Origin of the sequence: Alkalicoccobacillus gibsonii, from assembly GCF_016798245.1 — a bacterium.
GTDB lineage: Bacteria > Bacillota > Bacilli > Bacillales > Bacillaceae_D > Alkalicoccobacillus > Alkalicoccobacillus gibsonii.
The window spans coordinates 447,594-561,856 of record NZ_JAEUZA010000001.1; the positions used below are offsets into that span (position 1 = coordinate 447,594).

The following is a 114,263-nucleotide window of genomic DNA, read 5'->3' on the forward strand; positions in this document are numbered from 1 at the left end:
TAGATCTTATTCATCAGAACGACTTTGACCTTCTAGTGTTAGATTATATGATGCCAGAATTTACTGGTCTTGAGGTCATCGAAAGAGTCCGTTCACTAGATGGAAAAAGTGACGTATTAATCTTGATGCTTACCGCCAAAAGTCAACAAAACGACCAAGAAGAAATATTGAAAAAAGGGGCTAACTTTTTCTTAGCCAAGCCCTTTAGTCCGAATGCGTTAGTTGAACGTGTGCAGGAGATTTTAAGATGAACGATTATTTCAAAAAAAGCTTAAATCGTCAGCTTGTATCTTTTATGGCGATTATTATGTTGGTTATAACGATTATTGGATCAACCTTCGTGTATTACGTCAGTGTAATCCAAAGTAATTACATTGCAGAGAGAGAGGTCCTTGTGTACAAACAGGATCTAGCTTTTCAAATTGATAACAGTGCAAATCAGATGTTTATTCATTTAAGAGGGTACTTTGCTTTTCAATCACTCTCAGAATACTCGTCCTTAATGACACAAGTTGAATCTGTCAATGAAACCATTGACGAATTTAACCAGCTGACGCTTGAAGCTGATGAGTCTCAGTTTATTGGATCAGTAGAAGAACTAATTAGTCAAGTTGAAGGCTATATTCCACAAGCGGTAGAATTAATTAATAATAACAACGTTGATGAAATAAGAGAGAGGGGTGTATCTGATGGAGGAGCACTTGTTAATGAGTTAACAAGTCTGACTGCGTCCAATTTAGAGCAGACAAACGATAAATTAGCTACCCTTAGTTCAGATTATACAGTAGCAAATAGTACGATCCTTTGGTTGATTTTTGGGCTAATCATTGTTTTTATTGCTACCTTGTTTCTGATTCTAAGACGAATCTTCACAAAAATTGGAAATCCTCTTCAGGATCTTACTTTAGCGAGTGAACAGCTGGCAGCCGGTAAGGAAGTACATCTGATAGAGACAGATCGAAACGATGAAGTTGGTATCCTTTCAAGGACCTTTAATGGGATGGTTTTAACGCTACAAGAAAAGGAAGAAGAGCTTGTAGCTCAAAATGAAGAACTTATTAGTCAGCAGGAGGAGCTTGAGGATCAACAGGAAAAGCTCAGATCCGCTTTTGAGGAAACTCAGATGATTCGACTTGTGCTTGAAAAATATAATCGCTTTAATCATACGATTTCCGTTACTTTAAATAAGCAGGAACTTTTGGACCAAATCATTGATCATATGGGTGCTCTGTACCCAGTAGAACGAATGGGATTTGTTTTGTTACAGGGTAGAAAACAATCAGCAACACGCGGAATAAGTGACAAAGTGATAGAGGAGTTATCCGAGAATTTTCAAGATGGACTTGGCGTCTTGTTAAAGGAGAAAAAATCGTGTCATCAGGTCAAACGCAAATCTTCGAAATATGAGCAAGGTATTGCTGAAGAACCTGTTGATGTTTTTGATTTATATGTACCAGTGTATTCTTCTACGAAGGATCTTATGGCAGTATTCTGTTGTACACGAGTTGGTTCCGATTTCTCAGTCGAAGAACAAGAAGAACTTGAGGGGGTAATGGGACATATCTCTATTGCTATTGAACGGGTCATGCTGTATGAACAAACGGAGAACGACCGTGAATTAAATCAGGATATGATTGATAATGTAAATGAAGGCATTCAATTCATTGATCGCGAAGGCGCATTACTTCGTTCTAACAAGCTATTTCGAGATATGTTCCAATTTAATCTAAGTTTAGATACTCAATGCAATAGCTATGACACCTGGAAGAAAGAATGTTTAAAAAATGTAGAGAAAACAGAAGAACTATCTTCATTTTTTGATCACGTGCTTAGTTCGTCAACAGATGATGTTTTAACTACAAGATACAAATTATCAGATGGTAAAACAATGATTGAGGTTTACGCTGAACCTGTTTATAAAGATGACATTAGAAAAGGGACAATTATTGTTCATCGAGACATTACAAAAGAATATGAAGTGGATCAAATGAAGTCCGAGCTAGTCAGCACTGTGAGCCACGAACTTCGCACACCGCTGTCAAGTATACTTGGCTTCACTGAATTAATGATTGATCGAGAATTAAAACCTGCTAGACAAGAAAAATATCTACGAACGATTTATAAGGAAACCAATCGATTAACAAATCTAATAAACGATTTTCTTGATCTACAACGAATGGAATCAAACGTTCAATCCTATAACAAAACTTCTTTTAATGTAAAAGAATTAGTGATTGATGTCATTTCAAAGTATGAGCCGATGCATAAAGACCATCAATTTATCATTCGGGACTTAGCGAATCAAACGTTTGTATGGGCAGATCCAAACCGAATTGAACAGGTTTTAGTTAACTTAGTAAGTAATGCGGTTAAATTTTCTCCAAATGGTGGTCATGTTGAAGTGGTCATGGTAAATAAAGGGACTGATCTACACATCCACGTAAATGACGAAGGACTTGGCATTCCAGATACGGAGATCAATAAGCTGTTTACAAAGTTTCACCGAATAGATAACAGTGATCGAAGAAAGATCGGGGGGACTGGCTTAGGTTTACCTATCGTAAAAGAAATCATGGAAGCTCATGGTGGTAGTGTTTCTGTGAAATCAGAATTAGGTGCGGGAAGTACATTTATTCTGTCACTTCCTTACGATAGTCAGGATTCGCTTCTGCCAATTTCATCTATCAGTGATGACCAGGGAGATCGATTTCGAGTAGCCATTTTAGAGGATGATCAAAGTCTCGCTCTCCTTTTAGCTGAAGAACTTAAGCAAAGTGGATTTGAAGTGCACCATTATCTTAATCCAGCGGTTGCCTTGGAGCGAATAAGAGTGCAGCAAATCGATGCGGTTGTCGTTGATTTAATGCTCGGAGAAGGGATGGATGGTTGGGACTTTATTAAGGCACTCAAGCAAGTTGATGAAACCCAACATGTGCCTGTGTTTATCTCATCAGCATTAAATGAAGTGAGGGAAAAAGCAAAAGAATTTGGAGTGAGTAAATACCTCACAAAGCCTTATCCACCGCAGGAATTATCACAAGTCATTAAAAAAACCTTATCAAGTGATAAAAAAATAGGCCAAATTGTTATGCCAGAGGAGTAAAAAGGTTTATTATATAGAATAAGAGGGAATTTTGAAGACATGCTCTTGCATGTCTTTTTATATAACTAAATCTTAATCACTAATCATACGGACAGGGTGAACTCTAAATGGCAAAAAATATAGCAATAGTCGGCGCAGGTCCAGGTGGGTTAGCTTGTGCCATGCTTCTCTCAGGTAGAGGATACAAAGTAGATGTTTATGAAAAACAACCTTACGTAGGTGGGCGTACATCTGCTTTAAAGAGAGATGGCTTTACATTCGACCGAGGTCCTACATTCTTAAGCATGCCTTACATACTTGAAGAATTATTTGATTCTGTAGGACGCAAGCTGGATGATTACCTTGATTTATTAAAGGTAGAGCCAATGTATGAGTTACGATTTGAGGATTTAGTCTTCAGTCCCTCTCAAGATTCACAGGAGACATTTAATCAAATCAAAACTCTCTTTCCTGGAGATGAAGAAGGCTATAACCGGTTTATGACGGATACTAGAAGAAAAATGGCAGCACTTCTTCCTGTTTTACAAAACCGACACGGGTCGATCCTTGATTACGCAAGGTGGCGCACGTTAAAAGCACTTCCTGAGCTATCCTTAAATCAATCGTTATATGAAGTGTTAGATTCATATTTTAATGATGAGCGGTTGAAGCTTTCTTTCACGTTTCAATCGAAGTACTTAGGTATGTCTCCGTGGGAATGCCCAGGTGCTTTTAGTATTCTGTCGTATATGGAACACGAGTATGGTGTTTGGCATCCTCGTGGGGGATTAAATCAAATTTCTGAAGCGATGGCATCAGTCATCAAAGAGCACGGCGGGAATATTTATTTAGATAACCCGATTCAGCAAATTCTAACGAAAAATAAAAAAGTGTACGGGCTGCAATTACCAAATGGAGAAGAACGTAACTACGATGAAATTGTTATAAATGCGGACTTTGCCTATGCAATGACTGAGTTATTAAATAAATCAAATCTTAAGTCATACTCAAAAGAAAAACTAGATAAAAAGAAATATTCTTGCTCTTCTTTTATGATTTATGTGGGCTTAGACAAGCAATACGATCAGGCACACCATACGATTGTATTCTCAAAGGATTATAAGAAGAATGTGGAGGAAATCACTAAAACAAAAACATTGTCTGCTGATCCTTCGATCTATATTCAAAATCCAATTGTGACGGACCAAAGCCTAGCACCGCGGGGGCAATCAGGTCTTTACATTCTTGCGCCTGTCCCAAATAACTTTAGCTTATTAGACTGGGAAAATCATAAGATTGAATTTAGAGACTTAATTTATTCAATCATAGAGGAGAGAACTGAATTTAAGAACCTCCGCAATCATATTGTGTTTGAAGAATTACTAACACCAGATGATTGGCAGAAGCAGCATCATATCTATCAAGGGGCTACATTTAATCTAGCTCACAATTTAGGTCAAATGATGTATTTTAGACCCCATAACAAGTTCCAGAGTCTAAAGAATTGCTGGTTAGTTGGTGGGGGGACTCATCCTGGAAGCGGGTTGCCTACCATTTTTGAGTCTGCGAGAATTACAGCCAACTCAATCATGGAACATGATAAGAAGGGGTTGGTGCAACGATGAAAACCGTCATAGTTGGTGGAGGAATTGGTGGTCTCATCACAGCTCTTTACTTATCAAATCGTGGGGAAGAGGTTGTCATTCTTGAAAAAGATGCGAAGCTCGGAGGTCGTCTTGCACTAGTAGAGAAAGATGGATTTACAATTGATAAGGGTCCCACGATTGTTTTATTACCAGAAATCATTCATACCATTCTCGAAGAGGTGGGAGTCGATCCAAGTCAGATTGAAATGGTTCGGGTTGATCCTCTTTATTCCTTAACCTATTCAGATAACACGACCTTCTTAAAGTGGAGTGATAAAGAAAAACAATTGGCTGAGATTAATCGTGTGTTTCCGGGGGAGGAACAATCGTTTATCCATTACCTAGAAACGATGAATGACCGGTTTAAGTTAGGTAAATCCGTCTTTTTGGATCGACACTTTATGAATAAACGTGACTTCTTTAGTTTTACTTCACTAGCAGCACTAGTGAAATTAAAAGCATATCAATCCGTTGAAAAGCAAACAGCACAATTTTTTAAGGATAAAAGATTGCAAGAGGCATTTTCTCTGCAAACCTTATATATAGGAGGAGCACCTTCCACGTCACCGGCCCTATATTCACTTGTATCATTTAGTGAGCATTATCATGGCATCTGGTATATCAAAGGAGGGTATGGCAGTCTCGTACCTGTCCTTGAAAAAGAACTACGTAAGCGTGGAGTGGAGATTCATTTGAACACAGGTGTCGATCGAATTGAGGAGACAAACAATTTCGTCCAAGCGGTCTACTCAAAAGAAAAACACTTCAGTGCCGACCGATTTGTCATGAACGGGGAAATACCGCTCATGCAAACATTGTTTCCTGAAAAGAAGACTCAAAAACAAACGTATGTGTCATCTTCTTCATGCCTACTACTCTACTTTGGCTTAGACACAATCTATGAGGATGCGAATGTACATCAGTTTTATATGTCTCGGGACTTTCATCAGAACATGCAAGAGATTTTTGTCGATAAAAAGATCCCTTCAAATCCATCTCTTTACGCTTTTCACCCATCTATTATTGACGAGTCACTAGCACCTGACGGGAAAGGTGTACTGTACGTATTAGTACCAGTTCCATCAGGCTCATCTGTTGATTGGGAGCAAATTGATGAATTTGTGGACATGTGCCTAGACACATTAGAATCATGGCACTTCCCGAAATTACGAGAACATATAGAGTGGATGGACGTGCGTACACCGAAACACGCTGAAGCAGAAGGACTTTACCAGGGTGGTAGCTTTGGATTAGCTCCCGTCCTAAAGCAATCTGGAGTCTTTAGACCGCAGATCAAACCGTTTGGTCGCGAGAATGTATATGCTGTTGGTGCGTCAATTCATCCTGGCGGAGGAATTCCGATTGTGATGCAAGGAGCAAAACTGTTATCTGATTATCTGGAGGAAGAAACAGATTCAGCTACTCGGAAGGAGAATTTAATGTGAGAAAGCTAGAAGAAGCCTATGAAGATTGTCATCGCATCATTAGTCGCAACTCTAAAACCTTTGCAAAGGCATTTAGCTTACTGCCTGCTTCTAAAAGAAAAGCGGTCTGGGCCATCTATGCGTATTGTCGTAGTGTAGATGATATCGTTGACGAGGGAGCTAGTCCACACATGGAATTAGCTCAGTTCGAGGAGCAATTCCGCTTGTTTTTACGTAAGGAGTTACCTCTTGAGGATTCAATGTGGTTGGCGCTTGATGATGTATTTAAACGGTTTGAAATAAACCAACAAGCGTTTGAAGAGATGATTAAAGGTCAGAAGATGGATCTCTTTAAAAATCGTTATCAAACGATGGACGAAGTAGAAGAATATTCATATTATGTTGCTGGAACGGTTGGTCTAATGCTACTTCCTGTACTGGCACCGGATAACCACAAGCATTTAATAGACGGTGGAAAAGCATTAGGAACAGCGATGCAAATTACTAATATATTGAGAGACATTGGAGAGGATATTGAGCGGAATCGAATCTATCTCCCACAAGATTTAATGAATTACTTTGGAGTGACAGAAGAACAAATTAAATCAGGTGAAGTCACAGAAGGTTTTATTCAGCTATGGGAGCATATGGCGACACGGGCGGAAGAATTATACAGCATTGCGCTTGAGAGCATCGAACATTATCCTTTGGACGCTCGTTTACCGGTGAAGGGCGCAGCATTTATGTACCGAGCCATTTTAAATTCTGTTAGACGCAATCATTATCAGGTTTTTACCACGAGGTCTTTTATTACACAAGAAGAGAAAAAAGAAATTTTAGCGCAATTATAATTTAAAAACGAGAAAAGCGAGGATTCTAAAATAGAATCACTCGCTTTTTTTACTCCTCAGCTTGTCTTTTATGAATGAGATTGGCCACATTTAACCCACTCAATACAACCATCGGCGACCCTCCGCCTGGGTGAGTAGACCCACCAACAAAATACAGATTATGTATATCTTTTGCACGATTTGCAGGGCGCAAGAATGCATCCTTTTTTGAATTAGCGGATACACCATACAATGCTCCTTTGTAGGCGTAATAATCGCCTTGAATCTGCTCTGGTGATATGACTTGATCATGGGTAATATGAGGTGCAAGATCAAGATCATAGACCGTTTCTAACACATGATAAATATGCTGCTTATACTTTTCTACATCTATTGGAGTCTCATAATCTTGAAGCGCTGGAGCATTCACAAGGATGAACAAATTATCTCCATCGGGCGAGGCACTATGGTCCGTATATGACGAATTACAAATATAAATAGTTGGCTCATCACTATACATTCGTTTCTCAAACAAATCCTCAAATTCTCGATCATACTTTTCACTAAAGTATACTTGATGATGAATAAGGCTTGGTAATCGTTTGTTTAAGGCCGCTAAAATGACAAATGCAGAGATGGAAGGTTCAAGCTTGTCTCGTTTTTTATTGGAAAACGATGGACGGTCTATTTCGGCAACTAGCTCGGGGTATACTTGAAGCAAATCACCATTCATAATCAATTGATCACATGAAACTTGCGAGCCGTCTGCTAGTTCTACACCTGTTGCTTTCTTATTGGATACTTGAATCTGAACGATTTCAGTGTTCGAGTAGAGCTCTACACCTAACTCTTCTGCTCGTCTAACAAACCCCTCAGCAATACTTGGATTTCCACCTTCAACATAGTAGACTCCCTGAATTAACTCAAGATACGCAATCATTGAGAAGGTTGCTGGCGATAAGTAAGGAGAGGAACCAATATACGTTGCATAGCGATTAAACATTTGAACAACCTTCTCATTTGTAAAATACTTGCGATGAAACGTATCTAAAGAGGTGAATGGATGAACCTTTAGAAGAGCCTTTGTTAAGGAAGGTGAGAGATAATCCTTCCAGCTTGCAAATGTACGTGGAAAGAAATGCTCTTTTGACAATGCATAAAGGGTTGAAATATCTCTTAAATACTGGTCGTACAATTCACTAGGTATGCCAAATGAAGCTAGGTTTTTTTTCATCACATTTTGATCTGCCGTCATGTCAAGATGAGTGCCATCTGTGAAATAATTACGAGTGTGCGTATTAAGACGCTTGAACGTGAAATAGTCTTTCGGATCAGCTCCTGATTCCCGAATCACTCGCTCAAATACCTCTGGCATTGTTATGGTATTAGGTCCAAAATCAAAAGTAGCGGTTCCTAGCTGATATCTCCGCATCTTCCCGCCAAAGTGCGCATTCTTTTCAAAAAGCTTCACCTGAAAGCCCTTATGTGCAAGCGAAATCGCTGAACTTAATCCTGCTAATCCACCACCGATAATGACAACTGTTTTCATGAATAGGTCCGTCCTTTCCAGGTGAAGCCTGACTTACTCCATGCAAGCGCCATGGACTTCATAAGAATTAGAATAAATGCAAGTGCCGAAAAGGGCATAAGCAGCCAAATCCAGTTTTTTTGATTGGCCAATTGATCAATGACTAGTCGAATGCCTAAACTAATGAGTAAAGGGAGAGCGTAGTACCATGCGATAGTAAATGCGAAACCAGCTAGAAACAATGGGAAAACAAAAAGTACACTATATAAACAAATGATACTCACGGCTAACAAGTAAGAACGACCGATCCCTGGAAATGCATTTTTTGAGAAGCCTTGCCATACATCTCGGTTCTGGTGGTACATATAACACGTTACATGTTCCGTAACGTTTGCAAGACATGCTCTAGCCCCTGACTTCTTAATCGCTCTTGCTAAATGAACATCCTCCACGAGAGAATCTTTAACAGATTGATGACCTCCAATCGAACGATAGGTCATCGACTCAAAAAGCATAAAGCTACCATGAGCAGCACTCGCTGTCACATGAGTTGTCCGATTTGCCAGATATAACGGCAAATGCAAATAGATGAGCACATGCTGCATAGGCACAAGAAGCTTAGCTAAAAGACCTGATACTGGGAACCGCGGAAAACCAGTTAATAGACCAGCTTCTTGACTCTTTATCAGCGTAATGGCTTGCTCAATTGTAGTTGGTGCAAGCCTGACATCTGCATCTAAAAAGAGTAAGTAAGCGCCATTTGCTTGTAGGCTTAACTGATGACAGGCGTGAACCTTACCAACCCAGCCAGCTGGAAGGTCTTCACCACTTAGCAATTTTAAATTACGCAAGTGATGAGCTTCTTGGCGGATGAGCTGGCTAGTAGAGTCTGTTGACTGATCATCTAAGAAAATAAATTCCAGATTTGAATAGGTTAAGTCTGATAAATTCTTAATGAGATCCACTACATTCGCTTCTTCGTCTCTCATAGGAACTAAGATACTAACCAATGGCTTCTGATCAATAGTAGATTGACCTGCGAGCCACGGCATAAACAACTGATTGTGTGTGACCCAAATGAAGAGCAAACTTAGAACCGCTATAAGACAATAGATAAATATAGTCATGATTTTGAGCCTGAGAACGTATTAAACCAGTCACTAACAGAGCGGTTTCCAGAGAGAAGTAAGGTGTAATCAGACGTATCCTCCTGTGCAATCTTATCTCGTTGTTGATTCAATTGCAGAGTCATTTCTGTTTCAAGCAAGGTTGTCACTTCCTGACGCGATTGATTATTAAATTGATTGGACATAACAGGTTCACTTACCTCAATGTAAAGTCGTGGTTTCTGCTCATGTAACATCGTGTAGTAATAGGTGACCGTATAAATAGTCACCTTATGGTCTGCCGTAGCTAAATGTGCTGAGCCTGTTTTGAACTCGAGCGGTCTTTTTTCCAAAGGCTGCTCCGCTCCTTGAGGGAACATCCATACAGCTTTTTGATTATGCAATAGCTTTTTCGCATAGACAAGCGTCTCGACAATGGATCGAGGCTTTTCCACATTAACAGAGAAGGCGCCAATTCGTTTGAAGAATGGAAATTCCTTCAAGCCTTTCTCGCTCATCATGGCGTAGCTATCATACGGACAAAATGTTTGAGTCAGATAAAAGGTAACTAACCCATCCCACCAGCTCGAATGATTAGCTAGTATGAGTACACCAGCGTCTTCTTGCTTAAATGCTCCTTTAATCGAAATACTCGAAAAAGAGCGTTTTAATAGCCAATTTGTATTATATAGATGCAGTGCCTTACTGAAAAAAGCATTTTTTTGCGCTTTGATCATGAGATTATGATTCCTTCCGCTTGTTGTATCCAATCACTAACGGAATGCTTAAAACCAATGAAAGAAGAACAGCTAACCATAACTGATGTGTAATACCTAAAATCACAAACATCATCAACACCATTACATAGAGCCAAACCATTCGAGGCTCCCAATATGTATCTTTGTAGCCTGTCCATTTTCCGACCAATTGTAGAGTAAGGTAAACAACTGTATGTAAGATAAAGGCTAGAACAAACCAACCAAAGAAATTCGAGAAGGGAATATCGTAATAAAATCCTCCGGCTGTCCAGATCCAATACTCTTTTACTTGAAAAGCAACTGGATCGAGAACAATGTCCATAATAACCGCAGCGAGCGAGCCAAGTAGTGTATAAGAGAGCCACTCCAACCATTTGTTTTGGATTCTCCATGTATAGGCACGAGCAATGACATGAGTTGTAGAGATAACCATTAACCATGCTGCTCCAATCGTGAACGGGACTTCAAATAAAATTAGACCAAAATCAGGATTATAAAAGTAATCACCAAAAAGGATTCCGTAATGAACACCAACACCTTCCACAATAAAGGTGATGATAACAATTAAGATAGATAATACCGTTCCAAGCATTCTTCCGTATTGTTTAATTAAAAAGATTGCGCCAAGCACACCGGTTAATACTAGAAATACAGTATTTGCCCATTCTAAGCTTGGTGGAAGGATATCAAACGTTAGAAGAATGACTCCACATATGTACCAAAAAACAAAGAAACGAAAAATGAACCGATCAAAGTTCTCTAACATGACAACCCTCCAGATATTCTCTAAACTATATGTAAACACTATGCTCATTGTACAATGAGCGGAGGAGGAATAGCTATGAATAAGCGTGTCGTGCTCGTAACGGGAGCTGGTAATGGAATTGGTGCCGAAGTAGCACTTGCTTTTGCAGAACAAGGAGACCAGGTCATTCTTTCAGATGTGATAGTGGAAGATGCAAATCGGACTCTGAAAAAAATAAATGAAGCTCGTGGGGAAGCGATTGTAATTGCCTGTGATGTCTCGAACAGTGACCAGGTAAGGGCGATGATGGCTGAGATTTATCAATCGTATGGACGCTTAGATATATGTATTAATAATGCTGGCATCTCTAAATGGAAGTCACCGCTTGAGTTAGAAGAAGACGAGTGGGATAAAGTGATGAATACAAATGCAAAAGGAACTTTTTTATGTAGTAAAGAAGCAGCCAAGCTGATGGGAAAAGCTGAAAGTGGTGGATCTATCATCAATATGGCTTCAACAAGAGCGGCTATGAGTGAACCTAATTCTGAAGCATACGCTGCATCAAAAGGAGCCATTGTCTCATTAACCCATGCGCTTGCGGCTTCCTTGCAGGATCAGCGTATTCAAGTGAATAGCATTAGTCCGGGCTGGATTCATACAGGTGATTCGAGTGAATTAAGAGATGTAGATCATACTCAGCATTTTTCAAAAAGAGTAGGAGAACCTTCTGATGTTGCGCGCCTATGTTTATTTTTATCAGATCCGAGAAATACGTTTATAACAGGTGAAAATATAACAATTGATGGTGGAATGACAAAAAAAATGATGTATGAGCATTAAAAAAAGGTTTGATATTACCTGTCTAGGGTAAAGTAAAAAGGAAGAGGTGTGAGGATGAGCACGGAACAAGAAAAGCAACAAACAAAAGATCAAGTAATGGGGCAGCTTGAACAAGTAATCGATCCTGAACTCGGGGTTGATATTGTAAATTTGGGACTTGTTTATGAAATTAAACTAGACGATGAGAATAATGTTACGGTTGTTATGACTCTTACGGCGATGGGGTGTCCATTGGCTGGAGAAATACATCGTTCTGTGAAAGAAGCATTAAGTGAATTAACGGAAATTGGAGATATTGGAGAGGTAGAGGTGGATATCGTTTGGAATCCGCCTTGGTCTAAGAGTATGATGTCACGATACGCCAAGATTGCATTAGGAGTACATGAGTCATAGGATAAGAAACCCCTACCAGTACAAAGGTAGGGGTTTCTTGTGAATTATTCAGGCTTTGGTACATGTTTGAAGATTTCTCCGCTTTCAAAGAAATCAACTAACTCATCTAGCCATTGGTAATAATTCATCCACTGTTTTGTTTCAGTTAACCAAAGGTTTAGTTCTTCTTCCGTTTCCTCGGTTAGCTGATCGTTTTGTTCTAATTCTTTATGAATTTGATTAGCCAAACGTTTGCCAATCATTTTATTTTTTTGAATAACCTTCTGCCAATTAGAGGTGAAAAGTGAGATGAAGGTTTGATAATAATCTTCTTCGACATTATACAAATCTTTTCTAACGCCTTTTTCATATACCTTGCTGGCGATATTTAAATCAATCATTTCGCGTACAACTTGACTCATTCTTGTTTTGCTCATTCCGGTTTCCGTTGACAACTCTTCAAGCGTCATTGGTTTTCGGTTTGTATAGATTACTCCGAGTACCCTGCCTACCGTTGCAGACACACCGTATGTCCGCATGTTATCAGCAATACCTTCAATATATTGTTCTTCGATTTTTTGTAAGAATTCAGAAGAAGCCCCTTTCATGTCCTGCGCACCTCATTCACTTATTGTCAGAGATAATGTACCATATTTTTTTCGTTAAAAGAAGTCTCAATTTAAAGTGTTGCAAATTAATACTTTACAAACTTTTTGTAAACTTTTTATTGTATATAGTTTATAATAAAGCCTGTTAATTTATTCGGAGGTGCAGAAAATGCTACGTATGGAAAATGTGACCAAGACCTATAAAGGTGGAAAGAAAGCTGTAAACAATGTATCACTTAATATTAAAAAAGGAGAGTTCATTTGTATTATAGGACCTAGTGGTTGTGGAAAAACAACCACTATGAAAATGATTAACCGATTAATCGAACCTTCAAACGGTAAAATTTATATAAATGATGAGGATTTATTAACGCAGGATGCTGTTAAACTTCGTAGAAAAATTGGATATGTGATTCAACAAATTGGTTTATTTCCTCATATGACAATTGAGGAGAACATCACTCTGGTCCCTCGTTTATTAAAATGGACTTCAGATAAGAAATCAAAAAGAGCAGAGGAGCTACTGTCCTTAGTTGATATGCCAAAGGATTACTTAAACAGGTATCCGAATGAACTAAGTGGAGGACAACAACAACGAATTGGCGTATTGCGTGCCTTAGCAGCTAATCCACCACTTATATTAATGGACGAGCCTTTTGGAGCACTTGATCCAATTACCAGAGATTCCTTACAGGAGGAATTTAAGCGACTACAGCGTTCTTTGGATAAAACGATTGTATTTGTTACACATGATATGGATGAAGCGATCAAATTAGCTGATCGAATTGTTATTATGAAAGATGGTGAAATTGTCCAATTTGACTCACCTGAAGAAATTTTAAGAAATCCGGCTAATGAATTTGTAGAGGATTTTATTGGTCGAGAGCGCTTATTACAGGGAAGACCGAATGTACAAACCATCTCGCAGGTGATGAGTAAAAATCCAATTTCTATTAGCGGTAAACAAACACCGGCGAATGCCTTAAAGCTAATGAAGCAATCAAGAGTAGACTCCCTTCTTGTAACAGATGAGTCTGGTGTTCTTATGGGCTACATCGATCTTGAGTCAATTGATCGTAATCGCTCACTGGAATCCATTGATTCTTTAGTAAAACCAAGTCTCCATAAAGTTCAAGAAAATGCATTGATTCGAGATACTATTCACCGATTATTAAAACGTGGCGTGAGCTATTCTCCTGTTGTAAACAGTCAGGATAAGCTTGTTGGAATTGTGACACGAGCTAGTTTGGTTGATATGGTGTATGACTCTATTTGGGGAGAAGAGGAAAGTGTTGCAGATGGGGGAGTAAATCATGAATGAACTGGCTGAGTTTTTACAAACAAATGGAAACGAGCTTCTTCTTAAAACATGGGAACACATTTACATTTCTTATTTGGCTGTAATCCTTGGGATTTTAGTCGCTGTTCCTTTAGGTATTGCCTTAACTCGTGTACCCAAAATTGCTCAATGGGTTATAGGTACAGTAAGTGTTCTTCAAACCATTCCGAGTCTCGCTATTCTAGCCTTCTTTATTCCTTTTCTGGGAGTAGGAACTGTACCCGCGGTTGCTGCCCTATTCTTATACTCTGTATTACCGATTCTGCGGAACACGTATACCAGTGTGAAAGAAGTTGATCCTAACTTAATTGAGGCTGGAAAAGGGATGGGCATGACCACACGAGAGCGTATAAAAGGGATCGAATTGCCTCTCGCTTCACCTGTTATCATGTCAGGTATTCGAGTTTCCTCGGTATATTTAATTGGTTGGGCTGCTCTTGCATCGTTTATTGGAGCTGGAGGATTAGGTGATTTTATTTTTAGTGGTTTAAACCTTTATGATCCGGCGTTTATTATTGCTGGGGCTGTGCCAGTAACGATCTTAGCTCTACTAACTGATGTGATTTTTGCGAAAATAGAAAAGACTGTTACACCAAAAGGCATTGAAACTCATGAGAAAACCGTGTAACAGAAGGAGATGTTCATCATGCTAAAAATAAAATCAATGGTTGCTATTTCTTTGCTAGCAACTGTCCTAACTGGTTGTTCGTTACCTGGTTTAAGTGGGCCGGCAAGTGGAACAGTCAAAATCGGTGCGGTCAATACAACAGAGTCCATGATTATTGGAAATATGATTAAAGAGCTGATTGAAGAGGAAACCGATTTAAAAGTGGAAATGATCAATAATTTAGGTTCTTCTATCGTCATGCATCAAGCCATGCTAAACGGTGATGTAGACATTTCAGCTACTCGGTATACGGGAACGGATATTGCAGGTGCGTTGAATATGGAACCAGTTATGGATCCTGAGGAAGCACTTAAAGTCGTTCAGGAAGAGTTTCCGGAAAGATATGATCAGGTATGGTTTGATTCGTATGGATTTGCAAATTCATACGCCATTACTGTAACAAATGAGATGGCGAACCAAGAGAATTTAGAAAAAGTGAGTGATCTTGAGGATCAGGCCGATGATCTTCGCGTTGGAGTAGATGGTTCATGGATTAATCGTGCAGGAGATGGATATGAAGGATTCCAAGAAACGTATTTTGGATTCGAAAATATATCTCCCATGCAAATTGGACTCGTATATGATGCAGTTGAAAGCGGACGTATGGACGCAGTTCTTGCTTATACTACAGATGGACGAATTGCTGCATATGATTTAAAGATTCTAGAAGACGATCGTCAATTCTTTCCACCGTATGATGCATCCATGGTAGTAGATAACGAACTTTTGAGCGAGCATCCTGAGCTTGAAGCCATCTTAAATCGACTTGTTGGAACCATTGATACAGAGAAAATGCAGGAATTAAATTACGAATCAGATTTCTATATGAAAGAACCAGCTGTTGTTGCAAGAGAGTTTCTAGATGAGAATCAGTTTTTTGCTGAGGGGGGTGAGTAAATGGAGACAATACAAGACTTAATTCTTTATTACTCTCAGAATAGTGGGTATGTATGGACAGAATTTTATCGTCATTTTCTAATGTCTGCTTATGGGGTGTTTTTTGCAGCTCTTGTTGCAATACCGCTTGGCGTTCTGATTGCTCGTTACAGTAGGCTAAGTGGAGTTGTATTAACCATTACCAATGTCATTCAAACCATCCCGGCACTTGCGATGTTAGCCGTTTTGATGCTGGTGCTTGGACTTGGAGCCAATACAGTTGTGTTAGCGTTGTTCCTCTACTCGTTATTGCCTATTTTACGAAATACGTATACCGGTATTAAAAATGTAGATCGAGCACTTGTGGAATCAGGTAGAGCTATGGGGATGACAAGATGGCAGCTACTATATATGCTTGAACTTCCGCTCGCGTTATCTGTTATTACCGCAGGATTGCGCACAGCCTTAGTTTTTGCAATCGGCATTACAACAATCGGTACATTTATTGGGGCTGGTGGACTTGGTGACATTGTGATCAGAGGAACAAATGCTACTGATGGTACGGCTATTATTTTAGCAGGAGCCATTCCCACCGCATTAATGGCTATTTTAGCAGACGTGTTGATGGGGTGGATTGAACGAACCCTCTCACCATCATCAAAACAACAAAAGCAAGCGAATCCTGTTTAAACAAAAGAAGACCTCATCATTAGTCGTTGAGGTCTTCTTTTATAAGAAGATAGGTTGACTTAGTAGCTGTAAGCTGAGCCAACGATTACAAGAAGAATGAATAAAACAACGATAAACGCAAAACCATTTTCATATCCGCCCATTGTCAACACTCCTTTATTATAGCCTACCTTATACTATGTAATATGATTAAAAGAGCGTGGGCACCAGCGCCCATTTATCGGCCACCGCGTATCATTAGGAAAGTGTCTATTGATATAGTAAACTAAAAGAGTAAAGCGATTCTATTAAAAATGGGATTTACAGAGGAGTGTTCTTAATGTTAAAAAAATTGTTTGGACTAGACAAAAATGAAAATCAACAATCTACAACGGAAGAGGCTCCAACAGAAGAAACTGTTTTTGCGGTAGCAAACGGTACGTTGGTTCCACTAGAAGAGGTACCAGACCCAACATTTTCTCAAAAAATGATCGGAGACGGAGCTGCTATTGATCCAACAGACGGTCAAGTGGTGTCACCAGTTGCAGGAGAAGTATTGCAGGTATTTCCGACAAAGCACGCAATTGGTATTCGAACAAATGGTGGAGCAGAGCTTCTTATTCACATTGGCCTTGAAACGGTTAATATGGACGGGGAAGGGTTTACGGCACATGTAAAAGCAGGAGATCATGTAGAGGTTGGTACACTTCTTGTTGAGTATGATCTTGAACTTGTAAGAGAAAAGGCATCAAGCACTCTCATTCCAGTGGTGGTAACCAATCACGAGGATCTAGGCGGAATTGATGTCGAGACTTCAGGCACTTCTGAGGCAGGAAACACTGCGCACTTAACCGTCAAATATAAGCGTTAAACCCGTCACGGAGAATCCATAAATACATGCTAGTTTTTCTCCATCTTTCCTGTTACACTACGATAGTTGTATGTATGAAGAAAGGGTGTTGGCATGTCAGCTTTACTCGTTTTTATTGTCCAGCTTCTTTATGTTCCTATTCTAACCATTAGAACCATTATGATGGTTAAAGGAATGAAGGAACGTGCGGCAGCAATGGGCGCACTAGAAGGTATTATCTACGTTGTTGCCTTAGGAATCGTATTCAGTGATTTAAGTAACTATTATAATATGATTGCCTATGCTTTAGGCTTCGCTGTTGGTCTGTATATCGGAGCGATCATTGAAGAGAAGCTGGCAATTGGATATTTAACGTTTGAAGTAAATATCCCTACAAGAAATCAAGAGTTGATTGACAGGCTTAGAGAAGTAGGATTCAGTGTTTCTACTTCAGCTGTAGAGGGCATGACATCTACTCGTTATCAGCTTGACTGTACTGCCAGACGCGATCGAGAAAAGGAATTTATACGCGTGGTTACTGAATACGAGCCAGCTGCGTTTATCGTTTCCTTTGAACCGAGAAGCTTTAAAGGTGGATACATTACAAAAGCAATGAAGCGTCGTCGTGAGAAATACTTGAAAAAGAAGAAAAATGCAGAACAATCATAAGCAAAAACCCCGCTCCATAAGGAGCGGGGTTTTCTTTCACTTAAAATTGGTTCGGGTCTACATCACCTAAAAAGAAATACACAACAAACGCTAAAACAAAGCAGTAGATTGAAAAATAAATGAGTTTGCTTCGTTTAAAGAAATTGATAAACCATACAATTCCAATTAAAGATGATACAAACGTGACGACAACCGCTACAAGCAGTGGAAACGCTCCTGCTACAGCAAGTAATTCTCCATTTAATAAATCTTTAATAGCAAGTACGGTTGAACCAAGAATAACCGGAATGGATAGTAAAAAGGAATAACGAACGGCTGTTTCTTTTGTTAATCCAGCAAACATCCCAAAAACAAGTGTCGTTCCAGAGCGTGAAAGTCCAGGAATTAAGGCAATCGATTGTCCGATCCCGATGATCACTGAATCGAAAAGGGTCATATCCTTTTCAGTTCTGTTTCCTGTGCGAATGGCGCGCTCGATTAGAATTAGAGAAATTCCTGTAATAGCAAGTGATATGGCAATCACAGTAGGACCTTTAAGTGCAGTAGAGATGTAATCTTCAAAAAGAATACCCGCTACACCAGTAATCACTGTAGCGACCAGTATGTAAATTGAAAACCAGAAATTCGTTTTGTTTTCCTCTGAACGATTCTTTATGTAGCTAAAGAAACCAATAATTAATTCAATTAAATCTTTTCGGTAATAAATAATTACCGCTAAAACGGAACCTAGATGAAGTAGAATTTCAAATCCAAACCCAGGAAACGAGATATCAAAAAGTAATTGGGTAATTACAAGGTGGGCGGAGCTTGAGATTGGAAGGAATTCAGTAAGTCCTTGTACCAATCCTAGCACAATAGCCTCAAGTATTGTCATAGTCATATTCCTTTCTTTCACTGTTCATCTCTTTAGTATGTATATGTTCTACTAGCTGCTTCATTCTAGCAAATATTTACTCGTTCGTGAAGGGTTTTTCAGATTTATACATGTTCTTACCATCTTGCCGAACGAAACAGCTAACTATATACTGAACATACTATTAATCTTTTGGAGCGGACTGACTATGAAACGAAAAATAACGATATTCATCTTGATTATTGCGATTTGTATTGGAGCCGGTTTGCTTGTAAATCAATTTGTAAATAGTTCTAAACAGGTCGGTAGCCAAGAAGGAATGCAGACTGAATCGATTCATTTAGAAGATGCGAACGGGCAAACAGCTGATGTATTCGAGCCGAAAAATCGTGTAACCGTGTTAAATGTCTGGGCTACATGGTGTGAACCATGTGTTCGTGAACTTCCAGCATTAATGGAATTAGCCTCAGATTATCAATCAAAAGGCGTTGATGTTGTGACGTTGAATGCACAAAAATTTGAACGTATCCCCGAGCATACATTTGAATTTATGGAGGAACAACAATTAACGCTACCCGTGTTTTTGGATTCTGAGGGTGAATTCTTTGACGCGTACAATGTGCAAGGATTACCTACAACTTTTATCGTGGATGCGGACCAAATCATCGTGAAGCGTATTGAAGGTGAGGTTCATTACGAGATGATCCAAGAAATCATTGATCCACTCTTAACTTCTCATTGAAATTGATTGAAGATCCTTATAGCAAGGGTCTTCTTTTTTTTATAGTAGATTCATAAGATGAAGCGATATGTAAAAGGGAGTGAAAAAAGTGCAAAAGGAATGCTGGACCGTTACTGAATCCATTGTTTTTGAAGATGAAACGATTCAAATTGTACAAACAGCTGATTCGTCCTATCCTGCCATTCTTTATAAACGTTTTTTTCCTGCTGTCTCAATAGGAACAAAGCTAGTCATTAATCAAACGGCAACAGCGCTTAACTTAGGAACAGGTGGGTTTGATTTTGTAAAGCACGTATTTGCGAGTACTAGAGAATCCGAGAAGAATGAGTCTCATATTATGAAGCTTCGATATATGCCTTTGCAGCACGTAGTAAACAGTCTGGAAGAAAGAAAAGAACTTCACCCATTGTTTGAGAATCATTCTTCCTTACAAAATAAAAAGATCATTCTTGCTGAGCTACATAGTATGGTTCCGATTATTTACGATGTAGCCATTGAATTAGACGAGACTGCATCGTGCTGTTTTATTTTTGATGACAGTGCTTCGTTAACGATAGAAATAAGTTCGCATATCCGCAGACTTCAAGAGTTAAGCAATTTTCATTCAATTACAATTGGTCAATGTATAGGAGGAGAGTTTGACGCAGTAAGTCTAGCATCGGCTCTGCAGTTTGCTCATGGTTATCTTCATGCAGATCTAATCGTTATATCAGTTGGACCAGGGGTAGTAGGGACAGGGACGAAGTATGGTCATTCAGCAATGGACATAGCTAATTGGGCAAATACAGTTGGAGCGTTAGGAGGTTGTCCGGTGTGGATACCGAGGCTTTCCTTTGCGGATAATAGGGATCGGCACTATGGATTAAGCCACCACACCATTACACCATTATATGAATTTACGTATTGTCCATGTATGCTTATCTTTCCTCCGCTACAAATCGAACAAAAGAAAGTGATTGAAGCACAACTAACTAATGTGAGCCGTGTTGACCACCAATTGATTTATTCTTCCAACTTATCAAATGAGGAAGCTGTAAGGCGCGTGTTGTCAGTTGGAAAGGTTAAAACAATGGGGCGTGGATATAACGACGATCCAGTGTTTTTTGAAGCTATATCTGAAGCCGTTTCTTTTTGCCTTAAAGGATGCACATCTTGAATCCATTCTGACACATAGACTTGTTTCTTTAATTGCTGTTTTAATCTAGCTTTAATTTCCCATGCTTTTCCTACTAGTAGAATGCCATCTTCATGAATGTGAATGTTCATACTTTCACTCCTGTCTATTACGTATGGTACACTCTTATGAGAGAATCCATACTTGTAGACCAAAGGAGTTTGACTCATGACATATTTAACGGAAAAGACGATCTCAACGGAATCCATTTTTACAGGAAAGGTAATCTCTTTACAAGTTGACACGGTAACCCTACCCAACGGAAACGAAAGCAAAAGAGAGCTTGTTAAGCATCCTGGAGCGGTGGCTGTAATTGCCGTAACAGATGAAGGGAAACTCGTGCTTGTTAATCAATTTCGAAAACCACTTGAAAAGGCGATATTAGAAATCCCAGCAGGTAAAATTGATCCAGGTGAAGCCCCAATTAAAACAGCAGCTCGCGAATTAAAAGAAGAAACAGGATACACTGCGAAGGAATTAGAGCTTGTAACTTCCTTTTATACATCGCCCGGATTTGCAGATGAGATCATCTATATATATGAAGCGAAGGGACTACTTCAAGGTGAGGCAAGCCCAGATGCAGATGAATTTGTAGAAGTCACAGAGGTAACGCTTGAGCAAGCTCAAGCTCTTGTTAATGATCAAACCATCCATGATGCAAAAACTGCCTATGCCGTCATGTACCTTCTATTAAAACAAGCACAAGCGAAGTAGTCATATCTGATGGCCTGTCCTCATATCCTAAAATAGGTTAATGAGGGGGCCATTTAATGAAAAAGCGGACGATTCAGGAAGTGATTCTGACACACGTTGAAGAAAATCGGACAATCTACTTATTTACAACCGTTTTATTTCTAATTGGTATCGTCTTTGGTGCGATCATAGTCAATAGCTTACATTTGAATCAGAAGAACGACTTATATATGTATTTGAATCAATTTTTTGTTCAAGTTCAAGACGGGAACATAGCAGGTTCTAAAGAAATCTTCAGTCAGAGTTATATTCATTACGGGAAGTATTTTGCTCTCATGTGGATTTTAGGTTTATCTTTAATTGGACTTCCCGTCATTTTAATTCTCCTTTTTCTAAAAGGCGTTGTTGTAGGATTCACGGTTGGTTTTTTAGTGAACCAAATGGGGTTCCAAGGATTTCTTTTGGCAGCTGTATCGATCCTTCCACAAAATCTTTTGCTTGTCCCTGCTTTTATCATTGTTGGAACTGCGAGTGTATCTTTTTGTTTGAAGATGATCCGTCAGCAATTTGCTAAAAAAGTTCATCAGCCTGTTTTTCCTCAATTTCTACGATATTCATTACTACTTTTATGTATGGGAGGAGCCTTGTCAGTAGCTGCGGCGCTCGAAGCGTACGTTTCTCCTTATCTTATGAAATTAGTGGTCGGATAAACGATACTCATTTTCATTTAATAATGATTATTTGTTAATAGATAATAATCATTATCAATTGACACTGTTTTTCAATAAGATTATAATAAACGTATTGAAATGGAAGTCGGGTTAGGAGGAGTACTGATGGAAAATCGTCTTGAGCGAATAAAGAAGCACCTTCATTCTCAAAGCTATAAGCTGACCCCTCAACGAGAAGCAACAGTGATGGTATTACTTGAACATGAAGAGGACCACTTGAGTGCTGAGGATGTTTACCTCCTCGTAAAGGACAAAGCTCCGGAGATTGGTTTAGCAACAGTGTATCGGACATTAGAACTTTTAGCAGAGCTAAAAATCGTTGATAAAATTAACTTTGGTGATGGGGTTTCCCGGTTTGATCTACGAAAAGAAGGAGCGGCTCATTTCCATCATCATTTGGTGTGTATTGAATGTGGCGCAGTAGATGAGATCGAAGAGGATTTACTAGGAGACGTTGAGAAGGTAGTAGAACGAGATTATAACTTTAAAATAAAGGATCATCGTTTAACGTTTCACGGTATATGCTATCGCTGTAAGGATCAATATGTGGATGAGTCAGAAGAAGAGTCAAAAGAAATGCAAAATCAAGCTTAATGAAGCAGGAAAAGACGCTATGAATGAATCATAGTGTCTTTTTTATATGTTTTCATATAGAAGGTATATTCCCCTTAGAAAATGGCATACCTTAAACAAGAGATGCTTGTTTTAAAGAAGGGGATGTTATTGATGAAAGACTGGGTTATAGCTGGATTACAAACATTTAAAGTCATGCTTTTATTTATTGGATGCACGTTATTCTTTTATTATGGTATTCTATGGGTAAGTCAAGAATATGAGAGTTACTATCGCTACGATTCTCCAAGCGGAAATGCGGTGAAAGTAACAGCTGAAACGGATTCAGAACCCGATCATCCGTCTCTCTTAACTAGACTTGGCTGGTTTTATCAATTAGGAGAATAAAAGCTAGAAAATGGATGTGACTCAGCAATGCTTGATGATGTAGAAGACTTTATCCATTATTTGCAGGTTGAAAGAGGATATTCAGATAATACGATTTCTTCTTATCGAAATGATTTAAAGTCCTACCTCGCTTATCTAAAAAACGTGGAGACGATCTCTCGTCTTTCTGATGTGGATCGTTCCTTGATTGTTGAATACCTCTTTTTCTTAATGGAAAAGGGTCGGGCTGAGACAACGATTGCGAGAAGTATTGCGTCGATTCGAGGACTTCATCAATTTTTGTTAAGAGAAGGAAGAGTAGGTCATGACCCTAGCGTTCATGTTGAAATTCCGAAGGCACCAAAACGATTACCTAAGGTTTTATCCCCCAAGGAAGTTGAAGCATTACTTGAGGCACCCGGGAATGGTGATTCAATTGCTATTCGTAACCAGGCCATGCTTGAAGTGATGTATGCAACGGGCATACGGGTAAGTGAATTAATTGGGTTAACAACGTCTGATTGCCATTTAACAATGGGTTTTTTGCGTTGTCTTGGAAAAGGGAACAAAGAACGCATTATTCCTCTTGGGTCAAAGGCATCAGAGGCTGTACATACATACTTAGAAAAAGCTCGTCCACATTTACTGAAGAGTCAGCGCCATGATACGCTATTTGTGAATCACCGAGGGGGAGAATTGTCCAGGCAAGGGTTTTGGAAAATCTTAAAACAGCTTGCTATGAAGGCTCATATTGATAAGCCGTTAACCCCACATACGTTACGTCATTCGTTTGCGACACATTTGTTGGAAAACGGTGCAGATTTAAGAGCAGTTCAGGAAATGCTAGGACATGTAGACATTTCAACGACTCAAATTTATACACATGTTACAAAAAGTCGGATGAAGGATGTTTATTCGATGTACCATCCAAGAGCATAGGTCAATCTCAATGTTGTCTGACATCAGACATTGAGTAGAGAAAGGGGTCATAAAATGAACGAACAACCGTTTAAACGTGTCTTTTTAATTGTAATGGATTCAGTGGGTATCGGAGAAGCGCCAGATGCTGACAAATTTGATGATGTAGGTGCAGATACACTCGGGCATATTGCTGAGGCAATGGGTAACATCCAGCTACCTACGCTTGAAATGTTAGGTTTAGCTAATATCAAGGACATTAAGGGACTTAAAGCTGCAGATCAACCTAAAGCACATTTCGGTAAAATGCAGGAAGCATCTAATGGAAAGGATACGATGACGGGGCATTGGGAGATCATGGGACTAAATATTACCGAACCATTTCAAGTGTTTCCGGAGGGCTTTCCTGATGCCTTATTAAATGAATTGGAAGGGCAAATTGGTCGTGGCTTTATTGGGAATAAAGTGGCGTCTGGAACAGAGATCCTTGATGAACTTGCAGAGGAGCATGTGAATACAGGTAAGCTAATTGTGTATACGTCTGCTGACTCTGTTTTGCAAATCGCAGCACATGAGGATATTGTTCCAATTGAGGAGTTATACGATATTTGTGAAAAGGCACGTGCACTCACGTTGAAGCCTGAATATATGGTTGGTCGTGTGATTGCAAGACCTTTCCTTGGAGAAAAAGGAGCATGGAAGCGCACACCTAATCGACATGACTATGCATTAAAGCCATTTGGCCGTACAGTGATGAATGAATTAAAGGATGGCGGGTTTGATTCTATTGCCATTGGTAAAATCTCTGATATCTATGATGGTGAAGGAATTACTCAAACTGTTCGTACCACGTCAAATGAAGATGGAATGGATAAGTTTTTTGAAAGCATGGAGCAGGACTTTACTGGTATGAGCTTTTTGAATCTCGTTGATTTTGATGCATTATTTGGTCACCGTAGAGATCCGATCGGGTATGGTAAGGCACTTGAGGAATTTGATCTTAGATTAAAAGATGTGATTAAACAACTTGGTAGTGGAGATCTTTTAATTATTACAGCTGACCACGGAAATGATCCAGTTCATAAAGGGACCGACCATACACGTGAATTCGTACCTTTATTAGTGTTTGATCCAGATCAACCTAATACAATGGATTTAGGTATTCGTACAACGTTTGCAGACATCGGGGCGACCGTCGCTGATAATTTTGGCGTAACAGCACCTGAGTATGGGATGAGCTTTTTAAAGCAATTAAAAAAGTAAGACAAATGGGAGAGGGTTTTAATGAAAAAGGAATTAAAGCAAACGGCAGAGTATATTAATGGACAACTTTCAGCAACACCGAAAATCGGGTTAATCCTCGGCTCCGGACTTGGCGTGTTAGCAGATGAAATTGAACATGCTACGACTTTACCATACGAAGATATTCCAAACTTTCCGGTATCCACGGTTGAAGGACATGCAGGTCAATTGGTAGCAGGAACGATTGAAGGTAAGCAAGTTATTGCCATGCAAGGTCGTTTTCATTATTACGAGGGGTATTCAATGGAAGAGGTTGTGTTCCCAGTAAGAGTCATGAAAGAGCTTGGTGTGGAGCAACTAATTGTGACAAATGCTGCAGGAGCGGTAAATGAAAGCTTTTCTGTTGGTGACCTAATGATCATTCGTGATCATATTAACAATCAAAGTGCAAACCCGTTAATTGGACCTAATGACAGTTCTCTCGGATTACGTTTTACAGATATGTCCAACGCGTATTCAACAGAACTACGTACACTAGCTCACGAACAGGCTTCAAAATTAGAGCTTACAGTTCAAGAAGGTGTATATGTGGCAAATACAGGTCCTTGTTACGAAACGCCTGCTGAAGTTCGTATGGCTCGGGCATTAGGTGGAGATGCAGTAGGTATGTCCACAGTACCTGAGGTCATTGCTGCGCGACATGCAGGACTTGAGGTATTAGGTATTTCATGCTTATCCAATATGGCAGCGGGTATTCTATCACAGCCTTTAAACCACGAAGAAGTAATTGAAGTAACAGAACGAGTTCGTTCATCTTTTCTTGGTTTAGTAAAAGCAATTTTAAAAGAAATGTAAAAGGGGATAATATACATGACTAACATTGTAGAGCAAATTAAAGAATCAGCAACATACTTACAATCTTTCATTGAAAAAACACCTGAGATTGGTTTAATTTTAGGTTCAGGACTTGGAGAACTTGCTGACGAGATTGAAGGAGCGGCAAAAATTCCGTATAAAGACATTCCGAACTTCCCAGTTTCTACAGTTGAAGGCCATGCGGGTCAGCTTGTCATTGGTCAGCTACAAGGTAAAAGCGTGATTGCGATGCAAGGTCGTTTTCATTACTATGAAGGATATCCGCTTGAGCAAGTAACGTTTCCAGTACGTGTAATGAAAGAGCTTGGCGTTAACCTGTTGTTTGTGACAAATGCATGTGGTGGCATGAATAAAACATTCCAACCAGGAGATCTCATGATTATCACTGATCATTTAAACATGACTGGTGCGAACCCACTGATTGGACCAAATGCTCCGGAGCTTGGCCCTCGCTTCCCGGATATGAGTCAAGCATACACAAAAAAATATGTTGATCTTGCTTTAGAAACAGCTAAATCATTAGATATTAAGGTTCAACAAGGAGTATATGCAGGTGTTAGTGGTCCGACATACATGACCGGTGCAGAGTTAATCATGCTTCGTAATCTTGGTGGAGACGTCGTTGGGATGTCCACAGTTCCAGAAGTGATTGTTGCAAGTCATGCAGGAATGGATGTCCTTGGTATTTCGTGCGTAACAGATATGGCCATTGGTGAAGAGATTGCAGGGATTACGCATGAAGAAGTGATGGAAGTCGCTACGCGGACGAAACCATTATTTATCAAGCTAGTAAAAGAATTAGTCGCGCAAGCAAAACCTGAATAAAGGGGACGTGTTGACATGAGAATGGTTGACCTTATTGAAAAAAAGCGCAATGGTGAAGTGCTAACAGATCAGGAAATTCAATTCATTATCGAAGGCTATACAAACGATCAAATTCCTGATTATCAAATGTCAGCGTGGGCAATGGCGGTTTTCTTCCAAGATATGATTGATCAAGAGCGTGCTGCCCTAACAATGGCTATGGTGAAATCAGGGGAAGAGATTGATTTATCCGCTGTTGAAGGTATAAAAGTAGACAAGCACTCTACTGGTGGCGTAGGTGATAAAACAACCATTGCACTGGCTCCTTTGGTCGCCTCTGTAGGTGTACCTGTTGCTAAAATGTCCGGTAGAGGACTGGGTCATACGGGTGGAACATTAGATAAGCTAGAGTCCATTCCAGGGTTTCATATTGAACTCACAACAGAAGAGTTCATTGAGAAAGTAAATAAAAACAAACTGGCGGTTATCGGTCAAACAGGTAACTTAACACCTGCTGACAAAAAGCTTTATGGACTAAGAGATGTAACTGGCACAGTAAACTCTATTCCTCTTATTGCGAGCTCAATTATGAGTAAGAAGCTAGCATCTGGAGCTGATGGTATCGTACTTGATGTAAAAACGGGAACAGGCGCTTTTATGAAGGAGCTTTCTGATTCAAAACAATTAGCGCAAGCGATGGTCAAAATTGGCACAAAGCTTGGTAAGAAAACAATGGCTGTTATTTCAGATATGAATCAACCTCTTGGCCTTGCTGTAGGGAATGCACTTGAAGTGAAAGAAGCCATTGCGATGTTGAAAGGTGAAGGTCCAGAAGACGTACTTGAATTGTGCTTGACGCTTGGAAGTCATATGGTTGTTATGGCGAAGAAGGCTGAGTCAGTGGACGAAGCACGTAAAGCATTGGAAGATGCGATTTCTTCTGGTAAAGCGATTGAGACATTAAAAGTATTTATTGAAGCACAAGGTGGAGATGCATCCGTCGTAGATGATGTAACAAAATTCCCTGAAGCGCCTTATAAGATTGAAGTGAAGGCTCAATCAGAAGGAATGGTTAAATCAATTGAAGCGGATCGCATTGGTACAGCTGCAATGATGCTAGGTGCTGGCCGTGCAACAAAAGACGATGACATACTGCTAGACGTCGGCTTAATTCTTCATAAGAAGATTGGAGATGTAGTAAAGGTTGGCGACCCAATCGTCACATTACACAGCCGAAAAGAACAAGCAGAAGAAGTGGTATCAATTGTTCAAAAAGCTTACGACATCGCTCATGAACACATTGAAGCACCGACGTTGATCTATGAAGAAATTACAGCCTCACAAGGAACTGGATTTGTTTTATAATATCAATCAAAAAGCAATGAGGCTGTGACAAAACTAAAAATCAACGAGAAAATGGCGAATGATTCTACGGTTGAATCATTCGCCATTCGTATGTTCTGTATTTTTTGTAAGACGAGCGGAAGGAGAATCCCTCCCTTTCCGTGTGTACGGCCTCATTAATCATTCTATCATCCATTATAAATCAAGCGATAACGGTGGTTCTCCTGATTTATTCATTAAGCGAATATTCGTTGGGGTTAGTTTTAGGAAAACAAGCTTAGGATCATCTGGACCTTCAAAATACTTCTCTAGATGTTCGTTCCAAAGCTCATGTTTTGTCTCTTTATCTTCTTTAATCGTCGCTTTTCCTTCAAATTCTATAAATGTGTCACCAAAGCCTTCACCCTCATAGCCAAGCAATACGTGGACATTTGGGTTCGCTTCAATTTCATCTGTTTTGTGTGTATCAATACTTGTAGGGGTGTAAAGAGTTAACCCTTCGTGAAAGAATGTCATGTACCGAGTCAACGGCTGGTCACGAACAACTGTAGCCAATGTCCCTGTGTAATGCTCGTCCATAATCTTTTCAATTTTTCCTTTTAATTCTTCTTGATTCATCTTCTTTCTACCTCCTCAGGTTCTAACTAGAAGTAGTATTCCTGAAAATTCATAAATTGAAACATGCCGTTTTTTTATGTTTAAAAGAGAGATGAAAGGTGAATACATAGTTGTGAGAGTAATCTTATTGAAAAAGGGAGAGATTAAAGATGGCAGATGTTTTATACACTTCAAAAGCTACAGCAGTAGGTGGAAGAGAAGGTCACGTTAAATCAAGTGACTCTAATATTGATATGGATCTAGTGAAACCAGGAACATCTGGCGGAACAAATCCTGAACAATTATTTGCAGCAGGATACTCTTCGTGCTTTGATGGAGCGCTGAATCTTATTGCTTCAAAGGAAAGCAAGGAAATTGATTCTGAAATTACAGCGGCAGTGAGCCTTGTTAAAGATACTTCAGATGATGGATTTAAAATTGCAGTAGAATTAAAAGCATTAATCGGTGGCGTTTCACAAAGTGAAGCTGAAGATTTAGTTGAAAAGGCGCACGAATTCTGTCCTTATTCAAAAGCAACACGTGGTAACATTGATGTGAAATTAACGGTGGAAACAAAGTAATAAAAAGATACAGAATGATAACTTGTCGGATCTCTAGATAGAGGCTTCCGACAAGTTTTTTTGTGCGTTTTTTTAATTAATCGAATAAAGGGTTTAATCCATCCAGTTAGAAGGAATGCAGTTGATGTAAGACCATTCGAGATCAACAATTTAAGGAGGACTACCCATGATTGAATCAAAAGAACTCCAACAATTGAGAGACCAAAGATGTGAGAACGGATGCTTGACAATTTACTTAAACACAGATCAAGGCCAAATGGATCAAAAGAAAGGCGAATGGAAAATTCGCTTGAAAAATGGTTTGAAGAAACTAGAAGAATACTTAGAAAGTAGTTCAACCGACGAAGTGACTGCCTATCAGACCATCCGCAAGATTGCTGAAGAAGAAATTTTAAACAATCAAACAACCTTAACGAAGTCGCTTATCTTTATTGGTTCCTCCTCAGGAGACTGGCAACTAAAGAAGCTGCAAATACCACTTGAGAATGACTTTAGATGGGAAAAACAACCGGTGCTTGACCAACTAGAACAAAAACTTGAAGCATATCCTAAAACGGGAATTCTTTTAATTCAGAAACAGGATGTTGTTGCAGTTGAAACGTTTCTGGGTGAAGTAGAATCGGAGCACGTGTATACGTGGGATGCAGAAAGTGAAGATTGGAAGATGTATCAAGGATCCAGTTCTAGTAATGTGGCAGGTGCCGCTATTCATAAAGATCAATTTGATCAACGTTTTGATGCCAATCAACAAAGATGGTTTAAGCAATTAGCTGTAAAGATTCAGAAAAAAGCAAAGAAAAATGGTTGGAATGGTGTCTATCTTGTCGGATCGCCTGATCAAACAAGTGATTTTGAAAAACAACTGACTATGAATAACGTCGAAGTGGTAAAGAAAAACTTAACGAAATTAAAGTCAAATCAAATTATCAATGAATTGTTTGCTTCTTAGGTAAAGGAATACCATTTCAACAGAACGATCCTAAAAGGGGTCGTTCTTTTTTAAGTGCTTAATTCTTTAATGAAGGTCGTAAACTTTTTCATTGACTATATTTCGTGAGTCTAATATAATCTCTAAAGTAGAAACCGGATAGTTTTTTTGTGACCGACGAGTTACACGGAAAGAAGGACAAGCAATTATGAAAGAAACAATCATTCGTTCAGCCCTTCAGCTGTTCTCAAGAGAAGGGTACACATCGACTTCTATGCAAAGTATTGCGGAGGAGTGTGGGATTTCAAAAGCCTCTCTCTATAAGTATTTTGATTCTAAAGAGGAGCTGTTAATTCAAGTTTTTGAACAAAGTCTTACTCGGATGTTTCAACAAGCTCAAGAGATTACGGTCAATGATACACTCTCAAATAGAGAACGCTTTGTTCAAAAGATCATACTTGAGCTTGAAGTGAATCAGGAACAACGAGCCTTTGTAAACTTAATCGTTCGAGCAATGCCCATTCATCAAAATCAGAAAGTAAGAGATCTGATGAGCCGGACAAAAACGGCTTTAATGAATTGGCATAAACGCAGTCTGCTTGAAGCATACGGTGAGGACATTCGTCCATATGTCTGGGACCTTGTCGTTGTTTTTCAAGGAACCATTCGAGAATATATTGTGTTAATGATGGATGATTACAAAGTATTAGATAAGAATAAAATTGCAGAGTTATTAGTTTCTCATTGTGACTCCATTGTAGCAGGCTTTAACAAAGAACATACGGTCTTATCGACTTCATTAATGAATGAATACGAGACATTTACTCTTTTTGACAAGCAACGAACCGAAGAAGAGATCTTTATGGATATAGTTGATCGTATCTCACAGAAGACGGAGACATTGTCAGTTGGAAAGAAAAATGAGGTTCAGAATGCCATTGAGCAGCTTTTGTATCATTTGAAAAGTGAGGATGGTCAACATTTGTTAATTGAGGCCATTTGTCTTTATATTGATGCTAGAGTCTCAATTAAAGAAGAAATTGAGCGCATCACACAGCTTTTGAAAAATCGACATTGTAAAGAAGGTTATAGTACATGAGTACCGATCAAAATGATGTTTTAAAAAACGTGAATAAATTACCAATTATTGCGGTTTTGTTAGTGGGGGCATTTGTAGCGATCTTAAATCAAACCCTTTTAACAACCGCATTGCCAGTTCTTATGGCTGATTTAGATATCGATGCGAACTTAGGTCAGTGGGTTACTACGGCTTTTATGCTTGTAAATGGGGTCATGATTCCAATTACAGCTTTTTTAATTGAAAAATTTACAACGAGAAAGCTGTTTCTGACAGCCATGATTCTTTTTGGAATTGGAACATTGATCTGTGCCATTGCGCCAACCTTTACGTTCCTTATTACTGGAAGGATGATTCAGGCGGCTGGGGCTGGAATTGCGATGCCACTTATGCAAACCGTCCTCCTTTTAATTTTTCCAGTTGAAAAACGTGGATCGGCTATGGGGATGGTTGGTCTAGTTATTTCATTCGCTCCGGCTATCGGACCGACACTGTCAGGGTGGCTGGTTCAAAGCTATCACTGGACAGTCTTATTCTGGATCTTGCTTCCGATTATTGTGATCGATATTATTGCTGCCTATATCGTATTACGAAATGTCACGACATTACGTTCACCAAAACTTGATACGTTATCGATCATCTTATCTTCACTTGGATTTGGTGGATTGCTCTTTGGATTTAGTAATGCAGGGGCAAACGGTTGGTTATCTACGAATGTATTGCTACCAACTGTAGTTGGTGCAGTAACTCTTACTTGGTTTATTCTAAGACAGTTACGTTTAGCTCAGCCGATCTTAGAATTCCGGGTATTCAAATACTGGGTGTTTACCTTAACAACAGCCATTGGAATGATTGTGTTTATGTCCATGATTGGAGCAGCAACAATCTTCCCAATTTATATGCAAACGATGCATAACTTCACTGCACTGGAATCAGGATTAATGCTTTTACCTGGAGCCATTGTGATGGGGGTTATGTCACCAATAACAGGACGTATTTTTGATAAAGTAGGAGCTAGGTATTTAGGAATTATTGGTCTCGGTATGATCTTTGTCACAACAGCAATGTTTACCAATCTAACCGACTCAACCTCTATGCTCTATGTGACAATTGTTTATTCGTTCCGGATGTTAGGTGTTGCTCTTGTTATGATGCCAGTGACAACCGCTGGGATTAACGTTTTGCCAAGACATCTCATCCCACATGGTACCGCGATGAACAACACGATGCGTCAAATTGCTGGTTCAATTGGTACGGCTGTATTAGTGTCAGTCATGACGACAGCTGCTTTAAACGAGGCAGAGACTGGTAATGTAGGAATGATTGATGCACAGATTTCTGGAGTAAACACGGCATTTATGGTTGCAGCAGGAATTGCTCTTGTTGGATTTGTCCTTGCTTTCTTCATAAAATCCAATAAAAAACCACTACAAAAAGAAACGTACGGGACAAGTACTAGTCAAAAGCCTGTAACGGATCAATCGTAGAAATTGTGAGTTTTAGACTCTTTTTAAACGGGAACCTAATAAGTAGACAACGTATTAAAGGAGAGTTTACTCATGAAAGAATTTACTGTAGTAGCAAATAAGGATGCAACCACTTGGATGATAAAAGCAGAGGATGTTGCTCCTATTCACGAATTTGATAAGCGTGATGACGCCGTGGAAAAGGCAAAGGAACTAGCTTCTTCTCATCAACCAAGTAAAGTTGAAGTATATGATGCTTCTAATGAATTAGTTGAATCGAAAGTATTTGAATAAGGCTAAAAAAGGTGGACAACATGTCCATCTTTTTTTTTGAATGTATAACACAGAACAAACGTTCTGTGTTATACTAAATCCTTATCTTACATAGATCGGAGTTTAATGAATGAATGGAAAAACCCATTTAATGGGGGGGCTTGCAGCTTGTGCTGTTGTAGAAACAGTGATGGATGGCAGTGATTTTAGCCCATTGTTTTATATTGGTGGAATGGTAGGCGCTTTTCTTCCGGACATTTGTCATGTGCATTCAACGATTGGAAGAAGGTTACCGCTTTTATCAAAAATGATTTCGTTTGTGTTTGGACATCGTACGTTCACACACAGTTTACTCTTTTTAGGGATCGTGCATGTGTTGCTTGATATGGTATTACCTGAAGCAGCAAATGTACATATTGGCCTTTTTGCAGGAATGATCAGCCACATCCTATTAGATATGGCGACAGTACGAGGGGTTAAATTATTCTTTCCTTTCACGATGAGAGTTCGATTGCTATTATACATACGTACAGGCGGGAAGGTTGAAGGAGTTGTGCAGCTAGTATTATTCGGATGGTTAATCATTTGGAGTTATCAGTTTGTACAATCCTGGCTTTAACGAACAAAGAGGAACAATCCATTTGGATTGTTCCTCTTTCTATTTACTTATGGATTTGAAAGAATTTTTGCTTTGGTTAACCAAGTGAAGGTCTCTTCAAAAAGCTGATTTTCCCACGTGCTTGATGCAAATGTATGTGACGCATGTTTAATATAGATAGGAGGCGTCATAAGGGTAGTCGTATGTTCGGCGTATGATTTTGCATGACTGACTGCTACATCCTCATCTTGTTCGGCATGTACGATAAGCACTTGATTGTTAACTGAAGAGATGGCTTTTAGAGGATCATGTATTTTTAGGTCTTCAAAGAAAGTATGACTCAGTTCAAACCCATGATAATCATGATAGCCGTTTCTTTGAGCGGCTTTAACAGCAGACGTACCAGTAATTTGAACAATATCCTGATAAGGCTCAGCAACAGCTGACCAAAGAACGAGTTGATCAACCGAAGTTCTGCTTGCTGCGATTGCGGAGGTTGCACCTCCGAGACTATGACCAACAATCGTCATTTTTTCTGAATCAATCATTGGTTGATTTTTAATGTATTGAATGATTTCAAGCAATTCTTCTATTTGATTACTTAATGTAAGATTTCGATAGTCTCCGCTACTTTCTCCACATCCACTAAAATCAAAACGGAAGCAAGCATAGCCTTTTTCAGCAAAATAGCGTGAGGCTTTTACAAATAATCGATGTTCACCCACCTTACTCCCGATAAATCCATGAACAAACACGATGGCAGGCAGCTTATCTGATACCGTTTGCTCTGGAAGATGAACAGCACCTGAGAGCGTTTCATCACGTACTTGAAGCGAAATAAGAGAATGAGTCATTTGTAAAACCTCCCATTGATTAAACCTATAAGTTTACTATGTATTTAATATAGCACAGATCATTTAGTCTGGCAATTCATTACTCCTTTTCGTATAAGAGCTTCCTAAGAGGTGAATAGTACGAGTAGAGCGATGTATATCAGGAGGTAAAAGAGAGTTGAGCGTACGAAGACCATTTTTCATTATCGTATTCATGATTTATCTGTCAGCTAGTGGTTTAAGTGGTGTAGAAGCTGCAACTGTTGATAGCAATGAGCCCACACCGAATTCAATTCTAGCAAAAGAATATCCGGAGACGGTGTTTTTTTCAGGTGGAAAACAAACTAAAGAAATTGCATTAACCTTTGACGACGGTCCAGATCCACGTGTAACGAGCGACCTATTAGATGTATTAAAGGAAGAAGATGTACCTGCAACATTCTTTTTATTAGGAGCGAGAGCGAAAGCATATCCTGAACTGGTTCGTCGCACGCATAATGAAGGGCATCTCATAGGAAATCATGGATACTGGCATAACCCAATTATTCAATTATCTGATAAGCAAGCGAGATTTGAAATTGAACAAACACAACAAGTAATTGAACAAATTATTGGTGTAAAAACATCGTTATATAGACCTCCATTTGGTCTTTTAAACGAACAGAAGGTTGAGGTTGTTAAAGACTTAGGCTATTCGATTATCTTATGGTCAGTTGATACAGAAGATTGGAAGGCTTCTCCACCAGATCAAATTGTAGAAACGGTTTTAGAAACTGTCAAACCAGGAGCAATCATACTTCACCATGACGGGTCGAATTGGGACACAGATCTAACAGGTACTGTTACTGCTGTGAAAAAGGAAATATCAGAACTGAAAAAACAAGGATATACCTTTGTGACTGTCGACGATCTACTCGAGTTCAGTGAGTAGAATCTTTTTTTTGACGTATAAGTACAACTCAATGTGGGAAAAATGGCTGATAGTTTAAAGACTTGGATGGAGGACAGAGATATGAGAAAAGTGGTAGCTGGATTGGTCAGTTTTATATTAATCACAGGAATGATGGTGCCAAATGCTTTGGCAGCGGAGAAAGCAGAGGTACAATTCGCAGAGAATGCTTCATCTGCCATTATTATGGAAAGAGACACTGGGGAAGTTCTTTACGAGAAAAATAGTGAAGAGTCCTTACCTCCTGCAAGCATGACAAAAATTATGACCATGCTTTTAATTATGGAAGCTATTGATAAAAAACAACTTAAATATGAAGATATGATTCGAGTAAGTGAGAATGCAGCTTCTATGGGCGGGTCGCAAATTTTCTTAGAACCGGGCGAAGAAATGTCCGTTCAAGATATGTTAAAGGGCATTGCCGTAGCATCTGGAAATGATGCGTCTGTTGCCATGGCTGAACATTTAGGCGGAACTGAATCAGGTTTCGCAGACATGATGAACGAGAAAGCGAAAGAGCTTGGTCTAGAGAAAACGCATTTTTCAAATTCAAATGGACTACCGATTGAAAATCATTACACTTCAGCTCACGATTTAGCCGTTATTGCGAAAGAGCTTTTAAAGTACGAGGATATCACAAAGTTCACCGGTATCTATGAAGATTACTTGCGCCAAGATACGGACAACCCTTTTTGGTTAGTGAACACAAATAAATTGGTTCGCTTTTATCCAGGAGTCGATGGATTGAAAACTGGCTACACAAAAGAAGCTAAATACGGCTTAACAGCCACAGCCGAAAAAGAAGGCATGCGTATCATTGCTGTTGTAATGGGTTCTCCATCACCTAAAGAACGAAATGCTGATGTCACAACGATGCTAGACTTTGCATTTAGTCAGTATAAAACACATAAGCTGCACGAACGGAATGAAGCTGTCGGTGAAGTAAAGATTAGTAAAGGGCAACAGAAAAATGTAAAGGCTGTTACTGGTGAGTCTATTTCGATTTTAACGAAAAAGACGGAATCGATTGATCAAGTAGTAGAAAAGATTGAACTAAACGAAAATATGAAGGCGCCTATATTAAAAGGCGATGAGATTGGCACGCTTATTGTCGAAAACGGCGGGAAGGTTGTTAGTGAAACACCTTTAGTTGCTGAGGATGAAGTATTAGAGGCGTCATGGTGGACATTATTTAAACGAGTTCTTGGCGGTTTCGGAGGGAATTAAGCGGAATGACACCAATTAACAAGGATGGTGACTAGTTTTGTCATGGTGCAGGAGGAGAACCTGTGTGAGGCGAATGTTCTAAACTAGGAAAAACAGGATAGCCTGTTCACCATGTTAAGGAGGGGTCTTACTTTGAGCTTACTGATCAATATGGAACGAAAAGACCGTGTGTTACTTGTACGCTTAGAAGGAGAATTAGATCATCACTCTGCCGCAAGATTACGAGCGGATATTGAGGAACAAATTGAGACAGGTGAAGTCACACATCTTGTACTCAATCTTGAATTCCTATCATTTATGGACAGCTCTGGTCTCGGAGTTATCTTAGGGCGCTTTAAGCAAATTAGGGCAAACGGAGGAGAAATGGTTGTTTGTGCAATTTCTCCAGCCGTTCGCCGATTGTTTGAAATGTCCGGTCTCTTTAAAATCGTACGTCTTGAAGCAAACGAACAATTTGCTTTAGAAACACTGGGGGTGGCCTAACATGCAAAATCGGATGGATTTAAGCTTTTCTGCGATTAGTTCAAACGAATCCTTTGCGCGAGTAACGGTCGCAGCATTTATTGCACAAATTGATCCAAGTATGGAAGAAGTAACGGAGATTAAAACAGTGGTCTCAGAAGCTGTAACGAACTCGATTATTCATGGCTATCAAAATCAGCCTGAGGGCAAAGTCTACATTTCTGCGTCCATTGAAGAAGAATGCCTTGAATTAATCATTCGCGATGAAGGCATGGGAATCGCAGATCTTGATGAGGCGAGACAGCCTTTATTCACAACGAAACCAGAGCTTGAACGGTCTGGAATGGGCTTTACCATTATGGAGAATTTCTGTGACGAGATGAAGGTTACGTCTGAGCCTTTACTCGGAACAACGATTTATTTAAAGAAGCAACTATCAACTAAAAAAGCCATATACAATTAAGGAGTTTTGCCTATGGATGTGGAGGTAAAACGTAAAAAAAATCAGTCAGGTCAGCTTACAGACGCGGAAGTGAAACGATTAATTAAAGAAAGCCAAGACGGTAACGCGAGCTCACGTGATGAGATTGTTAGCCGGAACACAAGGCTCGTCTGGTCTGTTGTACAACGGTTTATGAACCGAGGGTACGAAGCAGATGATCTCTTTCAAATTGGGTGTATTGGATTAATTAAATCTGTTGATAAGTTCGATTTAAGTTATGATGTTAAATTTTCTACGTATGCCGTACCAATGATAATAGGTGAAATTCAACGGTTTCTACGCGATGATGGCACTGTTAAAGTTAGTCGGTCCATTAAAGAGCTAGGAAATCGAGTTCGGAAAATGAAAGACGAACTAACAAAAACTCTTGGACGTACGCCAACCGTCAATGAGATGGCTAAACAGCTTGAGGTGACACCTGAAGAAATTGTGTTTGCTGGTGAGGCAAGTAGGCCGCTCACGTCTATTCATGAAACGGTGTACGAAAATGATGGGGATCCCATTACCGTACTTGATCAAATGGCCGATCAATCGGAGAGTCGTTGGTTCGATAAAATTGCTTTAAAAGAAGTCATTAAGGAGCTCGAGGATCGGGAAAGACTGATTGTGTATTTAAGATATTACAAGGATCAAACCCAATCTGAGGTGGCCGAGCGACTTGGCATTTCCCAAGTTCAGGTATCAAGGCTTGAGAAAAAGATTTTAGAGCACATGAAAATGGAAATGGACGGGTATGAATAAAGGGATGAAGTAGTTCTAAACATTTAGAACTACTTTTTTTCATGTAAGAAAGATGTTTAGAATTGATTGATTCGGTGAATTAGCTTATCATGTGATAAGTGAGGGATGCTAATCATGAAAAAGAATAAAAAGACTGAAACAAAAACAAAACTAAATACCTCTGTGAATATTATACAAACAGCACACCAGCTCTTTATGGATAAGGGGTATGCCAACGTATCAACACGTATGATAGCCAAGGAATGTGGTCTGACTCAGCCGGCACTTTACCACCATTATCCGAACAAAGTAAGCATTTATTTGGCTGTACTACAAACGGATCTTAAGAAAACGGAAGAAGCAATTCACTCCATTTTCGCTGTTCATGAATCAGTCCGTGACGCACTTCTAGAAATGACTATTTATATTTTATTAAATCGTCCGAAGAATTTGGGGCAAATTAATAGTGACATGAAGCTGCACATGGATAAAGAACAGCAGTTGTTGATCCGAAAATACTGGACAGATGCTTATTTATCACCAATTGAGCAATTATTGAAAGAGTCATCGCTTCATGCTCATCTGATAGAGGATCCTTATCATTTAACGAAGTTAGCGCATGTGTATCTAGGAATGGTACATCAGCAACTACCTGAGATGGATCGTCTAACAAATGTGGATGAACACGTCGCTCGTGACCGGGCCGAGTTTTTGGTCACTGTCTATTTAGATGGGATTCTAAGTAAAAAGGATTAATCAAATTGTTTTTCTCTCCTTATCACATGAACGATACATCCAAAGGAGGAATCTCAACATGAAACATCTTCGAACGCTAGCCATCATTAATATAGCAGCATTTATCGTGGCATTAGGAATGAATTATCTCTTTCCTTCTTCTCAAAATGTAGGGAATGTGGCGGATGCACTAGGATCCATCATTCAGCCAGCAGGATATACGTTTTCAATATGGGGGTTCATCTACCTATTAATAACAATTTGGCTCATTCGTATGTTCTTTGCGAAGGGCGCTGAAGCGGAGAGTTACAAAAAGATAGGTGGTTGGTTTGCTGCAAACATTTTGTTAAATAGTTTGTGGATTCTTGTTTTTGAAAGTGAATTCATTGGTCTTTCGGTATTTGTTATTGCAGGGGTATTTTTAACCGTGTTAACCATCTACCTAAAAATCGAATCAACTCCTGGAACACCTTGGTGGCATCGTCTACCATTCTCAGCCTATCTCGGTTGGATTACAGTAGCTGTTATTGTGAATGTGTTTGCTTGGACGAATGCTTCCGGCATTGATTCATTGTTTGGTTTAGATGAGCTAGCTTGGACTGTGATCCTACTCGTCATCGCAACGGCTATTACATTGCTTGTAACACTCAGGCATCGTGATATCATGTATCCAGCCATCGTTATTTGGGCTTTCATTGGCATTATCGTTAAAGAACAAGAAAGAACGCAGCTTGTCACACTATTATGGATTTTCATTGCTGTCATTGCAGTAGCAATTCTGTATCAGGTGGTTCGCTTCTTTAAAGACAAGACTGCATAAGGAGAACATATGAAAAAGGTTTTGATAAGGCTACTTCTTATAGTAGCAGCAATCATTGTGATTGCATTAGTAAGTGGATTAATCTGGGCTTCTTTCTCATTTGAAGCCATGGATGAAGCGAAGGAAATGGCTGGTAAGGAGACGGATCTTGGATTCGTTTTTGGTGAGAGTGACGCCAATAAAGGTGTCATTTTTTATCAAGGGGCTAAGGTCGAACCAGACGCCTATAATTACTTGGGCGACCAGCTTAGCGCAGAAGGGTATTTCGTTGTTATCCCTCAAATGCCTTTAAACTTAGCCGTTTTAAGCCCTTCTAAGGCGAATGTAGTAATGGAAGAATATCCTGACATATCGGAATGGTACATTGGGGGACATTCACTTGGAGGAGCCATGGCATCGTCTTACGTAGCTGATCATGCAGATGCGATTTCAGGTCTCTTTTTACTTGGTTCTTTCTCAGCAAGTGACTTGTCACAAGAAGATGTACGAGTACTCGATATATCAGGTGGGTTAGATGGTTTAGCAACCCCCGATAAAAACGCTGAATATGATGAGAATCTTCCCCCGGAAACGACAAAAGTAGTGATAGAAAAAGGAAACCATGCGAACTTTGGAGATTATGGTCCGCAAAAGGGTGACCTTGTTAGCCCGCTAACACCAGCAGAGCAACACGATATTGTCGTAAACGAGTTAACAGAATGGATGGCCGCTAGTGACGAATAAAGAGTAAAGCGTATTGCATTTTTGCAATACGCTTTTTTTGTACGCATGAACAGAGACAACAATTAGCATACTACGAAGGAAGCTCTTAGAAGGGCGTGATGAGTTTGGAGGATACAACACTCTTTGTACGTATGAAACCAAGAATAGATGCTTCCTTGCATCAAGTACTCACATTACATCAATTGGCTAATTTATCAGGTGACCAAACGATCATCAAACGAATTGGTCATTTAGCTGTTTATCAAATTCAACCCACTGATGGGTCACGCGTTCAAATTGACATTATGACAATCATCGCATCCATCCATTCGATTTTCCCGAAGCTTGATATTCAAGTTGTTGGTAGCGTTAATACGGTTGTGTATGTGAGACAACCTCAAAAGCGATTAAGACCACTCTATATCGCTTTAGTGTGGTTGCTGTTATTTGTCGGGTCAGGTCTTGCAGTTATGAACTTTCATGAAGATGTTAGCATGCGAGCCGTCCACATTAGATTGTATTACTTAGTAACCGGTGAGGAAACCCTTTACCCTTTATGGTTACAAATTCCCTATTCGCTTGGTCTTGGTATTGGGATGGTCTTGTTTTTTAATCATTTCTTCAAAAAACGATTTAATGATGAACCAAGTCCTCTAGATGTAGAGATGTTTAATTATCAACAAAATCTGGACCAGTACGTTGTCCAAAAGGATAAACATGATCATTAGTCGATTAATGTTAATTCTGCTTGGACTCGGCGGGGGGCTTGCTGTAGGGGGAGGGCTAGTTGCCTTTATTACCGTTCTAGGAGTCATTCCAAGGCTTGCGCAGCTTTCAAGGTCAGAAGCGATGATTCGTTTTTATGAGTGGGCTGGAATTATTGGCATTCAACTTGGAACATGGGCTAGCTTCTATCATTTTAATGTTGGATCGTTGAAGGTGATTGCAGTATTCACTGGACTATTAGCGGGTGTCTTTATTGGAATGCTTGCTGCCGCCCTAACAGAGGTATTAAATGTGTGGCCAATTCTTGTCAAACGGATGGGCATGAGCTCGAAAATTATCATCTTTCTTATGGCCATCGCATTAGGAAAAATCGCTGGCTCCCTATTTCAGTGGATTTGGTTTATTAGATAGAAGGGACTTAATTCGGATGCCTACAAAAAAACAAGAAGACTATGCTAAAAATAGCAAGCTTTACGAACAGAAGCCTTCAATTTGGTTAGAAGGCGGCAAGGCCTTTATAGTAGGTGGGTTCATTTGTTTGATTGGACAGGTCATCATTAATTTCTATGACTTATTTCTCGTCCGGACACGTGAGGATGCTATTCAATGGATGCTGGTTACCCTTATATTCATGTCTTCCTTTATGACCGGTTTAGGGTGGTATCGAAAAGTGGCTCAATCATTTGGAGCAGGTATTCTAGTGCCAATCACAGGACTCACAAACTTAATGACAAGCTCTGCGATGGAGCACCGGAATGAAGGCATCATTGAGGGAGTCGCTGGCAATGTGTTAAAGCTAGCTGGTGCCGTAGTCGTAGCTGGAGTGGTTATGGCATACGTAGTAAGTGCAGTACGGTTAATCATTCACGCCATTATAAGTGGATGATCTTATATAGAGAGGAACCGGTATATGAACAAGCTTGGCAAACATACATGGGAATATACAACGCCCGTTTACATTCAAGCTTCCGGTACGGCCGTAGGACCCGATGAGAAAAAAGGGCCACTAGGCGGGTGGTTTGATTCATCATTTCAAACACTCTATTGTGGTGAAACATCTTTCATAAAGGCCGAACGAAAGTTAATGAAAACCGCTTTTCAAACTTGTCTCGATAAAAGTGGCGTAAGAGAGAATCAAATTGACTATTTATTAGCAGGCGATCTTGACCATCAATTAACGGCATCAAGTTTTACCTCAAGAGATTTATCCATTCCTCTATTCGGGATGTATTGTGCCTGCGCAACGGTTGCTCAAACATTATTAACTGCCGCCATGCTAATTGATACTAGACTTGCCAATTATGTCGTTGCTTGTGCCAGTAGTCATTACGGAATTGCTGAGCGTCAGTTTCGCTATCCCACAGAGGCAGCGGTTCAAAAAAGACAAACAGCTCAATATACCGTAACAGGTGCGGGAGCGGTTCTTCTTGGAAAGAAGAAAAGCAACGTTCAAATCACCTGTGCAACAGTAGGAGAAACCATTGATGTCGGCTTAAAGGATCCTTCAAATCTCGGAGCGGTGATGGCACCGGCTGCTGGTCATACGCTTCTTACTCACTTACGAGAGACTAATCGAGAAATTAGTGATTACGACTTAATCTTAACAGGTGATTTGGGACGAGTCGGAAGTGGAATTTTTAGAAAATGGACGCGAGAACACGGGGTGTTATTGGATGAACGGCATGAAGACGGGGGATCGCGAATTTTTAGATCAACAAATGTTTTCTTAGCAGGCGGTAGCGGAGCAGGATGTGCAGCGGTTGTAACCTATAGCAATGTATTAGAACGATTAAAACAAGGAACCTTAAAACGAGTCCTACTTATCGCAACAGGAGCATTATTCAGCCGTGAGACGGTAAAGCTTGGAGAAACGATTCCGGCCGTTGCCCATGCAGTGGCATTAGAGGGAGTTGAATCATAGCGATGGACTATCTACTGGCGTTTCTTGTTGGCGGATGCATTTGTTTTATTGGGCAATGTTTACTTGTTTTAACTAGAGCTACTCCAGTTCAATGTTTAGTTATCTTAGTGATACTCGGGGCATGCTTGGATGGGTTTCATCTCTATGACTCGTTACTAGAGATATCAGAGGCAGGAGCAATTATTCCTGTCACAAGTATTGGACACGCTCTTGTGCACGGTGCGATGAGTGAAGGAGGAGGACATGGATTTCTTGGTATCGGAGCGGGATTATTCACACTTGCTTCAACCAGTATATCCGTATCCATTGTGATTAGTTTTGGCGTCGCATTATTATGTAAACCGAGGGGGTGAGTAAGGTGGAACAAACGAGAGACGTTATTTTTATTACAGATGGAGACGAAGCTGCGCGAAAGACCGTAGAATTTGTAGCACGTGAGCTGGGTTGCAGAGCTATTAGTGCGTCAGCTGGTAATCCTTCTACGTTAAAAGGAGAGGAACTAGCCGCTCTCGTTTTACGTACACCACATTCTCCCGTCTTAGTAATGTTTGATGATTGTGGCTACCGGGATGAGGGTCCAGGAGAACAGTTAATGCGTTATCTACATGATCGAGAAGATATTCGTGTGCTCGGTGCTGTGGCCGTTGCGTCTCAAACCCACTCAAGTGAATGGTCGAATGTTCACTTTAGCATTGACCGGTACGGGGAAGTGACTCACCTAGGAGTAGATAAAGAAGGATTGGCCGATCTTGAAGTGAATCGAATCAATGGGGATACCGTTTATATTCTAGACGAGTTGAAGCTTCCTCTTGTCATTGGTATAGGAGATATCGGAAAAATGAGAGGGCAGGATCAAACAAAAAAAGGATGCCCCATTACAAAAAAGGCCGTTGAAATGATTTTAGAAAGGAGTGGATATCGTGGCGCAAACGTATAAGAAAAAGGAAGAAGCCTTTTCAGATTCGTATATAGAAAACGTTGAACGACTAAAAGAACGCTTAGCTCTCGACATATCTTTTGATGTCGGAGTCAGAAATCTAAAGATTCTTGAGCGTGAAATTGGTATTTATTACGTCACTGGGTTAACGGATAACGAATACATTATTGAGATTCTAAAGGAACTCATGGATCTTGATGCAAAAGGTAAAAAAACGAGTGACGTACATACAGCAATAAAAAATCATTTAACTCACATTCAAGTGGAAGAAACGGATTCAATGGATGATGCGATTACTCAGATGCTTTCTGGATTAATTTTTATTATCCATGAAGGGTCTAAACAAGCATTTGTTGTAGACGTACGTGCGTATCCAAGCCGGGGACCAGAAGAGCCTGATACAGAGCGTGTGGTTCGAGGCGCAAGAGATGGGTACACCGAGAATATCATTTTAAATACCGGACTTACCCGCAGACGTATTCGTGATGAGCGATTACGGAATGAAATTCTACAAGTAGGCGTCCGATCTAAAACGGATATCTGTGTCTCCTATATTGAAGGAGTGGCTGATCCAAATTTGGTAGACATAGTTAAGAAGGAACTTAAGAATATCACTATCGACGGGATTACAATGGCAGATAAAGTGATAGAGGAATACATTGTGAAACAAGGATACAACCCCTTCCCACTCGTACGTTATACAGAAAGGCCTGACGTTGCAGCCACTCATATCTTAGAAGGTCACATTGTGATTATTGTTGATACAACACCCAGCGTAATTATCACGCCAACAACACTCTTTCACCATGTTCAGCATGCAGAAGAGTACCGACAAGCAGCAGCAGTCGGAAGCTTTTTGCGCTTTATGCGGTTTACAGGAATTATGTTCTCGTTGTTTATCCTGCCATTTTGGCTCTTACTAGCTACTAATCAGGATTTACTTCCACAAGCACTTGAATTCATTGGACCTGAAGAGAATAAGAACATCCCGATCCTTCTTCAGATTGTGTTTGGCGAGATGGGCATTGAATTACTGCGAATGGCAGCCATTCATACGCCTTCACCGCTCGCTACAGCACTTGGACTTGTTGCAGCATTGTTAATCGGCGATATGGCTATTCAAGTAGGGTATCTGACACCTGAGGTTATTCTATACGTATCACTTGGAGCAATCGGAATGTTTGCCACACCTAGTTATGAACTCGGAGTAGCTCTCCGGATGGTACGTTATCTCTTCTTATTTTCGGTAGCATTATTTGACTCCTCAGGACTCGTCATTGCTTTTCTCGTGTTTGTTCTTGCACTCACAGCAACAAAACCATTTAACAAACCGTATCTATGGCCGCTTTTGCCATTCTCTCCTCCAGAAATGTGGCAGATTCTCATTAGGGCATCAGTTCCGTCCTTAAAGTGGAGACCATCCATTGTGAACCCACAAGATAAAATCCGTCAGCAACCATCTGATTCGTAAGAAAACTCTTAATAGCCGTAAAGAGAAAATTATGATAAAGTGATAGAAAAATGGATACTTGCACAATCGGGATTGACTGAAGAACAGTTGGTGATTAGGCATCAACTGTTTTTCGTTTGGCAAGAGGAGAGAGGTCAGCATGTATTTACACGGATCAAGTCAAATTAATGTTCATGGACACTTAGAAATCGGAGGAGTGGATACAGTCGCTTTAGCAAAGGAACATGGAACACCTTTGTTTGTCTACGATGTCGCACTTATCCGTAAAAAAGCAGCAGAATTTAAAGAAGCCTTTGAAAAAGAAGAGGTCCCTTACCAGGTGGCCTATGCAAGCAAAGCCTTTAGCTGTATCGCTATGTATCAGCTGGCAAATGAGCTTGGACTAAGCTTTGATGTCGTTTCAGGTGGTGAGCTCTACACAGCCATTAAAGCAGAGGTACCAATGAACAAGGTACACTTCCACGGCAATAATAAAAGCCCTGAAGAGCTTGATCTTGCTGTGAAAGCAAGCATCGGATGTGTCGTTGTAGATAACTTCTATGAAATGACATTACTTGAAGAGACATGCGTTCGTCATAACAAAACGATGGATGTTTTGCTCAGGATTACACCTGGCGTGGAAGCACACACGCATGACTATATTTCAACAGGTCAAGAAGACTCAAAATTTGGATTTGATCTAACGAATGGACAAGTAGACCAGGCCATTAAACAAGCACTAGCAAGTCCGCATATGAACCTATTAGGTGTACATAGCCATATCGGTTCACAAATTTTTGAGACCAAGGGATTTGTCATGGCTGTTGAGAAAATCTTTGAATACATTGAACACTGGAGAACAGAGCTTGAATTTATCCCACGCGTCTTAAACCTTGGGGGAGGATTTGGAATCCGCTACGTTGAAGGGGATGAGCCACTTCCTGGTGGAGAATATGTCTACCAAATGATTAAAGTGATGAAGCAATATGCCGAAAAAGCTGAAATGGCCTTACCTGAAATTTGGATTGAACCCGGTCGCTCTCTTGTTGGAGATGCAGGGACCACATTATATACAGTCGGATCTCAAAAAGACATTCCGAATGTTCGTCACTACTTAGCAGTCGATGGGGGAATGAGCGATAATCTAAGACCATCCCTTTATCAAGCAGAATACGAAGGAATTCTTGCAAACCGAGCAAACGAAGAAGCAACAGATACATTCTCCATTGCGGGTAAGTGTTGTGAAAGTGGAGACATGTTAATTTGGGATTTACCATTGCCAAAAGCAAACCACGAAGACATCCTAGCCGTTTTCTGTACAGGTGCCTATGGCTACTCTATGGCAAACAATTACAACCGCATCCCGCGTCCACCCGTTGTCTTTGTTGAAAACGGAGACGTGCAACTTGTTGTAAAAAGAGAAGACTATGAGGACCTAGTACGTTTAGATCTTCCTCTATCCCGTTAATAGCAGAAGTCACTATCATTTTCTATTTGAAAGAAGATGGTGTACAATAGAATCTGGCTGTCTAAACAGCAAACAAAAGATAAGACAAACCTTTAAAGAAATGAGGATGATTCATATGAAAAAAGGACACATCGCATTCGAAAACGGCGAAAAATTAGTCATTGAATTTTACCCAGAAGCAGCACCAGGACACGTAGAAAACTTCGAGAAACTAGCAAACAGCGGTTTCTACAACGGATTAACTTTCCACCGTGTTATCCCTGGCTTCGTAGCACAAGGCGGAGACCCAGCTGGTAACGGTACTGGCGGCCCAGGTTACACAATCAAATGTGAAACAGAAGGCAACCCACACAAACACGTAAAAGGTGCTCTATCTATGGCGCACGCTGGTAAAGACACAGGCGGCAGCCAATTCTTCGTTGTTCACGAAGCGCAACCACACCTTGATGGCGTGCACACTGTGTTCGGACAAGTAATCGAAGGTGAAGACCTAATCACTCGCATCAAGCAAGGCGATGTAATGAGTGAAGTGAAGGTTTGGGAAGAGTAATTCATGCCTAGAGCTATCCTTAATGGGTAGCTCTTTTTTTGATTAGAGCTAGACTATCGTAGATCTGTACATGAAAAGTTCTATAGGTCTAAGGCTAAATGGAATGATGGAAAGCATAGTTCACCCTCTCCCCTCCTTGGGGGAGGATTAATACTAACTTCTGCTGACTTTACGTAGCGCTTTGAAACCAAGAATCAAGACATATGCGGTAAAGCCAAACAATCCGAAACCAGTTAACTGTAGGATGATTGAAGAGATATCCATGAAAACGCCTCCTTATTAAGGGTTAATGCGAGTCTAACATAGATAACTTGCTGTGATAAGGGTGGATACTAAACAATTAGGAGAAAGCGATAATAAGTGAACAACCCTACGGCGTTTGCTACGAGGATGGAGAAAAAGGATGGATCATTCAAGCGGAGTTTAAGAAAGGTTCTGCCCTCTGATGTAATGGAGAGAGTCGTATATAAGCAGGATGATATTGATATCCGCATCATTCATAGAAAAATAACATTGTTCTAAAGGTACATTTGGAACCGGTATGCGGCTCTGATAACATAATCAATTGTGAAACAGAAGGCAACCCACACAAGCACGTAAAGAGCTCTATCTATGCAGGAGGTAGCCAATTCTTTGTTGTTCAAAAAGCAAAACCACACCTTGACATAGATTGTCTATACTTGGTAAGCGCTGTGTCTCTTTAATGAATGTATGCACATCTAGAAATAAGCAGATACTATCTCTAAACAGAGGTGATTAAATGAAAGAGCAAAAGTGTGCTGTGTTTATGAACAATGGAATGTCGTATGTGGTAAGTGGGACAAGGGACGAGTTCTCTAAAAAGATCGCTAAAAAAGCAATGTCGCAAAATGATGAGCTGTACCATGGTGAATACTTCACCTTTAAAATGAGCCAAGTAGCATCTATAGAGGATATAAATGAATAAGGTAACCAAGAGGGACCGCTGTAAGTAAGAAGAGGAGGTCGTAATCCAAGGAACGTTCAAACCAGCTCCACCCACCGCAAGCAGTCCACCGCTATGTAAGTCACATCACCATTCTCAAGCTCCAGCTTTACTTGTTTCTGATCCATACTGACCTGAGCAATAATGCCAGTTGATTTATGATATGCCCATTGATGCCAATACGTAATGGAGACGCTCTTCGTATAGTGTAAGGAATCCATGACAACCTGCCCAATTCGCTCAAGCTCATCAGGATCAAGCTCATGCTTCTCGATGCGGTAGTCTTTCTCATTTGAATGTCGAATCTGCTCTTTATGTTCAGGAAGCATCATTCGACTGCCCTCCCACGTCAAATTTCCTCGACGCAAAAATGTCTTATATTCCTCTAATTCTTCGAAAGATGGCATAACACACACTCCCACATTGGTTCGCTGCTCTTATTATATGCGAATGTATGTTCGATATTCAATAAAAAAGAAAATCCAATTTCAACCTATGCATTTCATTTATTTTCCTTAGAAGTATTTACCTTTTTAGGTTCTTTCGTTTATACTAGAGAAGAATCTAGTATAGAGACTGTTATAAACCCATTGATAAGTAAAAAGTCATTTATTAATCGTACGTTGTTTATTATAAGGAGGGTATTTTTTGTTGCTTTTTTATTGATTCATCCACTGCCTATACGTCTAATAATTTATTAAAAATGACGAGGAGTGTTGATGAATGATTCAATTTATTTATGAGACAACTGGAATTACACCTAGCATGGTCGAAGGTTTTTTTGTGGATTGGCCAAGTCATCCAGATCCGGCTGCGCACATTCAGCTTCTGCAGCAAAGCAGCCATATTGTTTTGGCGATCGACGAGGATGCGAATCGAGTAGTGGGCTTTATTACAGCGATTAGTGATGGGGTTCTATCTGCTTATATTCCGCTGCTAGAGGTACTTCCTGCTTATAAAAACAGAGGGATTGGAAATGAGTTAGTTGAGCGGATGAAAAAACAGCTCAGCCATCTATACATGGTTGATCTCGGCTGTGATGATGACCTAGTTCCTTATTATAAAAAGCATGGTATGTTCCAAACGAATGCAATGGTTTTACGTAATTACGAAGCCCAAGCAGGAAACATTACATCATAAGAAAAATGGAAGAGCGCTCAAGTCTACTTGCGCGCTCTTCCGCATTGACGATTATATGGAGGGTTTACTAATTGAAGAAACTTGCACGCTGGTGGCCGTTTTTCGCGATCATTAGTCTAATTGTATTAGTTATCGATACCATCCAAACGGTTCCATATCTAGAAGGTGTATGGTACGTTCTCGTTGCTGTAACATATGGACTGATATTTTTACAAAAAAACGTTTCAAAACAGGACACCGCTCATTGGCGAAATGTTCTAGGGATCTTTTTAATCCTTTTGCTATTGCTTGTTGGGGTCGTGTATCATTCTTACCTATGACTCCAGAGACGCTTTACTCTTTTTATGAGCTGAAATGCCTAAGATAAGATAAAAGGTGGCTAAAATGAACGAAGAAGTATAAAAAATAGGACTAGTATCCGAGGTGACTCTTAATACGCCAGTAACTAAAAATAAAATGAATGCAATGAAGTAGAGAAACTTCAAAAGGTATTCCTCCTTACAATTTTGTATATTTTCTCAACGCTCTAATCCCCAAAAATCCACCATAAATGAGGGCGAACAGAAAAACAAAAGCGAGAAGCTGGAAAAAGATTGAGCCATACGGGATATCAATTGTTGTATATTCCATCTTAGACCTCCATATCAAACTAACTATTTTAGTAAGATTATACCATATGTTCTAAGTGGGAAGTTTTACCTTATTATTTTTAATGAAAATTAAAACAAGCCCTTTATTAAAAAGGGCCTGCGATGTCTCACTTACGATTCGTCTTTCATTTCATTACGTAAGCTTTCAATGCTTGTTTCTCTGCGTTTGTTTTTGTTCATGATATCTTCTCTATCATGCTCATCTAATTGGTGATCATGGGCTGCCATATAGTCCTCTGTATCATGAATTTTTTGTTCCGTATTGCTAATGATTTCACTTATTCGCTTTGCATTGTCTGCACGATTATCTGGATTTGCCATGTGTTATGCCTCCTTTTTGAGTGTTTAGTATGCCTCAAACAAATTAAAAGTATGAGGATGTATGTTAGGAATTCTGACAAACCCAAACATTCGTAGCAGGCTTTCCGATAAGGTAATCGATATAGATAAAAGGATATGGGGAGGCTTTTTATGAGTACAACAAATGCGTATGTTAATCCATCTATTTGTGTTCAACCTACTTCAACGGGTCCATTAGATTCGTTAAAATTTGCGGTAAAGGATGTATTTGATATTCGAGGTGTGACATCTAGTGCTGGAAATCCTGATTGGCTCCGCACACATAAGCCGTCTACAAGTCATGCGCCTTCTATTGAACGGCTTTTGCAAGCAGGTGCCACACTTGCAGGCACAACGCATACAGATGAACTGATGTATAGCTTAAACGGGGAAAATGCTCACTATGGTACGCCATTAAATCCTAAGAAACCAGGTCATATTCCCGGGGGTTCATCAAGTGGTTCGGCATCTGCTGCAGCTGCTGGGGATGTTCATTTTGCCGTTGGTACGGACACAGGGGGTTCGGTTCGAATTCCGGCAGCTTACTGCGGGTTATATGGGTTTAGACCAACGCATGACGCTGTATCAATTGATGGAGTCATTCCGCTTGCGAAAAGCTTTGATACAGTCGGCTGGATGGCTCAAGAGATTCAAACGATGGTTCAAGTCGGAGAAGTCCTGCTGCAAGCGAATGATGGAGCTACAGAACCCTTCACGTCGATTCTGATTCCTAACGAAGCATGGGCTTTAATTGAAGAAGAAAGTATAGAAGCTTTGCAAGGGGCGCTCGAGACTTTAAAAAGGAATATAGGACGCTCCGAAACGCTTTCTATTACAAAAGATGGGCTAAATGAGTGGAGGGAGACGTTTAGAATTGCTCAAGCCTTTGAAGCATGGCAAGCGCATGGAGAATGGATTACAAATACGAACCCAGCATTTGGTCCTGGGATCGCTGAGCGATTTAACGTGGCAGCATCCATCTCAGAAGAACACTATCAAAAAGCGCTACAAGAACAAGCAATCATTATAGAACACATGGCTACAATCTTGCCAGCCCATACATTGATGGTCATCCCGACTGTGCCTGGCTCTGCCCATTTAGTAAATCTGGCAGAAGAACAGATTGAACAACGACGCACACGTACGCTTCAACTTAGTTGTATTGCTGGTTTAGCTGGTCTACCTCAGCTTACAATTCCTATTGATTCTGAAAATGGACCGATTGGATTGTCACTCATTGCAGGGGTCAATCAAGATTTGAAGCTACTTTCGTTCGGTCAAAAGTTCTTCCAAACATATTAAAGCCAGCCGATATAGAAGCCGTCTCCTTTCTCCTTTTTTCGCATGTACTGTTAAAAAGGAGGGTTTCCAAGTGGAGATTATTCTTATGCTGGCTACGATTATTAGTCCGATTGTGTTAGCTTTGATTGAATTGATCAAACGAACGGTTCAAATTCCAAAACGATTTATTCCGTTACTTGCAGTGGCAATTGGATTACTTGTTGGAGCATTGTCTTATCCCTTCTCGGATCTTGCACTTTCAATGAGATTATGGGCAGGAACACTTGCAGGCTTGTCAGCCACAGGGTTATTTGAGATAAGTAAAAGTCGTGAAGGCTTGTCACTCACAAAAAAAGATGAAAACAACGAGTAAGCAGCGAGACGGGAGACTTCTCCCGTTGTTTACTCTTAGTAAAGGAGTAAAGATGATACCTCTTGTATATGATCAATTAAATCAAAGTACGTATGATACGCAATTTTTTTGTACTCTTTTAAAGAAAGCGAATGCAAAAGTTGTAGCAGACTTAGGCTGTGGAACAGGACAACTCACAGAACAGTTTGTGAAAGAAGGATATCAGATAACGGCAATTGACCCAAATCAGGAAGCGCTTGAACGAGCGAGAAAAAAAGAGATTCAAGGTAGTGTGGAATGGATTCTCGGTGACAGTTCAGACCTCAAACACCATACTTACGACGTAGTAATCATGACGTCAAATGTAGCACAAGTGTTTTTAACGAGTGATAGTTGGAAGCAAATGCTTTTAGATGTCTATAGATCACTGAAACCAGGAGGACACTTGATATTTGATGTTCGGAATCCGCTTGCAAAAGTGTGGGAGGAATGGGAACAGGATTTGAGTCCGGACTATGCAAAACATCCACAATCAGGTGACGACCTTGAAATTCTTACGGAATATGAAGGTTTTACTGAAGATGTTTTTACATTTTATGAATCGGTGAAGCATGTTCCTTCTGGGGAAATTTTGCAAAGAGAACGATTGCAATTACGATTTCAACCAAAAGAAGAGATAGACCTCTCCTTAAATCAAGTGGGGTTTGACGAAGTACATACGTTTGGTGATTGGCAGCTTTCTCCAGCTACATCTCAATCAAAAACGTTGATCTATATGTACGTAAAAAAATAATTAGACGTAAGAAGCGATGTTATCAAATATAATCGCTTCTTTTTTATATTGAGATGATCAAAAACCTATGGTAAAGTATGGTTAGAACGTAATGAAAGCGCTTTATTTAATTGGATACGCACTAAAATCTGAGTTTTGACAACGTGAGGAGGAACCTTATGCCGGCCGAACCATTGTCTAAAGCAGGACTGCAGGACGTAATTGCGCTTGATACCGCTATATCATATCTAGATACTGATCGAGAACAAATCTTAATTAAAGGCTTTGATTTAATTGAATTAACACAACACATTGGGTACGTTGAGATGATTCATTTACTTTTTGAACATCAGCTACCAAATACTGAACAAGTGAAGTCTTTAGAACAAAGGCTGAAGGACCAATGCGATATTCCAACATCACTTTGGACGATCCTCCAAGAGCTACCTCAAGAGACCCATCCTATGGATGCTCAACGTACAGCGCTTTCCGTATTAGCTGGATTCGATCAATCGCTCCATGATTGCTCTGTTCAAGCGAACACGCACAGAGCGTATCGACTACTCGCCACACTTCCTGTGATTACTGCAAATTCCTATCACTTATTAAATGGCAAGCCAACAATTGTAACTGATTCAAGCTTATCGTATAGCGCAAACTTTTTATACTTACTCACTGGTCGCGTCCCTTCAAAGCTTGAGGAACGTATTTTTGATTTGTCTTTATTGCTTTACTCTGAACATGAGCTTCCAAACTCGACTTTTACTGCAAGAGTCATTGCCTCAACGTTATCTGATATGTATGGCGCATTAACGGGTGCTGTTGCTTCTTTAAAAGGCCCTCTGCACGGGGGAGCGAATGAAGAGGTGATGAAGCTGCTACTTAAGGTGAACTCACCAGAGGCGTTTGAAGAATTACTTCAAGAAAAGCTGCACCAAAAAGAAAAGATTATGGGGTTTGGACATCGAGTTTATGCAAAGAAAATGGACCCACGTGCGTTGATTATGAAGCGTGCACTGATCGACTTAAGTGATCAACGAGGGGATGATCAATTCTTACGGATGTGTGAGGCAGGAGAGAATCTAATGGAACGAGAAAAAGGATTATACCCGAATCTGGATTATTATGCTGCTCCTGTTTATTACATGTTAGGTATTCCTATAGACTTATTCACACCGATTTTCTTCTGTTCAAGAACGGTTGGCCTATGTGCTCATATCATTGAGCAGCATCAAAACAATCGTCTGTTTAGGCCACGTGTACAGTATAAAGGCACACCGTATCAATTTATTTAATGACTAGGAGGCTCTTGCATGACGACAATCCATCAAACAGAAAAAACAGATGCACTTCTTGAAAAAATTGCTGAATATGCGTGCTCAAAACGAACATTTAGTGAAGAAGCGTACACAACAGCAAGGTATGTATTAGCTGATACGCTTGGGTGCGGTATTCTGGCTCTGAGATACCCTGAATGTGTGAAGCTTCTCGGTCCGGTTGTTTCTGGAACGATTGTGCCTGGAGGTTCGAGAGTACCAGGTACACCATATGTGCTTGATCCCGTTCAAGCAGCCTTTAATATTGGAACAATGATTAGGTGGCTTGACTACAACGATACATGGTTAGCTGCGGAATGGGGACATCCTTCTGATAACTTAGGCGGAATTCTAGCGGTTAGTGATTTTATAAGTCAGCAATGTGTAGCAGAAGGGAAGAAGCCATTGCGGGTAAAGGACATACTTGATTACATGATTAAAGCACATGAAATTCAAGGGGTTCTTGCACTAGAGAATAGCTTAAACCGTAATGGACTAGATCATGTTTTGTTTGTAAAAGTGGCTACAACTGCTGTGACATGTGCCATGATGGGCGGAACAAAGCAAGAAGTCATAAATGCTGTCTCTCACGCGTGGATTGATAATTCAAGTCTTAGAACATATCGTCATACGCCAAACACCGGGTCCAGAAAATCCTGGGCAGCAGGTGATGCAACAAGCAGAGGGGTTTTTCTCGCGATGACAGCTCTAAAAGGCGAAATGGGATACCAAACAGCGCTCAGCGCCTCTAATTGGGGTTTTCAAGATGTTTTATTTAAAGGAAAGGAGCTAGTTCTAGCTAGAGAGCTCGATGATTATGTCATGAAGAATGTATTATTTAAGGTATCTTTCCCTGCGGAATTTCATGCGCAAACGGCAGCTGAATGTGCGATTGAGCTGCACACAGACGTAGTCAATCGAATGGATGAGATCGATACAATTACCATTCAAACACATGAATCAGCGATACGAATTATTGATAAAAAAGGTCCTCTTACCAATCCTGCTGACAGGGATCATTGCTTGCAATATATTACGGCCATAGCCTTGTTAAAAGGGTCAATTACTGCGGACGATTATGAGCAAAAGCAAGCAGATGATATGAGGGTAGATGAACTAAGAGACAAGATGCATGTTGTTGAAAATAAAGATTACACGTTGGATTATTTAAATCCTGAGAAGCGCTCTATAGCGAACGCTGTGCAAGTTATTTTTACGGATGGGTCTGAAACTAAACAAGTTGAACAGGAATATCCTCTTGGTCACCGTTTTCGGAGAGAGGAAGCCATTCCACATATTGAAAGAAAGTTCGAGCAAAATCTTCAGGTGCATTTCGCTCCAAAGCAATATAATGCCATTTTAGAGGCGTTTTCCACGCAATCAAACGTGGAAAAGTTGACGGTTCCGTCTCTTATGAAACTGTTTATACCGTCTTAGAGAAAGGAATGTGACAAATGGCTTGGATTGTCGATCAACCACGTACACAAAAAGAACTAGCGGAAGAGTTTGCAAGTCTAGTTTCAGCAGATTCGATTCTGCAACTTCCAGGCGCACATGATCCGATGGCAGGACTCGTGGCAAAGGAAGCAGGTTTTCTCTCTTTATATTTATCTGGCGCTGCATACACGGCTAGTCGTGGGTTACCTGACCTTGGGTTCATTACATCAAATGAGGTTGCAGAGCGGGCTCGAGATATTATACGAGCGACAAATCTACCTCTTTTAGTGGACATTGATACTGGATTCGGAGGCGTGTTAAACGTTGCTAGAACAGCTGCGGAGATGGTTGAAGCAAAAGTAGCAGCTGTTCAGATTGAAGATCAGCAGCTACCCAAAAAATGCGGTCATCTTAATGGAAAAAGACTCGTTTCAACGGAAGAAATGGTTCAAAAGATTAGAGCCATTAAGAAGATAGCTCCAACTCTTTACGTTGTGGCTAGAACGGATGCAAGAGGTGTAGAAGGAAAGCAAGAGGCGAGGGATCGAAGTCTCGCATATGTAGAGGCTGGAGCAGATGCTATATTTCCGGAAGCATTAGAAGGAGCAGATGAATTTAAATGGTTTTCCAATCAGCTCAGTGTCCCACTCCTTGCGAATATGACCGAATTTGGGAAAACTCCTTATTTTACAGCAGATGAATTTAGCCAATGGGGTTTTGATATGGTAATCTATCCAGTCACTTCGATGCGTGTAGCTGCAAAAGCATATGAGATGGTATTCACCGAAATAAGGGAGCAAGGCACACAAAAAGAAAGCCTTGAACGCATGCAAAAACGAAGTGAATTATATTCGACCATTTCGTATAATCAATTTGAAGAGCTAGATCAGCAAATTGCAAAAACAATTCTTTCAAAAGATCAATAGTTTCATAAGTGATTAATCTTGAGTGGTTTACTTGCATTTTTAGAATGCTAGTGCTATCATTCAAAACAACTTCATATCTTTTTGCTTCGGGGCCGGGTGAAAATCCCGACCGGCGGTGATGAGGCGTTAGTCTCTTAGTCCGTGACCCGTTACACCTAGTGTGGCGGTGGATCTGGTGAAATTCCAGGGCCGACAGTGACAGTCTGGATGGGAGAAGGAAAAAGCAAATGGGTGGTTTCTTATACACAAAAAACTGTGTAGAAATCGCTTGTTCGAGCAGCACATTTTTAACAAATCATGTTTAAAATGTTTATTTGCTGTACGATTCTATGCTTATTCATTCAAACCTTGAAGCGATGCTTCAAGGTTTTTTCTTATTTTACGAACGAGGTGTTATGTGAATGGATCACGAATTTATGAAACATGCTTTAACTTTAGCCCAGTCAGCTAAAGGTCAAACTTCACCAAATCCAATGGTAGGAGCGGTTGTTGTAAAGGATGGGCGAATTGTTGGAACAGGCGCACACCTTAAGGCCGGAGAAGCGCATGCAGAGGTTCACGCCTTAAATATGGCACAAGAGAAAGCAAAGGGAGCAACTATTTATGTCACGCTTGAGCCTTGCAGTCATTATGGACGCACACCTCCCTGTGCTAAGCGCATTATTGAATCTGGCATCAAACGTGTAGTCGTTGCATGTGTCGATTCAAACCCCGAAGTAGGTGGAAAGGGAGTAAAGATGCTGGAGGAAGCGGGCATCGAGGTAGAAGTAGGTGTCTATGAGAAGGAAGCTCTTGATTTAAATCGTGCCTTTTTTCACTTTATTGAGACACACCGACCTTATGTCACGCTAAAGTCAGCATCAACACTTGATGGGAAAACAGCAACGGTATTAGGTGAAAGTAAATGGATCACAGGTGCAGAAGCGCGCATGGATGGGCATCGTTTGAGGCATGAAAATGATGCGATTCTAGTTGGAGTTGGTACAGTACTTGCAGATAATCCATCGCTCACTACACGATTAGAGGGATCTGCTAGTCGACATCCAATTCGAGTCGTACTAGATTCAAAACTACGCACGCCATTCGATGCTCAGATCGTAATGGATCAACTAGCCCAGACATTGATCTTTACACTCAACACAGCGTCTGAAGAGAAAGAAAGACAGTTGACGAGTCAAGGTGCTCAGGTCATTCGTCTTGAGTCATTAACTATTGGTAACGTCCTTTTTGAATTAGGTAAACGTGACATTCAAACGATTTTGGTTGAAGGTGGAGCAGAAGTCCATGGCAGCTTTATAAAAGAAGGCTTTGTAAATGAAGTGGTTCAATACCTCGCACCAAAGCTTGTTGGTGGAAAGCACGCTTCTCCTGTTGTAGGTGGCAAAGGAATTGAAAACTTAAAAGAAGCCGTGCAATTACAGGTTCAATCCGTCACACAGCTTGGAGAGGATATAAAGATCTTATCTAGAGTAAGGAGAGAGTAACATGTTTACTGGAATTATTGAGGAAGTTGGAACCATTAAAGCAATGAAAGAAACAGGAGAAGCCATCGTGATGACCATTGCTGCGAATGAGGTTTTAACAGATGTGCATGAAGGGGATAGCATTGCTGTGAACGGTGTATGTTTAACTGTGACTTCCTACTCTGATTTTGAATTTGTGGTAGACGTCATGCCTGAGACGGTTCGAGCATCGAGTCTTCAAGCACTAAAAACAAATTCAAAAGTCAATTTGGAACGAGCAATGCATGCAAATGGACGCTTTGGCGGACACTTTGTGTCAGGACATGTTGACGGCATTGGAACGATTATCCGGAAAACGCCAGAACAAAATGCGATCTATTACACCATTCAAGTTTCTAAAGAATTAAGACGGTACATGATTCATAAAGGGTCCGTAACGGTGGATGGTACTAGCTTAACGATCTTTGGTGTAGATGAAACGAGCTTCACAATCTCTATTATTCCTCACACGGTTGAACAAACGATTATTGGGAACAAGGAAGTTGGAGATATTGTTAATATAGAATGCGACCTCGTCGGAAAATACATTGAACAATTTTTAGAAAACCCTCGGCAAGGCAACATTACCTCTGGCTTTTTACAAGAACATGGATTTACATCATAGGAACTGTGAGAAGGAAGTGGACGTATGGAGAAAGCTCTGTTTGATTTGATAGAAGAAGCAATTTCAGATTTAAAACAAGGAAAAGTCATCATCGTTTGTGATGATGAGGATCGAGAGAATGAAGGGGATTTTGTCGCAATTGCTGATCAGGCAACACCTGAGGTCATTAATTTTATGGCTGTTCACGGACGCGGACTGATTTGTGCACCTGTAAGCTCAGAGATTGCGACTCAACTTCAATTAAATCCAATGGTACAAAATAGTACAGATCCCCATGAAACGGCATTTACCGTCTCGATTGATCATCAGACAAGTACTACAGGTATATCGGCACACGAGCGTTCAGATACGGTTCGCGCTTTGGCTGATACCTCAACTGTGTCAGGTGACTTTAAACGACCAGGCCATATCTTTCCGTTAATTGCAAAAGACGGTGGTGTCTTGCGAAGAGTTGGTCATACAGAAGCGGCAGTTGACCTTGCAAGACTTGCTGGTTCAAGACCAGCCGGCGTCATTTGTGAGATTATGAATGAAGATGGATCAATGGCAAGAGTCCCTGAGCTTCGCAAGCTGGCTGATGAACATCAATTAAAAATGATAACCATAAAAGACCTTGTTCGTTATCGCCACCAAAAAGAATCACTTATTACCAGAGAGATTGAAACCGTTCTTCCAACCGAATACGGTGAATTCAAGATTGTCGGATTCTCTGACACATTGGAAGGAAAAGAAAGTGTAGCGTTAGTAAAAGGAGACATTAAATCAGACGAACCAGTGCTAGTACGTGTTCATTCTGAGTGTCTGACGGGTGACGTATTTGGATCTCACAGATGTGATTGTGGACCTCAATTACACGCTGCTCTGAAACAGATCGAAGAAAAAGGTCGTGGGGTTTTACTGTATTTAAGGCAGGAAGGTCGAGGAATTGGCCTACTAAATAAACTTCGGGCTTATAAGCTTCAAGATGAAGGATACGACACTGTTGAAGCAAATGAAAAATTAGGCTTCCCTGCTGACCTAAGAGAATATGGGATTGGTGCTCAAATTTTACGTGAGTTGGGTGTTCGTAAAATGAAGCTGTTAACTAATAACCCACGTAAAATTGCGGGTCTAGCTGGCTATGATTTAGAAGTAGTTGAACGTGTGCCAATTCAACTGCCACATGTTCAAGAAAACAAAGACTATCTGAAAACAAAATCAGATAAACTAGGTCATCTATTAAAATTTTAAACAGAGGATAGGAGAGAGTAAAATGGGAACGATTTATGAAGGTAAGTTAACAGGTGAAGGATTAAAGATTGGGGTTGTTGTTGCGAGATTTAACGAATTTATTACGAGTAAGTTATTATCTGGTGCTGAGGATGTCTTAAAGAGACATGGTGTAAACGAAGCGGATGTTGAAGTAGCGTGGGTGCCTGGAGCATTTGAGATTCCGTTTGCGGCAAAAAAACTTGCTGACACTGGTAAGTACGATGCGATCTTAACACTCGGTACGGTGATTCGTGGCTCGACTCCACACTTCGATTACGTTTGTAATGAGGCAGCTAAAGGGGTAGGATCTCTAGCTTTATCTACTGGAATTCCAGTCATCTTTGGTGTATTGACAACAAACACCATTGAACAGGCGATTGAGCGAGCAGGAACGAAAGCGGGTAACAAAGGGGCAGAAACAGCGATTGCTGCTATTGAGATGGCCAACCTAAGTCGAGCGATCGACGCTTAAGATAACGAAACCCCATCGGAAGATTAACATTCCTCCGGTGGGGTTTGTTTTGTGTCTCTTCGTTTACGTAATTGAAGCGCACGTTCGGCAATGACATCACTTCGATCTCTTCTTGAATGCTTATGAACAAGTTCTTCTCGATTGAGCATACTCGGAGCACACCAGACCAATTGTTTTTCTTCGCAAGCGGTTTGACAATCCTGAAGTAATTGAGGGTCTTGAATGGGTAAGTCCATATCTGAAAAAGGTTCAGATTGTTCCATTTGAATCAGTCGTTCATTTATCATTTGCATAAGCTGAGGTGTATCTAAACCAAGCATTTTAAGCGCAACAGGATCATTTTTAATGATTCGTAATGAGCTCGAGAGCATTCTCTTTGCGCCGAGTCTATTTCCTCGTCTCTCATGATAAAGACCGACAGCGAGCTGGATGAGAGCGACCCAATAGTGATCTCCTTCTTTACGAGGCGTAGTTTTCCAATGCTCTTCAAGCACTTCGTGGCATTCAAAATAATCTCGATCTGTATGAAAATATAAAAGAAAATCAATATAGGCTTTTGGATAGTGCATCATAAAACCTCCACGTTCATAAAACCTTACTAGATTAAATATATCAAGTGTAAGTCTTAAATAGCAAGCGTTCCACCCTAATCGTAAGTATGGTATACTCCAATTGAACGTATGCAAAAGGCCGTGATATAAATGAATTCCTATAGTGTAAAAGTTGACGCATTTGAAGGGCCATTAGACCTTCTTCTGCATTTAATTAATCAAGAAGAATTAGATATTTATGATATTCCCGTAGCGCGGATTACTGATCAATATTTGCATTATATCCATACAATGAATGATCTTGAACTCGATATAGCAAGTGAATATTTGGTGATGGCGGCCACGCTACTTGCGATAAAAAGCAAGATGCTTCTACCAAAGGAATCAACAGAGCTCTTTGAGGACGAATGGTCGATGGACGCGGAAGACGATCCTCGTGACGAATTAATGTATCAATTAATTGAGTATCGAAAATATAAGGAAGCAGCTGAGACGCTTAAAGATAAAGAACAAGAGCGAAGTTTAATTCATACAAAACCACCTGAGGATCTTGATCCATACATAACAGAGCAGGAGCGCAGGGATCTTGCCATTCAAGGTGTTTCATTGTTTGATATGCTATCTGCTTATCAAAAGCTAATGAAACGAAAAACATTTAGCACACCACAAACAAGAACAATTAAAAGTCAAGAATATTCAATTGAAGAAAAGATGGATGAAGTCATGACTCTGATTTTTCAATCTCAGGGTCCCAAGCGATTTGAAGACTTATTTGTGTCAGGCGAAAAAAGCCAGCTGGTCGTGACGTTCTTAGCGGTACTTGAGCTAATGAAGACGAATGTTATTCGCTGTGAGCAGCACGATCACTTTTCGGATATTTTGATTTACCAGGCTGGCGGAGGGATTAGTGCATGAAGAACGAAGAATTACATGCAGTGATAGAAGGACTGCTTTTTGTGACAGGAGATGAAGGGTTAACTTACCAGCAGCTGTCAGATGTTCTAGAATTAGAGGAAAGTGACATAAATGCGGCTGTTACGAGCTTAAAGCAATCATTTTCCGACTCAAAACGAGGGTTGCAGCTCATTGAAACAGCTGGTGTTCTTAAGCTCGCAACACTTCCAGAGCATACATCTTATTTTAAGAAGCTTGCATCATCTCCAATCCATTCAGGCTTATCACGTGCAGCGCTTGAGACTCTAGCCATTGTTGCCTATAAGCAACCGATTACTAGAGTTGAGATCGATGAAGTAAGAGGAGTGAAGTCTGAGAAATCACTTCAATCACTTGTTTCGAAGCTACTTGTCACAGATGTAGGAAGGGTCTCTGGTACTGGGCGGGCCATTCTATACGGAACAACAGATTATTTTTTAGACCATTTTGGACTAACAGATCTTTCGGAGCTTCCTCCATTACCTGAAGGAGATGACGATGAATTCTCTGAAGATGAAGCTGATCTTTTTTTTCAAAAAATGAATGAAACAGAAAGCGAATGAATCGAAATAAACATGCAACGAACAATTCCTTCTATTGAATTGTTCGTTTTTTAGTACCTCATACTGTTAAAATCCCAATCACAAACTAGGCATTCACACATACAATAATCCAAACGAACGATTAGGGGGCATTGTTTTGAGTGAATACATTCAGTCCATTATAAATTGGGCTCAGCATTTGGAACAGAGATGGCTTGAGAACAGAGTGTCATTAAAGCGCAACCAAATTGTTACAGACCCATTTGAACAAGCGCTCTTTCATTTACGTGAGGGCCTGACCTACCGTTCTCATGATGAAGCCTTTATCGTACAATTAGCGGATGAAGCGTACCGACAATGGAATCTATTACAAGATTTCAGTCAGCAAAATGGTGTGGTCGAGGAGAACCCTGTACCTATTGGCGGACATACTCTTCCGCCCCTTCCATACGAAGTGAATGCATTAGAACCATACATTGATGCAGAAACAATGCGCATTCATCATGATATTCTTCATAAAAAATATGTGGATGACTTAAACAAAGCAGAACTGGAACTGCAGCAGGCGAGAAGAACAAGTAACTTTGATTTAGTGAAGCATTGGGAGAGGGAGCTTGCCTTTAACGGGGCAGGTCATTATCTTCACACCTTGTTTTGGATGGTGATGTCTCCGGATGGCGGGGGTGCACCTATGGGAGAGCTGGCTGCTCAAATTCAAAAGGATTTTGGGAACTTCCAGCAGTTTAAAGCTCATTTTTCAGCCGCTGCAGAAAAGGTAGAAGGGGGAGGCTGGGCCATTTTAGTTTGGAGTCCACGCTCACACCGTCTGGAGATTCTTCAAGCCGAGAAGCATCAAAACCTGTCTCAGCAAGATCAGGTACCACTGCTCGTGTTGGATGTATGGGAACACTCCTATTATTTAAAATACAAAAATGTTCGTAAAGATTACATTGACCAATGGTGGAATGTTGTGAACTGGCAAGAGGTTTCCAAACGATTCGCCGAAGCGAAGAAATTACGCTGGCAGCCTTATTAAAATTAAAAAAATCGAACGTCCTTACCTGGACATTCGATTTTTTTCTTATGACGCTTTCTGCCTTAGTACAATTTTTTTGGTATTCTTATAGGTGAGAAATGTGTGCAGAAGCAGCCCAGCAATAATAATCACAATTCCAATTAACGCAATTCCTTTTGGTGGAGCAATCGATAATAAAAGCATTTCCCCAAGAATGACAAAGAGGATTTGCATGGATTGTGTTGCTTCCACGGAAGCTAGACGAGCTTGGTCATGTCTCACTTGGTTTGTCGCATAGAACAACAGTGTAGTCGCTATCACACCTGAACTTAGACCGACAATGCTTGATTGTGAGACTTGAGATACTGATGGTAAACCTGTTTGGAAGAAGGCTATAAAAGCAATGATCAACCAGAATGGCAAACTGGCAAGAGTCATTCCAAGAACGCGTTCAATGGTTTCAAGTCGACCGCCACATACCTCCATCATTTTTCGGTTACCAAGAGGGAAGGCAAAGGCAGCAATAAGTACAGGGCCAACTCCAAATACAATCTCTGAAGTTGATAAAGATCGTGCATTAGGAATTTGAATGAGGATGACCCCAAGTAAGATAAAGAATGAAACCGCTAATGTTGATAATGGAATGGTTGAGCGTTTTGTCACAGATCCTTGCCGCGTTAAGAATAACGGCGCAAGCAGCGCGCCGCACACAATCGTGAGTTGCCAGGTTCCAGCCAGCAGCCAGCCTGGTCCATATGATGCGGCAAATGTGATTGGCACGTAAAATAAAACAAAGCCTACAAAGCTCCAGATAAGCCATTGGACTGGTTGTTTTTTCATTTCCTGGAGGAGAACCAGTAGCTTCCGCCGAAACAGCACAAGGATGACAAGAAAAGGGATCATAGAAAAGAAGCGAAGAGAAGAGGACCACATCCAGCTTCCGCCATCCAGCTCCATCGAACGGTTTAAAATAAATGTTACGGCAAAAAATGCAGAAGCAAGTAAGCCAATGAATAATTCTTTCATAATAGCCTCATTTCATATACTATATTTTATATTTTGTATATTATAGTATCATAAGTGTAGAATGAAAAGGAGTGTTTAAAAACATTGAATCGTTATCAAGATGAAAAACAACTCGCTACTCAAATAGGGAGCACGCTCCGAAAGGTTCGAACTGAGAAGCGATTAAGTATTCAAGAGTTAGCCGATCGCTCCTCAGTAAGTGCGTTAACACTTGGTAAAATCGAACGGGGCGAGGCGAATCCTTCTTTAGCCGTGATCTGGAAAATTGCAAATGCGCTAAGCATCCCAATATCCGCTCTTTTAAAAGAGGCAGAAGATGTACAAATTTCGCGTAGTCATGATGGAAACAAAGTTTATAGTGTAGATGGGGTTTGTCTTCTTGAGCCAATGTTTGATGACCGTGTTTATGGACCAGTTGAGGTTCACCGAGCGTTCTTAAAACCTCATAGTACGTATCTTCCTGGTAAACACCAAAAAGGGGTAGTGGAGTACGTAACGGTTATGAAAGGTGAGGTAACCGTATGGATTGAAGAGCGACCGACTGTGTTATCCATGTATGATGCTGTTAAGTTTGAGGCAGATGTAGAGCATGCGTATGAAAATCGCACCTCTGAAGAAGCCGTTCTCCATTTTGTCATGACGTACTCATCATAACGAGCAAGGGGCGTTAGAAAATAAGAAAATGGACGAGCATTCAATTCGAATGTCCGTCCAGGTTGACCATTTATAAAATGGGCGAAAGAAGCCTTGAAATGGATTCTTTAAAACGAATCCATTTGGGTCGCTGTTCATAAATTTCCAGCGTGTAAAGCTTTGATAGCTTTAAATCTTCATCAAACTTTGCCAGAAGCTTTTCAGCCAATTCTTTCTCATAAATAAATGCATTGACCTCAAAGTTTAATTTGAAGCTTCTCATATCAATATTTGCTGTACCAACCGAGCTAATTTTACGATCTACGATTAAAGTCTTCGCATGAATAAATCCGTTCTCATACGTGTACACTTTAGCACCTACTTTTAACAACTCGCCTACATGAGAGAGAGTCGCCCAGTAAACAAACATGTGATCAGGTTTGTTGGGAATAATGATCTGAACATTGATTCCACTTAAGCAAGCTACCTTTAGGGCATCAAGCAGCGTTTGATCTGGAATGAAGTACGGGGTCTGAATATAAATGGAATCTTCAGCCTTCATGATCATCTTCAAGTAGCCACTTTTAATTTGTTCCCATTCTGAATCTGGTCCACTTGATACCATTTGAATCGGAGTAGATCCAGTTGTCTCAATCGTAGGGAAGTAACGATCCTCATAAGAGATATGATAGTTTTTAGCGGCCTGATTCCAATCAAGAATAAAGCGAGTCTGAATCGAATGGACAGCAGGACCTTTTAGACGCAGATGCGTATCGCGCCAATAGCCAAACTTTTTACTTTTTCCTAAGTATTCATCTCCTACGTTAAATCCTCCCACATACCCCAGAAACCCATCTATATTAATTAATTTGCGATGGTTCCGGTAATTAAGGCGAAGATTAATCGGTGAAAGCTTTGACGGGAAAAACACACCAATCTCACCACCCGCTTTTTCAAGCTCGGTAAGGTGTTTTCGCTTTAAACTCCTCGATCCTAGATCATCATATAAGAAACGAACTTTTACTCCTTCACGAGCTCGTGCTGTTAGTGCCTGAATAATCTTCTTACCAATTTCATCGTTTCGAAAAATATAATATTGCATGTGAATAAACGATTTTGCGTTCTGAATATCAAAAAGCAACTGCTCGAATTTATCATGACCATCTGTGAATAGCGTGACCTCATTATTCTTCGTTAAAATCGCGTCGTTATTAATGAGCATCATATAGATTAAGTCACGACTCTCATCAACAACCGGTTTATTAAAGGCAAAATCAGGATCTTTAATATGTTCTTTTTGTTCTTCAATTACACTTTCAATGCCAATCTTTTGAATGCCTTCCCACTCAAACATCTTTCTCCGTGATAAGGTTTGCCCAATTAATAAATAGATGATAAAGCCTAAAAACGGTATAAAGTAGAGAACAAGTAACCATGCCCATGTAGATGTGGCATCTTTTCTTTCAATAAAGATGAGCACTGTGGCCAGGAGTAGATTCACAATAAATAATATAATTGCGAGTGTGTTAATAATGTCGAATTCAATTGTCATATACATACCTGCCAACTTTGTATTTTCTTGCTAAAAACGTCCCGATCGAATAATCGAAAAGATGATCCATAGGAACATTAAGATTGCGATCACAAATCCAATTTCAATAGCCGGAAGCTGTAATAGGATGGTCGGCTCGCTTGTTAAAGAAGCCCCAACAATAATCCCTACCATAATGACACTAAAGGACATTAATACAATGGCAAATGACACTTTGTTGCTTACTTTATCGATTTTATTTATTAAACGATCGACTTCAGGAACCGATATTTCAACTTTGATTTTCCCGTGCTGAACTGATTTTGATAGTGCACGTAATTCTCTAGGAAGATCTCTCACAAGCTCAATTGAATCAAAGACCTCGTCTTTTAGAAGTGAGGATAAGCGCCGTGGATCATACCGTTCCTTAATCAATGTTTTTCCAAAAGGTTCAATTAAATCCATGATTCTAAGCTCTGGATCTAAGGTCGAAACGATTCGTTCAACTGATAATAATGATTTTCCTAATATCGTGAGATCAGATGGAATCTTACAGTTATGTTTATTAGCAACGGAAAACAAATCCTGAACAGCCTCTCCAAGGCTAATTTCGCTAATAGGTACGTCATAATATCTAAGGCGCAACGCATCTAAATCATCTTTTAACAGAACCTGGTTGACTTCGTCGTGCACGATCTTCATGTTTTTTAATGCTTTTAATACTTTATCTGTATGTCTACTTTTGAGACCAATGACTAATAACGCTAAATTTTGTCGCATCTCCATTGACAATCTGCCAACCATTCCAAAATCAATCAGTGCAATGGTACCGTCTTTTTTAACAAACACGTTGCCAGGATGAGGATCACCGTGAAAGAAGCCAAAGACAAAAATTTGTTGGAAGAGTCCTTTGGCAAAATTCTCAGCTACTTTACTTAAGTTATAGCCAGCTTCTTCTGTTATAGACGTAATCTTTTCTCCTTCAACAAAACCAATTGTTAAGATTCGTTTACTTGAGAATTCATTAAAGATGTCCGGTACTTCAACATATGGATCTTCTTCGGATTGACGAAGAATTCTTTCCGTATTTTGAGCTTCTTCTCGGTAATTCATTTCTAATTTTAATGCTTCTGAGAACTCATGAAACACGTCTAAAAGGTTAAATTGTTTAACCCATAGCAAGCGCTCTTCAGCTAAACCAAGTAAATCTTCAAGGATAGCTAAATCTGTTAGCACAATCTTTTCGATATTCGGACGTCGTACCTTGACGACAACCTGCTCGCCTGATGGAAGGAGAGCTTTATGTACTTGACCAATTGAGGCGGCAGCAATGGGTTCTTCTTCAAAAGAATTAAAGATATCACTTAACGGGGCATGCAAATCCTCTTCAATGATGGCTTTCACTTCTTGAAAGGAGAAGGGTGGAACATGATCTTGTAATCTGCTTAATTCGCTAATTAAATAATCCGGAAATATGTCTGAACGAGTGCTTGCCACTTGCCCAAGTTTAATAAACGTAGGTCCCAGCTCTTCTAAAAGTAAGCGAAGTCGTTCTGCGGTAGAGCGATAGTAATTAGGATCTTTCTTTTTCTTAGGTGTTCTTACAAAGTCTAAAAGCCCTAAGTCACGAACTAAGTGACCAAATCCGTAATGGAAGAGAGCAGTAAGAATATCTTGATACCGTTGAATATAGCGGATACGTTTTTTAATCATGCATGGTCACCTCCTGCTCTATAAAAAGAGACTAAAAACGCAAAGCGGCGGATCTTTAAAAGAACCGCCTTTTTTGTTTCCGGTCTAACTGTCTTATTTACTGTTTTGGGTTGGATTGTTCTAATTCTCTAATTCTGCGCTCTAATGCTTCCACTTCTTCCTTCGTTGCAATATTCATCGTGCGGAGCATTTGCTGCAGACGCTCTTGAACAATTCCATCAATTTGTTTTTGAGTTTGACTTCCTTTTTCAATTAAGTCTTCAACGAGATTCTCTGATTCCGAACGTTTAATCTCGCCTTTTTTGACTAAATCATCTACCGCTTTTTCAATTTGTTCTTTACTAGCTACGGCAGCACCTAAACCAAGTGAATAAACATTATTCAATATACTTCTGACCATGTACACATTCCTCCTGGTTAAACTCAAAATCATGACGAGAACCTATGTCATCTTATCTTAATACTACCTTACTTTATAGAAAATGAAAATCAATAGCCTTGTGAACGTTTATGAAGGAGATTGCTCAAAGGCTTGGAGGTATAAGGCGTCGCCCTCAATCCATTCCCCATATAAGATCTCTTTACACTCCTTATATCCTTGTCTCTGAATTTCTTTTTGAAGCCAATCCTCAGTAAGGTTCGCTGTTTCAAGGTTTTTCTTTGAAATTTCTCCATCAAGAATGACTAATAAAGGAAGAGGAACGGGAGAAGGCTTGATGTTTAGCTCTTGATTTTTTGGTGTATCAAATGCATGTTTCTTTAAAACAGTGATGGTGCCGTCTGTTTCAAGCACACCATGTTCGACTTCATTGATTGAAAATGCACCTTTATCTCTCAACAGATGCTGGAGCTGGTTAATATCTAATTTATTTTTCTTTAATGCTTTAAAATCAACCTTTCCTTTGTAAATAACGATCGATGGACTGCCTTCAAGCAATGAGCGTGACCGTCTAATTTTTTGCGTTAAGATTTCAATGATATAGATTAACGTCCCCCAGATGGCAATGGCTACAAGTACCCTAAAAATACTTACTTCATCATCATAAATTGCGTTTCCGACAAGCTCTCCAACAACTAAGGCCGAAACAAAGTCAAAAGGAGAAAGCTGTGACAACTGATTTTTCCCAAGAATCTTAGTTAAGAGTAACAGTGCAAAAAAACCAACAATTAATTCAATCGTTAGTGAACCATAAGTAGAATCAAACATAAGACAAATCCTTTCATGATAGCTTGTTCCTTAGCTTGAACTAAAAAGCCGTGGTTATCCGAATAAAAAAACATCCGTTTGTTGTTATAAAACAAGCCACTTCCTCAAATGCTAAGAGAAAGCATCGAGGCAAATTAGGTAAAGGATGGGTGTTATGTATAAAAAATTTGTATTCGTTTGGATGATGTGCTTACTTATTCTCACGGCTTGTGGTGGGGCAAAGAATATCAAGTCTCTCTCAGATGATGAGATCATTCCTGTAGTAAGCCAAAGCGATATTAATAAAGCAAAAGAGCTAGTGCTTGAAATGGAAGAAGTAATTGATGTAAGAGGAATTCAGTACGAGCATCTACTATTTCTTGATCCGAAGGTGAAACAATTTGATCGATTAAAGCTAGAGCATATTCGTCAAGAGGCATTTAAACGAGTGAAGGACGAGTTTCCTGAATCAAAGGTACATGTTTCGACTGACCAAAAGATTTATATGGAGCTTGAAAAACTGGAACAACAATTAGCAGATGAAAAGATAAATGAAAAGGAACTAAAGAAGAAATTAGAGAAACTAGAAGAAGATATGAAGGGGTAGAGTGCAGATGGCATCAAAAAAACAATTAAACCCAGAACAAGAGCAATACCAGCAACTTGCTAAAAAGCATGAGAAAAAACGACCAGTTTTGATGAATTGTGTACGGGCATTTTTAGTAGGTGGACTTATATGTGTGATTGGTCAAGGGATCTCTATATTCTTTTATACCTTTTTTGATTTCACTGAAAAAACAGCAGGTAATCCAACGGTTGCAGTCCTTATTCTCATCTCAACATTACTAACTGGATTTGGTGTCTATGATCGATTCGCTCAATTCTCTGGTGCAGGAACGGCTGTACCTGTTACTGGTTTTGCAAATTCCATTGCATCTGCAGCAATTGAACACCGCACAGAAGGCTATGTACTCGGCGTAGGTGGTAATATGTTTAAACTTGCTGGCTCAGTTATTGTATTTGGAACGGTAGCGGCATTTTTTGTCGCCATCATTAAAACCATTATTCAAGGAGGGTTTTAAATGCTAATAGGAAAACAAAGCTGGGTGTTTGAAAGCAAACCAATTATTCGGTCAACTGGAACTATTGGCGGGCCTTTTGAAGCAAATGGTCGTTTAGCAGATGAATTTGATATGTTGCACGATAATCTTTGGATGGGTCAGGATTCATATGAGAAAGCTCAAACCGTTTTAATCGAACAAGCATGTGAAAAAGCCATTGAGAAAGGTGGATTAACGAAGGATCAGATACAGTTTATGTTATCGGGAGATCTGGTCAATCAACTAACTCCTTCTACATTTGCAGGAAGAAGCCTTAAAATTCCTTACCTTGGTTTATTCGGTGCATGTTCAACCTCAATGGAAGGTCTAGCCATGGCTGCATACCTCATTCAAACAAGAGGAGCAAAGCACGCGGTTGCTGTTGCTTCTAGCCATAACGCAGCAACAGAAAAGCAATTTCGTTATCCAACTGAATATGGTGGACAAAAACCACCAACGGCTCAATGGACTGTAACTGCAGCTGGTGCAGCAGTAGTATCACATGAAGGAAATGGTCCGCGCGTTACCTCAGCAACCATTGGTCGAATTATTGATATGGGTTTATCTGACCCATTTAATATGGGTGGAGCGATGGCACCGGCAGCTGTCGATACGCTTGAAGCGCATTTTCGTGATACAGGGGCTAGTCCAGAAGATTACGATCTCATTGTAAGTGGTGATCTAGGTGAAATAGGACTTGCTATTGCAAAAGAATTGTGTGAGCAAAGAGGCATTGTCTTAAAGGAAAACCAATTTAAAGACTGTGGTCTTATGATTTATAAAGAAGACCAGCCTGTACTTGCAGGGGCGAGTGGACCAGGATGCTCCGCTGTAGTTACATACGGTCATCTACTAAATAAAATGAAAAAGGGCGAGCTCAAACGAATTCTTATCATTGCGACAGGAGCCCTATTATCACCACTTTCATTTCAACAAAAGGAATCCATCCCATGTATTGCTCATGCTGTATCCATTGAAGCTGAGGGGGTGACATCTTGATCTTTCTTTGGGCTTTTCTAGTTGGTGGCATCATTTGTGTGATCGGCCAGCTTTTAATGGATGTAGGTGGTTTAACACCAGCTCATACGATGTCAACACTCGTTGTAAGTGGCGCTATTTTAAATGGAATTGGGGTATACGATCGACTCATTGACTTTGCAGGAGCAGGTGTAACGGTACCAATTACTAGCTTCGGTAATTCTCTTGTTCAAGGAGCAATGGATGAGGTCGCACGCAACGGAATCATCGGTGTATTAACAGGGATATTTGAGGTGACAAGTGCCGGGATCTCCGCTGCAATTATCTTTGGCTTTTTAGCTTCACTCATCTTTAAACCAAAAGGTTAATGCTGAATAGGTTCATATTTCATATCATGGTCTGTGTAGGCAAGCTGAATCTCGCCAATTGAATTAATGGTACAAACAAAAATTGAATCGTATGAATGAATACCCTTCTGTTTTAACTTTTCCAGGAGGGTTTTTTGATCCAATTTAAGTCTTTTTAATAGTTCCTGTTGGATCTCACCTTCAATAATAACTGGATAGGAGATACCACCAGGTGTTTTTTGAATACTTAGATCCTCGATTGTGGGAGGCTGCTTGTCAGCCTTCTTATATACACTCAATTCTCCACTCGCTTCAATGATACCAAGTTCTATTTCCTCTATATCAAATACTCCTTTGCTACGTGACATTTCTAGAATGTTATCCAGAGAATAACGGATACTTTTTATATTCTGAACGATGATTTTCCCATTTTGAATCACAACTGTCGGTTCAAATGAGATCCATTTACCAAAGGTACGATTGCGAATAGCAAATTTTGAAACTAGAACTTGAAGCATACAGATGCAGATGATAGCAAAGGCCGTTGGAAGATGTTTAACGTTAGGATCTGCAATATCTGCCCCAACAACGGAAGCAAGAGAAATAATAATTAGAAAATCAAAGATGGGCAGTTCTCCAATTGAACGTTTTCCCATGTACATCGTCATGATAAGTAGTAGAGGGAAAATCGTTAGAATTCTTAAAACAATAAGTGCTAAATCTTTTAACTCTTCAACCAATCATCTCACTCTTTCATTTTTTAGCTAGTCTGCTCAAATCTCTTTTTTCTAAACCTGATAACCCGTCATAAAAAAGGTTGTCCGGCATAGACATGTTGGTAAGAAGTCAGGGGACAATCCTTGGACACAGGAACGAGGCGAGTAGCAGATGATGAAAAAGATCAGTCTATTGGTACTATCTATATTGCTGTTAACGATGGGATGGACAACTTCGCTTGTAAAAGCAGAAGCGAATATTGGGGTCTCTGCACAAGCTGCTGTTTTAATGGAACAGTCAACTGGCAGAGTGTTATATGGAAAAAATGAACACGAACCGATGCGGATTGCAAGCATAACAAAGATCATGACTGCTATTCTAGCCATTGAGTCAGGTAAACTTAGTGAGACTGTTACGGTATCTGATCGAGCATTTGGAACGGAAGGGTCCTCGCTTTATCTGCAAGCTGGCGAAAAGGTTTTACTCGAGGACTTAGTGTATGGATTAATGATGAGAAGCGGAAATGATGCAGCAATGGCTATTGCTGAGCATGTAGGAGGAAGCGTAGAGGGCTTTGTCCTGCTAATGAATCAAAAAGCAGAAGAGATTGGAATGGAACATACGACCTTTCAAAACCCTCATGGATTAGATGACCTAGAGAATCACCGCTCTAGCGCTTACGATATGGCCCTTCTAACACAGTATGCGATGACCAATGATACGTACAAAACGATCTCAGGTACAAGCGATTACCGGACAAAAGAAGGAACGACTCGGGTGTTTCATAACAAAAACAAGCTACTTACTCAGCTTTATAAGTACTCAACTGGTGGAAAAACCGGGTACACGAAGCTGGCTCATCGCACGCTTGTTTCAACAGCGACTAAAAACGATCTTGATCTAATTGTTGTCACACTTGATGCACCAAATGATTGGGATGATCATATGAATCTATTTAATTGGGCATTTGATCAGGTGAAGCTTCAAGAGGTTGTTCAAGAGGGCCCGATTTCTATCGTTCAGGATGAGTACTATAAAGGAAGAATCTATTCAAAGCAATCGTACTTTTATCCGGTTAAGAAAAATGAGTGGAACAAACTGAATCAAGAAGTCACACTCGTCACCCCTCCCGTGGCTGAAGAAAAGCTAAATGATCCCGTTGGAAAACTAACGGTGAAAATGGATCAGGAAGTACTGACTAGTATTCCTCTTTATTATGATCCTCCGACCGAAGAAGAAAAACGCTCCTTTTGGAATCGTTTGTTCGGAGTGGTTCAAGTCGTAGTGGGGGTACAAACGAATGATTAATAAAATCTGGATGTCTATGTTTGTCATTGGCGTTCTTTTTGCAGCCTGGAATGGAACGATGGATCAAGTAAATGCGGCTATTTTCTCTGGTGCAAAGGAGGGAGTCGCAATTTGCCTTGGGCTAATAAGTGTACTTGCTTTTTGGTTAGGGTTAATGAAAATTGCAGAGGTCTCCGGGCTTCTTCAGTCCTTTGCCAAAATGCTGCGTCCACTCGCTACAAAGATATTTCCAGAAGTCCCTGCAGAGCATCCGGCTATGGGATACATCTTGAGTAACATAACGGCAAATATGTTTGGACTGGGAAATGCTGCTACGCCTATGGGCATTAAAGCGATGGAACAGTTAAAGCAGCTTAATCATAATCGTGATTCAGCTAGTCGTTCCATGGTGACGCTACTCGCTTTAAATACGGCGTGTATTACGTTTATTCCTACAACAGTGATATCGATCCGGATGAGCTACGGTTCAGCCTCCCCAACAGAAATCGTCGGTCCTACAATCATGGCATCTGCTTGTGCATTCATTGGAGCTATAATTATTGACCGCATCTTTTATATGAGAAAGATGAGAAAGCAGCGGACAATATGAGTTGGCTAACGGAACTGTCCATTTGGTTTATCCCTTTTCTCATTGGCGGTATTTTAGTGTATGGAACCATTAAAAAAGTTCCTACCTATGAAACGTTTGTAGAAGGAGCCAAAGAAGGATTCGGCATGTCCATTGCTATTATCCCGTATTTAGTAGGGATGATGGTGGCGATTTCTGTATTTAGGGCATCTGGTGCTCTTGACTTTATTATGAGTGCCTTGTCACCTGTTTTTCATTTGATTGGTGTGCCTGGTGAGGTTGTTCCGCTTGCCCTTTTGCGTCCCGTATCAGGAACAGGAGCCCTTGCCTTAATGAGTGATCTAATTGCCACTCACGGACCGGACTCATTTATCGGGCGACTGGCAGCAACGATGCAAGGTAGTACCGATACTACCTTTTATATCTTAACCGTTTACTTCGGAGCCGTAGGTGTGAAGAAGATGGGGGATGCGCTTAAAGTAGGCTTGCTCGCTGATTTAGTTGGTATTGTAGCTTCTATCGTTATTATCACGATTTTGTTCCATGGAGTATGAGTTCGCATAGGACTAGGATAAGACAAAACTAAAAATCAACTAGTAAAGGGCGAATGATTCTACAATCGAATCATTCGCCATTCGTGTTTTTTTTGAAAAAAAGAGCGGAAGGAGAACCCGAGACTCCTGCGGAAAAACACGTGTCTGAAGACTCAGCAGTGGTGGTTTTCCACGGATGAGGCTGAAGCCGTGTCCGCGGAAAGCGAGGGTTTCTCCTGGAGCGGATTTCTTGCTATATTCGTTTTTTTACTTCCTACTTTAATGTTTTATCTCAGCCTAGTCTTTTTTTCATTTTAATTGTGTGCTAACTATGTAATTACCCTATGCTTTATCCACGCTAATTTTTTGTCTAATCTTGTGTAATGACGCTTCTGGAGGTATGATGGTACGTGAGGTGAATGATAATGGAACGGTTACAAAAAGTGATTGCCCACGCAGGCGTTGCATCCAGACGAAAAGCAGAGGAATTAATCCTACAGGGACGGGTGTCAGTGAACGGAAAACCCGTGACTGAATTAGGTGTAAAGGTACAAGCAAATCGAGATAAAATTGAAGTGGATGGGGTTCCTATTGACAAGGAAGAACCTGTTTACTTTCTTTTATATAAACCGAGTGGAGTCATTTCAAGTGTAAGTGATGATCGAGACCGTAAAGTAGTCACTGACTATGTTCAAGTGGAACAACGGGTCTTTCCTGTAGGACGCTTAGATTATGAAACATCCGGTTTAATTTTATTAACAAACGATGGCGAATTCGCAAATCTTCTTATGCATCCACGACATACGATTAACAAAGTATACGTGGCTAAAGTTGAAGGAATTCCAACAAAAGAAAGCTTAAAACGACTTGAAAAAGGGATTATGCTAGAAGATGGGAAGACGGCCCCAGCACAAGTTAAACTAATGACCGTTGATAAAAAGAAAAATACGGCAATTGTGAGATTAAGCATCCATGAAGGTCGTAATCGTCAAGTCCGCCGTATGTTTGAAGCGATTGGACATGCTGTACAGAAGTTAAAACGCGAGGAATACAGCTTCCTTACATTAAAAGGGATGAATCCCGGTGATGTACGCCCACTTAAGCCAATTGAGGTTAAGCATCTTCGTGAGCTTGCTGTCACGAAACCGTCATAAAACTAAAAGACAAGCAGTACCGGATAACGATATACTAGAAACAGGCTGGGAGCAGCCTGTTTTTCACTCATTCTTTCATGCATGAGGTGCGAACTTTGTATGATTAGGAGGTAGCTACGATGAAAAGAAAACGGTTAATTATGAGGTCGGCTATCCTGTTAGCCATTGTCATAGCTATAGGCGTGACCTTTTACTTTAGTTATGGGAAGGATCATAGTATTGCCCAAGCCGGAAATGCCACCATTGATTTCTCTTTAAAGGATTTAGATGATGAATCTCATCAACTATCAGACTATGAAGGAAAAGGCGTTATGCTAAATTTCTGGGGAACATACTGTCCTCCATGTGAACGAGAGATGCCTTATATGGAATCTCTTTATCAAGAATATAAAGAAAAGGGTGTTGAGATTCTAGCAGTCAATGTAAATGAAGCACCACTTGCAGTAAATACATTTGTTAATCGTTATGATCTTAGTTTCCCTGTATTATTAGATAAAAATATGCAAGTAACAGAGGCGTACGGGATCGTACCGCTCCCTACGACGATTTTAATAAATGAAAGCGGTATGATTACAAACGTACATCAAGGTGAAATGACCGAGGCAATGATTAATGAATTCTTAGAATCAATTGTGCCTAACGAGTAAGCGAGGTGTGAGAAGGTGAGTAACGTACAGTGTGAATGTGGTCAAGCCAACTCAGAAGGTACGCTGATTTGTCAAAATTGCGGAAAGCCGCTTGAAAAAACGGAGGCAGAAGCACCGTTATTAAATATGCGATATGAGGGAGCGGCTCGCCGTTCTAAAACATATACAAGTACTATTATCGATAAGATCTGGATGTTTTTTTCGTCTGTAAAGGTTGGAATCTGGATTCTAGTCATTCTTCTATTTGCTTCTGCACTCGGAAGTGTTTTTCCTCAGGAGGTTTTTATACCTGCCGACCAGAATGCATCAATCTATTATAAAGAAGAGTATGGATTTTTAGGTCAGCTTTATTATGATGTAGGCTTTCACAATTTATATGGTTCATGGTGGTATATGCTGCTTTTAGCATCACTTGGAGTGTCTTTAATTATCGCGAGCTTGGATCGTGTGGTGCCTCTTTATAAGTCCTTATCGAAGCAACGAATTACACGTCATCCGATGTTTTTGAAAAAGCAGCGACTCTTTTCAAAAACACAAGTAAGCAATGTGAATCAAGAGCAAATGCTCAACCAGGTGAAAGCAAACCTATCTAAGAAACATTACAAAGTTAGAGAAGAAAATGGAAACCTACTTGCCGAGAAAAACCGCTTTGCTAGATGGGGGCCTTACGTCAATCATGTAGGGATTATCATTTTTCTCATCGGATGTATGCTCCGTTATTTTCCCGGTATGTATGTCGATGAGTCAATGTGGGTTCGTGAGGGAGAGGAAGCAAGAGTACCGGGAACGGATTCAACCTTATTTGTACATAATGAACGTTTTTTTGTTGAGTACTATGATGATTCAGATCCAACGTTTCAAGAGGCGCTTGAGCGAAATGGTGATCCAGTGGTTAAAACGTTTCAAACCGATGCGGTCTTACTAGCTACTGAAGAGTCAGGAGTTATTGGTGAAACAAGAGAGAAAAAAGAAGTAGCTAGACAAGAAATACGTGTAAATGAACCTTTAAAATATGAAGGACTTTCCTTATATCAGACACAGTATAAGTTAAATGAACTTAATGAGTTATCCTTTACATTAGAAAACAAAGAGACGGGCGAAACATACGGGCGAATGGATATTGATTTGTTTGACCCTGAAGAAATGTATGAACTTGAAGAAGGATACAAGGTCGAAGTTCTTGGTTATTTTCCTGATTATTTTATGAATGATCAAAACCAACCTTCTACTCGTTCACGTGTTCCTGATAATCCTTACTTTTTCTTTAAAATGTATACCCCTGAAACACCAGAGGGTGAGGTAAGCTTTGTTGGGATACAAGATAACCGGGAACCTCTTGGAGAAACGGAATACAAGATGACATTTGTAGATGTCGTAATGAAAAATGTTAGCATCCTTACTGTGCGGAAGGATTATACGATTCCATTTCTCATCGTAGGTGGAGCAATCTTTATGATTGGTTTAGTCCAAGGTGCTTATTGGACGCATCGCCGAATTTGGTTGCAAAAGGTTGATAATGAATGGTGGATCGCTGGACATACAAACAAGAGCTGGCTTGCGTTGCAACGTGATATAGAATTTGTTGCAGAAGGTACAGGTCTAAACGAGACAGTTGATCAGTCAGAAGACAAACAGAAAAAGAAACAAGCTCAGGAGGGTTAACAATGGCTGCAGCAAGTGGAACACTCATGCTTATTGCATTTTTTCTTTACTTGGCTTCAACGATTGCATTTGCAGTTGCTGTTACAGGGAAGAAATGGAGAAACAAACAAGGAGAAATGAAGGGAAATCGTTGGGGAACATTCGGCTTTATTTTTAGTATACTTGCTGCCCTTTGTTCACTAAGCTATTTTGTTTTAAGGTGGGTTGTTGCGGGACACCCACCAGTTAGTAATATGTTCGAGTACATGACATTTCTTGGGATTGCTATGGGACTTGCATTCATCTTAATCTTTAGTTTATATCGTAACAACGTCATTGGAATGTTTACTATGCCAACGGTTATGCTTCTTATTGCATACGCATCTCTTTTTCCTAGAGAAGTAGCACCGCTTATTCCTGCCCTGCAAAGCAATTGGTTAAAGATTCATGTCATTACAACAGCACTTGGTCAAGGGATCTTATCAATCGGATTTGCGGCAGGTCTCGTTTATTTAATTCGCACGTTAGATTATTCTAAACCAGGATTAAAAACAGCTGCACTTGAATGGATTATGTATGCAATCACGAGTTTAGTAGGTTATATCGGAATTGGATATCTATTTCGATTATTTAATTATGAAGCAGTCTTCCAATACATAAATGAATTTGATGCCGAAGCTCAAATGACCTATACATTACCTGCAATTGTTGGACCAAATGCGGGAGAATTATTAACGGATGGTCGCATGCAGCCATTGTTTCATGTATGGGCTGACATACGAAGTGATGATTTGAATACAGTGATATGGTCCTTTATTGCAGGGTTTGTTATCTATGTTCTGTTACGCCTTGTTTTACGTAAAAGAATTGGACATGCCATTCAGCCACTATTAAAGTCGGTAAATCCAGAGCAAGTGGATGAAGTCAGTTATCGTGCCATTGCTATTGGGTTCCCCGTGTTTGCATTAGGAGGTCTAGTGTTTGCGATGATCTGGGCGCAAATTGCGTGGACTAGATTTTGGGGCTGGGATCCTAAGGAAGTATGGGCACTTATTACGTTTCTATTTTATGCTGTGTATTTACACTTACGATTATCAAATGGATGGCACGGAGAAAAGTCAGCCTGGTTATGTGTCATTGGGTTTGCCATCATTATGTTTAACCTAGTTTTTGTTAACTTAGTCATTGCAGGTCTGCATTCCTATGCATAAGACCACTTCAAGTGACTGAAATATTGAAGACATGGTACACTACATGTATCAGAGCTTATAAGTACTTGAAGGAGGCCCTTGCCTTATGGATCAACAAGAAGCGAGAATATTGGTTGTAGATGACGAAGAGAGAATTCGTCGTTTACTACGAATGTATTTAGAGAGAGAAAATTATGTTATAGAAGAAGCCATTAACGGCGAAAAGGCTTTAGAAATGGCTCTTGAGACTGAATATGATTTAATTCTTCTCGATGTAATGATGCCAGAGATGGATGGCGTTGAGATGTGCCAGGAGCTTAGAAAAACAAAAGCAACGCCTGTTATGATGTTAACGGCAAAAGGAGAAGAAGGAAACCGCGTACAAGGCTTTGAAGTAGGCGCGGATGACTATATTGTTAAACCGTTTAGTCCAAGAGAAGTTGTGCTTAGAGTGAAAGCTTTACTAAGACGTTCATCTACAACTAAGTTTTTGCAAACGGATGTTCAGACAAAGGACTTGCTTGTTTTTAATCAATTAACGATTGACAATGATGCGCACCGGGTGAGTGTAGATGGACAAGACATTGGACTGACACCAAAAGAATATGAATTGTTGTATTATTTGGCTCAATCACCGGACAAAGTTTTCTCACGAGAGCAACTGTTAAAAGACGTATGGAACTATGAGTTCTTTGGTGACTTACGAACGGTTGATACACACGTTAAAAGGTTGAGAGAAAAGTTAAACAGAGTATCAGAAGAAACAGCCTCCATGATTGCAACGGTTTGGGGCGTAGGTTATAAGTTTGAGGCAGCGAAGTAATGCTTTGGCAAAGTGTTGTTGGTAAGCTGTGGTTTACAATTTTGCTATTAGTATCTGCAGTTCTCGCTATCTTAATGGTTTTATTGCTCCAATCTTTGGAGCAATTTAACCTTAAAGAAGCGGAAACACAGCTGCAAAAACATACGACAATGGTTGCTTCCATATACGAAGAACATGGAAACGAGCCAAATAGAAGTGAAATGATCCGACAGTATGGAGAGAATTTTAATATTAACATTGCTATTTTTGAAGATGGTGAAAAAAGTTGGGGATCAGAGAATCATTTAGACGTAACCTTGCCCCCGTCTTTTTTCTTAAGCGATGAAGAGCTTTCAACCGTTATTGAAGACAATCAAGTGGTTGTGAAAGAAGGCGACTTTTCTGGACCTTCATCAGGTCAAGCTGAAATTATGGTTGTTGGAGTTCCACTGGCGGGTCAACCGGGCGGTGGTGTTTTTATGTATCAAACCTTATCTGCTTTTGAACAAACATCAAATGAAACAAGACGATTAGTATACTTGTCTGCAGGTATTGCTATTGTACTTACAACCATCTTTGCTTTTTTCCTTTCGTCTAGAGTCACTGCCCCATTGCGTAAAATGCGTCAGGCGGCACTGGAAGTGGCAGAAGGAAATTTTCAAACGAAGGTCCCTATATTAACGCATGATGAGATTGGTCAATTAGCCATTGCTTTTAACCGAATGAGAAGAGAGCTTAACCGTAATATCGCCGCCTTAAATCAAGAAAAAGAACAGCTTGCACGAATTTTAAGTAGTATGGCGGATGGTGTCATGACTTTTAATCGCAAAGGGGAAGTGGTAGTGATGAACCCACCCGCTGAGCGATTCTTTGAGGATTGGCGCTACGAAATGGAAGACCAGCCTCATCATACGTCGAATCTACCTGAGGAAATGAGTCAGCTTTATTTAAATGTAATAGGTGAAGAAGAAGAAGAACTCATTGAACTTGTGGTTCAGGGCAGAAGCTGGGCCATTCTTATGGCTCCCTTATATGATCAAAAGGATGTACGGGGTGCGGTTGCCGTTATTCGTGATATGACGGAGGAAAGACAGCATGACAAACTGAGAAAAGATTTTATTGCCAATGTTTCACATGAACTAAGAACACCTATTTCTTTACTACAAGGGTACAGTGAAGCCATTGTTGATGATTTAGCAGGTACTGTAGAGGATCAGAAGGAGCTTGCTAAAATTATCTATGATGAGTCCTTACGGATGGGAAGACTAGTAAATGAGCTTCTTGATTTAGCGCGAATGGAAGCAGGTCATACTGAACTTAACAAGGATCTAGTAAACATTGAGGAGTTTTCTGATCGAGTGCTTCGGAAATTCCAAGGCTATGCGAAAGACGACGGAATCACCCTTACAACTCATATTGAAGGGGATCAGCCAGAGTTTTTAATGGATCCCGATCGAATGGAGCAAGTATTAACCAATCTTCTGCATAATGCCATTAGACATACGGAAGAAGGGGGTACGGTTTCCTTGAATGTTCGATTATTTGAGAACTCGATCGAATTGGATGTGACGGACACAGGTAGTGGAATCCCAGAAGAAGATCTGCCGTTTGTATTTGAGCGTTTTTATAAAGGAGATAAATCAAGAACAAGAGGACGTTCTGGCACTGGGCTGGGATTAGCCATCGCAAAGAATATCATCTCAGCTCACAAGGGTGAAGTAACGGTTCATAGTCGAATGAACAAAGGAACAACATTTTCTATCGTTCTTCCACGAAAACCTGATCATCCTAGCGAAAAATAAAGAAAAATCTTGTTCCATACGAAACAAGTGGAGGGTGTTAAACATTGAAAGCCAGGTTTCAGATTGGAGCTATTTTTCTTGGAGTAACTCTGGTTGCAGGTTGTACAAACCAAGTCGAGGAAGACCAAGTGGATAACACAACGGAAGAATCAGAGGATACATTTGAAACAAGCTATCCTTTAGAGCGTTCAGACGCCTTAGGGCGCGACGTTATCATTGAAGAAGAGCCAAAGTCGATTGTCTCTCTCATTCCTAGTAATACAGAAATTATCTATGCGTTGGATGCAGATGAAGGGCTTGTAGGTCGCTCAGAGTTTGATGATTATCCAACGGAGGTTTTAGATGTCGAAAGTATTGGCGGTATGGAGTTTGATGTAGAGAAGATTATTGAGCTTGAACCGGATTTGATCCTTGCACATCAATCAGGTGCGGCACAAGCAGAGCATGCGTTTGAACAATTAGATCAAGCTGGGTATCCTGTATTCATCGTAGAGGACGCCCAAACGATTGAGGCAGTCTATGAAACCATTGAAGAGATTGGTGAGTTGCTCAATAAACAGGCCATTGCACAAGAAGTGGTGGAAGAAATGGCAAATCAATTTCAAGAATTAGCGGAAATCACGCAAAAAGAGCAGGATGATCAGCGGACTGTGTGGATTGAAATTTCAGCTCAGCCTATATTCGTTGCTGGTACACAGACATTTCTTGATGAATTATTAAGTGTGGGTTATGCCCAAAACGCAGCAGACGATCAGGAGGGCTGGGTAGAGCTAAGTGAAGAAATTGGGATTACGTATGATCCAGATGTCATTATATCTACGTATGATGGGTCAGAACTGATTAAAGATCGACCAGCCTGGGACCGGGTAAAAGCAGTAGAAGAAGATCGAGTATTTGATATTGATGCAAATCTTGTCAGTCGTCCGGGACCTCGTTTGGCAGAAGGAGCATGGCAGCTGGCGGAGCTTGTGTATCCAGAGGATTTTGAATAAAATGCTGTGAAGAACCTTCTGACTAATTGAGTCATAAGGTTCTTTTCAAGTGAAAGGAGTATTATCATATGAAGATTTATACGAAACAAGGCGATAAAGGCAAAACATCTATCATAGGAGGAAGACTGCCTAAGCATGATAGTCAAATTGAATTACTTGGAACCATTGATGAGTTAAACAGCTTTGTAGGACTGGCGCGTGCTGAATTAGCTTATCCAGAACTTGAACATGAATTACTAAAGATTCAACATGAACTCTTTGACTGCGGAAGTGATCTTTCCTATATACAACTAGACAATAACCAAGATAAAAAACTGACGGATGAAGAAACAAGCTGGCTTGAAAAAAGGGTTGATGATTGGATGGATAAAACGCCACCAATTAAGCGATTTATCTTACCTGGTGGTTCAAAAGCAGCGTCAACTTTGCATATTTGTAGAACAATGGCACGTAAAGCAGAGAGGCAATTGACAAAATGTCTTGATGAGAAGGGCGTAGCCAATCCAATCATTCAACAATATTTGAATCGCTTATCTGATTATTTTTTTGTAGCGGCAAGAGCAGCGAACGCCCATCATTCTACCTCTGATATTGAATACATTCGCGGAGCCGATGTGTTCCGTTTTTATGAAAAAGAAGAGTAACTGATAAGTGTCATATGATTTCTTCCCTCGCATAGGTATACATTTGGGGGGAGAAATCACATGAGAAAATGGTCATTGCTGATTTGTGTAAGTGTAGCATCAGTCAGTTTGCTCATCGCTTGTCAATCTGAACCCACTCAGATTGTTTCTAAACAGCTTCCTTTAAAAGAGGAATCTAAACGTTTGCACAAAGAACGAATGGTATGGGATGAACTGGATTTAATTGATCATCAAGAGAATACGTTCACGGTTTCATTAGCTGATTTAGGCTTTTCTAACAATGATTTAACTACTCAGATCAATGAAGAGGCCATTGTAGAGTTTGCAAGTGATTTAGCATCAACGATTGATACACCAATGAAAAATCCTACCATTGATGAGTTTGGAAACATTACAGCAGGGGAGAGTCGAGTGATCTTATCTGAAAAAGAGCTCATCGAACATATTCATGACCTTTCCCCGCGAACAAAACGTTTACAGCTTCCTATCTATGTAACGGAACCAACTGTTACAAGTGAACAGCTTGAAGGAATTGATGAATACGAGGTGGCAAGCTTTCGTACATATTTTGATTCAAGCGTAGAGGGAAGAACAAAAAATATTCAAATCTCAGCTGATGCAATCAATCAGTATGTTCTTGGTCCAGGTGATCAATTTTCATTTAATAAGGTAGTTGGCGAACGAACAAAAGAGCGTGGATATGAAGAAGCGTTAGAAATTGTGAACAAAGAATTTGTTCTTGGTATAGGCGGAGGTATTTGTCAAACCTCATCCACTTTATTTAATGCGATCGATGCTGCAGGATTAGAGGTTGTTCATCGATACACGCATTCAAGAGACGTAGGATATGTAGCATCAGGAAGAGATGCGACTGTTTCTTGGGGTGGACCTGATTTTGTTTTTGAAAATTCATTGGACCATCCAGTGATGATCAAAGCTGAAGTCAATCAAGAAGAATTAGTAGTTAATGTAGTGTCTAACGCACCTTAATGGAGAGTGAGGGTAAATAAACGTTATGGTTGATTATACAAGAAGGGTTTGTATTGCTTTAGTGTTGGCATTAGTCATTGGTTTCTTATTTATCGGTGCTCAAACATTACAAAATCAAGACCAGACATTTCTTTTTAATATGAAAAATGATTCCTCCAAAGCTAGTGAGACAGCTAGCTTTTTCTTATGATAAAATAAAAGAAAAGTATGTGTTCATAGAAAGGTTTTTAACTCCATGACAGACCCGCGCTTAAAAGCTGAATTGCTATCTTGGTTTAATCAAAGAATGGACTTATCAAGTACACAAATTGATATTGTAGATGGTTTTGTCTTTATGTTAAAGAAAGTGAAGACCCAATCAAATCTTCGTACACTAGGTTCAAAAGAATTTCACCCACGTTTTTGGAGAGCTCATCATCGGGCATTTGGTTACCGTATTCGCACAAAAAGGGATGTGGCAGCCGCTAAACAAATGCATGAGTTTTACCTTCGAATTGCATTTCATGAAGAATTCCTCACGCTCAATCAAAATCAGATGAATCTCACGGTAAAAGGGCAAATGTACTTAACCTTATCTAAGGAAGAACAGCTCGAACAAATTCTAACCCATATCTGGTCATGAATATGAGCGAGTGAAACGCACAAACTAATCCAATCAGATTACAACCGAACAAATACTTGTTTAGGTTGGACTCATTGGAGGTCGTCATGAATGGATACGACGGTATGGCTTGAATATGGATGGGTGTTACTTGTTCTTATAGGATTAGAAGGTGTCTTAGCTGCTGATAATGCGGTGGTTTTAGCTATGGTCATCAGACATTTGCCTGATGATCAGCGAAAGAAGGCATTATTCTATGGACTTGCTGGAGCATTTGTTTTTCGTTTTGCTTCCTTATTTCTCATTTCTTACTTAGTTGATGTATGGCAGATTCAGGCGATAGGTGCAATTTATCTTTTGTACTTGGCGTTGCACTATATTTGGAGAAAATTTATTCTACATAAAACAAAATCAGCAAAATCTGTAAAAGCTCCTGCGAGTTTTTGGAAAACGGTTTTAAAAGTCGAGTTAGCTGATTTTGCTTTTGCTGTCGATTCAATCCTCGCTGCAGTCGCGCTCGCCATGACATTGCCTGAGACACCACTACCGAGGATTGGTCAAATGGATGGTGGTCAATTTTTAGTGGTGTTGACCGGGGGCATTGTTGGAATTGTAATCATGAGATTTGCTGCAAGCAAATTTGTAGGCTTACTCGAGAAAAGGCCAAATCTCGAAACGGGTGCGTATATCATTGTAGGATGGGTAGGAGTAAAGCTTGCCGTGTTTACTTTAAGTCATCCTGATTTAGGTGTTTTACCTGTCCACTTTCCTGAGTCAACCTCTTGGAAGCTTATTTTCTGGGGAGTCCTTATACTCATCATTATTGTCAGCTGGGTTACATCAGGTAAAAAAAGAATCAAAGAAAAAGAAACCACGGTGTGAGCCGTGGTTTCTTTTGCGAATTAACACTCGATTGTTTCTGCAAATTGAATCTCATCAATGTCTTGTAGCTGATCGATAACAATTTGATCGACTAGCTTATCAACCGTTACAAGCATAATTGCTTGCCCACCTGCTTCTTGTCTACCTACTTGCATCGTTGCGATGTTAACATCATGTTCAGCGAGAAGTTGACCCATCTTTCCGATTACACCAGGCTTATCGTTGTGTTGAATGTAGAGAATGTGTCCTTCTGGGATGAAATCTACAGAGAAGCCATTCATATTAACGATACGTGCTCCGTATTCTTTTACATAAGTCCCTTGAATAGAGAAAGAGCGTTCTTCTCCTTTCACAACTGCGTGAATTAGATTAGAGTATCCAAATGTATCGGACACTTGCTTCTCTCCAAAGCTGATTCCGCGTTCTTTTGCGATTAATGATGCATTGACGTCATTAACAGCAGCATCGACTCTAGTCTGTAGGAATCCAGCAATTAAGCTTCGTGTTGTAATCGTTGTTTCAAAATTTGCGACATTGCCGCTATAGTGCACGTCAATTTCTTGTACGGGAGTACGAAGAACCTGAGAAAGAATGTTCCCCATTTTTTTCGTCAATTGATAATATGGTTTTACTTTTTCATAGACCTCTTTAGAGAGGGTAGGTAAGTTAATTGAATTCGTAGCAGGAGATCCTTGAAGAAAATGAAGAACTTCTTCGGATACTTGAGATGCTACGTTTAATTGAGCTTCTTTTGTAGATGCTGCGATATGTGGTGTAGCAATCACATTGTCAAAGTCAAGAAGCTCACGGTCCGTTGCAGGCTCCTCTACAAACACATCTAGTGCAGCACCAGCAACATGACCATTTGCTAAATAATGCTTTAGTGCTTGTTCATCTATAATCCCACCGCGTGCACAGTTAATAAGAAAAACCCCAGGTTTTGTCTTGGCGATGTTTTTCATGCCTAAAAGGCCTTTAGTCTCTTTAGTAAGTGGAGTATGGACAGTAATAATATCAGCGGCGGCTAAAACTTCGTCAACAGAACCAAGTTCGACACCAAGCTTCTCAGCGCGATCCTTTGTTAAAAATGGATCAAAAACGATGAGCTTCATTTCAAATGCCTTAGCTCTTTGGGCGATCTGTGAACCAATTCGACCAAAACCAATAATTCCAAGAGTTTTTAATCGAAGCTCAGATCCTTGATACTTGCTACGATTCCACTGGCCGGCTTTAATAGATGCATTAGCTTGTGGAATATTTCTAAGCAATGAGCTCATCATGGCAAACGTATGCTCAGCGGTTGAAATCGTATTTCCGTCAGGTGCATTTACAACTACAACTCCATGCTTTGTAGCCGCATCAAGATCAACATTATCGACGCCGACTCCGGCTCTTGCAACGATTTTTAAATTAGGCATTTTTGACAACAATTCATCTGTTACCGTTGTGGCACTCCGAATCAATAACGCATCAAATACAGACAAGTCTTCAACATCATTTACATTTTGCTGTACACATGTAACGAGATCACTTTCAAGTAAAGGTTGAAGTCCTTCCTTACTCATTGCATCAGATACAAGGATCTGAAACACACCCGTTTTCAAGTCTTGTTCTTCTGTCTCTGCTACCATTTGATGTTCCATTCTCCAACCACTCCCTTTGAGTACTATATTACTTTGTCGCGGCACTGTGAAAGCGTTAATCTATAAAAAAAACTTCGCCCCTCACAACAAAATGTCGTGAGGGGCGAAGTCCGCGGTACCACCCTCATCTTCTGAACATAAAACGTTCAGCTCTCATAGAGATCTTAAACATGATAACGGGTAAACCCGAATACACCTACTAAAAGGTTCAATGTATTAACTCGGAAGGGCTATCCAAAAAGGTTCTTGCTGACTTTCACCACCCGTCAGCTCTCTAAAAAGAAACCTTTTTTTCATTCTTCCTCAGTGTTATTGTTCATATGATAATTTTAAAGTTCTAATTGTAAGATAATTTATCACAACGATTGATAGCTGTCAACAGACCATTTTAAAAGACTCAATGTTGTTGAGACATTCTAGAAGGAGGGGGATTTTTGAAGACATACACTGCCACTAAAGGAGATACCGTTTCAATCATCGCTTATAAACATCGTATCAGACCACTTGATATTCTTTTACTTAACCCATCCATACGCTTTGAACAGGATTATGTGTACCCGGGGGAAGGTGTAAAACTTCCTGATCATGCGTTTATCCAATCTAGCTTAAACATAGAAGATGATTTATTTTGTGAATTTGGAATGGCACAGCTTGAAGAAAATCGAGTTGAGCTCGAGGCACTTGGAGTAAAAGCATCTATTATTGGCTATTCCGTGATGGGGCAACCGATCTATGCATGGAGTATTGGAACTGGGAGCAGGTCGTGTTTTTACTCTGGAGGCTGGCATGCAAATGAGTGGCATACGTCGAAATTTCTAAGCCGATTTCTTCTTGAGGCAGCTAAAAAGCTCAAGCATAATCAAAATTGGCTTGGATATTCATTAACCGATCTATTTGAAAACATTCAGCTTCACGTCGTACCAATGGTGAATCCTGATGGCATTGATTTAGTACTACAAGGAGTTTATGATGGTCATCCTTATCAAAGCAGTGTACTCGAAATCAATCAAGGAATGACAAGGTTTAATCATTGGTCAGCAAACATTCGCGGAGTCGATTTAAATCATCAGTGGCCTGCTGGATGGGACAAAGAAGCGAAGGGGAGTCCGCAGAAACCGTGGCCTAGACATTATGGTGGAACACATCCATTATCTGAGCCTGAGGCGGTGGCTATTTATAAATACGTTCAGCAAATAAATCCAGATTTTGTGTTTGCTTTTCATTCACAAGGTCAGGTGATCTATTGGGGCTACCGACAGCTGGAATCTGAACAAAGTAAGGAAATGGTCGATAAGCTTTGTCAAGTGAGCTCCTATACAGCTGTACACACTGCAGACAGTGATGCTGGCTTTAAGGATTGGTTTATTAAAGAAACAAAACGATCAGGATTCACGATCGAGGTAGGCACTGGAACAAATCCACTGCCACCACAGTCATTCTCAGAGATTTGGACTAACAATGTCCCTCTCGCTTTAAAGGGACTAGAACTATAAAAAAAGGCTTTCCTCAAGAAGAGGTAAGCCTTTTTTCTATTCAAATTTAAGGGCGTCGCCATCAAATGATTCGTCAGCCACTTTAATTGAATCCGTAGGACAGCCTTCGTGTGCATCAATCATGTCTTCTTCCAGTTCTTCTGGAATTGCAGCAGTTCCTGCATTGTCATCTAAAATCACAAATGCAATGCCTTCATCATCATAATCGTAAATATCTGGAGCTGCAGCACCACAAGCGCCACAAGCGATACAGGTATCTTTATCTACAATTGTATATTTAGCCATTTATGTATACCTCCATTCAAGCGAACTTTCCCATTAAGACTGTTTGTCGATCATAGGGAGTGCATTATCTTTACCTATTGTAAAGTGTACCCGTTTTTTTTTCAACTGAATCGTACAATGATTTGGTAGAATCCTTAACATTAAGATGAAAATGCTCGAAAAAAAGCCTCATCTCACAATGAAAGCAAGAATTTTGGTACAATATGTTGAAGAAGAATGGATGGTAGAGGGTGAGAAAAATGAAGGAAGATCTACTTTTGTTGATGTTATCTGCCTATAAGGGAGAGCGTACGATCTACGGAGCACAACACATACTACAAGGTAAGAAGTCAGCACAGGCGATACAGGACGGTCATTTCTTTTCGCTTCTTCCTTACTTTCATTTATTCCCCTCAATCACAAGAGAAGAGGTAGAAAAGCTCGCTTTAACACTCCAACAAAGGAAATGGATTGTTTTGAGCGATGATCATCGTGCTATTTTAACCAGTGAGGGAGAGGCTAAGGTAAGGTTTCTAAAAAATGAATATGACTTTGTCGATCGGTTAGACGGCTGGAAGTACCTAAAATTAACGGAAGTCTTTTGGCTAAGATTAACCCTCTACATTCAGACGCTTACTCAGCTTCATCTAAAACAAAAAGCGTTTATTCCTATCACATCAAATAGAGATATCCAAAAATGGGTCAAACGTAAACTACAATTAAAGAACCAGCAGCACCAAACGGAACTCGACGCTCTCTATCATGATTTACGTTCATTTCTTGAAACGTGCTCAGAACTTGAGGCAAGAATTTTTGTTGGACAGCTTTCTTCTCCTTCTCAAATAGGCTTAACTCTGTTTCAGCTAGCTGATCAACTTCAGTTGAATACGGATTATATCTATGTTGTACATAGAGCAACACTTCATAAGTTATTCGATGAACTATTAAATGACAAGCATCAAGCATTACGTCCCTTTATAGGGGGGCTTCAAGAGCATCAGTTTTTAACTGAAACAGCCAAAAAAACAGCGAATTTGTTAAGGCAAGGGTTATCAATTGATGAAATTGTGATAAAAAGAAGATTAAAAAGAAACACGATAGAAGATCATGTTGTAGAATTGGCTTTATATGATCCAACCTTTTCAATTCATCCTTATCTTACTAAACAAGAATATCATCGGATTATTGAGGCTGCAGAAGCGTTAAACACGTTAAAATTAAAACAATTAAGAGAATACGTAGGCGATTCATTTAGTTATTTTATGATTCGGATTGCATTAACAAGAAAGGATTCTTCGTATGAACCTGCATAAAGCACTTTATGAATGGTTTGGGTACTCTGAATTTAGAATGGGACAAAAAGAAATCATTGAATCTCTTCTAAAGGGCAAGGATGTTCTGGCCATGCTCCCAACGGGTACAGGAAAATCCATTTGTTATCAGCTACCTGCTCTGTTGTCAAATGGATTGACTTTGGTTATTTCACCCTTGCTATCTCTCATGCAGGATCAGGTGCAAGAGTTAAGAAGCAACGGGATTAAGCGAGTGGCCGCCCTTAATGGGATGACAAGCTCAGATGAACGGGACGAAATTATTCAGCAACTTGATCACTATCAACTGCTGTACCTGTCTCCGGAAATGCTGCAATCTGAATGGGTAGTCGCTAGACTTAATCGAGTAAACGTTTGTTATATCATAGTTGACGAGGCACACTGTATTTCTCATTGGGGGAAATCATTTCGTACAGATTACCGAAAGCTCGCTCCTGTTCGAAAGAGATTAGGAAATCCGCCATGTTTGGCGATCACGGCAACAGCTACTAAATTGGTGCAAACCGATATTATTCAGCAATTGGAGCTTAACTCTGTAGCTACTTATCTTTATAGTGTGGATCGTCCAACCATTGCCCAACACGTCCAAGAGGTTTCGTCAAATCAAATGAAACTTGAACAACTAAGTGAGTATGTGGGATCTTTTACAGGTCCAGGTATTATTTATTTTCAAACAAGAAAATGGGCTGAGTCTGCATCTGAGTACTTAAGGCAGCAAGGGCATAATGGGGTAAGCCATTATCATGGGGGGATGTTGCATGAAGATCGCTTATTGATTCAGCAACAGTTTATGATTGGTCAACTTCAGCTTATTTGTTGCACGAGTGCTTTTGGTATGGGTGTGAACAAGTCGGATATTCGATATGTCATCCATTTTCAACCGCCGCTGGACCTTGAATCCTACTTGCAAGAGATTGGACGAGCAGGACGAGATGGAAAGAGGAGTGTGTCCATTCTTTTATATAATCATGAAGACCTTTTGCTATCGCATTCTATGATTCAAAAGGATACGCTGGACGATATTCAGTTGCGTACGATATTAACAGAGTTATCCCAAGGCCATTCTTTAAGTGAACCTGAAGAGAGATCCATCTGTGCCGCTGTTCATTGCTCTGATACCGCATTTTCCATTGTAAAACACGAGCTAGAAAATGAAGGATATCTGTATAAAAACGATTGGAAAGCTTTCCGAGTAGAGGATGTTTATCCGTTGGTAAAACAAAAGCTTAATGAGCATGTAAGTGTAATCGAAGATCGACTGCGATCCATGTGGAAATGGATAAAAACCGATCAATGCAAACGAGAGACGATTCTTCGTTATTTTAGTGAAGAATTGGTGAATAAGCCTGAAGTTTGCTGTACATCTTGTGGATTACGAGTGGAAGACTTTTATAGACAAGAGGGTAGTGATCAACGATCTGAGAGTAACGTAAAGGATTGGCGTGAGCAGCTAAACCTGGTCTTCATGAAAGGTCAAACATAATGAATAAAGGTCATTTTGAAGACTTATCTAAACATATTCTATATCTGAATGCTTACCTTACACAGATTGTTCTTCTGATCATTGCAGGAGCATTAACATGGGTTTTTAATATACCAGTGGGACAGATGATTCAATTACAGGCGGATGCCATGCTTTCTACGATAGCAATTGGCATGGCTGTAGCAATGGTCATCTTGCTTTGCGAGTGGGCATTAACAAAAATGGTTTCAAAAGAGGCTCTAGATGACGGGGGAATGAACAAGCTTATTTTTGGGCGAATGTCTGTAATTCATATTTTATTCTTTTGTTTACTTGTAAGTGTCGTGGAGGAATTATTGTTTCGAGCAGTTATTCAAACGCTAATTGGAATCGTTGGGGCGAGTTTGCTTTTTGCCATTATCCATGTGCGTTACGTAAGAAAGCCTGTTCTATTTGGAGTGATGGTCGCTGTTAGTTTCAGTTTGGGACTGCTTTTTGAATGGACAAATCATCTGGCAGCTCCTATCACTGCTCATTTTATAATAAACGTTATTGCAGCATTATTTATTCGTTTTCCATCAAGGAAATCAACAAGGAGTGAGAATTAATGAGTTCTGCAGAGAGAAAAACGCGATTTGAACAAGCTGATGAGCATGAGCACAAATCAGAAACACTGCCTCCTCGAGCAGAAAGAAGAGAGCAGCGCCAGCGCCGGAAAAAGAGTGGAACCTTTCCACTTGCAAAGACCTTACTTGTTTTATTTCTAGCGTTAGTGGGTCTTGCCATTTTTTTCGGTTCGAGGTTGTTCTAAAACGAGGCATTCATTTATATAGTAGATAGAAAAAGGGAGCTACTTGAATGAGTGTTCAACTTAATTTAAAGGACAACCCTGTAGCTAAACAAATCATTGATGAGCTTATCAAACGAAAAAAGAAACTTGATCAGTTTGAAAAGCAAAAAAATAGATCAAGTTTAATTGTTATGCTACTGAGTCTGTTATTTGCTGCGTTTGGTGTAAAGTGGGGCGGTCACGGGATACTGGGACTTCCAGTTTCTTTAAATGGAATCATTGGCATATTCCTAGTTATATTAATAGGTATTGGTTTTTTTCGGATGGTTCATTTTAATAAGAAAACAGAAAAAGCGGATAAAGAGTTTGAAGAATTACGCGAAGAATTTATGCAGCGTCAAGAAGAATTTTGGCAAGATGATCAGAATTGGAAGGAACGTCACAACGTTTTTAAACAGCTTAATCACTTGCATGATATTAATGTATTTTACAGGTAAATGGTTATTATGACGAATTGCTTTTGACAAAAACTTCATCTATCAGCTAAACTAGAAGTAGAAGAGGTTAGGGAGTGATCAATCATGTCAATGAGTCAATTTTTGGCAGTTCTCGGGTTTGGTGGACTAGCTGTTTTACTTGCACTATTTATGGCAATTGGTTTACTGAAACTATCACAGAAATCAGATTAACCAGGTTGATACTCTTAAGCAGGGTATCAGCTTTTTTTTAATCAGTCCTAAACTTTAGAGGAGGCACACATAGATGAGTACATTATTTGATCAATTAGAAACGTTATATCCTGAGATGGTTGATATTAGAAGAAAACTTCATGCAGAGCCGGAGCTATCCTTTCATGAGGTAAAAACGCCTGCGTTCATTGCAGATTATCTTGAAGATTTAGGCGTTGAAGTTAAGCGCAATGTTGGAGGACGCGGAGTCGTTGGCTACATTAAAGGTGCACTTCCGGGTAAAACAGTCGCTTTAAGAGCTGATTTTGATGCGCTTCCGATTCAAGAGGATACAGGGTTAGAATATTCTTCTAAAACACCTGGTGTTATGCATGCTTGTGGGCATGATGGACATACGGCTACCTTACTAGTCTGTGCTAAAGTGTTAATGGAAAACCGTGACCAACTAAAAGGAACCATCGTACTTATCCATCAATTCGCAGAAGAACTAGCTCCGGGCGGGGCTATAGCAATGATTAAAGATGGTTGCTTAGACGGTGTTGATGTGATTTATGGTACGCATTTATGGAATCCGATTCCAGTAGGTGAAGTAGGGTATCTAGGTGGCCCTATTATGGCTGCTGCAGATCGCTTTGAAGTAACGATTCAAGGGAAAGGCGGCCACGGAGCATCACCACATGAAACGGTTGACGCGGTAGCCGTTGGATCCTCAGTTGTTCAAAATCTACAACATGTTGTTAGCAGACAAGTGGACCCTTTAAAGTCTGCTGTTGTCACAACCGCTTCTTTTCAAGCTGGAGGGCCATTTAATGTAATTGCGGATACAGCCGAATTAATAGGAACAGTAAGAAGTTTTGATGAAGATGTGCAGGATTTAGTTATCGAGAAGATGGAACAAATGATTAAAGGTACGTGTGAAGCGATGGGTGCAACGTATTCCTTCAAGTATGTGAAGGGCTATCCAGCCGTTGTGAATGATGCAACTGAAACCGAACGATTTGCAGAAGTGGCCAAGGCTATTCATAATCCTGAAAAGGTTGTAGAGACTGCTCCAGTTATGGGCGGAGAAGACTTCGCTTATTATTTACGCGAAGTACCAGGTACGTTCTTCTTTACTGGTTCTGGTAATCCTAATGTCGGAGCGGATTATCCACATCACCATCCGAAATTTACTTTCGATGAGAAAGCCATGCTTACTGCTGGAAAGTTATTAATCCAAGCGGCGATCACATATCAAGAGTAGTCGTTCGTAAGCGGATGATTGGGCAAAAATACATCTGTAGTGTATATTGGTTATGAAAGAAATGAGGCGAGACTAGTGGGTTGGTTTCCTTTCATAAGCGCAGCCGGGTTACTTGCCATTCCAGTACTCAAGAAAATGTATGAAACTGCGCGTGAACACAGGTTGATTAAACAAACCATTTATATGGACTGCTTACCAGAAGCATTTAATCATAGTAAGCTGTTTTTTATATCAGATATTCATCGACGGGTTGTGTCTCCTGACCTGCTTCAAGAGGTTGGGAAATGTGATTTAGTTATTATAGGAGGAGACTTGCTTGAAAAGGGAGTCTCTTTAAGTCAAGTAAAATCAAATCTACAAGCGTTAACTGCTTGCGGCCCCACGTATTTTGTGTGGGGGAATAACGATGTTGAAGTAGATGAACAGGAGTTTCGATTGTTGCTCAAAGAAACTGGGGTAATTGAATTAATGAATGAAGGCGTTGTGCTTGAAAGAGAAAATCAACGCCTTTTTCTTGCAGGTGGAGTAGAACCTTTGCGTAAAGGCCAGCATGATGAGTTAATTGATCAGGCAGCAACGCACTCATGTTCTTTTTTTGTCTGTCATTTTCCCGAAGCCTTTAAGGAATTACGCTCAGATCATCCATTCTCTCTATTATTGAGTGGGCATACGCATGGTGGCCAAATTCGAATATGTGGATTAGGCCCTGCTCCAAAAGGATATATTAAAAAAGTGAATCGAACCATTCAATTGGTCAGTAACGGATATGGTACAAGTAAATTGCCATTGCGCTTAGGTGCGTTACCTGAATCGCATGTATTCACCTTGAGATCAGGCCAAACTTCAATTGAAGATCCGGTTATTTATGTTGTCTGAGTCTATCACACAAGACTAAGAGCTTGGAGGGGTGTGAATATGACATCACGAGATGGGAAATATAATATAAAGGCAATCTCCACAAAATTAGGCATCCAACCAGGAACTCTTCGGGCATGGGAACGTAGATATAAGGTGATTCAACCTACACGAAATACTGCTGGTCATAGACTTTATTCAGAGCAACAGCTACATGTATTACACTGGCTCATTGAAAAGGTAAATCAAGGGTTTACAATTGGACAAGCTGTTGAATTGTTTGAAAAGGATAAAAAACAATCAAATCAAACGGCCGTACAAATAAATGATGATTACACCTATCAATTAGCTTGTGAAATCAAACAAGCACTCTTACAATTTAACGAATACGAAGCGTCTCAATTGTTAAATAAAGCATTCAGTCTTTATAGCATTGAGAAAGTCGCACAAGATGTTTTAGGTGTCATTTACCAGGATGTAAAAGCCTTAAAAGAAGCAAACCAAATTACAGCAGCTCATGAATATGTAACGGCTTCATTCGTTGAGACTAAAATCAAACACCTTTTTCTTGCCTTTCCGATTGATGGTCGTTTTCCGAGGGTAGTAACCTGGTTATATGGAAAAGAAAAGCAGAACAGCTTACAATGGTTGCTCTTCGCATTATTTTTAAGACAAAAAGGACTGGAAGTAATCAACTTAGGAGAAGGAATCTCTTTAGATGACGTCGAAACAATGATACGTGAAGTGAATCCAGGAATGTTTGTGACTTTCTATCAAAGCATCGATCAGATCGAACCTGTATCTTCAATCCATTGTACATTAGATAAATTGTTTCCTCGTGTGGGACTTGCTATAGGTGGAGAAAAGAGCTTGCAACATGTTCGTGCCGATTTGGTCCCAATTGGGTCTGGGCAGATTGAATGGGATGAATGGCTCAATAATTGGTTAAGCTCTCCTTAATATGTGAAAGAAGGGCTTCTGTATAAGCACCATATGACGCTTTTTAACATACCGTATGTTAGAAGAAACGGTTTTTGCGGGTATGAGGAATGGTTTCGTGATAAGGGAGGGACCAAGATGCGTCTAGAGCGATTAGCTGTTGATAAATTTAAAGTGTTTTTAACTTTTGATGATATGCAAGATCGAGGAATAACAAAAGAAGATTTATGGCAGGATGTTCCAAAAGTACATGATCTTTTTCGTGACATGATGTTAGAAGCAGATGATGAGTTAGGATTTAAAGTGGATGGTCCGATCGCTGTTGAGGTATTTGCCATGCCAGCGCAAGGAATGGTCTTCATTGTAAGTAAAGGTCAAGCAGACGATGATTTTGATGATGAAGGATTTGAAGAAGGTTTTATAGAGATGCAAGTAACGCTTGATGAAACTGACGAAATTTTTTATGAGTTTGATCACTTTGAAGCAGCAATCGGTCTTGCTTCTAGATTATATTCATTCGGTGTGACTGGTGGGAGACTATATTCCTTCCAAAATCGATATTTCATGAAGTTTGATGAGTATGATATTGAAGATGTTAATGAGTCAGCTCTTATTGCGTTGCTTGCCGAATTCGGAAATCCTTCTACGATTTCCTCATTTAGAGTGAACGAGTATGGAAAGCAATTGATGGAAACCGATGCGGTTGAACAACTATATAATTACTTTATTAGGAAATAGTGAATGGCTCTATGTCATTTACTATTTCTTTATTTTGGCTTTTTAATCGATAATTTTCAAAAAAATCAAGTCTATCGATCTATAATTTGCTAAAATGGAAATGAGGTGAGCTTAAAATTGGAAAACTCGATTTTAATTATAGAAGATGATCAAGAAATTGCGAAAATCATACAAGATTATTTAGAAAGAGAAGGATATGCAACGGTATGGCAGGATGCAGGGGACAAAGGATTAATCTCATTTCACGAACAGACCTTTTCCTTAGTACTCGTTGACTTAATGCTACCTGGAAAAAATGGTTTTGAAGTATGCCAGGAAATTAGAGAAACGAGTGAAGTACCGATTATTGTAGTGAGTGCAAAGCAAAGTGATCTTGACAAAATACATAGCCTCGGTATTGGGGCAGACGATTATGTGACAAAACCTTTTAGTCCACTCGAGCTTGTGGCGAGAATTAGAGCGCAAATTCGCCGTCACCACAGCTACCAATCTAAACTTCTCCAGCAGACACAAAGAGAGTTAAGTTTTCAAGAAGTTAGTATTGATCAAAGCGGTAGAACCATTTCATTGAACGGCGAATATGTGCCGCTAACTGCAAAAGAATATGAGCTGTTTCTTTTTTTAGTGAAAAACCCTGGTCAAGTATTTACAAAAGAGCAGCTCTACAGGCAGATTTGGCATCAAGCTGATTATGAGGACATTCGAACCGTAACGGTCCATATAAAAAATATTCGTCATAAATTAAAGGATGGAAAAAAGTATCCTAAATATATTGAAACCGTATGGGGAGTTGGCTATAAATTTATAGGGCATCAGCATGAGTATTCGTCTTAATTTATACTTCATCTTAATTTTTACAGCAATTACCCCATTTATCGTTACCTTTTTATTTTATGTTCAGCTAACAGGGTGGTATGAGGTAGAAAAGTCTGATTCAGAGATGCGGGCACTGTTACGCGCATCGGAGATAAGTGTGCTGATGAAAAACAATAGTGATAAAGTCCACCAAGGTGGGGCGTTGAAAAAGGCCGTAGAGGATGAATTAGAATCGGATGAATCGATAACTGTGTACTCTTCAAATTTTAATCCATTATTTACGACGAAGGAACAGGGTGTCTCAAACCAAGGAAGAACCTCCAATCAAGTAATGAGAGGCTTATTTGAGCTAAAAACAACGATACGAGGTCATACATATAAAGAACCGATATTTGGTGGAAATAATGGCTCCATTGTTGGATATTTTGTGCTTGAAACGGAGCGAACTGCAGTTCAAGAAAAAACAATTGAAACGTACTGGATAGCCATTCTTGTGTTTTTATTGGCTGTGCTAGGCACGCTTACATTAGTCCATTATTGGTTAAAACGCCGCATGATTTCACCTATCAACTATTTGCTTGGCGAGATGCGAGGTATTGGCGAAGGTCACTTAAATGAAGATGTTCAGTTTGTAAAAAAACAAAAGGGTGAGATGGGTCAATTAATTTCGGGATTCGAAGATATGAACCATCGGTTGATAGAAGCGAAAAAAAATGAGGAAGAAGAAGTAGCTAATCAGCAACGTTTAATTGCTGCGATTTCTCATGATTTACGCACCCCACTTACCTCCATTAGAGCATATGCTGAGGGAATGAATGTTCACCGTGATAAACAAGAAGATTATGCAAAAGTCATCTTAACAAAAACAGCCTTTATGCAAAAGTTAATTGATGATTTACTTGCGTATTCTGCCATTCAAGCATCAAGTTTTACATTAGATTTAGCAGAGGTTGAAGCGGAAGAGTTAGCTGAACTAATGGTTGATGGGTATGAGGAACAAGACCGTTCTGTAACGTTCTCACTGACTACAGCGGTCGAACAAGCAACTGTGCGTTGTGATGTAAACCGACTGATTCAAGTGATGGATAATTTAGTGACAAATGCCATTCGTTACTCAGATACAGATGGAAAGGTTTCGATTTTAATTACAAATCAAAGCTCATACTTACCGACATTTGTTGCTTATCAACCAGACCGATTGTATTTCCTGGTGACAGATCGTGGTAGAGGAATACCAAAAGAAGAGCAGGAACGAATTTTCTCATCATTTTATCAAATTGAACATGCGAGAAAACAAAACCATTCTACAGGTGTAGGATTAGGCTTATCGATCTGTCAAGAGCTTGTTACAAAGCACGGTGGTTCCATGCATGTATATTCTAAAGGCACTGGAAGTACATTCTATTTCTCCATTCCATGCCTGTCAGACAGCCCCAAAAGAAAGGATGAAGAAGAATGATCAAACGTTTAGTTCCCATCATAGCAGGAAGTGCTTTATTATCAGGGTGCTTCCAACAAATGCAAGCAGAGGATATTATCTTTGAAACATTTGAAAATGATGAAAATCAACAAGCCTATCATCTGGAACTTGCTTCAACAACAAATGGAGAAGAAGGTGCCGAAACTCTTGTTGAGTGGCGAGATGAGAATGGAAATTATCGAACAGAGACTTATAATAATAATGCGTTATCATACGTTAGTGTACGTTATGACGAGCAAACGGCGCATAAAGATTATGAGGATGAAACCATTATATACACGGATTTTACAGAAACCAATGTGAATCCCTCTCCAACACCTAATGAATATGTTAAAGAAATGATTGCTTATTACAGTGGGGACTTTGATATAAAACTAGAAGGGACAGAAGACGTTCTTGATCGAAAAACGTATCATTTAAACTTTGAGGTTCAAGAAGAGCATGACATTGGCTTAATTGGTGAAATTGACTTATGGGTTGATTCACAATCGTGGGTGATCTTAAAAGAACGAATTAAAGATGGAGATGATGTGTTTGAACGGGAGGCAACTCTTTTTGAAACGGGTTTAACACTTTCGGAGGATACGTTTGTATTAGAAAATGAAGAAAATTTTCCAGAAGAAATATTTGAAGATCGTTTCAAACCAATGCACGTGACATTAAATGAAGCTGAAGAAGCGTTTCCTGTTCCCTTTTTAGTGTTAAATGATGAGTTGCAACTCGATTCAAGCTATATGGTGGAAGATTATATGTTTGAAGATTATTATACAATGACACTAAATTACGAGGATGAACGTGGAAGTGTGGAGCTATATATTGAGCATGAGTATGGACTAGAAATTGTCTCTGGCCTTGAAGAAGAAACAACAGTGCGTAACGAACACGCATTAATAGTTGATGAACCAAGTCTTTTAACCATTAACTGGATAGAAGACGGATTACAATATTTAGCGACTTTTGATGGAGATTTCACGGCTGAAGAAGCGACTGAAATCGTCGAAAAGATGGATTTTTATCAACCTTAAAAGATAATAGTTGATTTTTTGACTGACAAGTTTCACTATTAGGATTGGCGAATAGAGTAAAAAAGAACAGCTAGGCAGGAGAGTGGATGAAATGAAAGTTGCCGTTTTATATGGTGGAATATCAGCAGAGCGTGAGGTATCGCTATCTTCTGGAAAAGGAATAATGGAAGCTTTAAAGAACAAGGGTCATGAAGTAACAGGGATTGATTTTCATCCCGAACGTCTGCATGATGTTATTCAATTAGACGTAGATATCGTTTATATAGCTCTCCATGGTCGATTTGGTGAGGACGGGAAAGTTCAAGCGTTATTAGATCTGTTAGGGATTCCTTATGTAGGATCTGGAGTACAGGGATCAGCTCTTGCATTAGATAAAGCTAAATCAAAAATGTTCTTCGAAAAAGAAGGAACACGTGTCGCCAAAGAGCAAATATTAATGAAGCATTCGTTTGACGAAGCAGCATTTACTGCTGAGCTTGATTTTCCAATCGTTGTTAAACCTAACTTAGAAGGTTCAACCATTGGTTTAACCATCGCTGAAGATGAATCAACATTAATGGCCGGTATTAAACAGGCATTTGAATTTGATGAAACGATCATGTTAGAGGAATTTATCAGTGGAATCGAAGTAACAGTTGCTGTTCTTGGTGAAAAAGGGGAAGAGAAAGCTCTTCCTGTTATCGAGATTGTACCTAAAAACAAATATTATGACTATGAAGCGAAATATGCAGCTGGTGGGAGCGAACATATTATTCCTGCACGACTAAGTGCTGAGCAAACGTCTTATGTACAAAAGCATGCTGTGCGTGCTCATCAGACGCTTGGCTGTGAGGTTTACTCTCGAGTGGACTTTATCGTACCTAAAGATGAAACGCAGCTGCCAGTTATTCTTGAAGTGAATACATTACCAGGAATGACACCAACGAGCTTATTCCCAGATGCCTGCAAAGAAGTAGATTTACCTTATGAGGAAATGGTTGAAACCTTACTACAATTGTCTTTAAAGAAATAACTAGTAATCGTTTGAAGCCTGCAAGAATGTAAATCTTGCAGGCTTCTTTCTATTTGTTATGACTGTCGAACAATTTTTGATAGATTATCTAGAAAAAAACCTTAAAATGGTGGAAATCTAACACGTTGTTCATTATAGTTAAGGGGAGAGGCTTGCTTGGTAGAAAGATACGCAAGCGATACACAGCTCAGAGGTGAAAGAAATGGATGATTATGACAAACAGATTGATCAGCTTGATGTACTAGGATCGACTCAAACGGTAATTAAACAAGCACTTACGAAGCTAGGGTACCCTACTGAAATGTATGAATTATTAAGTGAACCTTTACGTATGCTTACGGTTCGTATTCCTATTCGTATGGATGATGGTTCTACCAAAATCTTTACTGGATATAGAGCTCAGCATAATGATTCAGTGGGTCCAACAAAAGGTGGCGTCCGGTTTCATCCTGACGTGACTGAGCGAGAAGTAAAAGCTCTTTCAATTTGGATGAGCTTGAAATCTGGGATTGTTGATCTTCCGTATGGTGGCGGAAAAGGCGGGATTGTATGTGATCCGCGTGAAATGTCTTTCCGTGAGCTTGAGCGGTTAAGTCGAGGGTATGTACGAGCAATTAGTCAAGTTGTAGGTCCAACAAAAGACATACCAGCTCCAGATGTATTTACGAATTCGCAAATTATGGCGTGGATGTTAGATGAGTACAGTAAAATTCGTGAATTCGATTCTCCGAATTTTATTACTGGTAAGCCACTTGTTCTTGGTGGTTCGCATGGTAGAGAATCAGCCACAGCAAGAGGGGTTACCATTTGTATTAATGAAGCCTGTAAGAAAGCAGGAATTGAGCTAACCGATGCTAGAGTCGTCATTCAAGGATTCGGCAATGCAGGTAGTTTCCTAGCTAAGTTTTTGCATGATGCGGGTGCGAAAATTGTTGGGATCGGTGATGCATACGGTGCACTATACGAACCTGATGGATTAGATGTTGACTATTTATTAGATCGTAGAGACAGCTTTGGTACAGTTACTAAGCTCTTTAAAAACACCATTACAAACGAAGAGCTACTTGAACTTGATTGTGATATTCTTGTTCCTGCAGCTATTGAAAATCAGATTACTAAAGAAAATGCAGATCAAATAAAAGCATCTATTATTGTTGAAGCAGCAAACGGACCAACAACGATGGAAGCAACAGATATATTGGCTGAACGTGGCGTTCTTCTAGTGCCGGATGTACTAGCTAGCTCTGGAGGCGTAACAGTTTCTTACTTTGAGTGGGTTCAAAATAATCAAGGATATTATTGGACCGATGATGAAGTGGAAAGAAAGCTTGAAGTCATGATTAAAGGCGCATTTAATAATATCTATCAGCTTTCAAAATCACGGAAAGTGAATATGAGACTGGCAGCTTACATGATTGGTGTTAGAAAAATGGCCGAAGCGTCTAGATTTAGAGGCTGGGTATAGGTTTATACAGGAAGCAGTGAAATCAATGATTTCACTGCTTTTTTTGATTCGTCAAACCTGCATGGGAGTGAGCGAATATGCTATACTTTTTCTGTCTAAAACGCGCATAATAAGGTAGTAAATGTAGGATTGGAGTGTGAACGGTTTGAGTACGAAGGAAGAAGTCATCATTATTGGTGGAGGTCCATGTGGGTTAGCGGCGGCTATTGCCTGTCAAAACAAAGGCATTGAACCACTTATTATTGAGAAGGATCATATTGTGAGTTCAATCTATAAGTATCCTACTCATCAAACATTTTTTAGCACAAGCGAGAAGCTTGAAATTGGTGACGTGGCATTTGTAACCGAAGAAAGGAAACCACACCGGAATCAGGCACTCGTTTATTATAGAAGTGTAGCAGAGCGTAAGAATTTGCGTATTCAATCACGTGAGGCTGTGCTAACTGTTGAAAAACAAAAGGATGGCACATTTGTGGTTGAAACGGAAAAGAAAACGTATGTGGCATCGTTTGTTGTTATTGCAACAGGGTATTACGACTCACCTAACTATATGAACATTGAAGGTGAGGATCTACCTCATGTGTTTCATTATTTTAAAGAAGCGCATCCTTATTACAAACAAAAGGTTGTTGTGATAGGTGGAAAGAACTCAGCCATCGATGCAGCACTTGAGTTAGAAAAAGCAGGGGCAGAAGTAACAGCTCTTTATCGAGGAGAGGATTATTCACCGAGTGTAAAGCCTTGGATTTTACCGGAATACGTTTCACTTGTTAAACACCGTAAGATCCATCTTGAATTTAACGCGGAAGTTCAGAAAATCACAAAAGACTCTGTACATTATTCTGTTTCTGGTGAGACTAAAACCATTAAGGCAGATTATGTTTTTGCCATGACTGGTTATCATCCGGATCATCAGTTCATTAAAAGTATGGGAGTCATGGTAGATGACGAAACAGGTAGACCAACATTTGATAAAGATACATATGAAACGAATGTAGAGGGTCTATTTATAGCTGGTGTGATTGCTGCGGGGAACAATGCAAATGAGATTTTTATTGAAAATGGTCGGTGGCATGGAAAGGGGATTGCATCAAGAATCGATGACATTCGTACCAATCAGAAGGAGATGACAGAATGAAAAAAGTTGTGTTATTAACAACAGGTGGCACGATTGCAAGTACTGAGAATGAATCAGGGAAGTTAGTAGCAGGTGAACTGACTGGTGAAGAGCTAGCTAATTTGTGCAATCTGCCAAACGATATCCATGTCACGGTTCGCTCTATGCTTCAAAAGCCAAGCGTTCATATTACATTAGATGACTGGCTTGAGCTAAAAAAAGAAATCGAAGTAGCATTACTAGATGAAGAGGTATCAGGCGTTGTGGTTACGCATGGAACGGATACATTAGAGGAAACAGCATATTTCCTTGATTTAGTAATAAGGGACGCGCGACCGGTGATCGTTACGGGTTCTCAACGTGGTCCGGAACAATTAGGAAGTGATGCTTTTATTAATTTACGCCACGCGATTTATGCTGCTTGTCATGAATCATTAAGAGATGTCGGTACGGTTGTTGTATTTAATGAACGTCTTTTTGCTGCGCGGTATGTGAAGAAAGAACATGCTTCTAATATTCAAGGGTTTAATGCGTTTGGATTCGGTTATTTAGGTATTATCGATAACGATACGATCTTTTTATATCAGAAGCCTTTAAACCGACGTACATATTCCATACAAGATGCACTACCAAAGGTTTCGATCCTGAAAATTTATCTAGGGATGGATGCAGCCATTTTAGAAAGTGTAATTGCTTGCTCTGATGCGATTGTACTCGAAGGTGTAGGTCGTGGACAGGTTCCACCTAACCTCGTTCATATGTTAGATAAGGCATTACAACAAGGGAAACACATAATCATGACAACGTCCTCTGAAGAAGGAAAGGTATATCCTACTTATGAATACGCAGGCAGCGCACATGATTTGGAGCAACGTGGCGTCATTCTGGGTTCTGATTATGACAGTAAAAAGGCACGAATTAAAACGATGGTGATGATGGCCTCCCGAGAGGCAGTAGCAGAAGGTTTCTTGAATTAGTGGCTTTTTCTTGTCAAGTTGGAGATAGAGGAATATAATGGATTCACTGAATGCGATGAACAGCATCTCCCTTGATACAGATTAGGCAAGTGGATAAACTGTACGTCGGAAAGGCAGGTCGTAGATGTTTTCGTTGCTAACGGCTGCAATAGCGCCTGCAATCGGACTGCTAACTTACTTTTATCTTAAGACCGATTATCGTCGAGCAATATATGGAACCATCATTCGAACCTTTTTAATGGGGTTCTTGTTAGTGTTTCCGGTTATGGTTTTACAGTTTGCATTTATTGAAGAGAGTGTGTTTCCGTACGAATGGCAACAGGCTTTAATTCTGTATGGTTTTACCGAGGAGTTTTTTAAGTGGTTTGTGCTCTATATTTTTGCCTACCAGTTAGGAACAATAAATAGGCGTAATGATGGCATTGTTTACGGCGTATCACTGTCGCTCGGCTTTGCAACCATGGAAAATATACTCTATCTAATTGCGCACGGTATTGAGACGGCGATTGGACGGGCGTTGTTACCAGTCTCAAGTCATGCTCTTTTTGGAATTATCATGGGGTATTACTTAAGTCATGCGAAGCTCTCGCCAGGCAATAAGAAAAAGTTTCTGATCTATTCTTTGTGGGTCCCAGTGTTATTACATAGTTTATATGACTACATTGTTTATTTGTTTAATCATTATGTGTTTTTTGGATTAATTCCTTTTATGCTGATGCTATGGGCTTTCGCCATCTACAAATTGAAACACGCTCGGAGGCTTGATCAACAATCACCACAGATAAGGAGGAATTAAATCATGCAAGGCGAACGCTATAGAGTTGTTATTAGGTGCCCCCTTTGCAGGGAGAAGTATATTCTTCGAGGACATAAAAATGAGTTTGGAGAATATGAAACAGGGTTTAAACGCTGTGTTTGTGGAAATGAAGATCAACTTCAGATTGAAGCTACACTTGAGTCCTAAAATTTAAGACTTGCGTTTTGAACATATATCATGTATGTTTAAGTGAATATTCATAATTTAACATGTATTCTTATCAAGAGAGATGGAGGGAAAGGCCCTGCGAAGTCTCAGCAACCAGCCTCAATAGGCAAGGTGCTAAATCCGGCAGTTTATTCTGCTAAGATAAGAGAAAGCTTATATGGAATCAATAAGCGCCTTTCTCTTATATTTGAGAATGGCGCTTTTTTCTATTTAAATGAACGATAGGAGGAACGAGCATGAGTGAAAAAGCGTTAGAAACGAAGTTAGTTCAAATTGGAAATCGAAAAGACAATCGGACGGGGGCTGTGAATGCACCTGTTTACTTCTCCACCGCTTATAGACACACAGGGATCGGAGAATCAACAGGATATGATTATGCAAGAACCGGAAACCCAACTAGAGAGATATTGGAACAAGCGATTGCTGAATTAGAGGTAGGGGATCAAGGCTTTGCATGTAGCTCTGGAATGGCTGCTGTTCAAACAGTTTTATCTATCTTCAAAAGTGGTGATGAGATTGTTGCTTCTAAAGATCTATATGGTGGAACGTATCGATTATTTGAAGAAGGCTGGAACCATTGGGGGATTAAATTCCATTACTCTGACCCACGTAATCTAGAATCATTTGAAGAGGCGATTACACCTGAAACAAAAGCGTTGTTTATTGAAACGCCAACAAATCCACTTATGCAAGAAGCTTCTATTCCTGAGTTAGCAAAGCTTGCAGAAAAATATGATCTGCTGCTCATTGTGGATAATACGTTTTACACACCAATCATACAGCAACCTATTAAACTAGGAGCCGATATTGTCATTCATAGTGCGTCTAAGTACATAAGTGGTCACAATGATGTCATTGCAGGATTAATTGTGTCAAAAGGAAAAGAACTTTCAGAAAAAATCGGTTATTTTCATAATGGAATTGGTGCAACATTATCAGCCTTTGACTCATGGCTTGTTATTAGAGGAATGAAAACACTAGCATTGCGTATGGAAAAACATGAACAAAATGCAAAAGAGTTAGTACGCTTTCTTGAAGAATCAAGTGTTGTAGAGGACGTTCTGTACCCTGGAAGAGGAGGAATGATTTCCTTTAGAGTAGGTAGTGAGAATTGGATTAATCCGATTCTTCAAAATCTTGCGTTGATTTCATTTGCTGAAAGCCTAGGTGGCGTTGAAAGCTTAATGACTTATCCTGCAACGCAGACACACGCAGATATTCCAGAAGAGGTGAGAATTGCGAACGGTGTTGACAATCGCCTGCTTCGATTCTCTGTTGGAATCGAACGATCGGAGGATTTAATAGAAGACTTAAAACAAGCATTTTCTAAACTATAAGCTAATTCAAGATTAGAGTGGGAGGAGATCTAAGTGGGGTTGTTAGAGCGTCTAAAACAGGATGTATTAGTAGGGGACGGAGCGATGGGCACGCTTTTATATGAACGCGGAATCGAACAACAGTGCTTTGAAGAAGTGAATCTCAGTCACCCGGAAGAGATCATCTCCATTCACACTGAATATCTTCTAGCCGGTGCAGATGTAATCCAGACAAACACTTACGCTGCAAATCGTCTGAAGCTTAGTAAGTATGTACTAGAGGATAAAACAGCGGAGATTAACCGACGAGCGGTTGCTCTAGCAAAGCAAGCAGCAGAGAATCGTGCATTTGTCGTTGGAACAGTTGGTGGCATCCGTCGTTTTCAAATGGAAGAATCAACAATTAATGAAATTGAAGAAGCTCTGACAGAACAAATCATTGTTCTGATTGATGAAGGGGTTGATGGACTTTTATTTGAAACATTCTATGATTTAGAAGAAGCATTACTTGTTACATCCATCGCTAAAAAGCATAGCTCCCTGCCGGTTATCATGAACATTAGTTTAGGGGATATTAGCGTTATGAGTGGAGGGATCCATGCTGCTTCAGCTTTTGATCAGCTGACAGAAGCCGGTGCGGACATTGTTGGTTTAAACTGCCGAATGGGTCCCGCGCATATGCTTAGATCCTTTGAAGAAATTCCAATACCCACCGATCAATTTTTAGCCGTATATCCAAATGCTAGTTTACCCGATTACCGGGATGGTCGATTTTTCTACTCATCTAACCCTGATTACTTTGCAACTATGACTGAGAAGTTTATCGATCAAGGTGTACGATTGATCGGTGGCTGCTGTGGGACAACACCTGAACATATAAAAGCGATCGCTAATGCCGCCAGCACGCGGGTTCCTGTTTACGAAAAAAAGCTTAAAGTCGCTATTCTTCAGCCACTCGCTTCAGATCGCCCAGCTCGTAAAGATGAAAAGTTATCAGAGATTGTAAAAAAACGTTCGTCGATCATTGTTGAACTCGATCCACCAAAAAAATTAAATGTATCAAAATTTATGCAGGGTGCAAAAGCATTAAAGGATGCAGGAATTGATGCATTAACTCTTGCTGATAATTCACTTGCGTCTCCAAGAGTAGATAACCTAGCTCTTGGAACGATGGTAAAAGAACAAATTGGAGCTAGACCACTCGTACATTTGACTTGTCGCGACCGTAATTTAATCGGACTACAATCGCATCTTATGGGCTTACACACATTAGGGCTTCATGACGTATTAACCATCACGGGTGATCCGACAAAAATCGGTGACTTCCCTGGTGCCAGCTCCGTTTATGACTTAGCATCCTATCAATTAATATCCATGATCAAGCAGTTAAACGAGGGTTTATCATTTTCAGGGAAAGAGCTTGGTGAGAAAGCTGACTTTACTGTAGGTGCTGCCTTTAATCCAAATGTAAAATATATTGATAAAGCTGTTAAACGTTTAGAAAAAAAAATTGAGAGTGGTGCTGATTACTTTATGAGTCAGCCGGTCTACGATATTAACCAGCTTAAAGCCATTTATGATGAAACAAAACATCTGGATCAACCAATCTATATAGGTATTATGCCGATTGTTAGTTCTAGAAATGCTGAGTTTCTTCATAATGAAGTCCCCGGTATTAAACTTACGTCAGGCATTCGAGAAGTGATGGCAAAACATGAAGGAGATTCAGAATCTTCAAAACGAGAAGGCCTTGCTATTGCTAAAGAACTTGTGGATGCTGCATGTGAATGGTTTAACGGAATTTATCTCATTACACCATTCATGCATTATGACTTAACCGTCACGTTATCAGAGTATATTAAAGAACGAACGAATGTTATCAAACAATCAAATTAATAGTGTAAGTCGGATGTTCCTTCATTGGAGCATCCTTTTTATTTGTTCAAACAGTCGTCTTTTAAAAACAAATGAATAAAACCATTTTTCCAACAAAGACTAAACGCACGCAGAAATATTTAGCGGATAAATGTAATAGGAGGGAAAAAACAAATGAGCAAGTTCAAGCGGTCAGTATGTTCAAAATGTATCGTATTAACTCTCATAGCAGCACTTTGCTTACCGTTCGTTATGTCAGAAGATGCCTTTGCCTTCTCGGAACGAGTGATCCAAAAAGGAGCAACCGGAGACGATGTGGTAGAGCTACAATCACGGCTGCAGTATAACGGTTTTTATACCGGTAAGATTGATGGAGTCTATGGATGGGGTACGTATTGGGCCGTTCGCAATTTCCAAGAGGATTTTGGAATGGACGTCGATGGACTAGTTGGCGACAAGATGAAAATGAGGCTAGAAAAAGCAACGAAGTACGATGAAGGTTTTGTCCAAAATGCATTAAAAGAAGGAAGAAAATTCTCGCATTATGGTGGGACACCAAAAGAGAAGCAGCAGGGCCCTAAAGGAAGTGCAAAGGGTGGTTCTTCTAAAGGTGGAACAAGTAACAAAGGATCGAATGGGAATGCCGGTCAATCACAGACACCGTCAAGTCAAGGTGGAGGTGGAACAAAAGAGGGGACAGGTGGAGATGAGCAACCTCAACAACCTGAAAACGATCAGCCAACAATTGAAAAAGCAAATAATGTTCCATCTGGATACTCAGATAATGATATTCGGTTAATGGCTCAAGCTGTTTATGGTGAAGCGCGTGGAGAACCGTATGTCGGTCAGGTGGCAGTAGCTGCTGTAATTGTCAACCGCATAAACAGTGCAACCTTCCCTAACACAGTCTCTGAAGTCATTTTTGAACCGCGGGCATTTACAGCAGTAGCTGATGGTCAAATTTACAATGAGCCTAATGAACAAGCCAAAAAAGCGGTTATTGATGCATTAAATGGACAAGATCCTACTGGGAATGCGATTTATTATTTTAACCCAGAAACCGCTACATCTGATTGGATCTGGTCACGTGAACAAATCAAACAAATAGGTAAGCATATCTTTTGTTATTAGATAATGGAGGTGTGAGGATTTGATACGGAATATACTTATTGGATTAGCTGTCGCAGCTGTCGTAGGAACAGGTGTGTGGGGCTACCAACAGAAATCAGAAGGCGACCAACTTAGAATTCAGGCAGAGAATAACTATCAACGAGCGTTTCATGATCTGACCTTTAACCTTGATCAAATCGAGGACGAATTAGGTAAGACCCTTGCGATGAATACAAGAAGACAATTAACACCATCTCTAGCTGAAGTATGGCGTGTGACAAGCTTAGCCCAGAAAAACCTTGCGCAACTGCCTATACAAAATGTGAAAACAAGTGATACGGAAGAATTCCTTTATAAGATTGGTGATTTTAGTTACCGTACATCTGTACGTGATTTAGATAAAGAACCGTTAACAGAAAAGGAATATCAGACGTTAACAGATTTGCACAAGCATGCAGGAGAAATCCGCCAGAGTATGCGTAGTTTACAGGCTCAAGCAATGAATAACAAGCATCGTTGGGTGGATGAAAGTGCCAATGATAATGCTCCACAAGGTGAGGAAAGTGTTCCAGGTCAATTTGAACTGATGAACAAGTCAGTAGAAGGATTTACTGAAGTAGATTGGGGAGCTAGTAAAGATTCCATTCGAAACATTAATGGAGAACTTAAAAAGGCGTTAACAGGAAAAGAAGTGAGTGAAAAGGAAGCACAGGACATCGGTAGAAGCTATGCAGGTGTTGGTAAAGAATCAAAAGTTGATATTACTGAGACTGGAAAAGGACTGGAATATCCAGCCTATACGCTCGTCATTGACGATCCAGATCATAAAGCGAATTACTATATGGATATAAGCATAAACGGGGGTGAGCCCATTTGGTTTATGCAAGAACGTGAGATGGGTGAGCAAACGATTGGACTAAACGAAGCGACTGAAAAAGCGAGTAATTTCTTAGAACAACATGGAAAAGAAGACATGGAGTTAATTGATAGCACGCAATACGATACAGTCGGTGTCTTTGAATATGTGTACAAACAAGATGATGTCAGAATCTATCCGGATTCCATTTTGATCGGAGTTGCATTAGATAACGGAGATGTTGTCAGCTACGAATCAAAAGGATACATCATTAATCATAAAGAGAACCGAGATATTGCACAGCCGAAATTAAGTCGTGAAGAAGCGCAAACAAAGGTAAATCCAAAAGTGAAGATTATGGAAGAGCACATTGGAGTCATCAAGAACAATATTGACGAAGAAGTTCTTTGTTATGAGTTCCTTGGTGTGCTAGATGATGATACGTATCGAATTTTTATTAATGCTGAAGACGGGCAGGAAGAAAAAGTTGAGCGCCTCATTCAGTCAGAGCCTGTTTTCCAATAAAACGCGTAGGACCTAAGAGCGAAAAACATTGCTTTTAGGTCCTTCATTTTTCCATTGGGATATTCGTTTCATATCTTGCCATTTTGTCAGATCGTGCGATAATAAAAGGAAAAAGGTAGAGAGAGGACGGCGAACGTGTGGAAGTAGGAATGACGTTATATCTTGAAGCAAAGCATCAAGAAATGGAAAAGCCAGTACCGGTTTATCGCTGTCGAGTGGTTGATCTGGAGGATGGACGGATTATGATTGATTATCCAATCAATGAAACAACGAAAAAACCAGCATTTTTCTACGATGGTACGCAATTTAAAGCATGGTGGGTAGCCAAGGAAAATGCAGTGTATTCGTTTGAAGCGACGATTTTAGGACGAAAAAAATCAGAAATTCCTGTTTTAATTCTGAATCAACCGATGCCAGATCAAATCATTAAATTGCAGAGAAGGGAATATGTCAGAATCTCTGCAAGGGCAGATGTTGCTGTCCATCCATTCCATACAGACTATTATCCGTTTGCCTCAACGACGGTCGACATTAGCGGTGGCGGGTGTGCCATTACATTACCACGTAATTACCAGTGCCCACCCATTGGTGAAATGGTTATGCTTTATTTAGTATTACATCGCCCTTCTGGTACAGTTGATTATCTTCAAGTGAAGGCTGATATTGTTCGAATTATTCAGCCGTCTGAGCATTCTCAGGAACGACTTTCGTTTGAATTTCTTCAATTAGCTAAACGAGATCGCGAAAAAATAATGACTTATATTTTTGAAAAACAACTGATGGAAAAAAAGAAAATGAAGCTGTAGAAGCTGTTTTACATTAGACCACTATCTTCATATATGCTACACTTAAGAGGAAGATATCCGTTTAAATAGCGGGTTTAGAAAGTATGAACAGATGATGTGTTGTGAAATAATACGAGGTGTAAGAAATGAGTGATTCGGTGAATATTGCCATTGATGGTCCTGCTGGTGCTGGAAAGAGTACAGTAGCAAAGTTAGTTTCAGAGGAATTAGGATTTCTGTATATTGATACAGGAGCCATGTATCGAGCGTTAACACTTGCGGCATTAAGAGAAGCTGTTAATATGAACAGTGAGAGCGAACTAAGTCAATTACTTAGTAAATGCCACATTCAATTGGTTGTTAAAAAAGAGGGAGCGAGTGTCCTTTTAAATGATGAAGATGTTAGTAAAGATATTCGCACTCTTGAGGTCAATCAGAATGTTTCGCTCGTTTCAAGCTGGGAAGCTGTACGTGTTGAAATGGTGGAGCGTCAACGTCAATTAGCTCAAAAAACACATAGCGTGTTAGATGGTAGAGATATTGGGACGTACGTTCTTCCAAATGCTCAATT

Annotated in this window: 128 protein-coding genes, 1 pseudogene, 2 riboswitches and 1 other annotated feature (2 of these 132 cut by a window edge); of the genes and pseudogenes, 108 read left to right on the forward strand and 21 right to left on the reverse strand. The window is 40.0% G+C overall.

Annotated features, from left to right (window positions below):
* The 5 genes from JNO66_RS02445 to JNO66_RS02465 all read left to right on the forward strand — a co-directional run.
* Nucleotides 1-251, forward strand: the 3' portion of a protein-coding gene (locus tag JNO66_RS02445) for a response regulator (RefSeq protein WP_203086605.1). The gene continues 112 nt to the left of window position 1, outside the view; 251 of the gene's 363 nt are visible here — the last part of the coding sequence; its start codon lies beyond the left edge, outside the window; its stop codon occupies nt 249-251.
* Nucleotides 248-3,103, forward strand: a complete 2,856-nt coding sequence (locus JNO66_RS02450) for an ATP-binding protein (RefSeq protein ID WP_203086606.1) — start codon at nt 248-250, stop codon at nt 3,101-3,103. The genes JNO66_RS02445 and JNO66_RS02450 overlap by 4 nt, the downstream gene beginning before the upstream one ends.
* A gap of 107 nt (nt 3,104-3,210) precedes the next feature.
* Nucleotides 3,211-4,707, forward strand: a complete 1,497-nt coding sequence (locus JNO66_RS02455) for a phytoene desaturase family protein (RefSeq protein ID WP_203086607.1) — start codon at nt 3,211-3,213, stop codon at nt 4,705-4,707.
* Nucleotides 4,704-6,173: a phytoene desaturase family protein gene (locus tag JNO66_RS02460; protein WP_203086608.1), complete on the forward strand. Its 1,470-nt coding sequence runs from the start codon at nt 4,704-4,706 to the stop codon at nt 6,171-6,173. The genes JNO66_RS02455 and JNO66_RS02460 overlap by 4 nt, the downstream gene beginning before the upstream one ends.
* Nucleotides 6,170-7,003 (forward strand): phytoene/squalene synthase family protein, encoded by an 834-nt coding sequence (locus JNO66_RS02465; RefSeq protein WP_203086609.1) that lies wholly within the window; start codon nt 6,170-6,172, stop codon nt 7,001-7,003. Before JNO66_RS02460 ends, JNO66_RS02465 begins: the two co-directional genes overlap by 4 nt.
* Nucleotides 7,004-7,052: 49 nt before the next feature.
* On the opposite strand, the gene JNO66_RS02470 is transcribed toward JNO66_RS02465, so the two are convergent.
* The 4 genes from JNO66_RS02470 to JNO66_RS02485 are packed head-to-tail and all read right to left on the reverse strand — an operon-like array spanning nt 7,053 to nt 11,140.
* The gene (locus JNO66_RS02470; RefSeq protein WP_203086610.1) at nt 7,053-8,531 is read right to left on the reverse strand and encodes a phytoene desaturase family protein; all 1,479 of its coding nucleotides are present in this window, start codon (nt 8,529-8,531) and stop codon (nt 7,053-7,055) included.
* A complete protein-coding gene (locus tag JNO66_RS02475) occupies nt 8,528-9,637 on the reverse strand; it encodes a glycosyltransferase family 2 protein (protein WP_203086611.1) in 1,110 nt (369 codons plus the stop codon). Before JNO66_RS02475 ends, JNO66_RS02470 begins: the two co-directional genes overlap by 4 nt.
* Nucleotides 9,634-10,353 (reverse strand): lysophospholipid acyltransferase family protein, encoded by a 720-nt coding sequence (locus JNO66_RS02480; RefSeq protein ID WP_203086612.1) that lies wholly within the window; start codon nt 10,351-10,353, stop codon nt 9,634-9,636. Before JNO66_RS02480 ends, JNO66_RS02475 begins: the two co-directional genes overlap by 4 nt.
* 4 nt (nt 10,354-10,357) lie before the next feature.
* A complete protein-coding gene (locus tag JNO66_RS02485) occupies nt 10,358-11,140 on the reverse strand; it encodes a carotenoid biosynthesis protein (RefSeq protein WP_203086613.1) in 783 nt (260 codons plus the stop codon).
* A gap of 75 nt (nt 11,141-11,215) precedes the next feature.
* Between JNO66_RS02485 and JNO66_RS02490 the strand changes: the two genes are divergently transcribed.
* Nucleotides 11,216-11,959: an SDR family NAD(P)-dependent oxidoreductase gene (locus tag JNO66_RS02490; RefSeq protein WP_203086614.1), complete on the forward strand. Its 744-nt coding sequence runs from the start codon at nt 11,216-11,218 to the stop codon at nt 11,957-11,959.
* A 54-nt stretch (nt 11,960-12,013) separates the two neighbouring features.
* The gene (locus JNO66_RS02495; protein WP_203086615.1) at nt 12,014-12,352 is read left to right on the forward strand and encodes a metal-sulfur cluster assembly factor; all 339 of its coding nucleotides are present in this window, start codon (nt 12,014-12,016) and stop codon (nt 12,350-12,352) included.
* A gap of 44 nt (nt 12,353-12,396) precedes the next feature.
* On the opposite strand, the gene JNO66_RS02500 is transcribed toward JNO66_RS02495, so the two are convergent.
* Nucleotides 12,397-12,939, reverse strand: coding sequence for a GbsR/MarR family transcriptional regulator (locus JNO66_RS02500; RefSeq protein WP_203086616.1), 543 nt, complete (start codon nt 12,937-12,939; stop codon nt 12,397-12,399).
* A 169-nt stretch (nt 12,940-13,108) separates the two neighbouring features.
* On the opposite strand from JNO66_RS02500, the gene JNO66_RS02505 reads away from it, so the two are divergent.
* Genes JNO66_RS02505 through JNO66_RS02520 form a run of 4 tightly spaced genes read left to right on the forward strand, consistent with a single transcriptional unit; the run spans nt 13,109 to nt 16,511 of the window.
* Nucleotides 13,109-14,260 (forward strand): ABC transporter ATP-binding protein, encoded by a 1,152-nt coding sequence (locus JNO66_RS02505; protein ID WP_203086617.1) that lies wholly within the window; start codon nt 13,109-13,111, stop codon nt 14,258-14,260.
* Nucleotides 14,253-14,906 (forward strand): ABC transporter permease, encoded by a 654-nt coding sequence (locus JNO66_RS02510; protein ID WP_203086618.1) that lies wholly within the window; start codon nt 14,253-14,255, stop codon nt 14,904-14,906. The genes JNO66_RS02505 and JNO66_RS02510 overlap by 8 nt, the downstream gene beginning before the upstream one ends.
* A gap of 18 nt (nt 14,907-14,924) precedes the next feature.
* Nucleotides 14,925-15,842 (forward strand): osmoprotectant ABC transporter substrate-binding protein, encoded by a 918-nt coding sequence (locus JNO66_RS02515; RefSeq protein ID WP_203086619.1) that lies wholly within the window; start codon nt 14,925-14,927, stop codon nt 15,840-15,842.
* Nucleotides 15,843-16,511 (forward strand): ABC transporter permease, encoded by a 669-nt coding sequence (locus tag JNO66_RS02520; RefSeq protein ID WP_203086620.1) that lies wholly within the window; start codon nt 15,843-15,845, stop codon nt 16,509-16,511.
* A 59-nt stretch (nt 16,512-16,570) separates the two neighbouring features.
* Here the strand turns inward: JNO66_RS02520 and JNO66_RS20875 are convergent, their stop codons facing one another.
* A complete protein-coding gene (locus tag JNO66_RS20875; protein WP_203087484.1) occupies nt 16,571-16,654 on the reverse strand; it encodes a YjcZ family sporulation protein in 84 nt (27 codons plus the stop codon).
* 176 nt (nt 16,655-16,830) lie between these two features.
* Between JNO66_RS20875 and JNO66_RS02530 the strand changes: the two genes are divergently transcribed.
* Entirely contained in the window at nt 16,831-17,361 is a 531-nt protein-coding gene (locus tag JNO66_RS02530) for a PTS sugar transporter subunit IIA (RefSeq protein WP_203086621.1), read from the forward strand.
* Between the two features lie 93 nt (nt 17,362-17,454).
* Nucleotides 17,455-18,009, forward strand: coding sequence for a DUF2179 domain-containing protein (locus JNO66_RS02535; protein ID WP_203086622.1), 555 nt, complete (start codon nt 17,455-17,457; stop codon nt 18,007-18,009).
* A 40-nt stretch (nt 18,010-18,049) separates the two neighbouring features.
* On the opposite strand, the gene uppP is transcribed toward JNO66_RS02535, so the two are convergent.
* The gene (gene uppP / locus JNO66_RS02540; RefSeq protein ID WP_307730677.1) at nt 18,050-18,889 is read right to left on the reverse strand and encodes an undecaprenyl-diphosphatase UppP; all 840 of its coding nucleotides are present in this window, start codon (nt 18,887-18,889) and stop codon (nt 18,050-18,052) included.
* A 181-nt stretch (nt 18,890-19,070) separates the two neighbouring features.
* On the opposite strand from uppP, the gene JNO66_RS02545 reads away from it, so the two are divergent.
* Both JNO66_RS02545 and JNO66_RS02550 read left to right on the forward strand, forming a co-directional pair.
* Complete coding sequence (locus JNO66_RS02545) at nt 19,071-19,604, forward strand: TlpA family protein disulfide reductase (RefSeq protein WP_203086624.1); 534 nt, start codon at nt 19,071-19,073, stop codon at nt 19,602-19,604.
* Between the two features lie 79 nt (nt 19,605-19,683).
* The gene (locus tag JNO66_RS02550; RefSeq protein WP_273753144.1) at nt 19,684-20,760 is read left to right on the forward strand and encodes a DUF3866 family protein; all 1,077 of its coding nucleotides are present in this window, start codon (nt 19,684-19,686) and stop codon (nt 20,758-20,760) included.
* Between the two features lie 11 nt (nt 20,761-20,771).
* Here JNO66_RS02550 and mciZ read toward each other — a convergent pair.
* Nucleotides 20,772-20,987: pseudogene (mciZ, locus tag JNO66_RS20880) on the reverse strand (Z-ring formation inhibitor MciZ); the annotation flags it as partial.
* Between mciZ and JNO66_RS02560 the strand changes: the two are divergent.
* The 9 genes from JNO66_RS02560 (at nt 20,947) to JNO66_RS02600 (ending at nt 28,346) form a co-directional block, all read left to right on the forward strand.
* On the forward strand, nt 20,947-21,492 hold the full coding sequence (locus tag JNO66_RS02560) for an NUDIX domain-containing protein (RefSeq protein WP_203086626.1): 546 nt from the start codon (nt 20,947-20,949) through the stop codon (nt 21,490-21,492). The pseudogene mciZ and the gene JNO66_RS02560 sit on opposite strands and share 41 nt — an antisense overlap.
* 56 nt (nt 21,493-21,548) lie before the next feature.
* Entirely contained in the window at nt 21,549-22,181 is a 633-nt protein-coding gene (gene spoIIM / locus JNO66_RS02565) for a stage II sporulation protein M (RefSeq protein ID WP_203086627.1), read from the forward strand.
* A 126-nt stretch (nt 22,182-22,307) separates the two neighbouring features.
* Nucleotides 22,308-22,796 (forward strand): ferric iron uptake transcriptional regulator, encoded by a 489-nt coding sequence (gene fur, locus JNO66_RS02570; protein ID WP_203086628.1) that lies wholly within the window; start codon nt 22,308-22,310, stop codon nt 22,794-22,796.
* A gap of 132 nt (nt 22,797-22,928) precedes the next feature.
* Entirely contained in the window at nt 22,929-23,162 is a 234-nt protein-coding gene (locus tag JNO66_RS02575; RefSeq protein ID WP_203086629.1) for a YqzK family protein, read from the forward strand.
* 27 nt (nt 23,163-23,189) lie between these two features.
* Nucleotides 23,190-24,080, forward strand: a complete 891-nt coding sequence (gene xerD, locus JNO66_RS02580; protein WP_203086630.1) for a site-specific tyrosine recombinase XerD — start codon at nt 23,190-23,192, stop codon at nt 24,078-24,080.
* Nucleotides 24,081-24,134: 54 nt separating this feature from the next.
* A complete protein-coding gene (gene deoB, locus JNO66_RS02585) occupies nt 24,135-25,322 on the forward strand; it encodes a phosphopentomutase (protein WP_203086631.1) in 1,188 nt (395 codons plus the stop codon).
* Nucleotides 25,323-25,343: 21 nt separating this feature from the next.
* Entirely contained in the window at nt 25,344-26,156 is an 813-nt protein-coding gene (locus JNO66_RS02590) for a purine-nucleoside phosphorylase (RefSeq protein WP_203086632.1), read from the forward strand.
* Between the two features lie 15 nt (nt 26,157-26,171).
* A complete protein-coding gene (locus JNO66_RS02595) occupies nt 26,172-27,002 on the forward strand; it encodes a purine-nucleoside phosphorylase (protein WP_203086633.1) in 831 nt (276 codons plus the stop codon).
* A gap of 15 nt (nt 27,003-27,017) precedes the next feature.
* Nucleotides 27,018-28,346, forward strand: coding sequence for a pyrimidine-nucleoside phosphorylase (locus JNO66_RS02600; RefSeq protein ID WP_203086634.1), 1,329 nt, complete (start codon nt 27,018-27,020; stop codon nt 28,344-28,346).
* A 174-nt stretch (nt 28,347-28,520) separates the two neighbouring features.
* On the opposite strand, the gene JNO66_RS02605 is transcribed toward JNO66_RS02600, so the two are convergent.
* On the reverse strand, nt 28,521-28,943 hold the full coding sequence (locus tag JNO66_RS02605; RefSeq protein WP_203086635.1) for a pyridoxamine 5'-phosphate oxidase family protein: 423 nt from the start codon (nt 28,941-28,943) through the stop codon (nt 28,521-28,523).
* Nucleotides 28,944-29,092: 149 nt separating this feature from the next.
* Here JNO66_RS02605 and JNO66_RS02610 point away from each other — a divergent pair, with 149 nt between their 5' ends.
* The 6 genes from JNO66_RS02610 to JNO66_RS02635 all read left to right on the forward strand — a co-directional run bounded on the left by JNO66_RS02610 (nt 29,093) and on the right by JNO66_RS02635 (nt 33,867).
* Entirely contained in the window at nt 29,093-29,503 is a 411-nt protein-coding gene (locus tag JNO66_RS02610) for an organic hydroperoxide resistance protein (protein WP_203086636.1), read from the forward strand.
* 166 nt (nt 29,504-29,669) lie between these two features.
* The gene (locus JNO66_RS02615) at nt 29,670-30,452 is read left to right on the forward strand and encodes a VLRF1 family aeRF1-type release factor (protein ID WP_203086637.1); all 783 of its coding nucleotides are present in this window, start codon (nt 29,670-29,672) and stop codon (nt 30,450-30,452) included.
* A 187-nt stretch (nt 30,453-30,639) separates the two neighbouring features.
* Nucleotides 30,640-31,530 (forward strand): TetR/AcrR family transcriptional regulator, encoded by an 891-nt coding sequence (locus tag JNO66_RS02620; protein ID WP_203086638.1) that lies wholly within the window; start codon nt 30,640-30,642, stop codon nt 31,528-31,530.
* On the forward strand, nt 31,527-32,996 hold the full coding sequence (locus JNO66_RS02625; protein WP_203086639.1) for an MDR family MFS transporter: 1,470 nt from the start codon (nt 31,527-31,529) through the stop codon (nt 32,994-32,996). The genes JNO66_RS02620 and JNO66_RS02625 overlap by 4 nt, the downstream gene beginning before the upstream one ends.
* Nucleotides 32,997-33,068: 72 nt before the next feature.
* A complete protein-coding gene (locus JNO66_RS02630; RefSeq protein WP_203086640.1) occupies nt 33,069-33,269 on the forward strand; it encodes a DUF2188 domain-containing protein in 201 nt (66 codons plus the stop codon).
* A 109-nt stretch (nt 33,270-33,378) separates the two neighbouring features.
* Nucleotides 33,379-33,867: a metal-dependent hydrolase gene (locus JNO66_RS02635; RefSeq protein ID WP_203086641.1), complete on the forward strand. Its 489-nt coding sequence runs from the start codon at nt 33,379-33,381 to the stop codon at nt 33,865-33,867.
* A gap of 47 nt (nt 33,868-33,914) precedes the next feature.
* On the opposite strand, the gene JNO66_RS02640 is transcribed toward JNO66_RS02635, so the two are convergent.
* A complete protein-coding gene (locus JNO66_RS02640; RefSeq protein WP_203086642.1) occupies nt 33,915-34,700 on the reverse strand; it encodes an alpha/beta hydrolase family protein in 786 nt (261 codons plus the stop codon).
* Nucleotides 34,701-34,857: 157 nt separating this feature from the next.
* Here JNO66_RS02640 and JNO66_RS02645 point away from each other — a divergent pair, with 157 nt between their 5' ends.
* The 18 genes from JNO66_RS02645 to JNO66_RS02730 all read left to right on the forward strand — a co-directional run bounded on the left by JNO66_RS02645 (nt 34,858) and on the right by JNO66_RS02730 (nt 48,794).
* The gene (locus JNO66_RS02645; RefSeq protein ID WP_203086643.1) at nt 34,858-35,610 is read left to right on the forward strand and encodes a polysaccharide deacetylase family protein; all 753 of its coding nucleotides are present in this window, start codon (nt 34,858-34,860) and stop codon (nt 35,608-35,610) included.
* An 81-nt stretch (nt 35,611-35,691) separates the two neighbouring features.
* Nucleotides 35,692-36,855: a D-alanyl-D-alanine carboxypeptidase family protein gene (locus tag JNO66_RS02650; protein ID WP_203086644.1), complete on the forward strand. Its 1,164-nt coding sequence runs from the start codon at nt 35,692-35,694 to the stop codon at nt 36,853-36,855.
* Between the two features lie 132 nt (nt 36,856-36,987).
* Nucleotides 36,988-37,338: an anti-sigma F factor antagonist gene (gene spoIIAA, locus JNO66_RS02655; protein ID WP_203086645.1), complete on the forward strand. Its 351-nt coding sequence runs from the start codon at nt 36,988-36,990 to the stop codon at nt 37,336-37,338.
* A 1-nt stretch (nt 37,339) separates the two neighbouring features.
* Complete coding sequence (gene spoIIAB, locus JNO66_RS02660; RefSeq protein ID WP_203086646.1) at nt 37,340-37,780, forward strand: anti-sigma F factor; 441 nt, start codon at nt 37,340-37,342, stop codon at nt 37,778-37,780.
* 12 nt (nt 37,781-37,792) lie between these two features.
* Nucleotides 37,793-38,560, forward strand: a complete 768-nt coding sequence (gene sigF / locus JNO66_RS02665; RefSeq protein WP_203086647.1) for an RNA polymerase sporulation sigma factor SigF — start codon at nt 37,793-37,795, stop codon at nt 38,558-38,560.
* Between the two features lie 114 nt (nt 38,561-38,674).
* On the forward strand, nt 38,675-39,295 hold the full coding sequence (locus tag JNO66_RS02670; RefSeq protein WP_203086648.1) for a TetR/AcrR family transcriptional regulator: 621 nt from the start codon (nt 38,675-38,677) through the stop codon (nt 39,293-39,295).
* A gap of 58 nt (nt 39,296-39,353) precedes the next feature.
* Nucleotides 39,354-40,094: a tryptophan-rich sensory protein gene (locus JNO66_RS02675; protein WP_203086649.1), complete on the forward strand. Its 741-nt coding sequence runs from the start codon at nt 39,354-39,356 to the stop codon at nt 40,092-40,094.
* A 9-nt stretch (nt 40,095-40,103) separates the two neighbouring features.
* Entirely contained in the window at nt 40,104-40,817 is a 714-nt protein-coding gene (locus tag JNO66_RS02680; RefSeq protein WP_203086650.1) for an alpha/beta hydrolase, read from the forward strand.
* Nucleotides 40,818-40,915: 98 nt separating this feature from the next.
* Nucleotides 40,916-41,524, forward strand: coding sequence for a stage V sporulation protein AA (locus JNO66_RS02685; RefSeq protein WP_203086651.1), 609 nt, complete (start codon nt 40,916-40,918; stop codon nt 41,522-41,524).
* Complete coding sequence (locus JNO66_RS02690) at nt 41,514-41,933, forward strand: stage V sporulation protein AB (protein WP_203086652.1); 420 nt, start codon at nt 41,514-41,516, stop codon at nt 41,931-41,933. The genes JNO66_RS02685 and JNO66_RS02690 overlap by 11 nt, the downstream gene beginning before the upstream one ends.
* Before the next feature lie 16 nt (nt 41,934-41,949).
* Nucleotides 41,950-42,408, forward strand: coding sequence for a SpoVA/SpoVAEb family sporulation membrane protein (locus JNO66_RS02695; RefSeq protein ID WP_203086653.1), 459 nt, complete (start codon nt 41,950-41,952; stop codon nt 42,406-42,408).
* Nucleotides 42,409-42,432: 24 nt separating this feature from the next.
* Nucleotides 42,433-43,443 (forward strand): stage V sporulation protein AD, encoded by a 1,011-nt coding sequence (gene spoVAD / locus JNO66_RS02700; protein WP_203086654.1) that lies wholly within the window; start codon nt 42,433-42,435, stop codon nt 43,441-43,443.
* Nucleotides 43,444-43,445: 2 nt separating this feature from the next.
* Complete coding sequence (locus JNO66_RS02705) at nt 43,446-43,796, forward strand: SpoVA/SpoVAEb family sporulation membrane protein (RefSeq protein ID WP_203086655.1); 351 nt, start codon at nt 43,446-43,448, stop codon at nt 43,794-43,796.
* A gap of 5 nt (nt 43,797-43,801) precedes the next feature.
* The gene (locus JNO66_RS02710) at nt 43,802-44,380 is read left to right on the forward strand and encodes a stage V sporulation protein SpoVABEA (protein ID WP_203086656.1); all 579 of its coding nucleotides are present in this window, start codon (nt 43,802-43,804) and stop codon (nt 44,378-44,380) included.
* On the forward strand, nt 44,364-45,851 hold the full coding sequence (locus JNO66_RS02715; protein ID WP_203086657.1) for a spore germination protein: 1,488 nt from the start codon (nt 44,364-44,366) through the stop codon (nt 45,849-45,851). The genes JNO66_RS02710 and JNO66_RS02715 overlap by 17 nt, the downstream gene beginning before the upstream one ends.
* A gap of 139 nt (nt 45,852-45,990) precedes the next feature.
* Entirely contained in the window at nt 45,991-47,298 is a 1,308-nt protein-coding gene (gene lysA / locus JNO66_RS02720) for a diaminopimelate decarboxylase (protein ID WP_203086658.1), read from the forward strand.
* A gap of 115 nt (nt 47,299-47,413) precedes the next feature.
* A complete protein-coding gene (locus tag JNO66_RS02725) occupies nt 47,414-47,848 on the forward strand; it encodes a peptidylprolyl isomerase (RefSeq protein ID WP_203086659.1) in 435 nt (144 codons plus the stop codon).
* Nucleotides 47,849-48,608: 760 nt separating this feature from the next.
* Nucleotides 48,609-48,794 (forward strand): hypothetical protein, encoded by a 186-nt coding sequence (locus JNO66_RS02730; RefSeq protein ID WP_203086660.1) that lies wholly within the window; start codon nt 48,609-48,611, stop codon nt 48,792-48,794.
* A gap of 56 nt (nt 48,795-48,850) precedes the next feature.
* Here the strand turns inward: JNO66_RS02730 and JNO66_RS02735 are convergent, their stop codons facing one another.
* Nucleotides 48,851-49,219 carry a YolD-like family protein gene (locus JNO66_RS02735; RefSeq protein WP_203086661.1) on the reverse strand — a complete coding sequence of 123 codons (369 nt, stop codon included), beginning with the start codon at nt 49,217-49,219 and terminating at the stop codon, nt 48,851-48,853.
* 316 nt (nt 49,220-49,535) lie between these two features.
* Here JNO66_RS02735 and JNO66_RS02740 point away from each other — a divergent pair, with 316 nt between their 5' ends.
* Both JNO66_RS02740 and JNO66_RS02745 read left to right on the forward strand, forming a co-directional pair.
* Entirely contained in the window at nt 49,536-49,952 is a 417-nt protein-coding gene (locus JNO66_RS02740; RefSeq protein ID WP_203086662.1) for a GNAT family N-acetyltransferase, read from the forward strand.
* Nucleotides 49,953-50,023: 71 nt separating this feature from the next.
* The gene (locus JNO66_RS02745; protein ID WP_203086663.1) at nt 50,024-50,272 is read left to right on the forward strand and encodes a hypothetical protein; all 249 of its coding nucleotides are present in this window, start codon (nt 50,024-50,026) and stop codon (nt 50,270-50,272) included.
* 441 nt (nt 50,273-50,713) lie between these two features.
* Here the strand turns inward: JNO66_RS02745 and tlp are convergent, their stop codons facing one another.
* Nucleotides 50,714-50,923 (reverse strand): small acid-soluble spore protein Tlp, encoded by a 210-nt coding sequence (tlp, locus tag JNO66_RS02750; protein WP_203086664.1) that lies wholly within the window; start codon nt 50,921-50,923, stop codon nt 50,714-50,716.
* 150 nt (nt 50,924-51,073) lie between these two features.
* Here tlp and JNO66_RS02755 point away from each other — a divergent pair, with 150 nt between their 5' ends.
* From JNO66_RS02755 to ribH, 10 genes are all read left to right on the forward strand, one after another.
* Entirely contained in the window at nt 51,074-52,243 is a 1,170-nt protein-coding gene (locus JNO66_RS02755; RefSeq protein WP_203086665.1) for an amidase, read from the forward strand.
* Nucleotides 52,244-52,313: 70 nt separating this feature from the next.
* A complete protein-coding gene (locus JNO66_RS02760; protein ID WP_203086666.1) occupies nt 52,314-52,595 on the forward strand; it encodes a holin in 282 nt (93 codons plus the stop codon).
* On the forward strand, nt 52,579-53,367 hold the full coding sequence (locus JNO66_RS02765; protein ID WP_246483152.1) for a class I SAM-dependent methyltransferase: 789 nt from the start codon (nt 52,579-52,581) through the stop codon (nt 53,365-53,367). Before JNO66_RS02760 ends, JNO66_RS02765 begins: the two co-directional genes overlap by 17 nt.
* Nucleotides 53,368-53,525: 158 nt before the next feature.
* A complete protein-coding gene (gene mmgD, locus JNO66_RS02770; RefSeq protein ID WP_203086668.1) occupies nt 53,526-54,641 on the forward strand; it encodes a citrate synthase in 1,116 nt (371 codons plus the stop codon).
* Between the two features lie 18 nt (nt 54,642-54,659).
* Nucleotides 54,660-56,099 (forward strand): bifunctional 2-methylcitrate dehydratase/aconitate hydratase, encoded by a 1,440-nt coding sequence (locus tag JNO66_RS02775; protein ID WP_203086669.1) that lies wholly within the window; start codon nt 54,660-54,662, stop codon nt 56,097-56,099.
* 17 nt (nt 56,100-56,116) lie between these two features.
* Entirely contained in the window at nt 56,117-57,025 is a 909-nt protein-coding gene (gene prpB, locus JNO66_RS02780) for a methylisocitrate lyase (protein WP_203086670.1), read from the forward strand.
* A 78-nt stretch (nt 57,026-57,103) separates the two neighbouring features.
* Nucleotides 57,104-57,248: riboswitch (FMN riboswitch) on the forward strand.
* 178 nt (nt 57,249-57,426) lie between these two features.
* Nucleotides 57,427-58,509, forward strand: coding sequence for a bifunctional diaminohydroxyphosphoribosylaminopyrimidine deaminase/5-amino-6-(5-phosphoribosylamino)uracil reductase RibD (ribD, locus tag JNO66_RS02785; protein WP_203086671.1), 1,083 nt, complete (start codon nt 57,427-57,429; stop codon nt 58,507-58,509).
* Between the two features lies 1 nt (nt 58,510).
* Nucleotides 58,511-59,152 (forward strand): riboflavin synthase, encoded by a 642-nt coding sequence (gene ribE, locus JNO66_RS02790; protein WP_203086672.1) that lies wholly within the window; start codon nt 58,511-58,513, stop codon nt 59,150-59,152.
* Nucleotides 59,153-59,176: 24 nt separating this feature from the next.
* On the forward strand, nt 59,177-60,382 hold the full coding sequence (locus JNO66_RS02795) for a bifunctional 3,4-dihydroxy-2-butanone-4-phosphate synthase/GTP cyclohydrolase II (protein WP_273753146.1): 1,206 nt from the start codon (nt 59,177-59,179) through the stop codon (nt 60,380-60,382).
* A 22-nt stretch (nt 60,383-60,404) separates the two neighbouring features.
* Nucleotides 60,405-60,875, forward strand: a complete 471-nt coding sequence (gene ribH, locus JNO66_RS02800) for a 6,7-dimethyl-8-ribityllumazine synthase (RefSeq protein WP_203086673.1) — start codon at nt 60,405-60,407, stop codon at nt 60,873-60,875.
* Nucleotides 60,876-60,898: 23 nt separating this feature from the next.
* Here the strand turns inward: ribH and JNO66_RS02805 are convergent, their stop codons facing one another.
* Nucleotides 60,899-61,444, reverse strand: a complete 546-nt coding sequence (locus tag JNO66_RS02805; RefSeq protein WP_203086674.1) for a DUF309 domain-containing protein — start codon at nt 61,442-61,444, stop codon at nt 60,899-60,901.
* Nucleotides 61,445-61,576: 132 nt separating this feature from the next.
* Between JNO66_RS02805 and JNO66_RS02810 the strand changes: the two genes are divergently transcribed.
* The 3 genes from JNO66_RS02810 (at nt 61,577) to JNO66_RS02820 (ending at nt 63,937) form a co-directional block, all read left to right on the forward strand.
* Nucleotides 61,577-62,341: a segregation/condensation protein A gene (locus tag JNO66_RS02810; protein WP_203086675.1), complete on the forward strand. Its 765-nt coding sequence runs from the start codon at nt 61,577-61,579 to the stop codon at nt 62,339-62,341.
* Nucleotides 62,338-62,922, forward strand: a complete 585-nt coding sequence (scpB, locus tag JNO66_RS02815) for an SMC-Scp complex subunit ScpB (protein ID WP_203086676.1) — start codon at nt 62,338-62,340, stop codon at nt 62,920-62,922. The genes JNO66_RS02810 and scpB overlap by 4 nt, the downstream gene beginning before the upstream one ends.
* Nucleotides 62,923-63,058: 136 nt before the next feature.
* Nucleotides 63,059-63,937, forward strand: a complete 879-nt coding sequence (locus JNO66_RS02820) for a superoxide dismutase (RefSeq protein WP_203086677.1) — start codon at nt 63,059-63,061, stop codon at nt 63,935-63,937.
* A gap of 45 nt (nt 63,938-63,982) precedes the next feature.
* On the opposite strand, the gene JNO66_RS02825 is transcribed toward JNO66_RS02820, so the two are convergent.
* The gene (locus JNO66_RS02825) at nt 63,983-64,942 is read right to left on the reverse strand and encodes a DMT family transporter (RefSeq protein WP_203086678.1); all 960 of its coding nucleotides are present in this window, start codon (nt 64,940-64,942) and stop codon (nt 63,983-63,985) included.
* An 84-nt stretch (nt 64,943-65,026) separates the two neighbouring features.
* Here JNO66_RS02825 and JNO66_RS02830 point away from each other — a divergent pair, with 84 nt between their 5' ends.
* Entirely contained in the window at nt 65,027-65,596 is a 570-nt protein-coding gene (locus JNO66_RS02830) for a helix-turn-helix domain-containing protein (RefSeq protein WP_203086679.1), read from the forward strand.
* Nucleotides 65,597-65,666: 70 nt separating this feature from the next.
* Here JNO66_RS02830 and cls read toward each other — a convergent pair whose 3' ends face one another.
* From cls to JNO66_RS02850, 4 genes are all read right to left on the reverse strand, one after another.
* Entirely contained in the window at nt 65,667-67,127 is a 1,461-nt protein-coding gene (gene cls, locus JNO66_RS02835) for a cardiolipin synthase (RefSeq protein ID WP_203086680.1), read from the reverse strand.
* Nucleotides 67,128-67,157: 30 nt separating this feature from the next.
* Entirely contained in the window at nt 67,158-68,819 is a 1,662-nt protein-coding gene (locus JNO66_RS02840; protein ID WP_203086681.1) for an ABC1 kinase family protein, read from the reverse strand.
* A gap of 97 nt (nt 68,820-68,916) precedes the next feature.
* A complete protein-coding gene (locus JNO66_RS02845) occupies nt 68,917-69,219 on the reverse strand; it encodes a phasin family protein (protein WP_203086682.1) in 303 nt (100 codons plus the stop codon).
* Nucleotides 69,220-69,327: 108 nt separating this feature from the next.
* Complete coding sequence (locus tag JNO66_RS02850) at nt 69,328-70,026, reverse strand: DUF421 domain-containing protein (protein ID WP_203086683.1); 699 nt, start codon at nt 70,024-70,026, stop codon at nt 69,328-69,330.
* A 154-nt stretch (nt 70,027-70,180) separates the two neighbouring features.
* Here JNO66_RS02850 and JNO66_RS02855 point away from each other — a divergent pair, with 154 nt between their 5' ends.
* From JNO66_RS02855 to spoVAE, 4 genes are read left to right on the forward strand one after another with little or no spacing between them, the layout of a single operon-like run.
* Entirely contained in the window at nt 70,181-70,612 is a 432-nt protein-coding gene (locus tag JNO66_RS02855; RefSeq protein WP_203086684.1) for a hypothetical protein, read from the forward strand.
* Nucleotides 70,613-70,619: 7 nt separating this feature from the next.
* The gene (gene spoVAC, locus JNO66_RS02860; protein WP_203086685.1) at nt 70,620-71,087 is read left to right on the forward strand and encodes a stage V sporulation protein AC; all 468 of its coding nucleotides are present in this window, start codon (nt 70,620-70,622) and stop codon (nt 71,085-71,087) included.
* Nucleotides 71,088-72,104 (forward strand): stage V sporulation protein AD, encoded by a 1,017-nt coding sequence (gene spoVAD, locus JNO66_RS02865; RefSeq protein ID WP_203086686.1) that lies wholly within the window; start codon nt 71,088-71,090, stop codon nt 72,102-72,104.
* Nucleotides 72,101-72,451, forward strand: coding sequence for a stage V sporulation protein AE (gene spoVAE, locus JNO66_RS02870; RefSeq protein WP_203086687.1), 351 nt, complete (start codon nt 72,101-72,103; stop codon nt 72,449-72,451). Before spoVAD (JNO66_RS02865) ends, spoVAE begins: the two co-directional genes overlap by 4 nt.
* Here spoVAE and JNO66_RS02875 read toward each other — a convergent pair.
* Nucleotides 72,448-73,170, reverse strand: a complete 723-nt coding sequence (locus JNO66_RS02875; protein WP_203086688.1) for a DUF421 domain-containing protein — start codon at nt 73,168-73,170, stop codon at nt 72,448-72,450. The two genes, spoVAE and JNO66_RS02875, sit on opposite strands and share 4 nt — an antisense overlap.
* Before the next feature lie 148 nt (nt 73,171-73,318).
* Between JNO66_RS02875 and JNO66_RS02880 the strand changes: the two genes are divergently transcribed.
* From JNO66_RS02880 to JNO66_RS02950, 15 genes are all read left to right on the forward strand, one after another.
* A complete protein-coding gene (locus JNO66_RS02880; RefSeq protein WP_203086689.1) occupies nt 73,319-74,455 on the forward strand; it encodes a D-alanyl-D-alanine carboxypeptidase family protein in 1,137 nt (378 codons plus the stop codon).
* Nucleotides 74,448-75,044, forward strand: a complete 597-nt coding sequence (locus tag JNO66_RS02885) for a nucleoside recognition domain-containing protein (protein WP_203086690.1) — start codon at nt 74,448-74,450, stop codon at nt 75,042-75,044. The genes JNO66_RS02880 and JNO66_RS02885 overlap by 8 nt, the downstream gene beginning before the upstream one ends.
* The gene (locus tag JNO66_RS02890) at nt 75,041-75,577 is read left to right on the forward strand and encodes a spore maturation protein (protein WP_203086691.1); all 537 of its coding nucleotides are present in this window, start codon (nt 75,041-75,043) and stop codon (nt 75,575-75,577) included. Before JNO66_RS02885 ends, JNO66_RS02890 begins: the two co-directional genes overlap by 4 nt.
* A gap of 404 nt (nt 75,578-75,981) precedes the next feature.
* Nucleotides 75,982-76,710 (forward strand): pseudouridine synthase, encoded by a 729-nt coding sequence (locus JNO66_RS02895; protein WP_203086692.1) that lies wholly within the window; start codon nt 75,982-75,984, stop codon nt 76,708-76,710.
* A 119-nt stretch (nt 76,711-76,829) separates the two neighbouring features.
* Entirely contained in the window at nt 76,830-77,357 is a 528-nt protein-coding gene (resA, locus tag JNO66_RS02900) for a thiol-disulfide oxidoreductase ResA (protein ID WP_203086693.1), read from the forward strand.
* 15 nt (nt 77,358-77,372) lie between these two features.
* Nucleotides 77,373-79,019, forward strand: coding sequence for a cytochrome c biogenesis protein ResB (gene resB, locus JNO66_RS02905; protein ID WP_203086694.1), 1,647 nt, complete (start codon nt 77,373-77,375; stop codon nt 79,017-79,019).
* Nucleotides 79,020-79,021: 2 nt separating this feature from the next.
* Nucleotides 79,022-80,209 (forward strand): c-type cytochrome biogenesis protein CcsB, encoded by a 1,188-nt coding sequence (gene ccsB, locus JNO66_RS02910; protein ID WP_203086695.1) that lies wholly within the window; start codon nt 79,022-79,024, stop codon nt 80,207-80,209.
* An 85-nt stretch (nt 80,210-80,294) separates the two neighbouring features.
* Nucleotides 80,295-81,011: a response regulator transcription factor gene (locus tag JNO66_RS02915; protein ID WP_203086696.1), complete on the forward strand. Its 717-nt coding sequence runs from the start codon at nt 80,295-80,297 to the stop codon at nt 81,009-81,011.
* The gene (locus JNO66_RS02920) at nt 81,011-82,792 is read left to right on the forward strand and encodes an ATP-binding protein (protein ID WP_203086697.1); all 1,782 of its coding nucleotides are present in this window, start codon (nt 81,011-81,013) and stop codon (nt 82,790-82,792) included. The genes JNO66_RS02915 and JNO66_RS02920 overlap by 1 nt, the downstream gene beginning before the upstream one ends.
* Before the next feature lie 44 nt (nt 82,793-82,836).
* Nucleotides 82,837-83,784 (forward strand): ABC transporter substrate-binding protein, encoded by a 948-nt coding sequence (locus JNO66_RS02925; RefSeq protein WP_203086698.1) that lies wholly within the window; start codon nt 82,837-82,839, stop codon nt 83,782-83,784.
* A gap of 68 nt (nt 83,785-83,852) precedes the next feature.
* Complete coding sequence (locus JNO66_RS02930) at nt 83,853-84,428, forward strand: cob(I)yrinic acid a,c-diamide adenosyltransferase (RefSeq protein ID WP_203086699.1); 576 nt, start codon at nt 83,853-83,855, stop codon at nt 84,426-84,428.
* Between the two features lie 60 nt (nt 84,429-84,488).
* On the forward strand, nt 84,489-85,418 hold the full coding sequence (locus tag JNO66_RS02935; protein ID WP_246483153.1) for a VanW family protein: 930 nt from the start codon (nt 84,489-84,491) through the stop codon (nt 85,416-85,418).
* Between the two features lie 25 nt (nt 85,419-85,443).
* Entirely contained in the window at nt 85,444-85,608 is a 165-nt protein-coding gene (locus JNO66_RS02940; protein WP_203086700.1) for a hypothetical protein, read from the forward strand.
* Nucleotides 85,609-85,653: 45 nt separating this feature from the next.
* Nucleotides 85,654-86,040: a hypothetical protein gene (locus tag JNO66_RS02945; RefSeq protein ID WP_203086701.1), complete on the forward strand. Its 387-nt coding sequence runs from the start codon at nt 85,654-85,656 to the stop codon at nt 86,038-86,040.
* Nucleotides 86,041-86,130: 90 nt separating this feature from the next.
* Entirely contained in the window at nt 86,131-86,901 is a 771-nt protein-coding gene (locus JNO66_RS02950) for a TerC family protein (RefSeq protein ID WP_203086702.1), read from the forward strand.
* A gap of 20 nt (nt 86,902-86,921) precedes the next feature.
* Here JNO66_RS02950 and serA read toward each other — a convergent pair whose 3' ends face one another.
* Nucleotides 86,922-88,544 carry a phosphoglycerate dehydrogenase gene (gene serA / locus JNO66_RS02955; RefSeq protein WP_203086703.1) on the reverse strand — a complete coding sequence of 541 codons (1,623 nt, stop codon included), beginning with the start codon at nt 88,542-88,544 and terminating at the stop codon, nt 86,922-86,924.
* Nucleotides 88,545-88,640: 96 nt separating this feature from the next.
* Nucleotides 88,641-88,860, reverse strand: a binding site (T-box leader).
* A gap of 118 nt (nt 88,861-88,978) precedes the next feature.
* On the opposite strand from serA, the gene JNO66_RS02960 reads away from it, so the two are divergent.
* Complete coding sequence (locus JNO66_RS02960) at nt 88,979-90,037, forward strand: M14 family metallopeptidase (RefSeq protein ID WP_203086704.1); 1,059 nt, start codon at nt 88,979-88,981, stop codon at nt 90,035-90,037.
* A 36-nt stretch (nt 90,038-90,073) separates the two neighbouring features.
* Here JNO66_RS02960 and JNO66_RS02965 read toward each other — a convergent pair whose 3' ends face one another.
* Nucleotides 90,074-90,322, reverse strand: a complete 249-nt coding sequence (locus JNO66_RS02965) for a ferredoxin (protein WP_203086705.1) — start codon at nt 90,320-90,322, stop codon at nt 90,074-90,076.
* Nucleotides 90,323-90,585: 263 nt separating this feature from the next.
* Here JNO66_RS02965 and JNO66_RS02970 point away from each other — a divergent pair, with 263 nt between their 5' ends.
* The 24 genes from JNO66_RS02970 to cmk form a co-directional block, all read left to right on the forward strand.
* The gene (locus tag JNO66_RS02970) at nt 90,586-91,614 is read left to right on the forward strand and encodes a YpbB family protein (protein ID WP_210340749.1); all 1,029 of its coding nucleotides are present in this window, start codon (nt 90,586-90,588) and stop codon (nt 91,612-91,614) included.
* Nucleotides 91,601-93,115, forward strand: a complete 1,515-nt coding sequence (locus JNO66_RS02975; RefSeq protein ID WP_203086707.1) for a RecQ family ATP-dependent DNA helicase — start codon at nt 91,601-91,603, stop codon at nt 93,113-93,115. The genes JNO66_RS02970 and JNO66_RS02975 overlap by 14 nt, the downstream gene beginning before the upstream one ends.
* Nucleotides 93,115-93,702 carry a CPBP family intramembrane glutamic endopeptidase gene (locus JNO66_RS02980; protein ID WP_203086708.1) on the forward strand — a complete coding sequence of 196 codons (588 nt, stop codon included), beginning with the start codon at nt 93,115-93,117 and terminating at the stop codon, nt 93,700-93,702. The genes JNO66_RS02975 and JNO66_RS02980 overlap by 1 nt, the downstream gene beginning before the upstream one ends.
* Entirely contained in the window at nt 93,702-93,905 is a 204-nt protein-coding gene (locus tag JNO66_RS02985; RefSeq protein ID WP_203086709.1) for a hypothetical protein, read from the forward strand. Before JNO66_RS02980 ends, JNO66_RS02985 begins: the two co-directional genes overlap by 1 nt.
* 47 nt (nt 93,906-93,952) lie before the next feature.
* Nucleotides 93,953-94,381 carry a DUF2663 family protein gene (locus JNO66_RS02990; protein ID WP_203086710.1) on the forward strand — a complete coding sequence of 143 codons (429 nt, stop codon included), beginning with the start codon at nt 93,953-93,955 and terminating at the stop codon, nt 94,379-94,381.
* A gap of 265 nt (nt 94,382-94,646) precedes the next feature.
* Nucleotides 94,647-95,816: a M20 family metallopeptidase gene (locus JNO66_RS02995; RefSeq protein ID WP_203086711.1), complete on the forward strand. Its 1,170-nt coding sequence runs from the start codon at nt 94,647-94,649 to the stop codon at nt 95,814-95,816.
* Between the two features lie 39 nt (nt 95,817-95,855).
* Nucleotides 95,856-96,692, forward strand: a complete 837-nt coding sequence (locus JNO66_RS03000) for a metallophosphoesterase (RefSeq protein ID WP_210340750.1) — start codon at nt 95,856-95,858, stop codon at nt 96,690-96,692.
* Between the two features lie 39 nt (nt 96,693-96,731).
* Nucleotides 96,732-97,631 carry a MerR family transcriptional regulator gene (locus tag JNO66_RS03005; RefSeq protein ID WP_203086713.1) on the forward strand — a complete coding sequence of 300 codons (900 nt, stop codon included), beginning with the start codon at nt 96,732-96,734 and terminating at the stop codon, nt 97,629-97,631.
* A 117-nt stretch (nt 97,632-97,748) separates the two neighbouring features.
* The gene (locus JNO66_RS03010) at nt 97,749-98,348 is read left to right on the forward strand and encodes a genetic competence negative regulator (RefSeq protein ID WP_203086714.1); all 600 of its coding nucleotides are present in this window, start codon (nt 97,749-97,751) and stop codon (nt 98,346-98,348) included.
* A gap of 117 nt (nt 98,349-98,465) precedes the next feature.
* Nucleotides 98,466-99,182, forward strand: a complete 717-nt coding sequence (locus JNO66_RS03015) for a response regulator transcription factor (protein ID WP_210340751.1) — start codon at nt 98,466-98,468, stop codon at nt 99,180-99,182.
* Nucleotides 99,166-100,623 carry a sensor histidine kinase gene (locus tag JNO66_RS03020; RefSeq protein WP_203086716.1) on the forward strand — a complete coding sequence of 486 codons (1,458 nt, stop codon included), beginning with the start codon at nt 99,166-99,168 and terminating at the stop codon, nt 100,621-100,623. The genes JNO66_RS03015 and JNO66_RS03020 overlap by 17 nt, the downstream gene beginning before the upstream one ends.
* Nucleotides 100,620-101,669 carry a hypothetical protein gene (locus tag JNO66_RS03025; RefSeq protein ID WP_203086717.1) on the forward strand — a complete coding sequence of 350 codons (1,050 nt, stop codon included), beginning with the start codon at nt 100,620-100,622 and terminating at the stop codon, nt 101,667-101,669. The genes JNO66_RS03020 and JNO66_RS03025 overlap by 4 nt, the downstream gene beginning before the upstream one ends.
* Before the next feature lie 91 nt (nt 101,670-101,760).
* On the forward strand, nt 101,761-102,681 hold the full coding sequence (locus JNO66_RS03030; protein ID WP_203086718.1) for a D-alanine--D-alanine ligase: 921 nt from the start codon (nt 101,761-101,763) through the stop codon (nt 102,679-102,681).
* Nucleotides 102,682-102,883: 202 nt separating this feature from the next.
* On the forward strand, nt 102,884-104,146 hold the full coding sequence (locus JNO66_RS03035; RefSeq protein WP_203086719.1) for a Glu/Leu/Phe/Val family dehydrogenase: 1,263 nt from the start codon (nt 102,884-102,886) through the stop codon (nt 104,144-104,146).
* A 145-nt stretch (nt 104,147-104,291) separates the two neighbouring features.
* Entirely contained in the window at nt 104,292-105,284 is a 993-nt protein-coding gene (locus JNO66_RS03040) for a YpdA family putative bacillithiol disulfide reductase (protein ID WP_203086720.1), read from the forward strand.
* Nucleotides 105,281-106,240, forward strand: a complete 960-nt coding sequence (locus tag JNO66_RS03045; protein ID WP_203086721.1) for an asparaginase — start codon at nt 105,281-105,283, stop codon at nt 106,238-106,240. Before JNO66_RS03040 ends, JNO66_RS03045 begins: the two co-directional genes overlap by 4 nt.
* Before the next feature lie 124 nt (nt 106,241-106,364).
* Entirely contained in the window at nt 106,365-107,036 is a 672-nt protein-coding gene (prsW, locus tag JNO66_RS03050) for a glutamic-type intramembrane protease PrsW (protein WP_203086722.1), read from the forward strand.
* 3 nt (nt 107,037-107,039) lie between these two features.
* Complete coding sequence (locus JNO66_RS03055) at nt 107,040-107,204, forward strand: hypothetical protein (RefSeq protein WP_203086723.1); 165 nt, start codon at nt 107,040-107,042, stop codon at nt 107,202-107,204.
* 67 nt (nt 107,205-107,271) lie between these two features.
* Nucleotides 107,272-107,373, forward strand: a riboswitch (SAM riboswitch).
* A gap of 88 nt (nt 107,374-107,461) precedes the next feature.
* A complete protein-coding gene (locus tag JNO66_RS03060) occupies nt 107,462-108,562 on the forward strand; it encodes a methionine biosynthesis PLP-dependent protein (protein WP_203086724.1) in 1,101 nt (366 codons plus the stop codon).
* A gap of 33 nt (nt 108,563-108,595) precedes the next feature.
* Complete coding sequence (locus JNO66_RS03065; RefSeq protein WP_203086725.1) at nt 108,596-110,437, forward strand: bifunctional homocysteine S-methyltransferase/methylenetetrahydrofolate reductase; 1,842 nt, start codon at nt 108,596-108,598, stop codon at nt 110,435-110,437.
* Between the two features lie 153 nt (nt 110,438-110,590).
* Nucleotides 110,591-111,547, forward strand: coding sequence for a spore cortex-lytic enzyme (sleB, locus tag JNO66_RS03070; protein ID WP_203086726.1), 957 nt, complete (start codon nt 110,591-110,593; stop codon nt 111,545-111,547).
* 19 nt (nt 111,548-111,566) lie between these two features.
* On the forward strand, nt 111,567-112,907 hold the full coding sequence (ypeB, locus tag JNO66_RS03075) for a germination protein YpeB (protein ID WP_203086727.1): 1,341 nt from the start codon (nt 111,567-111,569) through the stop codon (nt 112,905-112,907).
* Between the two features lie 137 nt (nt 112,908-113,044).
* A complete protein-coding gene (locus tag JNO66_RS03080; protein ID WP_203086728.1) occupies nt 113,045-113,713 on the forward strand; it encodes a flagellar brake protein in 669 nt (222 codons plus the stop codon).
* A gap of 125 nt (nt 113,714-113,838) precedes the next feature.
* A protein-coding gene (gene cmk / locus JNO66_RS03085) for a (d)CMP kinase (protein ID WP_203086729.1) crosses the window boundary here: on the forward strand, nt 113,839-114,263 show its 5' portion. It continues 250 nt past the right edge of the window; only the first 425 of its 675 coding nucleotides appear in the window; it begins with the start codon at nt 113,839-113,841; the stop codon falls past the right edge of the window.

Excerpts from the sequence above, each read along its gene's own strand:
- spoVAD (WP_203086654.1), top strand. The coding sequence starts at position 42,433 with ATGAACAAGCTTGGCAAACATACATGGGAATATACAACGCCCGTTTAC.
- JNO66_RS02765 (WP_246483152.1), top strand. The coding sequence starts at position 52,579 with ATGAAAACAACGAGTAAGCAGCGAGACGGGAGACTTCTCCCGTTGTTT.
- JNO66_RS02640 (WP_203086642.1), bottom strand. The coding sequence starts at position 34,700 with ATGACTCATTCTCTTATTTCGCTTCAAGTACGTGATGAAACGCTCTCA.
- JNO66_RS03060 (WP_203086724.1), top strand. The coding sequence starts at position 107,462 with ATGAGTGAAAAAGCGTTAGAAACGAAGTTAGTTCAAATTGGAAATCGA.
- JNO66_RS02560 (WP_203086626.1), top strand. The coding sequence starts at position 20,947 with ATGACATATTTAACGGAAAAGACGATCTCAACGGAATCCATTTTTACA.
- JNO66_RS02695 (WP_203086653.1), top strand. The coding sequence starts at position 41,950 with ATGCCTACAAAAAAACAAGAAGACTATGCTAAAAATAGCAAGCTTTAC.
- JNO66_RS02475 (WP_203086611.1), bottom strand. The coding sequence starts at position 9,637 with ATGACTATATTTATCTATTGTCTTATAGCGGTTCTAAGTTTGCTCTTC.
- JNO66_RS02650 (WP_203086644.1), top strand. The coding sequence starts at position 35,692 with ATGAGAAAAGTGGTAGCTGGATTGGTCAGTTTTATATTAATCACAGGA.
- JNO66_RS02685 (WP_203086651.1), top strand. The coding sequence starts at position 40,916 with ATGAGTTTGGAGGATACAACACTCTTTGTACGTATGAAACCAAGAATA.
- JNO66_RS03020 (WP_203086716.1), top strand. The coding sequence starts at position 99,166 with ATGAGTATTCGTCTTAATTTATACTTCATCTTAATTTTTACAGCAATT.
- JNO66_RS02495 (WP_203086615.1), top strand. The coding sequence starts at position 12,014 with ATGAGCACGGAACAAGAAAAGCAACAAACAAAAGATCAAGTAATGGGG.
- scpB (WP_203086676.1), top strand. The coding sequence starts at position 62,338 with ATGAAGAACGAAGAATTACATGCAGTGATAGAAGGACTGCTTTTTGTG.
- JNO66_RS02620 (WP_203086638.1), top strand. The coding sequence starts at position 30,640 with ATGAAAGAAACAATCATTCGTTCAGCCCTTCAGCTGTTCTCAAGAGAA.
- prsW (WP_203086722.1), top strand. The coding sequence starts at position 106,365 with ATGTTTTCGTTGCTAACGGCTGCAATAGCGCCTGCAATCGGACTGCTA.
- JNO66_RS02680 (WP_203086650.1), top strand. The coding sequence starts at position 40,104 with ATGAAAAAGGTTTTGATAAGGCTACTTCTTATAGTAGCAGCAATCATT.
- prpB (WP_203086670.1), top strand. The coding sequence starts at position 56,117 with ATGGCTTGGATTGTCGATCAACCACGTACACAAAAAGAACTAGCGGAA.
- JNO66_RS02515 (WP_203086619.1), top strand. The coding sequence starts at position 14,925 with ATGCTAAAAATAAAATCAATGGTTGCTATTTCTTTGCTAGCAACTGTC.
- cls (WP_203086680.1), bottom strand. The coding sequence starts at position 67,127 with ATGACAATTGAATTCGACATTATTAACACACTCGCAATTATATTATTT.
- JNO66_RS02805 (WP_203086674.1), bottom strand. The coding sequence starts at position 61,444 with ATGCACTATCCAAAAGCCTATATTGATTTTCTTTTATATTTTCATACA.
- JNO66_RS02535 (WP_203086622.1), top strand. The coding sequence starts at position 17,455 with ATGTCAGCTTTACTCGTTTTTATTGTCCAGCTTCTTTATGTTCCTATT.
- JNO66_RS02455 (WP_203086607.1), top strand. The coding sequence starts at position 3,211 with ATGGCAAAAAATATAGCAATAGTCGGCGCAGGTCCAGGTGGGTTAGCT.
- JNO66_RS02630 (WP_203086640.1), top strand. The coding sequence starts at position 33,069 with ATGAAAGAATTTACTGTAGTAGCAAATAAGGATGCAACCACTTGGATG.
- serA (WP_203086703.1), bottom strand. The coding sequence starts at position 88,544 with ATGGAACATCAAATGGTAGCAGAGACAGAAGAACAAGACTTGAAAACG.
- JNO66_RS02470 (WP_203086610.1), bottom strand. The coding sequence starts at position 8,531 with ATGAAAACAGTTGTCATTATCGGTGGTGGATTAGCAGGATTAAGTTCA.
- JNO66_RS02690 (WP_203086652.1), top strand. The coding sequence starts at position 41,514 with ATGATCATTAGTCGATTAATGTTAATTCTGCTTGGACTCGGCGGGGGG.
- JNO66_RS02920 (WP_203086697.1), top strand. The coding sequence starts at position 81,011 with ATGCTTTGGCAAAGTGTTGTTGGTAAGCTGTGGTTTACAATTTTGCTA.
- JNO66_RS02950 (WP_203086702.1), top strand. The coding sequence starts at position 86,131 with ATGGATACGACGGTATGGCTTGAATATGGATGGGTGTTACTTGTTCTT.
- JNO66_RS02935 (WP_246483153.1), top strand. The coding sequence starts at position 84,489 with ATGAGAAAATGGTCATTGCTGATTTGTGTAAGTGTAGCATCAGTCAGT.
- deoB (WP_203086631.1), top strand. The coding sequence starts at position 24,135 with ATGAACGAACAACCGTTTAAACGTGTCTTTTTAATTGTAATGGATTCA.
- JNO66_RS02490 (WP_203086614.1), top strand. The coding sequence starts at position 11,216 with ATGAATAAGCGTGTCGTGCTCGTAACGGGAGCTGGTAATGGAATTGGT.
- lysA (WP_203086658.1), top strand. The coding sequence starts at position 45,991 with ATGTATTTACACGGATCAAGTCAAATTAATGTTCATGGACACTTAGAA.
- JNO66_RS02670 (WP_203086648.1), top strand. The coding sequence starts at position 38,675 with ATGAAAAAGAATAAAAAGACTGAAACAAAAACAAAACTAAATACCTCT.
- JNO66_RS02590 (WP_203086632.1), top strand. The coding sequence starts at position 25,344 with ATGAAAAAGGAATTAAAGCAAACGGCAGAGTATATTAATGGACAACTT.
- JNO66_RS02635 (WP_203086641.1), top strand. The coding sequence starts at position 33,379 with ATGAATGGAAAAACCCATTTAATGGGGGGGCTTGCAGCTTGTGCTGTT.
- sigF (WP_203086647.1), top strand. The coding sequence starts at position 37,793 with ATGGATGTGGAGGTAAAACGTAAAAAAAATCAGTCAGGTCAGCTTACA.
- tlp (WP_203086664.1), bottom strand. The coding sequence starts at position 50,923 with ATGGCAAATCCAGATAATCGTGCAGACAATGCAAAGCGAATAAGTGAA.
- JNO66_RS03045 (WP_203086721.1), top strand. The coding sequence starts at position 105,281 with ATGAAAAAAGTTGTGTTATTAACAACAGGTGGCACGATTGCAAGTACT.
- JNO66_RS03025 (WP_203086717.1), top strand. The coding sequence starts at position 100,620 with ATGATCAAACGTTTAGTTCCCATCATAGCAGGAAGTGCTTTATTATCA.
- JNO66_RS02885 (WP_203086690.1), top strand. The coding sequence starts at position 74,448 with ATGATTAATAAAATCTGGATGTCTATGTTTGTCATTGGCGTTCTTTTT.
- JNO66_RS02890 (WP_203086691.1), top strand. The coding sequence starts at position 75,041 with ATGAGTTGGCTAACGGAACTGTCCATTTGGTTTATCCCTTTTCTCATT.
- JNO66_RS02595 (WP_203086633.1), top strand. The coding sequence starts at position 26,172 with ATGACTAACATTGTAGAGCAAATTAAAGAATCAGCAACATACTTACAA.
- JNO66_RS02740 (WP_203086662.1), top strand. The coding sequence starts at position 49,536 with ATGATTCAATTTATTTATGAGACAACTGGAATTACACCTAGCATGGTC.
- JNO66_RS02995 (WP_203086711.1), top strand. The coding sequence starts at position 94,647 with ATGAGTACATTATTTGATCAATTAGAAACGTTATATCCTGAGATGGTT.
- JNO66_RS02930 (WP_203086699.1), top strand. The coding sequence starts at position 83,853 with ATGAAGATTTATACGAAACAAGGCGATAAAGGCAAAACATCTATCATA.
- JNO66_RS02940 (WP_203086700.1), top strand. The coding sequence starts at position 85,444 with ATGGTTGATTATACAAGAAGGGTTTGTATTGCTTTAGTGTTGGCATTA.
- spoIIM (WP_203086627.1), top strand. The coding sequence starts at position 21,549 with ATGAAAAAGCGGACGATTCAGGAAGTGATTCTGACACACGTTGAAGAA.
- JNO66_RS02485 (WP_203086613.1), bottom strand. The coding sequence starts at position 11,140 with ATGTTAGAGAACTTTGATCGGTTCATTTTTCGTTTCTTTGTTTTTTGG.
- JNO66_RS02845 (WP_203086682.1), bottom strand. The coding sequence starts at position 69,219 with ATGGTCAGAAGTATATTGAATAATGTTTATTCACTTGGTTTAGGTGCT.
- xerD (WP_203086630.1), top strand. The coding sequence starts at position 23,190 with ATGCTTGATGATGTAGAAGACTTTATCCATTATTTGCAGGTTGAAAGA.
- JNO66_RS03035 (WP_203086719.1), top strand. The coding sequence starts at position 102,884 with ATGGATGATTATGACAAACAGATTGATCAGCTTGATGTACTAGGATCG.
- resA (WP_203086693.1), top strand. The coding sequence starts at position 76,830 with ATGAAAAGAAAACGGTTAATTATGAGGTCGGCTATCCTGTTAGCCATT.
- spoIIAB (WP_203086646.1), top strand. The coding sequence starts at position 37,340 with ATGCAAAATCGGATGGATTTAAGCTTTTCTGCGATTAGTTCAAACGAA.
- JNO66_RS02855 (WP_203086684.1), top strand. The coding sequence starts at position 70,181 with ATGTATAAAAAATTTGTATTCGTTTGGATGATGTGCTTACTTATTCTC.
- spoVAC (WP_203086685.1), top strand. The coding sequence starts at position 70,620 with ATGGCATCAAAAAAACAATTAAACCCAGAACAAGAGCAATACCAGCAA.
- JNO66_RS02500 (WP_203086616.1), bottom strand. The coding sequence starts at position 12,939 with ATGAAAGGGGCTTCTTCTGAATTCTTACAAAAAATCGAAGAACAATAT.
- JNO66_RS02610 (WP_203086636.1), top strand. The coding sequence starts at position 29,093 with ATGGCAGATGTTTTATACACTTCAAAAGCTACAGCAGTAGGTGGAAGA.
- JNO66_RS02675 (WP_203086649.1), top strand. The coding sequence starts at position 39,354 with ATGAAACATCTTCGAACGCTAGCCATCATTAATATAGCAGCATTTATC.
- sleB (WP_203086726.1), top strand. The coding sequence starts at position 110,591 with ATGAGCAAGTTCAAGCGGTCAGTATGTTCAAAATGTATCGTATTAACT.
- ribE (WP_203086672.1), top strand. The coding sequence starts at position 58,511 with ATGTTTACTGGAATTATTGAGGAAGTTGGAACCATTAAAGCAATGAAA.
- ccsB (WP_203086695.1), top strand. The coding sequence starts at position 79,022 with ATGGCTGCAGCAAGTGGAACACTCATGCTTATTGCATTTTTTCTTTAC.
- JNO66_RS03030 (WP_203086718.1), top strand. The coding sequence starts at position 101,761 with ATGAAAGTTGCCGTTTTATATGGTGGAATATCAGCAGAGCGTGAGGTA.
- JNO66_RS02755 (WP_203086665.1), top strand. The coding sequence starts at position 51,074 with ATGAGTACAACAAATGCGTATGTTAATCCATCTATTTGTGTTCAACCT.
- JNO66_RS02705 (WP_203086655.1), top strand. The coding sequence starts at position 43,446 with ATGGACTATCTACTGGCGTTTCTTGTTGGCGGATGCATTTGTTTTATT.
- JNO66_RS02730 (WP_203086660.1), top strand. The coding sequence starts at position 48,609 with ATGAAAGAGCAAAAGTGTGCTGTGTTTATGAACAATGGAATGTCGTAT.
- JNO66_RS03055 (WP_203086723.1), top strand. The coding sequence starts at position 107,040 with ATGCAAGGCGAACGCTATAGAGTTGTTATTAGGTGCCCCCTTTGCAGG.
- JNO66_RS02505 (WP_203086617.1), top strand. The coding sequence starts at position 13,109 with ATGCTACGTATGGAAAATGTGACCAAGACCTATAAAGGTGGAAAGAAA.
- uppP (WP_307730677.1), bottom strand. The coding sequence starts at position 18,889 with ATGACTATGACAATACTTGAGGCTATTGTGCTAGGATTGGTACAAGGA.
- JNO66_RS02520 (WP_203086620.1), top strand. The coding sequence starts at position 15,843 with ATGGAGACAATACAAGACTTAATTCTTTATTACTCTCAGAATAGTGGG.
- JNO66_RS02480 (WP_203086612.1), bottom strand. The coding sequence starts at position 10,353 with ATGATCAAAGCGCAAAAAAATGCTTTTTTCAGTAAGGCACTGCATCTA.
- spoVAD (WP_203086686.1), top strand. The coding sequence starts at position 71,088 with ATGCTAATAGGAAAACAAAGCTGGGTGTTTGAAAGCAAACCAATTATT.
- JNO66_RS02965 (WP_203086705.1), bottom strand. The coding sequence starts at position 90,322 with ATGGCTAAATATACAATTGTAGATAAAGATACCTGTATCGCTTGTGGC.
- JNO66_RS20875 (WP_203087484.1), bottom strand. The coding sequence starts at position 16,654 with ATGGGCGGATATGAAAATGGTTTTGCGTTTATCGTTGTTTTATTCATT.
- mmgD (WP_203086668.1), top strand. The coding sequence starts at position 53,526 with ATGCCGGCCGAACCATTGTCTAAAGCAGGACTGCAGGACGTAATTGCG.
- JNO66_RS02975 (WP_203086707.1), top strand. The coding sequence starts at position 91,601 with ATGAACCTGCATAAAGCACTTTATGAATGGTTTGGGTACTCTGAATTT.
- JNO66_RS02460 (WP_203086608.1), top strand. The coding sequence starts at position 4,704 with ATGAAAACCGTCATAGTTGGTGGAGGAATTGGTGGTCTCATCACAGCT.
- JNO66_RS02980 (WP_203086708.1), top strand. The coding sequence starts at position 93,115 with ATGAATAAAGGTCATTTTGAAGACTTATCTAAACATATTCTATATCTG.
- JNO66_RS02810 (WP_203086675.1), top strand. The coding sequence starts at position 61,577 with ATGAATTCCTATAGTGTAAAAGTTGACGCATTTGAAGGGCCATTAGAC.
- JNO66_RS02880 (WP_203086689.1), top strand. The coding sequence starts at position 73,319 with ATGATGAAAAAGATCAGTCTATTGGTACTATCTATATTGCTGTTAACG.
- JNO66_RS02615 (WP_203086637.1), top strand. The coding sequence starts at position 29,670 with ATGATTGAATCAAAAGAACTCCAACAATTGAGAGACCAAAGATGTGAG.
- JNO66_RS02850 (WP_203086683.1), bottom strand. The coding sequence starts at position 70,026 with ATGTTTGATTCTACTTATGGTTCACTAACGATTGAATTAATTGTTGGT.
- JNO66_RS02625 (WP_203086639.1), top strand. The coding sequence starts at position 31,527 with ATGAGTACCGATCAAAATGATGTTTTAAAAAACGTGAATAAATTACCA.
- JNO66_RS02775 (WP_203086669.1), top strand. The coding sequence starts at position 54,660 with ATGACGACAATCCATCAAACAGAAAAAACAGATGCACTTCTTGAAAAA.
- JNO66_RS02545 (WP_203086624.1), top strand. The coding sequence starts at position 19,071 with ATGAAACGAAAAATAACGATATTCATCTTGATTATTGCGATTTGTATT.
- JNO66_RS02915 (WP_203086696.1), top strand. The coding sequence starts at position 80,295 with ATGGATCAACAAGAAGCGAGAATATTGGTTGTAGATGACGAAGAGAGA.
- ribD (WP_203086671.1), top strand. The coding sequence starts at position 57,427 with ATGGATCACGAATTTATGAAACATGCTTTAACTTTAGCCCAGTCAGCT.
- ribH (WP_203086673.1), top strand. The coding sequence starts at position 60,405 with ATGGGAACGATTTATGAAGGTAAGTTAACAGGTGAAGGATTAAAGATT.
- JNO66_RS02725 (WP_203086659.1), top strand. The coding sequence starts at position 47,414 with ATGAAAAAAGGACACATCGCATTCGAAAACGGCGAAAAATTAGTCATT.
- JNO66_RS02895 (WP_203086692.1), top strand. The coding sequence starts at position 75,982 with ATGGAACGGTTACAAAAAGTGATTGCCCACGCAGGCGTTGCATCCAGA.
- JNO66_RS02450 (WP_203086606.1), top strand. The coding sequence starts at position 248 with ATGAACGATTATTTCAAAAAAAGCTTAAATCGTCAGCTTGTATCTTTT.
- JNO66_RS02605 (WP_203086635.1), bottom strand. The coding sequence starts at position 28,943 with ATGAATCAAGAAGAATTAAAAGGAAAAATTGAAAAGATTATGGACGAG.
- JNO66_RS02945 (WP_203086701.1), top strand. The coding sequence starts at position 85,654 with ATGACAGACCCGCGCTTAAAAGCTGAATTGCTATCTTGGTTTAATCAA.
- JNO66_RS02530 (WP_203086621.1), top strand. The coding sequence starts at position 16,831 with ATGTTAAAAAAATTGTTTGGACTAGACAAAAATGAAAATCAACAATCT.
- JNO66_RS03005 (WP_203086713.1), top strand. The coding sequence starts at position 96,732 with ATGACATCACGAGATGGGAAATATAATATAAAGGCAATCTCCACAAAA.
- JNO66_RS02575 (WP_203086629.1), top strand. The coding sequence starts at position 22,929 with ATGAAAGACTGGGTTATAGCTGGATTACAAACATTTAAAGTCATGCTT.
- JNO66_RS02600 (WP_203086634.1), top strand. The coding sequence starts at position 27,018 with ATGAGAATGGTTGACCTTATTGAAAAAAAGCGCAATGGTGAAGTGCTA.
- JNO66_RS03010 (WP_203086714.1), top strand. The coding sequence starts at position 97,749 with ATGCGTCTAGAGCGATTAGCTGTTGATAAATTTAAAGTGTTTTTAACT.
- JNO66_RS02795 (WP_273753146.1), top strand. The coding sequence starts at position 59,177 with ATGGAGAAAGCTCTGTTTGATTTGATAGAAGAAGCAATTTCAGATTTA.
- JNO66_RS02510 (WP_203086618.1), top strand. The coding sequence starts at position 14,253 with ATGAATGAACTGGCTGAGTTTTTACAAACAAATGGAAACGAGCTTCTT.
- JNO66_RS02840 (WP_203086681.1), bottom strand. The coding sequence starts at position 68,819 with ATGATTAAAAAACGTATCCGCTATATTCAACGGTATCAAGATATTCTT.
- JNO66_RS02985 (WP_203086709.1), top strand. The coding sequence starts at position 93,702 with ATGAGTTCTGCAGAGAGAAAAACGCGATTTGAACAAGCTGATGAGCAT.
- JNO66_RS02970 (WP_210340749.1), top strand. The coding sequence starts at position 90,586 with ATGTTATCTGCCTATAAGGGAGAGCGTACGATCTACGGAGCACAACAC.
- JNO66_RS02825 (WP_203086678.1), bottom strand. The coding sequence starts at position 64,942 with ATGAAAGAATTATTCATTGGCTTACTTGCTTCTGCATTTTTTGCCGTA.
- fur (WP_203086628.1), top strand. The coding sequence starts at position 22,308 with ATGGAAAATCGTCTTGAGCGAATAAAGAAGCACCTTCATTCTCAAAGC.
- JNO66_RS02990 (WP_203086710.1), top strand. The coding sequence starts at position 93,953 with ATGAGTGTTCAACTTAATTTAAAGGACAACCCTGTAGCTAAACAAATC.
- JNO66_RS02735 (WP_203086661.1), bottom strand. The coding sequence starts at position 49,219 with ATGCCATCTTTCGAAGAATTAGAGGAATATAAGACATTTTTGCGTCGA.